Origin of the sequence: Celerinatantimonas sediminis (assembly GCF_046054195.1) — a bacterium.
Lineage (GTDB): Bacteria > Pseudomonadota > Gammaproteobacteria > Enterobacterales > Celerinatantimonadaceae > Celerinatantimonas.
The window spans coordinates 1-105,328 of record NZ_JBEQCS010000017.1 but is presented as its reverse complement, the minus strand read 5'-3'; the positions used below and the strand labels follow the sequence as shown (position 1 = coordinate 105,328).

The window sequence follows — 105,328 nt, the reverse complement described above, 5'->3', positions numbered from 1 at the left end:
TGGGCTATCGCCGTTAGAGTATGAGCGTCAATATTTTAATGAGGCTAAAAGTCGTCTAGTGAAGTAGTGGCGATTCACACCTTTCCTTGTCACAACTGCGCTAGACATATCGTAGCTGCAGGCATTACGCATGTTGTTTACATTGAACCATACGAAAAAAGCCTAGCACTCGATTTACATAGTGACGCAATCAGCCAAACAGATAGCCCAACTAATGATAAATTAGTGCTGAAAAACTTTGAAGGTGTATCACCAAATAAATATGCAGAGTTTTTTATCTATAGAAGAGCACGTAAAGATAACAAAGGTCAAGTAATTAGTTACGAATTACCTACATCTAATCAGGTAGAACCACACCAGTTAGACTGCTACGTAGATTATGAAGTTAAGGTAGCAGATTTTGCTAACAAAACAGTTGGAGAAGACTCATATTCGACGGATACATGAGAGACTATAAATAATTCTGTGTAACTAACTGTCGAGTTACATATAGTCTGTCTTCAAACATAGTCATAAAACGGTTTAAGACCTGACGCCAGTTTCTGATGGGAATCGTCCACTCCTTGGACTTATTCTGGAAAAGGTCTTGGAATTGGTGTAATTTCTAAAGACCTCGTCGCATGTAATTACCCTGATGTAATCCAGATTATGAGCAATTGCATAGCCGTGAAAGATATATGGCTAGTTGTTCATCCTGATAGTTATCGAAATATTCGGATAAAAAAACTAGTTGAAATCATTTCGTCACTGTTTAGTTAAAATCCGCCAAATAGTTATAGAGAGCAACCTTATCCTTTTTCTTTGCATTAGTTGTTATTGAATAATTAACTAATAATTCAGCCTTTCATTTGAGTTGCCATTTGTTTTGCGCATTCCCAATCACCAAATATGTAGGGGCAATTTTTAGCTATTCATACAACCACATCGGCACCATTGAAAGCGCCAGCATCGCGCCAAGCGCAAAGTTAAAAATGTTCCACTGTTTATCGCTTTTCATACACTTGGATAATAGCAACCCTAAAGAGCACCAAAACGAAAGCGAGAATAATGCAGCGATGCAAAAAAAAGTGCCGATTATAGCGCCTAGAATAATTGGACTATGGGTTAAATCAGCAAAAGATGCAGCGGCGCTTAAAGCCATTACCCACCCTTTAGGATTGTGCCAAACCAAAAATATTGCACCCATAACCCCCGTAGGTTTATAAAGATTCCGTGATAATTGTGGTGAGCCTAACTGCATTGTTTTCCATGCAAGCCATAGTAAATATAAACTGCCAACAATCTTCATGAACCATTTCAATGATGGCATCGCAATTAGAATGCTACCGAGCCCAATCGCGGATGAAGCTCCCATCGTTGCAAGACCCAATGCAATACCAATCATAAAAGGGATGGTGCGTTTAAATCCAAAATGTGCTCCCGATGCGGTTGCAAGTGTAGTGGCGCCCCCAGGTGAGATTGTCGAAACAATCACAAACACAACTAAAGATAGATAAAGTGTGACATACATACTTACAGCTCAGCATTCTTAAAGTAGATGACAGAGACTGTATCGAAGCACTACACATAAGAAAAATTAATATTTAATGCATTATCCATTACGACTTATAATAGTTATCTATTCATTGCTTGAGAACATGTAGATGAGTCGGAATCTTGATATTGGTTTATTACGTACGTTCGTCACTGTCGCTGATTGCAACAACATGACCGTTGCAGCAAACGCCCTACACATGACACAAAGCGCTGTAAGTCAGCAAGTATCTCGCCTAGAACAACAAACGGGGCAACTGTTCGTGCGTAAAAATCGCACGTTGCATCTCACCAATCAAGCCGAACGCCTGCTGGTCAAAGCAAGGAAACTCATTACGTTTAATGATGAACTTTGGGCTGAAGTAACCGATAAACCTGTTATGGGAATAATCAAATTGGGGGCATCTTATGATTTGGTCAGTACAATTTTGCCGCCAGTTTTAAAGGAATTTACCAAAGAATACCCTCTGGTCGAAATTGAATTACTCTGTCTGCCATCTCTTGAATTAAAAAAAGCCATTGAAAACAGTTCTATTGATTTAGCGCTGATAGAAGAACCTCTCACACAAGCTAATGCACAGAGCCTATTAATTGACCGGCTGGTTTGGGTCGGAGCCAAAGCTGGCAAAGCCCATTTAAAAAGGCCGGTACCGATATCAATCGTCTCCGATACATGCGCCTTTAGACCCATCGTACTTCAGGCTCTGGCAGATCACTCACTGAGTTGGCGAACTATTTTTGAAAGCGGCAGTTTTGATGCAACCAGAGCAACGGTTCGCTGCGATTTAGCCATCACGGCTTGCTTAGCTTCAACCGTCCCTGACGATCTTGAGGTTCTAGCTTTTGACAGTTATATGCCGCCACTGCCGTCTTTCTCAGTAAATTTTTACCAAGCGAAGACACCGCTCTCAAAAGCTGCAAATGAGCTATCACTGCAGATTAGAAATGCATTTACCTCGGTAAAATAATGGCTTGCTAAGCTGCTGCCTTTTTCCTAAAAAATATAAAAAGCGGAGATTGTTTTGCCAATCCTCCGCTTTTTATTCCGACTTAACTAAAAGCTGCTATCAATTCATCGCATCTTCGTCTTTGACATAATCGGTATAACCGTTTTGCACGACAATATGATCAGCGATGTATTTCGCATCATGCCAGACACCATAGATAAAAGATGAGGCGCGATTGACCAAGTTTGGTAAACCTAAAAAGTAGATGCCACGCTGCACTGAAATGCCTCGTTTTTGAAACGGTGCCCCGCTCTTATCAAATGCGTCTACTTTTAACCAACTAAAATCGAATTTAAAACCTGTTGCCCACAAGATAGAGGTGATCCCAGCTTCTTTAAGATCAAGGCTTAATATCGGCTGAGTAATGCACGTTGGATCGCTTAATAGCTCCCAAGCGGAAGGTTCAGGTGGCAAATCTAGGCCATGTTGCTCAATGTATTTATCGGCATCACGCAATACATCAAAATAGCCTTTGTCCCCTTGAGCAATATTTTCAGCAAGCCCCGGTTTAAATTCGACAACACCATTGTCACAGCCTTTGGTCGAGCCGACCAAGGTGATCCCCATGTGGCCTAAGGCGCGAAAGTCCACGGTTTGTCCGCCATCATAACCGCTTGCAGCAAAGGCAACATGCTGCTGTTTAGGGTCTTTAATCTCATCCCACAAACCCAAAGCGCCAAGCCACCAAACATAATCGCGGCCACGATAAGAGCGCGGTGGTCGATAGTGTTGACCAATCGAAAGGTAAACCTCTTTGCCTGCTTTTCGAAGCTCTTGGGCGATTTGCGAGCCCGATGCACCCGCGCCTACTACCAGCACGCCACCTTCAGGAAGCTGCTCGGGATTTTTATAAGCCGATGAGTGCAGCTGCATCAACTCGCTATCGGCTGGAATAATGTCCGGATACGCTGGTTTTTGAAACGGCCCGGTTGCGGCAACCACGTTAGCTGCATCATAAACACCATCTGAGGTGGTCACGCAAAAGCCAAGTCGCCCCTGATTTGGCTCAACACTGATGACATTCACCCCCGTTCGAATCGGGGCTTTGACCATTTTTGCGTACTCTTCAAAATAATCGGCAACGCGCTCTTTTGGGGGAAAAGATTCCTGGCACGTATTGGTAAACTTCAAATTAGGAAAACGGTCATGCCAAGCAGGGCCATTGGCAACTAATGAATCCCAACGCTCAGAGCGCCAGCGCTCGGCAATCCGGCTACGTTCTAGAACAATGTGCGGAACATCCATAGCGCTAAGGTGCTCGCTCATTGCGATGCCCGCCTGACCGGCACCAATGACTACAGTATTGATTTTCTTTGCTGTCATTTTTCTTTTCCTAAAAAGATGAGCTACTGATAGTGATTAGCGACCTTGCATCACTTAAGCAGAAGCATAACGATTGAATTAGCCTATTCACAAAGTTTGAGCAAAGCGTCCTTCATTGCACATCATAATTTTCGAACCCATCGCTTAGGAAAAAAGAAACTACTTACATAACAATCAGTTAAATTGTATTTTCAAATAAAAACAGAACACACATGAGCCCCTAAAGACAATCTCTCGGGCTTATCTTGGAAAAGTGCATAATGTGCTCATTTTCGAATCAAACCGCCCCATAACAGGGCAAAACAGGTCAATTAAAAATGCAATTTAACAAGCAATGCTGAAGTGAATCAAAAGAGTTGCTTGAGTGATCGCCCAGTAAACATATCGATAACATTTTATAAATAGAATAAGAACATTAGGCATAACTTTTGCTAATTATTCGTTATCCAAGTTCGGTTAAAAGAACAATAAAGCGAAGGTATTAATATGCTCAGTCGAATCACACAGCGGCAGTTAGAATATTTTATTGCCTCAGGAGAGGCCGGAAGTATCTTGGGGGCATCAGAGAATATCTTTGTATCATCCTCATCTATTTCAGCTGCTATTACCCACATCGAGGCAGAATTAGGGGCTCAGTTGTTTGTCCGCCATCACGCTCAAGGGATAACTCTCACCCCTGTCGGACAACAAGTGATGACAGAGGCAAAACTCATTATCGAGCAGATGAATAATCTCTATACCATCGCTTCAGAATCACTCAATAGTGTCAGAGGTCCCATTCGCATTGGCTGTATGGAAACATTAGCACCGATGCTATCGCCTGAGCTAATTTATGGCTTTGGCAAAGCGTTTCCAGGGGTGAGCGTATCGCTCGTTGAAGGTAACCATGAAGACTTACTCAATAAGCTTAAAACCGCTGAGATAGATATCGCATTAAGCTACGATCTTACCACCTTTAACGATCTTGAATTTACGCCGCTTGCTGAGCTACCCCCGTATGTGATGGTTGGCGAAAATCACCCGTTAGCTGAGCAAAGCGCTGTAACCTTAAAAGATTTAGAGCCGTATCCTGCTATTTTGCTCGATATCCCATACAGCCGAGAATATTTCTTAAGCTTGTATCGCAATGCGGGTGTCACTCCAGAAATTGTAATGAAAAGCCGCAATAGCGAAGTCATTCGCACCATGGTTGCCAATGGCATTGGCTACAGCCTTAATAACGTACGGCCTAAGGCGAATCTATCGCAAGATGGTAAGCGTTTAAGAAGCCTTCGTTTATCAGGTGAGAACCAAGCGCTCAGCCTTGGCTATGTCTGCGCTAAACACACGCATAAAACTCGAGTGATTAGCGCATTTGCCCAGCGCTGCGAAATGTTTATCTCAAACCAATATATTCCTGGCATGGCGGCACCGAGTTTTTATGACCCGCATATTGTGCCGCTGCTAAAAACGGGCTAGTGCAGCCATGAGTGCCCGCCAGCAAGTAAGACGGCTACTTTAGCAACTCACTAACGGCACTCAACGCCAAACGATAGCCTGTCACACCTAATCCGGCAATCACTCCGGTTGCCGCTTTAGAGATATATGAGTGATGACGAAATGGCTCCCGCTGCCAGATATTACTCATGTGCGCTTCGATAATCGGACCATTAAATGCCAACAAAGCATCCAAAATGGGTACGGAGCTATACGTCAATCCGGCGGCATTAATTACAATCGCATCGGCGCTTAATCGCGCTTCTTGGATCCAATCAACGAGCACGCCTTCATGATTCGATTGGCGAAAATCGAGGGTCAAACCAAGGCTTTTGGCATGTTCAAGACACTGCTGTTGGATGCTTTCAAAACTATCGCTGCCATAGGTTCCTTTATCATCCAGTCCATAGAGATTGGCATTGGGCCCATTTAGAAAAAACACTGTTTTCGTCATCAACTGATCTCCTAATGATCTACCGGTAATGTCGTGCTCATCGCAGGATGGCGCTTAAATTCATCAAACCAGTCGGCTGCGTTTGGTGCGCTCTGCCGCCAGTCTATGTCTGGATAACGAAAATCCAGATATCCCAGCGCGCAGCCAATGCTGATTAAACCGATGGTTTTAGGCTCAACATTAAATGGACTGGCAGCTACTTGAGCTTCAATCTCCTTAACCGCTGCATCAACCTTCACTAATTGCGCATCAATCCAGCCATCCCATTGCTTATCGTCTGGACGAGCGGTTTTCTCATAACGGGCTAAAAGCGCGGCATCTACTAAACCATCACCGAGTGATTGTTGACTAAGCGCACGCCAGCGCTCTTGGCCCGATTCAGGGAAAAGTGACCCGTGATGCTCGTGATTTAAATACTCACAAATGACCCGGCTGTCATAGAGCATCAAACCTGTGGGGGTTGCCATGGCCGGAATTTTTGCCAGTGGATTGAATGAAGCAATGCGCTGGTCTCGATGAATGGGATGAGCGGCACAATCAAGCTTTTCAATTTGCTCAGTGATTCCTAAGCAATAGGCGCTCACCATGACTTTGCGAACATAAGCAGAGGTTAAAGCATAATACAGCTGATACATTAGGGCTCTCCTTTTAATGAATATGAGTGCTCATGAAACAAACCAAATATAGGCTTAATCTTCATCAGGGATCACAGCAATAACGTCTATTTCCATGAGCCATTCAGGCTGTGCTAATCCTGCGACCACAATCCCTGTGGAGATGGGAAAAACACCTTTAAGCCATTTACCAACCTCCACATAAACAGCTTCGCGATAACGAGGATCAGTTATGTATGTGGTGGTTTTTACGATATGAGAAAGACTAGAGCCGGCCTCTTCTAAAAGCTGCTTTACGTTTTTCATCGCCTGCTCAGCTTGCGCCTGAGGATTACCTAACCCGACTAAGTTGCCCGCAAAATCGGTTCCGATTTGTCCTCTGACATAGACAGTATTTCCAGCTCGAACAGCCTGACAAAGATCATTATCTAAACTTTGATTGGGGTAAGTTTCTTTCGTGTTAAACATACGAATACGGGTATGAGTCGGCATAATGCGTCCTATCGGCACAAAAATTTAGTTAAGACTCACATGCGCAACAGCGCGAATAAATCACAAATTAATGGGTTAATGATTTGGAAAAAACGAATCGCTGAGAACTCTACTAATGAAAGCGAGATGAGGATTTAATGAGACTCAATCAGCCATGCGCTGATGAAAGAACATGGCCGATTTCACAGAAGTGTAATTTTAAAAAGAGCTGATTATTTTTGCTCAGCTTGTTTGGTTAGCGATGCCACTAAAGCTGATATTTTTTTATAATGCCCAACTTTCCACTCAGCCAGTGGCATATTCCCTTCAATAGCAGCTTCTTTGGCTTTGGCTAAGATCTCCTCGGCCTGATTACTATCAAACGCCACAATGCCCTCTTCATCGGCGATCACAATATCGCCGTTGTTAACGGTAATTCCACCGCAAGTGATCGGCTGCTCAACTTCACCAAGTTTTTCTTTTCGACCCGGTTTAGGAACATTGCCACGGGCATAGACAGCAAATCCCATCTCTTCGATTTCGACCACATCACGAATTACGCCATCAATGATAAATCCTCTGATGCCGCGCTCTGCTGCCGCTGCGCAGACATGCCCGCCAGCAACCGCAAAATTGTTATCGCCGCCATTAATCACCAACACTGAACCGGCTGGGGCTTGATAAATTGCGGCATGGACCATCAGGTTGTCGCCTGGATCACATTTGACGGTATAAGCCGTTCCGACCAAACGAGGGCCACCAGACCATAAGGCTTTGATTCCACAGTCCATATAGGAGCCTTCAGGCAGAACATCACCGTAGTCGCATGTTGAAAATTCGGCAAAAGAGTTGAGATCAATCATTGTGTTTAAGTCACCTGTATTATTAATCGCTTCAAAAATGAGATGTTGTGTTGTTATTGCTTTGGGCAAAGCGGCTTTAAAGTATGAATTAGCGACAGTTTCCAAACACTGAAAAGATTATAAGTGCAAGTTTCAAACAAGAGGATTCATGAAACGCTCTGGCTCTGATATCGCTACTGCTCATAAGCTAAGGGCCTACTTGCCAAGCGTTCTATTGTGAGACTCACTTTAGTATCAAATCACGCGGTGGGTCAAGTGCCTGGCCAAACCAGACACCGATAAAAAGCAGCAGCAGAAATTATGCTTCGCTCACCAAAAAGCCAGCTTCGCGAAGTGCCACCAAGGCATCATCTATCATCTGTTGTGATGGCGCGCTCAGTGTATGCAAATGCACGCCGCCGGTTAATTCAAAGAGGTAAGATGCTCCAGAGCTGCGCATTTTTTGCATAAATGCTTCAACATCTTTACGGGTCCGAATATGCAATTGCGCTGTAATTTCGCCATATAACGCGTGCTCAACAATGACATTTTTAACGCTCAGGCCATAATCGACCATCAGTAATAGCTCATCTTGAGTTTGTTCGCCATCGTGCTGGCAGGCCACAATCTGCTCAACCATCACCGGTGCGGCAGCATTTAAGCTGTGATAGATATACCCTTGGCTCGTTGGAATAATCGGCTCATTGCGCGCCTTTAACAGCGCAATATCCTGCACGATGACTTGCCGGGAAACCGACGCCATTTGCGCCAACTCACTGCCCGTAAGTGGGGCTGAACCATTTTTTAAAAGCTCTAAAATTCGAGTCCGTCGCTGTTCGCCAATTAGTTTTTGTCCCATAAAATCCTATCTTAATTATGTTGGCCGTAATTGCTCAAGTACATCTACAAACGCCGTTATCTCTGAAAGCTGCGTATCCTTACCAAAGGATGCTCGAAAAAACTGAGCGGCTTTTTCTGCGCTATATCCCAAAGCTTTAAGCGTTGGGGAAATCTCATCAAGACCGACCCGACACGCACTTCCAGTGGCAATACAAACGCCATGACGATTGCTCTCTAGCATAACATATTGCCCTTGCAGACCTTGATAAAAAGCCCCAAAAATTCCCGGCAAGATTGCCCCGCGCTTGTCATCAAAGAGCTCTATGGGTAACTCGCGCGAGCGGATCTGCGTGACAAGCTGCGCTCGCAAATTTTGAAGATGCGCGTTAATTTTCTCGCGCTTGGGCCATAGTTGCTCACACGATGCTACAAATGCGCCAATCAGTGGCGCATTAAGAGTCCCCGGATAAAAGCCATGCTGCTGATGATTACCCGAGTAAACGCTCTGCCAAGGCACATTTTTAGAAAAAGAGACGACTCCAACCCCTTTGGGAGCATATACTTTGTGCCCTGCCAAAGTAATCGCATCGGCACCTAACTTAGTATGTGAAACATCAAGCTTGGAAAAGCTCTGCACTGCATCGCAATGCACTGTGATACCAGAGCGTTTTAAGATTGGGCAAAGCCGCGCCAATGGCTGAATGATGCCGGTTTCTGAATTAACATGTTGAATACTGACCAACCCCGTTTCTTCACGCAGCGCATTGCTCAGACACTGCTCATCAATCTCGCCACTGGCATTCGGCGCAATACTTTCAACCCAAAAACCCTGCTCACGAAGCATCTGGGCGGCACTAAATACTGACGAGTGTTCCATCTGACTCATAAGAATATGGTTTTTATTCTTTGGCAGCGCTTTAGCTAGCGAGAGCAACGCATAGATATTGGAGTGCGAGCCACTATCGGTAAAAAACACCTCGTCACTGGTAGTATCAAGCAATTGAGCCAAATAGCGTTTGGCATAACTCACGACGGCATCCGTCTGAGTGCCAAGATCATGTAAACTGCTGGCATTGGCAAAATAGTGACGGCTTAACTGCGAAAAAGCCTCAAGAGCTTCCTCACTAACGGGCGTTGACGCCGCATAATCTAAGTAAATCAAAGCGATAACTCATAGTTAAATAAATCTCGTTGAGATTATCCTAGGGCTATGACATTCTATGTGTCAAGACACATGTAAACACATAGAATTATGTCAACTCGTATCATTGTTATTGGTTCCGGGATTGCCGCCTTGTCACTGGCCGCACATGCATCTGATGATTGTGAAATCATTATTCTGACTAAGACAACCACCGATGATAGTAACTCCATGCTTGCTCAGGGTGGAATCGCCACTTCCTATTTGCCGGATGATTCTATTGAGCAACATTTACACGATACGCTTGAGGCTGGCGCCGGACATAACGACCAAGTAGCATCAGAGGCGATTATCCGTGAGGGCAAAGCCATCGTGCTCGAGCTTTTAAAGCGTGGCTGTCCTTTTGATAAAACCCCTTCGATGCAACCAAGACTGGGTAAAGAAGGTGCTCATTCGCAAAACCGGATCTTTCATGCGGGCGGCGATCAAACCGGCCGGATTTTAGTGCAATATTTGCTCAAACAGTTGCCTAAAAATGTTCAGCTAATTCAATCAGCACAAGTACTGGAACTGGTTAAAAGCGCCGATAACAAGCGTTGTATCGGGGCTATTTATAAACAAAGTGATGGACAACTGATCACACTTAAAGCCGATGCCGTGGTGCTTTCAACTGGCGGCTGCGGACAGCTTTATCCGGTGACAACCAATAATAAGACACTCACCGGCGATGGCTTGATGATGGCCTATCGTGCAGGCGCAGCGCTGGTTGATCTCGAATTTACCCAGTTTCATCCCACCTTGCTGATAAACCAGCAGCACGTATTCGGGTTAGTCTCTGAAGCCGTTCGAGGTCAGGGAGCTACTTTAGAAGATGAGCATGGCCGCGCAGTCATGGCTGGCATTCATCCAATGGCTGATCTGGCGCCTCGTGATGTGGTTGCAAGGGTTTTGCAGCGAGAAGCGCAAAGTGGCCACCAAATCTATCTAAATATTCGCCCGGTTCAACATTTTCGGGATCACTTCCCGACCATTAGTAAATTATGCGATACGGCCCAAATTGATTTAGATACCGGCAAAATTCCAGTTTCGCCTGGAATGCATTTCCTAATGGGCGGCATCAAAGTCGATGAAAATTCCCAAAGCTCGCTTCCCGGTCTTTATGCCATTGGCGAAGTCGCCTGCACCGGGTTGCACGGCGCCAATCGACTCGCTAGCAATTCGTTATTAGAAGGATTAGTCACGGGCAAACGCGTGGCAATGGCACTTAGCCATGCCCAAATAACACAGATGCCGAGCGTGCAGTCATCGCCTTCACTTACCATTGAAGTGCCCACGCTCAGTTTACCAACACTACAAAACTGGCTTAACGAAGCATTGGCAATTGAGCGCAGCAGCGAGGGACTCACCGCCCTTAGAGACAAGTTAGCGCATGTCGATTGCCAAATCACTCACTACCGAAATGCTTGCAGCAAGCAGATAGAAATAGCCAATGCTTGGGCTCTTGCCAAACTCATTACTCAATCAGCGCTGCTTCGTGACGAAAGTCGCGGCAGCCATTATCGAAAAGACAGTCCGAAACGTTGCGATAGCAAGTGGCAGGGCAAACAAATCGTCCACCAGCTTGGACGCGTCAGTATTATCGAAAATCCAAGGATCATAAACTCATGCACGACTTCCAACTTCGCACACTGTTAAGTCAGTTTTTTCAGGAAGATATTGGCTTTGGCGATCTTTCTGCTGAAGCTATCTTTGCCAATGAGCATGCCACCGGCACCATTATCGCCAAACAGCCGGGCATTTTTTGCGCAAGCAGTTTGATTACACAAGGCTATCAGCTTCTGAGCGAGCAGATTAATGTCACAACATTGGTTAACGATGGCGAGCCGCTCAAAAAAGGCGATGTCATTGCCAAAATTGAAGGGCCCGTGCGCGAAATATTAACCGGAGAGCGGGTGATCCTCAATTTAATCCAACATATGTCAGGGATTGCTACGGCTACCGCGCATGCGGTCCAAGTCCTTGATGATCCGAACATTCGCATCTGTGATACACGCAAAACCACCCCAGGGCTTCGAATGTTAGACAAATATGCGGTGAAATCTGGCGGCGGTAGTAATCACCGCTTTGGTTTAGATGATGGCGTCATGATTAAAGACAATCACATCGCAGCTTGTGGCTCAATTGCCAATGCGATGGCGCGAGTTCGCAAAGCAGTTGGGCACATGGTGAAAATTGAAGTGGAAATTGAAACCCGCCAACAGCTTGAAGAGGCCATTGCAGCCAAAGCAGATGTCATAATGTTCGACAACTGCTCGCCCGAGACTGTCAGAGAATTTCGCGCTCTCACCCCGGCAAACATCATCACCGAAGCATCGGGTGGAATTACTCTGGAAAACTTAGCTGAATTTCGCCACAGCGGCGTGGATATGATCTCGCTGGGTTATTTAACCCACTCAGTTAAAGCGCTGGATATCAGCTTAGATATATAGGTTGTAAGGAATTTTTCATGGCTATTTTAGATCTTATTGAAAACCCAGAAATAATGCCACAAGGCTACAAAGCGCTCAGTCAAACGCAAATGGTAGAGCGAGTCTGGCAGATTAAAGAATCATTTGGCGATAAACTCTTTTTGCCCGCGCACCATTACCAAAAAGATGAAGTAATCCAGTTTGCCGATGCGATTGGCGACTCCTTGCAACTGGCGCAAATTGCAGCCAAAAATACTCAAGCAGATTACATCGTCTTTTGTGGCGTGCACTTTATGGCTGAAACCGCTGATATGCTCACCAAAGCCAATCAGAGTGTGATACTGCCTGATATGCGAGCAGGTTGTACCATGGCGGATATGGCAAACTTAACGCAATTAGAAAACGCTTGGCAGAGCCTTGAGTCACAACTTGGACAAACCATTTTGCCCCTGACCTACGTCAACTCTACCGCTGAGATTAAGGCCTTTGTTGGTCGCCATGGCGGAGCGACCGTAACCTCATCAAATGCCAAACGGATTTTAAGCTGGGCACTTGAACAACAACAGCGCGTGTTGTTTCTGCCCGATCAACATCTGGGCCGCAATAGCGCCTTTGATTTAGGCGTTGCACTGGATGAAATGGCGATTTTTAGCCCCGAACACAACCAACTGCTTGGCTCACCTGATGTATCGAAACTAAAAATTATTCTCTGGCAGGGGCACTGCTCCGTCCATGAGAAGTTCACCGTACAAAATATTCAGCAAATTCGCCAAAGTAGTCCAAAGACCAAGATTATCGTTCATCCAGAGTGCAGCCACGAGGTCGTGACCGCCGCTGATTTTGCAGGTTCCACAAAATACATTATTGATGTGCTAAATGAAGCAGAACCAAATAGTCAATGGGCGGTAGGGACTGAGATGAATCTGGTAAATCGCCTGATTAGCCAGCATCCAGACAAACAAATCTGTTCGCTGAACCCAAATATGTGTCCATGTTTAACGATGAATCGAATCGACCTGCCACACCTGCTATTTGCGCTGGAAAGCTTAGTCAACAAAGCGCCAATTGGCGTGATTAAAGTCGATGAGCCAACCACTACTGATGCGATAAAAGCTCTGGAGCGGATGTTAACGATTTAAAACACGCTGCGTTAATCAATCGTATCTAAATAAACATAAGCATGCTAAAAATAGGTCAAACTCACTTACTTGGGAAAAACCATGTTCATTGTTTCACTGACCTATAAATGTGAAGTTAGCGAGATTGAAAAACAGCTCAAGGCCCACATCGAATTTTTAGATAAATATTATCAAAGTGGTGTCTTTATCGCATCAGGACGCAAAGTGCCGCGAACGGGCGGCATTATTATGGCCAGATGCGAGAGTAAAGCAGCTCTTGAGAGCATTCTGGCTGAGGACCCATTTGCCAGCCACCAGCTAGCTGATTATGAAATCATTGAATTTGCAGCGTCAAAATTCATCTCTGAGCTAGCTGCTCTTGGAAAATAAAATATTCTTTATTCCTCAAGCTATTGAAAAATGGCTTATTTAGTCCTAATCAACATTATTATTTATGATTTTATCATAACCGACTTTACATTCTGAACAGTGTTCATTAAACTCTTTTCAAACACTAATTGAACAGTGTTCATAACCTTCAATTGAACACTGCTTAGTTTTACTTCAGGAGAGAATAATGGCTCGACGCAACGACCACAGTCGTGAACAACTCAAAGAACTGGCGCTGATTGCTGGTGAACAGCTGATTGACGAACAAGGACTCAGCGCACTATCCACGCGAAAAATCGCCAATCAAATTGGTTATTCAGTTGGGACACTCTATCTGATTTTTAATAACTTGGATGACTTGTGCTGGCACATCAATGCCCGCAGCATGGCAAAACTGGACGAACAATTAAGCGCTAATATTGGCTCTGAAAAAGCGCAAGATCCGTGTAAAACATTGCAAATCATCGCCTACAGTTATCTTGATTTTGCCTCTCGTTGGCCAAACCGCTGGGCATTGATGTTTGAACATCACACCAGCGATGAGGTGAGCTCTCCACAATGGCTTGATGAAGCCATCGAAAAACTCTTTTTGTACGTCAGCCAGCCGCTGCGCGCGCTAAACCCAAGTGCCAGTGATGCATCCCTCACACTTGCGACACGTTCCTTGTGGTGTGCCATGCATGGGATTGCCGCGCTAAATTCACAAGGGAAACTGTTTTTAACTGGCATTGGCCGTGAACCATTGGTCAACGACCTACTAACCCGTTATCTCTCAAGCTGGCAGCAGGAGACATTCGCATGAAAAGCTTAATTCGCTCGAAGGGATTTGCCGCCTATATTGTGGTGGCTTTTCTCAACGCCTTTGTCGATCTGGGCCATAAAATTATCATTCAAAATACGTTATTTAAAAGCTTTGATGGCAGCGTTCAAATTGAGCTCACTGCAATTGTCAATGCACTGATTTTGTTGCCGTTTATTTTACTATTTACCCCTGCGGGCTTTATTAGTGATCGCTTTAAAAAGCAGCGCGTCATGCAGCTAAGTTCAGCCGCCTGTGTGCTCATCACGGTGCTTATCACTTGGTGTTATTACCAAGGTCATTTTATCGGCGCATTTATCCTGACTTTTTTATTGGCTTTGCAAAGCGCCATCTACTCACCCGCTAAATACGGTTATATCCGCGATCTAATTGGCGTTGAGCGGCTAAGCGAGGGCAATGGTTGGATTCAAGCGGTAACAATGGTTGCCATTTTAGGCTCGATAGTGATGTTTTCAGCGTTGTTTGAATCCCTACTCCCAGCTGCCGCAAGTTATACGCCTACCGATGTTTTACATTATGTTGCGCCACTGGGGTGGGCGTTAGTGGCTCTGGCAAGCTTTGAGTTTCTAACCTCTTTAACCCTTAAAGACACGCAAACCCACGTTCGCCCCCAGCCATTTAACTGGCAAAAATATGCCAAAGGCCAGACTCTTCGAGCCAATTTACGCCTGCTTGCGAGTAACAAAGCCATTTGGCAGTCCGTGCTTGGTCTGACATTATTTTGGGCTTTATCACAGGTGATGCTGGCAGTCTTTCCAGCCTATGGCAAAGCGTATCTGGGCATTGATAATACCTTTGTTTTACAAGGCATTATGGCCCTTTCTGGCATTGGTATCATCGTCGGTTCAATGCTTGCAAACAAAGTCTCACGCGAGCAGATTAATTTGGCCCTGATCCCAGTTGGCATTGCAGGCGTGGCGCTTGGATTAGTGGCATTGGTACAAACGCAATCACTGACTATGCTCGGTGGGGAATTTTTTATCATCGGCATGTGTGGGGCCCTATTTTGTGTGCCGCTAAATGCACTGGTGCAATTTAACGCCAAAGAGAGCCAACTTGGCTCAGTACTGGCGGGCAATAATTTTATCCAAAATATCGGCATGCTGGCATTTTTAGCCTTAACCGTGCTTTTTTCACTGTTTGAATTCAACATGAGTTACCTGCTCTGGGCATTGGCCGTTCTGGCAGTTGTTGCCACTGTGGTCGCCATCATTGTCCTGCCAGAGGCGCTATTAAAAACATTGGTTAGCGCGTTGCTTGGAAGAAAATATCGACTCAAAGTTTTAGGACTTAAAAACTTACAGCAAGATCAACAGGGCATATTGCTGCTGGGAAATCACATCAGTTGGCTCGATTGGGCGATGATCCAGATGGCTTGCCCTCGTCATATTCACTTTGTCATGGACCGTAGTATCTACCAGCGTTGGTACTGCAAATGGTTCTTCGATTTATACAAAGTCATTCCTATTTCTGGAACGCAAAGTCGCGACGCGATGACTCAGATAAGCGAGCTTTTAAATCAGGGCGAAGTTGTTTGTCTATTTCCCGAAGGGGCGATTAGCCACCTCGGTCAGCTAGGCGAATTTAAGCGCGGCTATGAAAAAGCTTGTGAAAACGCATCGGGCGTCATTATCCCTTTCTACCTGCGTGGACTTTGGGGCAGTACTTTTTCACGCTCATCAGAAAAGCTAACCAAACTTCGCTCACAAGGATTAAAGCGCGATGTAGTCATCGCTTTCGGTCAGCCTTTGTCCATACAAACCAAAGCCGATGAGCTCAAGCAACATGTTTTTGACTTATCTGTATCAACTTGGAATGAGTACGCCGATACATTAGAGCCTATCGCTCAATCGTGGATTCAAACAGCAAAAGCCAAACCAACCGACTGGGCGTTGGTCGATAGCAAAGGCGAGCCACAATCCCATCAACGCTTGTTAACAATGAGCGCCTTGATGCACAGACAAATTAAACGATTACCAGGGCAAAATTTAGCACTGTTAGTGCCGACCTCAGTCCCTGGGCTCGTTGCGAATATGGCAGGCTTAATGGCGGGTAAAACAATCGTTAACATTAACTACACGAGTGCTAAATCAGCGCAAATGAACGCTCTGGAACAAGCGCAAATACAAAGTGTTGTCACCTCTCGAATGTTTATCAAAAAATTACAAAAACGTGGGGTGGATTGCGAGCAATTGCTAGCCGATAAAGAAGTTTTATATCTCGAAGATTTTGCTAAAAACGTGCGCAAATCAAGCGCCTTCATGACAGCCCTGATGGCCAAAATTCTGCCAACCAGCGCGCTAAAATTGCTCTGGTGTCCGCCGGTTAGTTTAGATGATAGCGCCGCAATTTTGTTTTCATCAGGTAGTGAAGGCGCCCCCAAAGGGGTGATGTTAAGCCATCGCAATATCATGGCCAATATGCGCCAAGTCTCAGATGTCTTAAATGTACAAAGCCAAGATCGAGTGATGGCCACACTGCCGCTATTTCATGCGTTTGGTTTAACCGTCACAGGCCTAATGCCGATGATTGAAGGCATTCCTGCGGTGTGTCATCCCGACCCAACCGATGGCCTTAATATTGCCAAAGCCATCACGAAATATCAGGCGACTATTATGTGCGCGACCTCTACCTTCTTGCGCTTATATATTCGCAATCGGCGAATTCATCCGCTGATGTTACAAAGCTTACGAGCGGTGGTCAGTGGCGCCGAAAAACTCGACCCACAGGTTCGTAATGAGTTTGCTCAGCGCTTTGGAAAAACAGTTTTGGAAGGCTACGGAACCACTGAAACAACCCCAGTTGCCAGTGTCAATCTGCCCGGCTATATCGACCCAGAGACGGCGCAAGTTCAAGAAGCGGCTCGCCAAGGAAGTGTTGGAATGGCGCTACCGGGTACAACATTTAGGATTGTTGAGCCAAATACACTTGAGCCACTTTCAACTGGTGAAGATGGACTTATCTTAATTGGCGGGGCCCAAATTATGAAAGGCTATCTGAATAACCCTGAGAAAACCGCTGAAGTAATTGTCGAATTAGATGGGCTGCGCTGGTATAAAACCGGCGATAAAGGTCACTTAGATGAAGATGGTTATCTGCACATTGTCGATCGTTACTCACGCTTTGCCAAACTTGCCGGTGAAATGGTTAGCCTTGGCGCTATCGAGCAACAGGTAAAAACCATTATGAATGAGCCTTACCTTGGCATTATTGCAGTGAATCTGCCCGATGAGAAAAAAGGCGAGAAAGTCGTTTTACTGACCACTAGTGAGATGACTCCAGAACAATTTCGCGCCCAACTGATTGAGCATAAAATGCCAGCGTTAATGGTTCCATCAGAAATTATTCAAGTGGATGAACTGCCGATTTTAGGTAGTGGTAAAGTAGACTTTAAAGCCGCTAAACAGCTGGCGTTAGCCAATCGCTAAGCTAATGCGCTACATGAAACGCTCATGTAGCGCTTGCCTAGCACACCTTTGCGCTTACAATGTTGCTCTTAGGTCAATAAGGGATGATTATGCCAATGACAGATGAACTCATGCATCTTTTAGATAAAGCTCACGGCTTTGCCAAAAACGATGAACCCATCATTGCTTTTAGTATTCAACCGCAGCAAACCGTACTGATGAGTCAGGCGTTTGCTAAATCTGCGCCAAATATCACCCTTGAGATTGGCTATGAAAATATCGCAAAGCAGTATTTTCACCATGAGCCTCCCACTGCCGATGAACTAGAATACGCAATCAACACCATTGAAGATGAAATTGCTAAAGTCACTCATCAGGTGCCCAGCGGTTTATTTGTTTGCCAAGATAAAGCTATCATCCATTTAGCAAAATTAAGCGGGGTAACGACAGAGCCCATGCAACTGCCACGTACTCAATTAGAATCGCTGTTTAGTCAGTATGCTGAAATTATTACTGGCCGCCCGGCACGCGAGCGTGATGGTGAAACCGATGTTTCGGCGATATTTTATGCGCGCTTATTGATTTTAAGAGAGATGATGCACCATCTTAAATTTAGCCAGCTATTGTGCCTTGGCTGATGAAAACTCCACCTAAAATCAGGTGGAGTTTTAACACTTATTCTTATTCATCCCATTGCGGGGCAAAATCAGGATTGGCTAAGCGTTCTGCTCGCTCAAGAGTGCCAATGCGTTGCATTTCCTGACCACTAAGTTTTACTAGCCGAGCTTCAAGGTTAGAAGCTAAATGTTCCGGTTTGGTTGAGGAAGGAATAGTGATTAAACCTTGTTGCAATTGCCATGCAATGGCAACTGATGCAGCGCTAGTGTGATGCGCTTGGGCTATTTCTTGCAGCAAGGGGTCATCATTGACTTTCCCCACTGCCAACGGCATATAACCGGTGATGCGAATATCGTTTTGGCGGCAATGCTCAACCAACTTACGATTTTGCAAGTATGGATGCACTTCAATCTGATTGGTCAGAATATTGCCCGCGCCGACAATACTCAGCGCTTGATCAATCTGCGCTGTCGTAAAATTAGAAACCCCAATATTGCGCGTTAAACCCTGCTCTCGAACTCGAGCAAGCTCAGTTAAATACTCCTGCATGGGAACATTGCCCGACTCGTCCGGCCAATGCACCAGCAAAAGATCAACCTCGCTGACCTGCAGTTTTTCTAAACTTTCTTTAACACTGGGGATAAAACGCTCTTTAGGATAATTATCCATCCACACTTTGGTGGTCAAAAAGATATCATCCCGCTCAACATGGCTGTCAGCAATTGCTTGGCCAACCTGTTCTTCATTTCGATAAGCCTGCGCCGTATCAATATGGCGGAATCCAACTTCTAGCGCCATTTTGACTGAATTATAGGCATCATTGCCTTTCAGGCGAAAAGTACCAGCTCCAAGTGATGGAATCGTATTCATAGCAACTCCCATTGGTTGGTGAATGGTTAGGGCGATTTAAATCGGCCCGTCATCGTTAGATCAGGATAAAACGTTACAGGGGGACAATGCAAATGGGTTGATTTAAAGGACATCTAATTGCGATGCCAGCTCAATGAGCCCTGGATGATGGTTATTACGCCGATATAAAAACAGTAATTCGGATGGCGCAAGCTCATCTTTAAGCTGAAAATAACAAACTTTAGCAAAGTTTTGCGAAACCATGCATTGGGGAATAATTGCAGCGCCTAAACCAATTGCAACCATTGCCAAAGCGGCATTCACCGAAACCACAGATTGTTGATAACGCGGGACAAATCCGGCTTTATCGCATGCAGCGATAATCGCGCCAGTTAACCCGGTACCGGGTGGATCTTCAATTAAGATAAACGGCAGCTCAGATAAATCACTTAAACTAAGAGGCTCCGATAAACCTTGCGCCAATGCTTGTGGCAAAGCACAAATAAGCGGTTGTTTGGCAATGACCATTTTACAAAAACGGCTAGAAAGAGGAATCGGGCCACGAATGATGGCGCAATCAAGTTCAGAGGTTTCCAACATGGAGAGCTGCGTCTGAACATTCGCCTCTTGTAGCCTTAAGACGCCTTGATGATTTTGCTCAAATAAACGCAATTGCTCAAGCAAAGTCTCGGACATTAATGCCGAACCGACATAGCCAACATGTACTGCAGAAAATTCATCACCTTCAGGAGCTATCAGCGCTTCAGCTTTTTGATAGTGCGCCAACGCTTGACGAGCCAGTGGATAAAAACGCGCCCCTTCGCTGGTCAGTGAAACCTTACGGGAGCTTCTGACCAATAACTGCTTGTTCAGTTCGCGCTCTAATTTGCGGATTTGCTGACTCAGCGCAGGCTGAGAGAGATGCAACAACGCTGCTGCGCGGCCAAAGTGCAATTCGCTGGCCAGAGTAACAAATGATTCAAGTTGGCGAAAATTCATATGGTCCTTCCCTCCCAAGGCAGGACCATCATACGCAATCTTTGAGCGTTGTTGCACGCTTTGTTTATTTAAAATCAGGGATAAAGCGTTTTACATCGACCTCTTTAAACTTACTCCTTTGGAAGTTCGCTTTAAGTGCGTATGGCACAGTGCAGTCAAAAATCGCTTTACAGGCAATCCCATGATGACGGCTAGATGGAGTGAAGGCCGGATCAGAAGATGGATCAAGTGGATGACAACGCACCCCAGGAATAAACACGGTGCTTACATCCCCTTGATAACGAGTCGTCATTGCCCACATGACATCGTTCATGTCATAGATATCGACATCTTCATCCACCAACATCACATGTTTAAGCTCAGAGAAGGCCGAAAATGCGAGCAGAGCAGCTTGTCGTTGGCGTCCTTCATCGGCTTCGGTGCGTTTTTTCACCTGTAACACAGCCAAATATTTCCCTGTCCCAGGCGATGGGCAGTGAACGTTTTGCACAAAACCTGGCAGCGCTCGTTCAACCATTTGCAAAATACTTGCTTCAGTTGGAATGCCAGCCATATTGGTGTGCTCATCACTTGGACCAATACAGGTTTGCATAATTGGATGGCGACGGTGCGTAATCGCTTTGACTTTAATCAGTGGAATAGCGGCTTTGGCTTCACCGGTGTAACCTGGAAACTCAGGCATCGCTTTACCGGTATGAGTGTGCTGATCTTCTTGTACGCGAACATCGGGAACCAACTCACCTTCGATAACAATTTCTGCGCGGGCAATCGCTTGCACATCCACGTGTTTACATTGCACCAACTCAACTGGTTTACCTCGTAAACTACCTGCAACACTCAGCTCATCAAACCCAAGTGGCGTTGTTGGTGGCTCAAAGCAAGCTCCAATTTCAATGGCTGGATCAACACCGATGCTAATTGAGATAGGCAGCGCCTTACCCGCAGCTTCGGCTTTTTGACGGAAGGTATCTAAATGCCGACCAGGAACAAAATACATGGAGATTTCATCTTTGCCCTGAATACATAAACGGTGGATGGTTACGTCATGTTCACCCGTTTCCGGGTCAGCGGCATAACACATTCCCAAAGTAAAATAAGGACCGGCATCTTCTTCGGTATTCGTCGGTGCAGGCAGAATTTTTAAGATATCAAAATCAGGATCGCTCGCTTTGTGCACCACTTCTTGGCACGGTGCGTTGGCACTATCAACCACGATCGGCGCAATCGGGTTAGAAACTGAGTCTTTAAGCAAGAATGGCAATTTTTCGGAAGTCGTCCCCAGCAGTTTTGCCACACGTTGACGTGATGATAATAGCCCGATGAGTACGCGCATATCCTGATAGCCTTTAATCTGATTAAAGACCATCGCCGGACCGATTCGAGTGGGTCGCATAACTGTGCCATGGGCACCGACATAGCGATACACCCCAGAAAGTTCAGCCATTGGATCAACTGGTTCATCGGTACTGATAAGCTCTTTTGGATCATCACTTAACAGAGCCAAAGCCGAGCGGATATCGTTCACTTCAATTGATTTATTTTGTTCAGTCATTCATTCACCCTGTGATTACTGAAATATAAAACCATTATCAGCAACCAAAGACTGCGCGGCTAATTGCTTTTACAAAGAAATCGATAAGCATCGGTTATCAATCAATACAAACCAAATGGATTAATTAGTAATAAACTAATCAAGGAAGTTTGAACAAAGTTTATTTAAATGCGATTTAACTAAAAAAATTCGTTACAATTTCTTCTCAATAATCCCCCCTTTTTGATATCTCTTAATCGTTAATAGCAAGGAATAGTTATGTCTAGCGATACCCTAAATGACCCATTAGCCCAGTCGCGTGGCTACCCATATAAGGCTCTAGCAGGCTCAGCGATGGGCTATGCGATGGATGGATTTGATCTACTTATTCTCGGATTTATGCTAAACGCCATCGCCAGTGGCTTAGGATTAACGACCACTCAAGCAGGTTCATTAGTCTCATGGACACTGGTTGGCGCCGTCGCCGGTGGCATTATTTTCGGCGCATTAAGTGACCGTTATGGCCGAGTCAAAGTGCTGACTTGGAGTATCGTACTATTTGCAGTCTTTACCGGCCTTTGTGCTTTTGCTCAAGGCTACTGGGATTTGCTCATTTATCGCACCATTGCCGGGATTGGTTTAGGCGGTGAATTTGGCATCGGGATGGCTCTGGCTGCTGAAGCGTGGCCAGCTCACAAACGGGCTCGCGCATCGTCTTATGTGGCATTAGGATGGCAAGTTGGCGTACTGCTCGGAGCGGTGCTCACCCCGTTACTTTTGCCAAGTATTGGCTGGCGAGGCATGTTTATGGTTGGGATTATTCCTGCATTTTTAGCTTGGTTTATGCGCCGTAAACTCCATGAACCTGAATTATTTGAAAAAAAACAAACCCGCACATCAGCCGCTCAACGTTTTGCATTATTAATTAAAGACCGTAAAACGCGCCGCATTAGCCTTGGCATTGTCATTCTAACCAGTGTTCAAAACTTTGGTTATTACGGCATGATGATCTGGATGCCGAGCTTTTTATCCAAACAACTTGGTTTTAATCTAACTAAATCGTCACTGTGGATGTCAGTCACAATTCTCGGCATGATGAGCGGGATCTGGGTATTTGGTCAGTTAGCCGACCGAATTGGTCGCAAACCTAGCTTTATTTTGTTTCAAGCAGGTGCGGTAGTCATGGTGATTATCTATGCACTGATTAGTCAACCAACGGTCATGTTGATTGCGGGTGCATTTTTAGGAATGTTCGTTAACGGCATGCTCGGCGGCTATGGCGCATTAATGTCGGAGGCTTATCCAACTCAAGCGCGAGCAACTGCACAAAACGTCCTGTTTAATATTGGCCGTGCAGTCGGTAGTTTCGGGCCGTTGGTGATTGGCGCGCTAACGAGTTTGTACTCGTTTCAAATTGCGCTGGCACTACTTGCAGTCATTTACATCATCGATATTTTAGCAACGATGCTGCTCATCCCTGAGTTTAAAGGTAAAGAGCTTTCATAAAAGACAAAGCCAGTCTGAGACTGGCTTTTTCATTAGGATGATTGCGCTGGTGCTAAATGTTTAAGCCAGCGCCGCTCGGCTTTACGGAACAAGCCAATCAGCGAGAATGAAATGCACATGTAGATAATCGCGGCAATCCCAAATGCATCAAACGTCATATAGGTTTGCGAGTTCATATCGCGGGCAATTTTTAAGATATCCGGAACCGTTGCCGTAAACGCCAATGAAGTTGCATGCAGCATTAAGATCACTTCGTTACTATAAGCGGGCATGGCTTTGCGCAAAGCCGATGGAATAATCACGTGGCAATACAATTTCCAGCTAGAAAATCCATATGCATGGGCCGCTTCAATTTCCCCTTTAGGGATAGAGCGAATCGCTCCGGCAAAAATCTCAGTTGTGTACGCGCAGGTATTTAACACCAGCGCTAAAATCGTGCAGCGATAACCACTTCTAAAGAACCAGTTTAAAAATTCGTGACTGCGAATCGCATCTAACGAATACAAGCCAGAATAGATAATTAGCAACTGCACATAAAGCGGCGTACCACGAAAGACATAGGTAAATAACCACACGGGAAACTGCAACCATTTGCGCTCACTCACCCGTGCAATCGATAAACCGATTGAAATGACAAAGCCACACGCTATCGAAATCACCAGCAACCACAGCGTGACCGCAACTCCGGTAAAGTGATATCCATTGGTGTACAGCAACTGCTGCCAATATTGTTGAATCAGATCGATCATAATGATGGTTTTTTCAGTTCAAATTGATAACGACGTTCCAGATACCACAACACGCCATTAGAGAGCGTCGTTAGCAGCAAGTAGATAACCCCAGCCAAAACGGTAAAGAAGAATAAATTATCAGTCCCTTTACCAGCATCTTGGGTCACTTTCACCAAATCAGATAGTCCAATCAGCGAAACCAACGCGGTGGCTTTAAGTGTCACCAGCCAGTTATTAGCAATCCCCGGCAGTGCATGACGCATCATCTGCGGAAATAAGATCAGACGGAAAATTTGCCAGCGGCTAAATCCATAAGCACTTCCCGCTTCGAGCTGACCATTGGGCACCATTAAGAAAGCACCACGAAAAGTTTCGGTAAAATAGGCTCCATAAATAAAGCCGATGGTTAATACACCTGCGGTAAATGGGTCGATTTGTAACGTTGAAAATCCCAGCCAGTCGGTTATCTGGTTCAACCCAATCTGTAAACTATAAAAGATAAGCAACATCAAGACGAGATCAGGAACACCTCGAATAATGGATGTATAAACTTGTGAGATCCCTCGAAACAAGCGATTGCCGAACAATTTACCACAGGCGCTAATTAGCCCCAGAACGACGGCAACAATCACCGAGAGAACAGATAGTTCAATTGTGATCAGCGTACCTTGCCATATCTGATCACCATAATTATAAAACATGCACTATTCCAAATAGCTAAAAAATAATGACTCGCGATAGCTTACCAAGCTTCTTAAAAAATAAAAAACCACAGCCGCTAAAAAGCGGCTATGGATTAAATCGTTTTGCCAGAAAAACGTTAGTTTTTCTCAGGTAAACTCACATCAACATTTTTGAAATATTTTTTCGATAGCTGATGGATAAGCCCTTGAGCTTTCACTTGAGCAATGGCCTTATTGATTCGGCTTAACAGCTCTTTATCACCTTTGCGCAAACCAAACCCAATGCCTGGGCCAAAGATTGCTTCATCATAAACGGGCTTGCCTGCGAAACCATATCCTTTGCCCATCGGTTTATCAAGAAAACCTGCCTGACCAGATGTTGAATTCACCAGTGTGCCATCTAACCGAGAAGAGACCATATCGAAATAAATTTGCGATTGATCTTTATACGGTACAACGTTGACACCATGATTCTGCCAATGTTTCATTGCGTAACTTTCTTGGCTAGAACCTTGTAAAACCCCAATCGTTTTACCCGCCAATGACGCTGCAGTTGGTTGTAAACCCGAATCATTACGAGCAATCAATTGCGATGGTAACTGATAGATGGCGTTAGTAAAAGCAATCACTTTAGCGCGTTGTGGCGTGATATCCATAGCTGAGTTAATGACGTCAAATTTCTTCGCTTTAAGCGCTGGAATTAACGCATCAAATGAGCTTTCAACCCAACTGCATTTCAATTGCGCTTGCTTACAAATAGCGTTGCCTAAATCAATATCAAATCCGACCAACGTACCATCATCGGTTTTACTTTCCATGGGTGGATATTGTGGTTCTACCCCAAACTGAATGCTGGTCTGTTCTGCCAGTGCGCTAACACTGCTCATCAGCGCGAAAACGGCAATAACTAACTGAGTGACTTTCATGGTGCCCTTTCCTTTTAAATGCTCTAAATGCAATTACCACTGAGGTAGCTGCTGAATTTATCGATAACTCGAATGTTTTTATAGTGCGGTTATTATATCGCACCCACTCCTGTTTATGCGAATAAATATTCAAAAGAAAAATATAATTATTTTTAGGTAAATTTTAGCCAATCCACAAATTACGAGCTTGCAAAAGAGCAACTTGCTCAACCATCCACGGGCTAAAAACACCAGGTGTTAGCGCACTTGCTTTTGCTAAAAATTCAGGATTAACCCATTGATAATCAATCACTTCATCATCATTTAAAGCCAGTGGACTAATGGCTCTGGCGACCCAAATGGGGCAATACTCATATTCGACCACACCGCTGGCATCGCGTGCCCAGTAACTATAGTCATCGATTAACAGTTTAGGCTGCGAGATATTCAGTCCCAACTCTTCACGACTGCGACGGATAACAGCGTCACCAATCAACTCATTTGGCGCAGGGTGACCACAGACAGAATTAGTCCACACTCCGGCCCAAGTCTTTTTATTTAAAGCGCGTCGGGTAATCAGTAATTGACCAGAACTGTTTAAAATGTAGCAGGAAAATCCCAGATGCAGTGGCGTTTGCTGATGATGAACATCTATTTTTGCCATCTGCCCGATACTCTGGTGCTGTTCATTTAATAATACGACTTGCTCTGAATACATACTTTTCTCCGACAATCCCCTACTCCTATCGCTGAGTAAGTTTAGTTAATAATGCCAACAGCTGATCCTGATCGCCTAACGACAACTGTTGAAGAAACAACTGATCGACGTATTCCCATTTAGGTTCCAACTCGTTTACCAATTGTTTGCCCTGCTCAGTTAAAAAAACAAAGCGTCGGCGTTTATCGTCAGGGTCAGGTTTTCGATACACCAGTTCGCGCTGCTCTAAACGCCTTAACATCTCAGCGAGAGTGGCTTTAGAGCTTACGGCTGCACTCATCAGTTCAACCTGTTCGATGCCTGGGGCCTCCATTAATGTTCTGAGCACAGCAGCCTGAGGCTTTGTTACATCCGGCATCTCTTTTTGCCAGGTTGCGGTGTGCAGTTGAAACACCTTACGCATGAGGTGGAATATCTCCTGGCTAACAGGTTTACTCATAAGACCTCCTATCTTTCATTTGCTTTTATCCAATTAAGCTACGCCTCTATGCAACATAGACGTTTTCGCCAAGAAGCACATCAAATACATATAAAATTCAATTCATAACAGCTAAAATCCCTATTCATTATCAGGATTTTTATCTGGGCATTGATTTTTACCTCAGCTAGGGTCATAATACTACACAAATCGTTCTTATGCGAACAATATAACAAACGATCATCTTCAATGCTGAAGTCCTCTTGTGAAGAGCTTTATTTGGAATTGATATCTTGAGCGTGGCTTTAACCACAACTTTGGTACAATTATATTGTTCGTACACGAACAATATAAGGAGCGCATTATGAAACTTATTATTGGTATGACCGGAGCTACAGGCGCTCCACTGGCGATAAAATTGCTTGAAGCTTTGCATCAAACACCCGATGTTGAAACGCATTTAGTGATGTCCAAATGGGCTAAAGCAACTTTAGAGCTTGAGACCGACTATCGAGCCAGCCAAATTCGCGAACTAGCTGATGTGGTTTATCGCAGTGAAGATCAGGGTGCGGCCATCTCATCGGGCTCTTTTCTCACCGATGGCATGATCATTATCCCTTGCAGCATGAAGACTCTGGCAGGGATCCGCTTAGGTTATGCCGAAGGGCTGATAGGCCGTGCGGCTGATGTGATTTTAAAAGAGCAGCGCAAACTTGTGTTAGTACCAAGAGAAACGCCGCTGTCAGCCATTCATTTAGACAATATGTTGGCACTTTCCAAAATGGGTGCGGCAATCGTCCCGCCAATGCCCGCTTATTACAACCATCCGCAAACCATTGATGATGTGACAACTCATATCGTGGCGCGGGTACTCGATCAATTCAAGATTGCTTTGCCAGAGGCTAAACGCTGGCAAGGACTCAATCGTTCCTCTGTTGCTAATCAAAAATAAGGGAATTTTTTATGGCTTATGATGATTTACGAAGCTTTTTAAAAGCTTTAGATGAGCACAATCAGCTGCTCAAAATTGAAGAGCAGGTCAAAGCAGAACCCGATATTGCCGCAGCGGCAAATGCTACTGGACGCATTAGTAATCCAGACACCGCACCAGCATTATTTTTTAATAATGTCGAAGGTTTCGACACCCCACAAATTGCGATGAACACGTTAGGCTCTTGGTCTAACCATGCGATTGCCATGGGTCTATCCCCACAAACTGGCACAAAAGCCCAGATTGATGAGTTTATTCGCCGTTGGGATAACTATCCTGTCGCGCCAGAACGCCGCGACAATGCTCCTTGGTCTGAAAACACCGTTGACGGTGATGACATCAACCTATTTGATATTCTGCCTTTGTTCCGTCTGAACGATGGTGATGGTGGCTTTTATCTCGATAAAGCGAGTGTTGTTTCTCGTGACCCAACCGATCCGGATAACTTCGGCAAACAAAACGTTGGGGTCTATCGCATGGAAGTCAAAGGCAAACGCAAACTTGCGTTGCAACCGGTGCCGATGCACGACATCGCTATTCATTTGAATAAAGCTGAAGAGCGCGGTGAAGACCTGCCTATCGCCATTACATTAGGTAACGATCCTATTATTACACTGATGGCTTCGACACCTCTTCGCTACGACCAAAGCGAATATGAAATGGCTGGCGCGCTGCGCGAAAGTCCCTATCCTATCGCCACCGCGCCTTTGACTGGCTTTGATGTGCCATGGGGCAGTGAAGTGGTTATTGAAGGGGTCATTGAAGGTCGTAAACGTGAAATCGAAGGACCGTTTGGTGAGTTTACTGGCCACTATTCAGGCGGCCGCCAGATGACAGTCATTCGCATCGATAAAGTCAGCTATCGCACCAATCCAATCTTTGAATCACTCTATCTTGGCATGCCTTGGACTGAGATTGATTATCTGATTGGACCTGCAACCTGTGTGCCTTTGTATCAGCAACTTAAAGCAGAATTTCCTGAAGTTCAGGCCGTAAATGCAATGTATACACACGGTCTGCTGGCGATTATCTCGACCAAAAAACGCTACGGCGGTTTTGCCAGAGCGGTTGGTTTACGCGCAATGACGACCCCGCATGGCTTGGGCTACGTCAAAATGGTCATTATGGTTGATGAAGATGTCGACCCATTCAACCTGCCTCAGGTGATGTGGGCGATGTCAGCGAAGGTCAACCCGAAAGGCGATCTGGTGCAGCTACCCAATATGTCGGTACTAGAACTTGACCCAGGATCAGAGCCTGCCGGGATCACCGATAAACTGATCATTGATGCCACAACCCCTGTTGCACCAGATGATCGCGGCCACTTTAGCCAACCGGTAAAAGATCTGCCAGAAACAGCCAAGTGGACTGAAAAACTCAACCAGATGCTTGCCGATCGCGCTAAAAATTAAGGAGAACAATTATGATTTGTCCACGTTGTGGTGAAGAACATATTGAAGTGCTGGCCGAATCACCTGTTGAAGGGGTTTGGACGGTTTATCAGTGCCAACACTGCTTGTACACCTGGCGCTCCAGCGAACCGCTGCGTCGTACCAGCCGTGAACACTATCCTGAGCAATTTAAAATGACTCAGGCCGATATCGATAACGCACCAGTGGTGCCTAGCGTGCCACCGCTGCTAAACGAACATGAGTAAGCTTTAGAAGTCTTTGCAGTCATTAAAAAGGCGATTTTGCCGATGCCAGCCAGTATCACTGACTGGCTTTTTTTGTTGCTAAAAAAACCGTCTGCCCATTTTGGATAAGCTTTTAGCCTTATTCACAATCATATGGCGGCTTAACTCTTGAGCCAAAAAAAATCCGATAGCTGCAATAGCCATCGGATTCTAAACACTTAAGTGCTTTATCAGCCAAAGTCTCTTAACTTAAAAGCACTCGTTAAGAGCCTCTTAGCGCCAATTAATGCTGAACGCTGACATCCAATCCACCAAAGTATTCTTTGGACAGTTTAGGAATGATTTTGCCATCTTTTTGAATCGCGCGAATTGCGCTGTTCAACCGTTCTCTTAGTTTGTCATCACCTTTACGTAATCCGTAACCGATACCAACACCTAAGATTTTTTTATCAATGACAGGTTTACCAACGAACTGGAAATCCTTGCCTTCAGGTTTGTCTAAAAAGCCCTGTTGGCCGGCGGTTGACATCACCAACGTCCCGTCCAAACGACCAGAGGTTAAATCTTCATAAACCTGATTTTGGTCTTTATAAGCCACGACATTTACGCCTTTTGGCTGCCAGTGTTTGACCGCATAGATCTGCTGAATAGATGCTTGTAAAACCCCAATATTTTTGCCTTTAAGAGATTTAGCATTAGGCAATAACTTAACACCTTTGTGTACAATCAGTTGGGTTGGAACCTGATAGATAGGAATTGTAAAATCGATCGCTTTAGCACGCTGAGCGGTGATGTTCATAGCCGAGTTAATCACATCAAATTTACGTGCTTTAAGTGCAGGAATGAGGGTATCAAATGCCCCTTCAACCCAACTACATTTCAGATCAGCCTGTTTACAAATCGCATTGCCTAACGCGATATCAAAACCGACCAATTTGCCATCAGGGGCTTTGCTTTCAAATGGAGGATATAAAGCTTCTAAGCCATAACGGATAGAATCTTGTGCCAGCACCTGTTGGGTGACTAACAATCCCATCGCCAAGCCGATAATGTTGCGTAATTTCATAGTTACTCCTGTACCAAGATGGGATATATCCCTTTTGTTTATTATAAAACTCGATGCGCCAGCGCTGGCAGTTTCTGGCGAATTTGCGCTAAGTTCTCTGGATTATACTCAGCAATTGCCATGCCATTACCACTGACACATTCATCGATGATCTCACCCCATGGGTCAATCACCAAACTATGACCAAAGGTCTGTTTGCCACCCGGATGTGTCCCTGTCTGAGCACTGGCCACCAGATAACATTGGTTTTCAATCGCTCGAGCACGCAATAGTGCATGCCAGTGCGCCTGCCCTGTTGGGTAGGTAAATGCAGCCGCCATACTGATTAACTCATAAGCAGGCGCGCTTCGATAAAGCTCTGGAAAACGCAGGTCATAACAAATACTGGCCCGCGCATGGGCAAATCCAAGATCGTAATCAGTGATTTGTCGCCCAGATGCTAAGACGTCAGATTCTTGATAACGCAAGGTGCCATCATCAAAGCCAAAAAGATGGATCTTGTCATAACGGCTTAAGCAATGGCCATCAGGGCCAAACAACAACTGAGAGTTATAAACGTGGTTCGCAATAGGCGAGACAATGGGCAAAGTACCCGCCGCAAGATAAATTTGATGGCGCTCAGCAAGATTGCTCATGGCCTGCTGCAACGGACCATTGCCAAACGGTTCGCCCAAATCGACCCGTTTATTCTCATCTTCACCCATCCAGTAAAAATACTCGGGAAGCACCACATAACGGGCTCCACGACTTGCAGCCTCAGCCACAAGCTCACTGGCTAGTGCTAAATTAGCGGCGACATCATCGCCACTATTAAGCTGCAGCGCCGCAATTAGTGTTGATTGACTCATGCATTGTCCTTAGAAAACTGAACCAAAGCAGCTGCGCCCTGGCGCAATGTTTCATCATCTTTAGCAAATGACAAACGCAGCATTTTCGGATCGTATCCGTTTGAATAAAATGCTGACAGCGGAATCGTAGCCACATGATAATCACGAATTAAACGTAACACGAGATCTTTATCTGACTCGCTGCTTAATGCTTCATAACCTGCCAGCATAAAAAACGAGCCTTGGCTGGGATAAAGCTTAAATTTAGTATCCGCCAGCGCATCGATTAAAAGATCGCGTTTATGCTGATAAAATTCAGCAAGTCCCAGATATGTTTGGGGATCTTGCATATAATCGGCGACCGCATGCTGAAATGGCGTATCAGCCGCATACATTAAAAATTGATGCACTTTACGCACTTCAGCCATAATTTCTTTGGGTGCCAAGCAATAGCCAACACGCCAACCTGTCACATGAAAGGTCTTGCCAAATGAAGAGACAATCACACTACGCTCAGCCAATTGTGGGTGGCGAGCCATACTCATGTGTTTCGCACCATCAAAGATAATATGCTCGTAGACTTCATCAGATAAAATCACGATATTTGTGTTGGCAGTTAATGCCGCCAGTTTATCCAAGTCTTCGCTACTGAGCACTCGCGCCGTCGGATTATGGGGCGAGTTGATGATAATCATCTTGGTTTTAGAATTAATCGCCGCGCTTATCTCATCCCACGGCATCGCAAAATCGGGGGCTTTGAGCTGAATCGGAACCGGTTTACCACCTTGCAGGCGAACATTGGGCACATAAGAGTCAAAAGCTGGCTCAAAATAAATCACTTCATCACCGGGTTGAATGAGCGCCGTAATCGCAGAATAAAGCCCTTCGCTAGCACTGCCCGTAATCGTAATTTCTTCGCTTGGGTCGTAATGGCGCTCATAAAGATGGTTTACTTTGGCACTGAGCAGCTCTTGCAGCGTTTCAATGCCATCTGCTGGAGAATACTGGTTAAACCCATTTTTCATCGCGCGCGTTGCGCCATCAATTAACTTCTCGCTGACCTTAAAATTGGGGGCGCCCTGAGAGAGATTAATTGGTTTGTATTGCTGAACTAATGCACCAATCACACTAAAAATGGTTGTCCCGATATCGGGTAATTTAGATGAAACAGAGATCGCCGACCGCAGTGCCATAATAACTCCTTAGAATAAATAGAAACGCACGCCAACCTCAGTAATATGTATAGATAATCAGAAATTGTGCCGTTTTAGTCATTAAAGCGGGGAATTGTTGTTTTAACAAACAAGTTATGAGCATAATAGCCATGAGAAAAACGCATGGCTATTATTATGACCGCTGACACCCAAAAAAAACGAGTTCCACCCTTTTATGCAATGTATGTTTTTACCATTGCCGCAGAGCATCTGAATCTGACCCGAGCCGCCGACGAGCTGTGTATTACCCAAAGCGCAGTCAGTCGTCAGATTGCCGGATTAGAATCATTTCTGGGCGTTCGCCTATTTAACCGTCACGCTCGCGGGCTAACTTTAACCCCGTACGCTAGCCAGCTGCTTGGCCAATATCGCCAAGCGTTTAGCCAACTGCGCGATGCCCACCAATTGCTAGAACAGACGCAGCAAACACAGATCCGCCTGAAAGCACCAACTTGTGTATTACGCTGGCTTTTACCAGTACTGATGAAAATAGAACAAACCCTTGCCAATTATCAGGTCAACCTGCAAAGCTATCACGATCACAACTTAAGCCCGTTTCAAGATAATGCTGAAGCGGTGATTATCTACACCAACAAATCTGTGCAAGTGCCGCATCTAAGATTGTTCGATGAATACATCATTCCGGTCGCACATCCTAATCTGAACAAACATCATGATCATTGGCTCGACCAAAATTTTACCTTTTTACACCCAACAGAAGATGGCAAAGATTGGCAACTTTGGTTAGAATCCACAGCCTCTAACAATCGACCAAAGCGAAATCAATACTTTCAGACGATGGATTTGGCGATTAATGCGGCCCTTCAGGGATTTGGCGTCACTCTTGCTGACCCTAATCTAATCACTGAAGAGCTCAAAACTGGACGTTTAGTTCAGGTTGATTCGCAATCGGTGCCAACCGGTTTTAGCTACTATTTATTGTTTCCGCATTGGGCTGAAAGTAAATTACGTCCATTTATCAATGCGATAAAGGAACTATCCTGTAGCTAAAAAGTTGCATGATGAAACATTTAACCAGTTAAATCGTTCACACTAGTTACAAATAATTCACTATTGTCACAAAAACTTGCTGCACATCAAACATTTTTCCCGGCTGCGGTGCCAGAATCACCTCGTAAATTAAAACATAACTTTAAAAGGTGATTTCCATGAGCAGTACTTTCTATATTCCTGCTGTAAACATCATGGGTGAAGGGGCTCTTAAAGATGCCGCCCAACAAATCCAAAGCCAGGGCTTTAAACAAGCTTTAATCGTAACAGACCCAGGTATGACTAAATTGGGGGTTACTGGCGATATCCAATCACTTTTAAACGAATATGGCATTAGCAGTATTGTTTATGATGGCGTTCATCCAAACCCTACCGTGACTAATGTCAATTCAGGCCTGGAAGTTTTACATAGCCATAAATGTGACTGCGTCATCTCATTAGGTGGTGGCTCATCACACGACTGCGCCAAAGGGATTGCACTGGTTGCATCTAATGGCGGGAAAATTAGTGATTATGAAGGCGTTGATGTTTCAAGCAAACCTCAGCTGCCACTGATTAGTATCAATACAACTGCCGGAACAGCTTCAGAAATGACTCGTTTTTGTATCATTACTGATGAAGTTCGCCACGTTAAAATGGCCATTGTTGATACTAACGTGACTCCTATTTTGTCAGTTAACGATCCGAAATTGATGGCGGGTATGCCACCGGCACTGACTGCTGCAACTGGTATGGACGCGCTGACTCACGCTGTTGAAGCGTATGTATCTACAGCCGCAACTCCTATTACTGATGCTTGCGCCATTAAAGCGATTGAAATTATTCGTGATTACCTGCGCGAAGCAGTGCACAACGGCTCTAATATGCAAGCTCGTGAACAGATGGCTTATGCCCAGTTCATGGCAGGTATGGCATTTAACAACGCATCATTAGGTTACGTACATGCGATGGCTCACCAGTTAGGTGGTTTCTATGACCTGCCACATGGTGTTTGTAATGCCGTCTTATTGCCTCACGTACAACGTTATAATGCGCAAGTTGCAGCACCTTTATTAAAAGATGTTGCCAAAGCGTTAGGCGTTGATGTTTCAGGCCTTGATGATAAACAAGGTGCCGATGCAGCAATTGCAGCAATCTGCCAATTATCAAAAGATGTCAACATTCCAGCTGGCCTTAAAGAGCTAGGCGCAAAAGAAGAAGACTTCAACATCTTAGCTGATAACGCGATGAAAGATGCTTGCGGCATAACTAACCCGAAACAGCCGACTCACGAAGAAGTTGTTGCAATCTTTAAAGCTGCAATGTAATTGAGTTTTCGTTTAAAAGACAAAAGCCTTGCTATATGCAAGGCTTTTTATGGTCGGGATAACGACTAAAGGCAGTTAAACGCGTGAGCTTAATGCATCAACTCGTTTACAAGCTTGCGAGAGCGACTCAACCGTTACTGTAAATGGCAGTAATACCGCTTCAGGCGTTTCAAGGGTTGCCACATAAACTTCGTGAAGTTCAGCGTCACTCCAATCTGATTTAATCTGTGCCAATGAGGTTGGGATCTCGCAATCTTTAGCCAGTTGAATCGCTTCAATGAGCTCTTCATCACTGCGCTGTTCAAGTGCAAGCAATACCAAGTTGCCATAACCCACCAGCAGACCGTGACCAAATTCACGAACATCATCGTTCACAGTCAGACCTTCATAAAAGCCATGAGACATAGTTGCATGAGCACCACTGGCCATCAGGGAGGTCATCGCTGCATACAGCATAATGGCATCGACAGCCTGTTCCAGTGCTTCATTTGGCTCACCTTTTTTAAGTGCATTACAAGCATCCGCACCATAGGTTTGAATCAAATCAAAACATAACTGGCTGTTAAACGCCGTTAATTTTTTATCGCCAGCTAATACGCTTTCATCATGTTTAAGTGAGCGATATTCATATAATTTAGCCAATGTATCGCCCAAACCTGCAGCTAACCAGCGCTGTGGTGATTTCGCTAAAATGGTCGTATCAACTAAGGTAACTTGAGGGGCACTTGGCAGATGATATAAATCGAAGAAGTGTCCGTTATCTAAATAGCGAATCGACAGCGGTGTTAATGCAGCACATGTTGCGGCAATCGTCGGAACCGTAATAATCGGCAGATTCATTTCAATGGCTACCGCTTTACCGGTATCAAGTGCTTTACCACCACCCACAGCAACAATCACTTGCGCCTGCTCAGCTTCAGCAACCGCTTTTAATTGGTTGATATTGTTAATTGAACAAACACCACCAAACCAATGATATGATGCATTTTCGATTTCCCCGACATGCTCTTTGAGCACTTTTAGCGCAGTATGACCACCAACAACCATCGCTTTTGGCCCCAACTGCTGGCAGTATTTTGCGAGTTGTTTTGCGACATTCGGACCGCGGTGGTAATTGGCCGGGAAATGAAATTCAACGGACATAGTTACAAACTCCTGTATTCATTGACGAACCCTGTAAGGGAACTTTATTTTTTTAATTGCTTATATTTTTAATATTTGAGCAAGACTAACTCAATATCTTGCATTTAACCAAAGAAATGCCGCCATAGATACGAAAAAGGCAAAACTAATATTAAAGCAGGGAGAAAGTTTACCACAGCAAAATTCATTATTTTGGCAATCCTTAAACCTACGGCGACCATAATAATGCCGCCAACAGCAGAAAAGTCAGCCATGGCAATGGGATCCATGTAATGGTGAATTGAACTCGCGAGGAAAAATAAAACGCCCTGGACAAGAAATTGAATGATAGCGATCAGCGCAATACTCGGGCCAAGGGTGATAGAGAAGATAATCGCTGTGACAAAATCCATCATCGCTTTCACGAGCAGTAGTTGGTAATCCCCATTTAATCCTTCGGTCATCGCACCGACCACACCAAGGCCACTGGCACCAAATACCACGATTAAAGCGGTAAATTGCGAGCTATATTCCTCGCGACTTAAACTGCGAGGAACAGGCAAAACAGATTTTAGTTTGCCCTGCACCCACTGCGCCCCTTTACTAATTCCAGCTTCTAAGTAGATAAACTCCCCAATCGCCGTTCCCAAAATCAAAGCCATCACCACAACTGGAATAAAATGAAACTTCACAATCATCGTGATCCCAATGGCAAATGAGGCTAGTGCAAAAGTCGGGGGTAATCCGCGTTGTAATCGCTTGGGGATAAAATGAGCCAAAAGAGGGCCAGCTAGTCCTCCTAACATGATAGCGCAGCTATTGATAATAGGACCCAGCATCATGTTGATTTCTCCTTTAAATAACATCTAGCGTGTCACCGCTTCGCAAGTCCATGCTCGCGGCGTTGCTTGTCGAGCGAATAAATTAGTTCAGTCTTGGTACAAAGATAGTCGATTAAATAAACAACAAGCCGTGCATAAGCACGGCTTTATCATCCGAAAATCGACAATAACATTAATGGTGATCAGGATTACTCTGAACGATCTCGTTTGGCGTCTGTTCGCCTGAGAATAACGATTTGGCGTTATCAAGCGTCACTTTAGCGATAGCATCCAATGCTTCATAAGTTAAGAAAGCTTGGTGACCGGTAAAAATCACATTGTGGCAAGCAGAAAGACGTCTAAATACGTCATCTTGAATCACTTCATCAGAAAGATCTTCAAAGAACAGGTCCTGCTCATTTTCATAAACATCCAGAGCGAGACCACCTAGAATTCCCTGTTTTAATGCATCGATTGCAGCAACAGAGTCTACTAGTTTACCACGGCTGGTATTGATTAGGACGGTTTTTGGCTGCATTAACGAAAATGCTCGGCGATCAATTAGATAAGTGCTATCGGCCGTCAGAGGACAATGCAAGCTAATCACTTTAGAGGAGCTTAACAACTCATCAAGCTCGACATAGCGACCACCAATTTTTTCAAACTCTTTATTGGGATATGGGTCAAAGCCTAATAACTCACAGCCAAAGCCCCGAAAAATTCGAGCTGTCGCCAGGCCGATTTTACCGGTACCAACCACACCCACCGTGCGACCATGCATGTTAAAGCCAGTTAAACCTTCGAGGTTAAAGTTAGCATCGCGGGTTCTAAGATAGGCTTTATGAATTTTGCGGTTCAGCGTCATTAACAGTGCTATAGCATGTTCTGCAACCGCTTCAGGTGAATAAGCAGGAACCCTAGCAACATGAAAACCAAGGCGTTTAGCACAGGATAAATCAACATTATTAAACCCTGCACAGCGCATCAGCAACACTTTAATTCCAAGCTCATTTAAAGCCTCTAAAGTGTCTTGGCCAATATTATCATTCACAAAAGCGCAGACGGCATCGGCGCCTTTGGCCAAGGCTGCTGTATTTGGCGCTAAACCAATAGAAAAGTATTCAATTTCAAAGCCATAATTTTGATTCGCTAAGTCGAAATACTCGCGATCATATTTTTTTGCACTAAATAGACAGATTTTCATGACATGCCCTCAATAATCAGCACGAGGGCCCAACTGAGCCCTCCATGCAAGAGATCATTGCAGGATTTTCAGAAAACTGCAAAGCTCATCACACTTTTTCTGAAATTCTTTCTAGATCAGCAAAATATAACTGCTGATAGGCCTCCATCATGGCTTTGCCACTGCGCTGCGTAAACCAGTAGTTTGCCCCGCCCCCCACAGCCGCACCTAGAAATGGGATCACCTTAGCCACTTGCTTGCGAGAAAGTTTCACCGCCAGATGTTTGGCGACCTCTTTAACCAACTGCACCGAAAAACTTTTAACGGCTTCATGACCTAAAACATTCTGATCAATCTTCACTTTACCTAAAATCACCTCTTGGGCTTTGGCATCAAAACCGAGTGACTGCAGATAAATTTGTTGCAACTGGGGCTGCAACTCAACATTGGTAATATCTAGCCCGTGCACAAGAGCAAGCTTCTGGTTAAGCCGATACAACTGCGCGGCGATATTCACCAAATCAACACTGGCAAATGTCACCGCTGAAACAAAACCGCCAAAACCACTGCTTGCACCAGTTACAGCACTATAGCGAGACGCACTTTTCACATATTGATTCATCAATTGCTGCAATCGTGGGTAAATATCAGGACGATGCGCTAAATCAACCAATGATGAAGCATCAATCCCCTGCACATGGGCATCGTTTAAAATGCGGTTTGGATCGATATTCCAGATAGCTTCTTTTATTTTGCCCATCAGGCTAGTATTTGACTGACTCATAACATCCTTTTTCGAATTGACGGCGTTGTTGTGATTATTTTATCTATAGATAATACCATCAATTTTCAAACAGCTCGATACAAGACTGGCTGCTCGGTTGCTAATCGTTTTAAATTAGCCGTCACTGCATCAAAAATACCTTGCTGAGAAAGATCGGTTACACCGCCAATATGCGGCGTGGCAATGACGTTTTCTAAAAACAGTGGCTGGTTCGGCTCGGGCGGCTCTTGCTCAAAAACATCGAGCCCTGCGCCTGCTAAATGACCACTGTGTAATGCATCAACTAACGCGTTCGTATCAATTAAACCGCCACGCCCAAGATTAATAACAAAAGCGCCAGGTTTAAATTTCTTAAACTTTGCTTCATCAAACAAATGGTGCGTTTGCGCCGAGTCAGGCAGCGTTAACACGACGTGATCACTGATAGCTAAAAGCTCATCAAGAGAATCCATTGACCGGCACCAGTTAAGGGAAAACTGCTCGGCAAGTTTTTGATCTTCAGTTCGTTTCACCGCAACCATCTGCATGCCAAAACCACTTAGGCAGCGCGCGACGGCTTGGCCCAAACCACCGAATCCAACTAACCCGACCGTATGACCGCGCAGCGTCTGGCCACAGGGTGCGCCAAGCTGTTGCTCAGCAATCGCTTGGGGGATCTCTTTAAAACGCCGGACTAAACAGAGCATCATAAAAACAGCTAATTCGGCGACCGAATCGGCATTTCCGCTATCGGCCGTGGGTACATTCGCGACTGGAATGTTTAGCTCTTGGGCTGCGGCTAAATCAACACCTTCAAGACCGGCCCCAACTTGCTGAATTAATTTAAGCTGGTCGGCTGTGGCTAAAACCTCTTTGGTCACACGGGTCATGGTTGGAATAAAAATATCAACGCCTTTAAGACTCTTTAGATCATAGTGCCCTAAAGCTTGCCAATTAAATTCTGGTAATGCCTCTTGGTAGCGATAAAAAATACCGCCCCAAGCATCTTCCGGTGCTCCAAATAAAACGTTCATCGGGGCCCTCCTTTTATCGGTTATGAAGATACATCGTCATTGTTTTTACTATCTTAATCAAGTCTGTTAATGCGCTAATGCCAGCATCGCGCGCATAAAAAAATCCGGAACAGAGTCCGGATTTTTTAAGTGCAAGCAAGCAGATGCAATTAAGCCATCGCGTTACGTGCCGCTTTAATGTTATCAGCAATTAAGAATGCCAGCTCCAACGCTTGGTCAGCATTTAAACGCGGATCGCAGTAAGTGTGATACCGTTCCGCTAAATCGTGTTCGGTGATGTGAAAAGCGCCACCAACACATTCAGTCACGTTACGACCGGTCATTTCAAAATGCACACCACCAGCATATGAACCTTCGCTGGCGTGGATTTCAAAGAAGCTGCGAACTTCACGCAAAACATCATCAACACGGCGAGTTTTATAACCATTGGGGGCTTTAATGGTGTTGCCATGCATTGGGTCGCTGCTCCAGACAACCTGTCTACCTTCACGCTCAACAGCGCGAATCAGATTCGGCAGATGTTCAGCCACATTATCAGCGCCCATACGCACAATGATATTCAACCGCCCCGCTTCGTTGTTCGGGTTGATGATATCAATCAATCGCAGCAGTTCATCAGGGTCTGTCGTTGGACCAGCTTTCAGTCCAATGGCATTTTCAATCCCGCGCGCAAACTCAACATGTGCATGGTCAACTTGACGAGTTCGATCGCCAATCCACAACATATGCGCCGCACAGTCATACCATTTACCCGTCAGACTATCGCAGCGAGTCAACGCCTGTTCATAAGGCAACAATAATGCTTCATGAGAGGTATATAAAGTGGTTTCACGAAGCTGCGGAGTTGTCTGAGAGTTAATCCCGCAGGCATTCATAAATGACAGCGACTCATCAATCCGCCGTGAAATACTGCGATAACGCTCTGACAATGGACTTTTCGCAACGAAATCCAAGTTCCATTTATGAACTTGCTGCAGATCAGCCAGGCCACCTTGGGCAAATGCCCGCAACAGGTTCAACGTTGAGGTGGATTGGTGATAAGCCATCAGCATCCGCTCTGGATCGGGCACGCGCGATTTCTCATCAAAACTGATCGCGTTAATAATATCGCCACGATAAGAGGGTAACTCAACACCGTTAATCGATTCAAAGTTAGAGCTACGAGGTTTAGCAAACTGCCCTGCAACGCGACCGATTTTAACCACTGGTTTTTGACCACCAAAAGTTAAAACAACCGCCATCTGCATCAGAGCTTTAAAAAAGTCCCGAATATGGATAGTGCTAAATTCATCAAAGCTTTCAGCACAATCGCCACCTTGAAGCAAAAACGCTTCACCTTTAGCAACTTTAGCCAGTTCACTGCGCAATGCCCGCGCTTCACCAGCAAAGACTAACGGTGGTTGCCCAGCCAATTCTTTTTCAACACGCTCTAAAGCGGCCTTATCCGGGTAATCCGGAATCTGTTTTGCTGGTTTTTGCCGCCAGCTGGACGGTGTCCATTCGGTCATTCTCTACTTCCCCGAGATCTCAATAAAAAAGCTAATAATAGGGGATCTTATGCACTTGAAAACCCCTAATTACAAATTAAATAACTACATCGTAAAAATGGCCAAAAACTGGTGTTTTTATGGGATTTATACGCATTAACACCCACTTTAAACACTTTTTATCGAAAGTTTTTGTTATACAACTAATCGTTTTCGCCGTTCTCTTTAGGTTCGCCGCTATCCTGCTGAGGCGCTAATTTAGCTTCCAGTTCACTTAAGCGCTGCTCAAGTTCAGTGAGTTTTTCACGTGTGCGCAGCAGCACTTGCGCCTGCACATCAAAATCATCACGGCTGACCATATCAAGCTGATTTAATTTAGCTTGCAGCAGCTGTTTGACGCGACGTTCAAATTCATCGCCTGCGTTGCGCACGCCTGATGGCACCATTTCGCGGATCTGTTTGGCTAATTCTTCCAATTTATTTGGATTTAACATATATTCGCCTTCACTAATTGTTACTTATTGACCTGTATTGTAGTCAGACTCGAAGCGTTTTAACACCAGCAATCTGTGCAATCAGGCAAGGATGTTTATGCTTGAATGGACCTGTAAACCGTTTTGCCAACTCAGTGTGGATGAACTGTATCAAATCCTCAAACTACGGGTCGACGTTTTTGTCGTTGAACAAAACTGTCCTTATTCAGAACTTGATGGCCATGATACCCATCCCGAATTACGCCATTTGATGCTTTACCAGCAAGGAAAATTAAGCGCGTATGCACGCTTACTGGCGCCAAATACGACCTATCCAACTGTTTCGATTGGTCGGGTGATTGTTGCCCCTCATGCCAGAGCAAAAAAACTGGGCCGCGCGCTTATGCTTGAAGCAATAGCCCAATGCAAAAAAATCTGGCCAGAGCAGCCCATCACCATTGAGGCACAAGCGCACTTACAGGCTTTTTATGAGTCTGTCGGATTTTATGCCATCTCCGATATTTTCTTAGAAGATGGCATCGAACATCGCAACATGCGCTTAGATTAATCGGCTGCAATGAGCGCAAACTCACCGCGCACCAGTGACAACATCGGTTCAGGGGCAACTTGCACGGTCAGCCCGCGTTTTCCCCCGCTAACATAAATCTGTGCCAGCTCTTTGGCCGAGCTATCTAAAAAAGTCGGGAGCCGTTTTTTCTGGCCCAAAGGACTAATCCCCCCTTTGATATAACCCGTTGTGCGCTCAGCTTGAGTTGGGTCCGCCATTTTCATTTTTTTCAGGCCCGCAGCTTTGGCTAATTTTTTTAAATCTAAATGCCCGGCAACCGGCACGACCGCTACCACCATCTGTTTTGGGTCATGCTCATCACAGGCAACCAAAGTTTTATACATGGCTGTGGGTTCAATCCCGAGTTTTTCTGCTGCCTCATCACCGAAGTGACGACTATCAGCATCATGTTCATAATGATGAAGAATAAAATCAATTTTCGCGCGTTTAAGCGCATTTATCGCTGGAGTCATAATAATTTAATCGTGATTAAAAGGATGATGCGCCGCCAGTTGCCAAAAACGTTGCAACAGCGGTTCGTGCAATCGTTTAGACAACGCACAAACGCCCATATCAAATGGCTCTATCGCCACATCCACAGGGACTTTCTGAATTCGCTCGCTCACCGGGCTATTGGCTAACACAACATCGGGAGCAATTCCGACACCGCTGCCCAAAGCCACCATGCTCACCAAGGCTTCGTGCCCAGCAACCGTTGCCACGATAGGTGGATTGATATCCATCAGCGCAAACCAGTTTTCAAGGCGACGCCGAGCCGGGCCATGCTCAGGCAGAATAAAAGGAACCCGTTGCCAGTCAATAATCGGAGCATCAAGCATTTCACGAGCAACGCAATTGACTCGCGGCGCAATAATCGACAAAGGAACAGTGGTCATACTGGCAAAATTCACCGATAACGGCAAGGACTCTGGGCGAGCTGCCAGTGCGATATCAGCCCTGGCATCGCGAACCATCGCAACAGCTAGGGCAACATCGCCGGTAACCAGCTTAATCTCGGCGCGAGGACAGAGAATGCGAAACCTATCGAGTAGCTGCGGAAGATGGCTATAACTTGCGGTCACCGAACAGTAAACACTGAGCTCTCCGGCTAAATCGGCAATTTCACCACAAAGGTCGGCTTGTAACTCGCGCCACTGGCCAAGCCATTGCTCAACAAAACGGCGCACTCGAACGCCCGATGGCGTGAGTGAAACAGAACGTTTATCGCGCGTAAATAAGCGCGCACCTAATTCTTGCTCTAAACGGGCAATCACTCGGCTAAGTGTCGATGGGCTAACATGCATCTGCTCACTGGTTCGAGCAAAATGCAGGCTATTGCACAAGTGTAAAAAAAGCTCTGCGCTACGTTGGTCCATAGTTCGTTCCATTTCGGCTGTATTGCATTTTTTGCAATACGATATTTCGAATATATCATTTTACGCAACAGATCCCAGCTCTTATATTAAACAGATAACAAATGACCGACTTATCAGATTTGGAGAGCAACACAGATGGCCAATTATTTTAATACCCTGACTTTGCGTCAGAAGTTAGCCCAGTTGGGAAAATGTCGTTTCATGGCACGCGATGAATTCACCGATGGCTGTAACCTTATTCGCAACTGGAAAATCGTGATCGTCGGTTGTGGCGCACAGGGTTTAAACCAAGGCCTCAACATGCGTGACTCTGGGCTGAATATCTCATATGCCCTTCGCCAAGCGGCTATCGATCAAAAACGTAAATCATATATCCAAGCGACCGAAAACGGCTTCACCGTTGGCACTTACGAACAGCTCATTCCAGATGCCGATATGGTGCTGAACTTAACTCCAGACAAACAGCATTCTGATGTCATCACTAAAATTATGCCACTGATGAAAAAAGGCGCTGTTTTATCTTACTCGCATGGTCTTAACATCGTTGAAGTTGGCATGCAGATTCGCCCTGATATCACGGTTGTGATGGTAGCGCCAAAATGCCCAGGTACCGAAGTTCGCGAAGAATACAAACGTGGATTTGGCGTACCAACATTGGTTGCAGTTCACCCAGAAAACGATCCAAACGGCAACGGTTTGGAAATTGCTAAAGCCTATGCCAGTGCCACCGGTGCTGACCGCGCTGGGGTTCTTGAGTCTTCATTTGTAGCCGAAGTAAAATCTGATTTGATGGGCGAACAGACGATTCTGTGTGGATTGCTGCAAACTGGCTCTATCTTAGCTTACGATAAAATGGTCGCTGAAGGCACAGACCCTGGTTACGCTGCGAAACTGATTCAATATGGTTGGGAAACAATTACCGAAGCGCTTAAACATGGTGGTATCACCAACATGTTGGATCGCCTGTCAAACCCAGCCAAAATTAAATGTTTTGACTTATCTGAGCAGTTTAAAGAGCTGATGACTCCTTTATTCCAAAAACATATGGATGACATCATCGAAGGGAACTTCTCTGCAACCATGATGGCTGACTGGGACAAAGGCGACGTTGATTTGCTGACCTGGCGTGAAGAAACCGGCCAATGCGGATTTGAAAATGCGCCAGAATCAGATGCTCATATCAGTGAACAAGAATACTTTGACAATGCCACCTTGTTGGTTGCTTTTGTTAAAGCAGGTGTTGAGCTGGCATTTGATACGATGACCTCATCAGGCATTATCGCTGAATCTGCTTATTATGAATCACTGCACGAAGTCCCATTAATTGCTAACACTATTGCTCGTAAACGTTTGTATGAAATGAACGTGGTTATCTCAGATACCGCTGAATATGGTTGTTACTTATTCTCTCATGCGGCGGTGCCACTGCTTCGCGATTTGGTCAATGGCTTAGATTCAGATGTTATCGGTGCAGATATCAAATGGGATGACACAACCGTTGATAACATGCGCTTGATTGAAGTGAACCAAGCTATCCGTCACCACCCTGTTGAAGAAGTTGGTTATAAACTGCGTAGTTATATGACTGATATGAAACGCTTAGTCACAAATAGTTAATTCCGAATTAAACTTCGAGAATCATACAGTTCTTATATCAAGCAGCCATTGTTGTAAAAAATGGCTGCTTTCAATTTAAGAGACAGAAATGCCCAATTCTAATAGGGTAATAGTTGATTCTCTTCTGTGTTACTGCTAATAACTCATGGCAGTTGCCTCTTTTAATTTACCCACCGGAACTCTTTGAAGCTCCTCTAAACAAGGCTTAAATATTATTGCTATTCACTTTTAACTTTATATCAGACCAGTCTCGTCATGCTAAAGTACTAACTAAAAATTAGCCTGTTTTAATCATAGAAAATCTTATAAGTTCAGCTCATTCAATATGTTTAGCCTCCTAATGCAGCCCAATAAAGATATTGACAAATAGATTATTTAAATGTATAAAACACATCTTCAGTATCAAAATTCATAGAATTACTGCTCAATAATTAACAAATAAAAACATGCAAAATTCAGATAGAAAAATAATAAATTACTTATTAGTTATATTTTTATCAGCAGTCCTATACGGTGGTAATGCATTACATAGTGGGCTCCGCCTTGATAGCATTATGTATGCAGACATTGCTAAAAATATATTGCTATATAAGTCATATTTTATTTTACACCTCAATAATAATATCTATTTAAATAAACCTCCGCTATTATTCTGGATTGTAGCATTTTTTATAAAAATATTTGGCTCGTCGCCATATGCAATACAAATATCAGCCATGTTTAATGCTATATTAATGAATATAGCTGCATATCATTTATTCAAAATCATATTTAAAGAATCAAACCTATCCTTTTTAGCTCTATTTTGTATGAATTCTACGTTTGTCATTTACAAACATACACATTCATTAAAAATGGAAAGTTTAACTTCATTTTTCATTTTAATTTCTTTAATTGGATTCATTTATTATTTAAACAAAAAAGAAATCGTTTATCTTGCCTTGTTTGCATTAGGTATCGGTGGAGGAATTTTGGCAAAAGGTTTTTTAGGTTTAGCTCCTATTCCTATCACGGCCCTATTTTTTATATTTTCAAAAGAAAAATATAAGCTAAAAACGTTTTATTATTATATTTTAGCTATATTAGCTGGGATTTTAATTAGTGGTTGGTGGTATGTTTATATCTCTTTGCATAGTGATTTCTTCCACATATTCTTTGTCAGTCAATCAATTGATAGGCTCGCTGGTAATGTAAGTGGTACTGCAGGTACACATTATGATGCAATGCCTATATATCAATATATAAAACTATTGCTAAGAGATTATTTTTATTACCTCCCATTTTTTATTTATGGTTGTTATAAATTTTATAAAGAAAGAGTAAACTTCGATCCTGTCAGTTTAAAAATGGTAGTCATTAGCACAACATTTAACTTCATAATTATTCATTTTATAACGACGAGAGATGAGCGATACATGTTTGAATTCTACCTAACTGCGAATATATTTACTGCATATGGCTTACATCATGTCGTTAAAAAATTAGGTTTTAATTACAAAAACCTTATTAAAGCTATTTCAATTATTTTTCTGTGTGTTATCGCTTGGAGCCCATCACCTCTATCCAAACCCACATACAACCATTTAAGTTTACTACCAAGAATAAGTAAACAATCTCATTTGCCTATTTTAGTTGACTTCAGCCTATTAACTGGTGACTATAACCGTTCTGCTATAAGCTACTTTTTATCCGGAAAATATTCACAAATAACAAAAATACAGCCAGGACATTACATTACTATTTATGATGTTAATAAACATCTAAATATTCCACATAAGGCCCTTTTTAAGGATGATACGGTTAAAATAGCAATCATAGATAGTAAATAACCATCCCATCATATAGTTAAACTTTTATAACGTATTTTAAATGTTATAATTAACTTTTTATAGATAACTCTCATGTCCTATCAACAACGTTTTGGCGGAATTGCTCGACTATACGGCAATCGAGCTTTAGAACAATTTCAAGCAAGCCATGTCTGCGTCATCGGAATTGGCGGTGTCGGCTCGTGGGCGGCTGAAGCACTGGCACGAAGTGGCATAGGCCATATCACCCTCGTTGATTTAGACGATGTCTGTGTTACCAATACCAATCGCCAATTGCACACCCTCACCTCAACCATCGGCCAGCCCAAGACAGAGGTGATTGAAGCGCGAATTAAAGAGATTAATCCTGAAGCAAAATGCGACATTATCGATGACTTTATTACCGCTGATAACGTATCAGAGTATATTGATGCAAAATTTGATTATGTCATTGATGCCATCGACAGCGTGAAAGCCAAAACCGCGTTATTGGCCCACTGCAAACGCAACAAAATAAAAGTGATCACAGTCGGTGGTGCGGGCGGACAGATAGATCCGACCCAAATCAAAGTTGCCGATTTAGCAAAAACCATTCAAGACCCGCTGGCTTCGAAAGTTCGTGGTCAATTAAGACGCGAGTACAATTTCAGTAAAAATCCAAAACGTAAATTTGGCATTGAATGCGTATTTTCTACCGAACAGTTAATCTACCCAGATAATAATGGTGAGATCTGCTCCACCAAAAATACCGATGGTAGTATGCGGATGAACTGTTCTGGCGGATTTGGCGCAGCAACCCACGTCACCGCAACTTTTGGCATGATAGCCGCAGGCCAAGTATTAAAAAAACTCGCGCTGCAAAGCGCACAGAATGATCAATCGGATTCAGAACAATCTGCATAAAAGCGACTTCGCCCGAACGCTCTATCACATCGTCATTCGGCAGTAGCGAAGCGGATGCCGGGACAATCCTCAACACTTTGCTCATCGTAGCCCGGCAGTAGCGAAGTGAATGCCGGGACAATCCACAACACCTTGCCCATCGTAGCCCTGCAGTAGCAAAGTGAATGCCGGAACAATCCTCAACACGTTACTCATCGTAGCCCGGCAGTAGCGAAGCGGATACCGGGACAATCCACAACACTTTGCCCATCGTAGCCCGGCAGTAACGAAGCGGATGCTGGGACAATCCACAACACCTTGGCCATCGTAGCCCGGCAGTAGCAAAGCGGATGCCGGGACAATCCAAGCCACGTTGCGCATGGCTAAAGGCCAATAAAAGAAAATGCCAGTTAATTTCACTTAACTGGCATTCACCTCATCCAATCTTTAAATTGCCAAAATTAGATTTTATAAAGCGATGTCTTCACTGGTTACAACTTTAGCAATGCGAGGGAAAATAACATCCATCGACATTTTATGTTGGTCAGCGACAAATGTTGCACAAGCATCTTCAACCACAACCATGTTGTAGTTCAATTCCCAGCCATGGCGAACGGTTGATTCAACCCCGATATTGGTTGCCACACCACCAATCACAATCGTATCGATACCACGACGGCGCAGTTGCAGATCTAAGCCTGTACCGGTGAAAGCGCCCCACTGATGTTTAAGAACAACCAGATCGCTTTCTTCTTGTAACCCCGGTGCAAAATCCATCCAACCTTCTGGCAAACCGCCTTCTGGGTGAGCCGCAGCTTGATCAGCTTCACCTTTGGGTGCATCAGAAAATTGTGCGTTCCAGCCGACATGAACTAAAACAACAGGAGCGCCCGCTTGACGGAATTTTTCAGCCAAATCTTTGCCCTTTTGTAAAACGACATCTGAGCTATAAGGGGCTGTTTTATTTGCTAAGATCCCATTTTGCAGATCGATTAAAACTAAAGCTGTTTTATTTGGATTAAGCGTTAACATACGGTCTTTTCCTGTACAGTATTGAATAGTCGAAGGCCGGAGCCTTAAAATAACGAGTAATTATTATGCACTATACAACTAGTGCGTCAATTTTTCCCAGCGCAAAACAAGCTAATAATAATAGGCTCAGCCCATAGTCACAGCTGGACCAAATAAAAAGCGAATCGCGTTCTGCATTATTAATTAAGGGCTTATACAATGACTATTATTCAGCATAAAACATCAATTCGGCTTCTGGCCTTAATTTTATTAGCGTTGGTAAGCTCTCTAAGTTTAGCTCACGCACAAAGCGCCAACGTCTCAAATAGTTCAGTACAAATCGACCCACTATTAACGCAATTGCTCAACCAGCGAGAGCAAAAACATATTGCAGCTCCCGTCGTAGCTAGTGTCCTTCTGTCCCAACAGTCCGAGAAAATTATCGAAAATATTCGTCAAACAGGTGCAACGGTCATCACTTATTCAAAAACCTACCCATTAGTGACTATCGGCTTAACTAGCTTAAAGCAGCTTCAAGCGCTATCACAAACCGATGGCATTGAACAAATCCACTCCATCTACCCATCGGTTGGCAACTCAGATATTGACCCTGAAAAATAGTTACATCCGAAGGAGCATAAAATCACAGAAAATGAATAAAAATTCACTTTTAGAGAATATAAATTAGTTGCTCGAGCGTTAAATTGATCATAAGCTTTTAACAAATCGGTTGGCTAATAAAAAGAGGGCTTTGTGGATAAAATTAATTCTGTCGCAATTTTAGGCGGTACTCATGGCAATGAATTTTCAGGGATTTATCTATTAAAAAAATGGCATAAACACCCACAAAAAATCAGCCGCCCAACGCTCAACGTTGAAACTCTGCTGAGCAATCCTAAAGCCTTTGCTGCCAACAAACGTTATCTAGATGCCGATCTAAACCGCCAGTTTCGCTCAGATTTACTTGCTGACCCAACACTTGGCAATTATGAACAATCACGCGCAAAAGCGTTGAGTTTGTATTTAGGGACGAAAGAAAATCCCAAATTTGATTTTGTGCTCGACCTTCACAACACCACCAGCAACATGGGACCGTGTCTACTCTTGGTGCAGCAGCATCCGATGTATAACCTAATGGCAGGCTATGTGAAACTCAAAATGCCACAGGTTAATATCTCTCGCGATGAAGATCATAAAAGCAAAGAGCAACACCACCTATTAGCAACAATGGGTAAATTTGGTGTCATCGTCGAGGTGGGGCCGCAGCCACAAGGATGTCTGCGCCATGATGTTCTCGCTTGGATGGAAGAGCTCACCGGCCATATACTCGATTTTCTAGAACTGTATAATAATGACCAGCTGCCTGAATTACCCAAAAGCGTCGAAGCCTATCGCTTTTTAGAAGAAGTAAAAGTTCCACTCGATGAGCATGGCGAGCGCGCCGGAATGGTTCATCAGGCATTAGAAGGCAATGATTTTAAACCGCTTAAAAAAGGTGATCCAATGTATATCACCTTTGATGACGAAGTGATCACTTACCAAGGGCAGAGCACTGTTTATCCGAACTTCATTAATGAAGCGGCTTATTATGACAATAACCTAGCAATGTCTCTTTCAGAAAAAGTGACTATCGACGTTTATAGCAAGAAATAAGCGCTGTGCGTCGAGCAAACTTGGCGCAACTGCATGACAGATTTATCGATAGAATTACCATCTGATTATTACCTAACCAACTTCTGGTTGCTCGTTGATGGAGTGCTGGAGCGCTACAGCGATCTTCTCAACGAGCCAGAGCTGCAACTGTTAACAACGCTCAAAGCTCAATCAAGCGATGCCCAAAAACTGTATGTGCGAATGCTCTGTCGCAAGGGCGAGTTTTTTCGTGACGATAAATTTAATTACCCTGAAATCAGCCATATTCCTGGCGCAATAGATCAATTACGTGAGTGTTCACTTATCAGCTGCGCGCTGCCCAATGACTGGGAAATCATTGGACAGCTATTAACCGCGAGCGAATTAAAAAGTTATCTAAAACAACAAGCAAACACACCAAAATTGACCGGCCTTAAAAAAGCTGACCTTATCAAGCTACTGGCAAAACAACACGTACCAACGTTTGATTTCACCATTATTCAGCTGCTTGATAATAGCTGGTTAAAGCTGTTTGGATTATTGTATTTTAATAATGCGCGGCAAAGCCTCACCGACTTTGTGCTAAGCGATCTTAAGCTCGTGCGCTATGAAAATTACCGTCTGGATAAACAAAACCGTTTGTATCAGAGCAAAGCGCAAATAGACCAAGCGTTATTACTGAGTGAAATCGCAGACGAGCTAGAAAACCAGCCTAAAAATGGCGACTGGTCAATTAGTGAATACTTACAACGCATTCCCTCTCAACCGGCGCATGCGGCCATCATCAGGCGAATCAAACGGCTAAAAGAAAAACTCGCTCGCGAATTTGAGCGCCGAGCACAACTTGATGAAGCTCTGAACCTTTATCAGCAAATCGACAGCATTTTTAGCCGCGAGCGCGAAACCCGAATTTTATCATCTCTCGCCCCATCTCAAGCGCTCATAAAACTTGATGCAATGATTGAGTCACCCGCGAATCTAAGTGAGCAACAATTTGCGAAAAATTTTGCCTATCGGCTGAGAAAAAAATTAAAGCAGCCATTTACCGAGCCGCAAAAGCTAAACTATCAGCGAATTGACTGGCCAGCACCGGTAATTGCACATGCGCCTGAAGCGAACGCCCTGCAACTTTTAAGTGAGCAAGGCTGGCAAGGCGTACACTGCGAAAATGCGCTCATTAACGGCATATTGGCTCTGACGATTTGGCCTGCGCTATTTGATGATGAAATTGAAGGCGTCTTTTTTCATCCGTTTCAAGCTGGCCCATCTGATTTTTACGCGCAGGACTTTCGTGATAAACGCCAGCCTATGTTTGATGAATTGCTCAATGAAATAAGCTCATCCAACTGGCCAGAGCAAATTATCAAACGCTACCAACAAAAACAGGGATTAGCTAACCCACTATTTGACTGGCAAGCGCTTCCTAAAAACCTAGTCGAAGCGGCGCTTTACCATGTACCGGCGAATATTTGGCAGCAGCTTTTTAGCTATCAGCTATTTGACCTGCGCCTAACTCGAGCAGGAATGCCAGACTTATTTATCTGGAATGAGCACCATTATGGCTGGCTAGAGGTGAAAGGCCCCAACGATAAACTGCAAAACAACCAGTTATTGTGGCTCAAACAGTTGATGAAATTACATCAACCCGTTGCGGTTTGTTACCTTGGGCATCAAGACGTTGACGATATTTGCCCCATCGAATTTATTAACAATTAGGGTGGTTGTCTTTGGTGGTTTAGAGTTGCTCAATTAAACGAATTTCGAAGCACCGCAGTCTGCGCAGCTTTTTAAGTTAAACAAGCATTAGAGCAACAAAGTTCAGGATGCATTTAAATGAATCCCAAAGGCAGTATCTGAGGTCATTATTCTTGGGATAATGCGCTGTCAATGAGCATAATAGGTAATGCCGCGGCTCCTAATGGTGCTGCATCGCGGCCAGTTTTGCCCACTCGAATGCGCAGCTCATCTGGCAATTTAGAACGAACTGAGCGATGCAATGGGCTCAATCGTTTCACCAATTTAGTTAAAATCGCCTCTGGGATCATCCCGCCAATGACAATCGATTGTGCGTCAAACATGCACTCGATGATATTAATTGCCTGGCGAGTCGCGGGAATAGCCGAATCCAGCCACAGATTTAACTGCTCATCACTGAGCCTCAATAAGGCTTCCGGCGTTGCTTTATCGCCCGTTAAGCCGCACATTTCGTAGGCCGCTTGCAAAGATAGATACCGCTCCAAACAACCATGATTGCCACAAAAACAGAGCCGCCCTTCACTATGCACTATAATGTGGCCTATTTCACCAGCGTTGTGCGAGCAGCCATCATAAATTTGCCCATTTAGATACAATCCCGCACCTAAACCTTGATTCACACACAGATAGACAAATGAGTGTAACTGCGTTGCAGCGCCATACAATCGCTCGCCTAAAGCGGCGGCAGTTGCATCGTTAGCGACCCACACAGGAAGATGAAATTCTTCCTCTAATTCATTGTTAATATTTACATTTTCCCAACCATGTAAGGTTGTGGGACCTTCGCTGGTAATGCCTTGCACATTAAATGGCCCAGGCATCACCCATCCAATTCCTAACAATTTTGCCCAGTCAAATTCAGAGCTATGGCGCAATTTATGCAAACAAATTTTTACCTGAGATAAGATCTGCTCAGGTTGGGAGCTTGGCAGCGTGATTTCGTGACGCTCAAGAGGAAGGCCAGCTAAATCTGCAACGATCAATGTTAACAGCCCTTGGTCAACGTGGATCCCAATCGAGCAAGCACCATCAGGAGCAATAGACAGCGGTATAGCGGGTTGCCCTCGCCCGGAACGTATAGGTTGATGGGATTTAAGCCATCCGGCCTTTTCCAATTCGCGTGTAATGTTTGAAACTGTTTGCGGCGTTAAGTGAGTCAGGCGTGCAATTTCAGCCCGGGTCAGTTGCCCATGCAGACGAATCGTTTCAATCACCACACGGCGATTGTGTAACTTGGCATGTTCAAGGTTAGTTCCTGATAGTGTCATTTTATAAAGCCCGGCGCACTTAAGCCCAAAGAAAGGACGATAAATTGCTTAAAATATGAGTGCATTATTATGCCTCCAATTAAAGCAATCAAATTGATTTAATAAATAGCATTTACACTGCAAACGAATTTATCACAAGGAGTTATCAGGCTATGACATTAAAAAAAGGTTGGCTGGCACTATCGATGACAGCAGCAATGAGCATCTCTGTTTACGCTCATGCCGATACGACCATCAACGCCCTGTTTATGTCTCAGGCAGCATATAGCAAGAGTGACATTCAGGCGATGACCAAAGGATTTGAACAAGCAAACCCAGATATTAAAGTGAATCTGGAATTCGTTCCCTATGAAGCATTACACGATAAAATTATCGCAGCCAAAGGCGCTGGTGCCAACGGTTACGATGTGGTGCTTTATGATGTGATTTGGCCGGCTGAATTTGCCAAATTTGGCATCCTAAAAGATGTGACCAAACGAATTGATCCATCTTTACAGGACAAAGTATTTAAAGGCGCTTGGACGACGGTTAAATATGACCATAAATACTGGGGTATGCCTTGGGTTTTAGATACCAAGTATTTGTTCTATAACAAAAAAATTCTTAAAGAAGCTGGGATCGCACATCCACCTAAAACGCTGAGCGAGCTTTATCAGCAAGCTAAAATCATCAAAGACAAAGGCCTAGTGAAATACCCAATGGTCTGGAGCTGGTCACAATCAGAAGCGCTGATTTGTGATTACACCACCTTAGTTTCTGGCTATAACGGTACATTTTTCAAAGAAGGTAAACCACAATTTGCCTCTGGTGGTTCGCTTAAAGCGGTTCAGTTTATGAAAAAAACCTTAACCGATAAGCTCTCAAGCCCGAACTCACGAGAATATTTAGAAGAAGATGTCCGCAAAGTATTCTCAAGTGGCGATGCGGCCTTTGCGCTGAACTGGACCTACATGTACAACTTGGCTAACGATCCAAAACAAAGTCAGGTCGCAGGTGACGTCGGCGTTGAACCAATGCCAGGTGAAAATCCCGGTGATGTGGCGGCAGTCAACGGTTCAATGGGACTTGGGATCACCAGTAACAGCCAACACCCCGATGCTGACTGGAAATTTATTAGCTATCTGACTTCACAAAAAGTTCAGGAAAAATACTCCAAACTGAGCCTGCCAATCTGGAAAGCGTCTTATGACAAACCAGAAGTCCAAAACGGCCAGAAAGAACTTGTCGAAGCGGCGAAAAAATCCATTGGCGCCATGCTGGCTCGACCTCAGACAGCTCAATATCCACGCCTGTCTAATACGCTCCAGCAAGCGATTCAACGTGTCCTGCAAGATAAACAAAGTGCCAGTGATGCGATGCAACGCGCCAATCAGGTTATTTCGCGGTTGCACTAGGGGGAGAATAAATGCTGACTTTGCCGCAGAGGGATCGTCGCAAAGCTTGGGGGCTGATGCTCCCAATGCTTTTGATGATGGCCTTATTAACGCTCTATCCGCTGATTCGTACTGTCTGGCTCAGTTTTACTGATGCCGCCCTCATCAGCAATGGTGCAGCAATCCACTGGGTCGGTTGGGAGAATTACTACTTTGCCATTACCGACCCTGATTTTCAGGCAGCCTTTGGCCGAAGCCTCTGGTTTACCGTTTTATCGGTAGGGATTGAGGGAATTATCGGCGTGCTGGTCGCTCTATTACTCAACCAGAAATTTATTGGCCGCACACTGCTGCGTATTCTGGTGATTTTGCCGTGGGCACTGCCGACCATTGTCAATGCAATGATGTGGCGACTGAACTTTAACCCTGATTTTGGCAGCATCAATGCGCTCTTAAGTCAGTTAGGCATTATCAACCATTATCAAAGCTGGCTGGGCTCCCCAGATAGAGCGCTCTACTCAGTCATGTTTGCGGATATCTGGAAAAACTATCCACTGGTCACCTTAATGGTATTAGCGGCACTGCAAACCATTCCAGAAGAACTCTATGAAGCAGCGCGCATTGATGGCATCAAGGCTTGGATGCGTTTTAAAGCAATTACCTTACCCGCAATTCTTGCCCCACTGTGTGCGGTGTTGGTGCTGCGCACCATCGATGCCTTCAAGATTTTCGACATTATTTATGCCATGACCCGCGGGGGGCCACTGAACTCAACCAAAACCGTCAGTTTTTATGTTTACCAGCAATCATTTACCTACTTAGAAGCAGGTAGCGGGGCCGCCTATGCACTACTGATGACATTGGTATGTGCAGTTTTAATCTCGCTTTATCTATTTATTTTACGAGCTCAGCAAAGGTGAACGAATGCCAACTCCAATATATAAACGCGTATTAATTTATCTCGCTGCGCTAATCGTTGCCATTTCAATCTTAGCGCCGCTCTTGTGGTTGTTTTTGATGAGTGTTAGCTCAGCTAAAGATCTCACGCAGGTTCCGCTGCACTGGATCCCCGAACACTGGGATTTTAGTCGCTACCAAGTGTTGTTAACGCTTGCCCCAAACAGCCCGGGGAGATTGTTCTTACAAGCGATGCTCAATAGCTTAATAACCGCAACGGGTGCTACGCTCATATCTCTATTGCTGGCGATTCCCGCAGCGTATAGTTTCTCGCGTTTTCCCGGTCACCAATCGTGGTTGATGGCAAGTTTAGGAATGTACATGGTGCCACCGGTTGCCTTTATCTTGCCGATGTACTTTATTTTGCAACGCTTGGGATTACTCAACACCCACTGGGGGTTGATGCTCGTTTACTGCTCGTTAATTTTGCCGTTTCTGACTTGGATGATAAAAAACCAATTTGATGAAATGCCAAAAGATATCGAACAAGCCGCCCAACTCGATGGCTTAACGACCCGCGCGATTCTTATCAAAATCACGTTGCCGCTAGCCAAACCTGCACTGGGAGCAGCCTCTTTATTTGGTTGGCTACTCGCTTGGGATGAATTCTTTTACGCCCTGTTATTTACCAATAATGCCGATGCCAAAACATTGCCAGTGGCCATTGCCGACTTTATGGCAGGTAGAGCAACGGATGATGGTCTGATCGCAGCCACCGGTATTTTAGCGTCAGTGATCCCATTAATCATCGCTATTGCACTGCAAAAAACGCTCGTTCAAGGACTGACAGAAGGCGGCACCAAAGGATAACCAATCACATGAACACAATACTTTTTAACCATAAAAAAGACCCGCAAATTCAAACAATCGTGGCATCGATAGCAAGTGCACAGGTGGTAAGTTTATGAGCGAAAAACCGCAGTCCAACACGCTTTATATCGTCGGTAACGTCAATATCGACTTGATTATGGGGCCTTTAGACAGCTGGCCACAACGCGGCACCGAAGCGCTTTTAGCATCCAATACTTGGCGAGTTGGCGGCAGCGCTGGTAATAGCGCCTTAGCCGCGCATGCATTGGGCATTAACTATCGCCTCATTGCCAATAAAAGTGGCGATGTCTTTGGCAACTGGCTTGCAGGGCACTTTAGTAATACCCAGAACTGGACGACGACGGCGCAGCCGACCTCTGTCACGGTTGGGATCACCCACAGTGATAATGAACGAACCTTTTTCACCGGACCTGGTAACGTTGAGCAATTAAGTATCGATGATGTACTCAGCCAACTGCCAGAGCATAGTCAAAATCAGGAAATAGTGCTGCTCAGTGGCGCCTTTTTAACACTCGAACTATTGGGCCAATATCAACAACTGATTCAAACGCTGAAAAAACGTCAGTTTAAAGTCGCGCTGGATTGCGGTTGGCCGCCACAAGGATGGCAGAGCCTTCGCCCAGTGGTTCAAAAATGGCTCCCCTGGATTGATTTTCTGCTGCTCAACGAGCTGGAAGTTCTTGAACTAAGCGCACAAGAAAATCTCGAACACGCGACCCAGACGCTGAGCTCCTGGCTTGCCCAACACGCACATCTTGTTATCAAACAAGGTGCAAAAGGTGCCAGCTGTTATTGCGATGACACGCTTTATCAGTGCAAAGCATCAAAAGTAAAGGTTGCCGATACCGTGGGTGCCGGCGACATCTTTAACGCAGGTTACTTAGCCTCCATGAGTGAATCACATTCGATTGATAGAGCATTGCAATGGGCCATCACCTTGGCAAGCTCGGCTATTGCCACTCAACCTCGGCAAATTTTAAATCGCTCGCAATTAATTTCAGGCATTGAATCAGGAGATATGACATATGGCTAGCCTAGAACTTTGTCAGGTGAGCAAAAACTACGCAAGCGCACAGGTAATTAAGCCATTAGATTTAAAAATTGAAGATGGCCAATTTACAGTGTTAGTGGGGCCATCTGGTTGTGGTAAGTCAACACTATTACGACTGATTGCGGGCCTTGAAGCTATCAGCGACGGCGATATTTTAATTGGCTCGCAAATTGTCAATCACACTGAACCGGCCAAACGTGATGTGGCGATGGTCTTTCAAAGTTATGCGCTCTACCCACATTTAACGGTCAGTGAAAATATGGCTTTTCATATGAAAAGCAAAGGGGTGGATGCCGCCACGCGAGCGAAAAAAGTGGCCGAAGTAGCCCAAATTCTTGCTATCACACCACTACTTGAGCGCTTACCCAAAGATCTCTCTGGCGGGCAGCGCCAACGCGTTGCGATGGGCCGTGCGATGGTTCGCAATCCCAAAGTATTTTTGTTCGATGAACCACTTTCTAACCTCGATGCGCAGCTTAGAATGGAGCTTCGTGCGGAAATTAAATCGCTCCACCAGCAGCTAAAAACCACTATCGTTTATGTCACACATGATCAGGTCGAAGCGATGACGCTGGCTGATAAAATCGTCGTGATGAAAGATGGCTACATCATTCAGCAAGGCTCACCGCTTGAGATTTATGACAAGCCAAATTGCACCTTTGTCGCGCAGTTCATTGGTTCTCCACCAATGAATCTACTGGATGGGACATTAACCCATAAAAATGACAGATGGGTCGTAGATTGTCAGGGAATTACGCTTGAAGTAAATGCGGAACACTTTACCAGTGAGCTAAGTGAACAACCGGTCACATTAGGGATTCGCCCCAATCAGCTAAAAATTGTCAGCCACAGCGAGCATCCTCTGGCGAGCGTAAAAGTCGTTGAGATGATGGGTGATGTCACGCTCTTACATTTAACGTGGCAAGGCTATGCGATTTATCTGCAACATTATGGCCGGTTTGACGCAAAACCTGGCCAACAGTTGGCGATTGAATTAAACAGTGAAGCCATTCATTTATTTGCCAGTGATGGCATAAGGCTTTAAAACGAGCAGTAAAAAACATCAATACATCAAGATAAATCGATTTATGTAAAGAAAAGTAAGTATCCACTATCATTAAATACATTGATATATATGGTATTGACCTCTGCCTTTTTAGTTCGTTAGGATGATTAGGCTGACTTGTTCAGCCTAATTTTCAACCACAAGAGAGGTATTCATGAGATCTGTCCACAAGATAGCACTTAGCGCAGCTCTAGGGACGAGTTTATTCACCGCGGCGATAACCGCCCAAGCCCAACCTTCGACAACAACGACTCAAGCTCCTGCGAGCTCATCGCAATCAGTACATATCTCCGACAGTCAGCTGAAACACTTTGCTCACGCCTCAGAGAAAGTTAGCCAGATATCCCACGATGCCATTAAAAAATTGCGCGCGACCAAAGATGCGGCCAAACAAAAAGGGATCCGCCAAAAAGCCAATAGCGATATGATCCAAGCGGTTAAAAGCAACGGCCTAAGCGTGCATGACTACAATCTCATTAGCAAAACAGTTCGAACCAACCCTAACCTTCAGAAAAAACTGCAGAAAATGCTTAACTCCTAATAGCAAACGGGGGCTTTAAGCCCCCGTTAACAAGTCACTTCTTTTCTTATAATTAGTGGACAAAAATCGATAACACCATGGCAATAACTGCGCCAGAGGTGCCGATAATGGTTTCCATAACGGTCCATGTCTGTAGGGTTTGTTTCTCGCTCATCGAGAAGAAACGGTTGGCTAACCAAAAACCTGAGTCATTTACATGCGAAAAGACAATCGCGCCACCGCCGATAGCAATGGTAACTAACGAAAGCTGCGCACCACTTAATCCCAGAGGTTCAAGCATTGGTAAAATCAAACCACAAGTGGTTAACATCGCAACGGTTGCAGAGCCCTGAATTAAACGCACGGCTGCGGCCAAAATAAAGGCTAACAGAACCACTGGCAAGCCACTTGATGCCAGAATATGGCCCAATGCACCACCCACACCCGAGTCAATCAATACCTGTTTGAAAACCCCGCCAGCACCGGTCACTAGAATAATAACCCCAGCTGGCTGAATTGCTTCGTTACATAACTCCATAATCCGACTAGGAGCCATGTTACGGCGTACGCCAAGCAGATAAAATGCAGCTAAACAGGCAACAATAATTGCAGTAAATGGGTGACCAATAAATTGTAACCAGTCGTAAACGTTAGAATGAGGGTCAACAAAGCGCGAGGCGATTGTTTTAAGGCCAATCATCACCAGTGGCAGTACCACCAATCCTAACGCCAGTGTAAAGGTTGGTTTACCGTCCCCTTCACGACCAACTTCATCTGATTTAGCGTGATCAGGTAGCTCAAGATGAACTTTTTTAGCAATCAGTGAGCCCCAGATAGGTCCACCCAAAATCATCGCAGGGATCCCAGCAATCAGTCCAAATAAAATCATATACCCGAAGTTGGCATGCAATTGGGCTGCGACCAAAATAGGGCCTGGCGCAGGAATCAAAAATGCCTGACAAGAAGCAATCCCCGCCAATAGCGCAATCCCGATTTTCACCATTGAACCACCACCACGGCGAACAATCGCAAAAGCCAAACCAATCAGCAATACCACGGCGACATCAAAAAACAAAGGTAACGCACAGATAAAACCTGTAACAGCAATCGCCCAGTGCGCCCGTTTTTCACCGAACCGATTGAGTAAGGTATGAGCGATTTGGTCTAATGCACCCGTTGCTTCCATCACTTTACCGAACATTGCACCGAGCGCGACAACCACAGCCACAAAGCCAAGTGTCCCGCCCATCCCTTTTTCGATTGTTTTGGCAATTTGGCTTGGTTCCATTCCGGAACAAAGACCTGCCAACATCGCCACGATGATCAAAGAGACCACAGCGTGTAGGCGCACCTTCATCACTAAAAACAGCAGCAGGACAATCGAACCAACCGCCGTGAGGATCAATGAAATATCAGACATGACCAAAATCCTTATTTTTTGCTACAGACTTCACATTCTTAGAAGTTACCGGTAACATGATACGGGTAACATCAATAAGATTGAAAGCATAGATACTTATTAACTTTCAAAAATGCGAAAGATGTCAAAAAAATGGAAAAATTATTACGTCTCTGTTAATAACTTCCAACTCATTAGCTCGCTACGACGAAGCCCTTTTTTGACAAAAGCACCAGCACCCAAGCTTGGTTAGAAAGCAAAGTGTCAGAGATTTATAGTCGTATTTAAAACTTGTAAAGGGTAAAAAATGGAAAATTCAACACGCGGATTATGTGTCGTTCTGATGGGAGTCTCCAGCAGTGGTAAATCATCAGTTGGCAGTGCGCTAGCCAAGGCTATTCACGCAAAATTCATTGATGGTGATGACTTACACCCCAAAGCGAATATTCTGAAAATGTCAGAGGGAGAGCCACTTAATGATGACGACCGTGCGCCATGGTTAGAGCGGATCCGCGATGCTGCATTTAGTATCGGTCACAAAAGCGAACAAGGCGTCATTGTTTGCTCGGCGTTAAAACGTCGCTATCGCGAAACCATTCGTGACGGCAACCCGCATCTTATTTTTTTACATCTTTACGGTGATATTGAACTGGTTAGTAAACGTATGAGCCTGCGTAAAAATCACTTTATGCCGCAGAGTCTACTGCAAAGCCAATTCGATGCACTGGAAATGCCCGGTGATGATGAACCCGATGTGTTCACAATTAGTATCGATGGCGACTTTGACCAAGTTGTTGAGCGCTGTGTAGGTGCTGTTGCTAAACATCTCGAACAATAATCGGAGCCACATCATGAACCCAACCATTGAGGCGGTCACACAGAGGATCGCCAAACGGAGCTATAACTTGCGCCAAGCCTATCTTGACCGGCTTGACGCTGCGGCCAAAGAAGGCCCTAAACGCAGCCAAATCAGCTGCGGAAACCTTGCCCATACAGTTGCCGCCTGCTCCAGCGGTCAAAAAAGTAATATTCTTGATTTTACCCGACTAAACATGGCCATTGTCACCGCCTATAATGACATGCTCAGTGCTCATCAACCGTATCAGTATTACCCTGATGAGCTAAAAAAAACACTGCGCGATTTAGGCCATAGTGCGCAAGTCGCCGGCGGCGTTGCAGCGATGTGTGATGGGGTCACTCAAGGCCAAGATGGCATGGAATTGTCACTCTTTTCACGCGATAACATCGCCCAGAGCACCGCCATTGCATTAAGTCATCAAACCTTTGATGGCACGCTACTGTTAGGGATTTGCGATAAAATTGCGCCAGGACAGCTCATGGGCGCGCTGAGTTTTTCTCATCTTCCCACTATGTTCGTCCCAGCAGGCCCCATGACCACTGGCATTAGCAACGAAGAAAAAGTCGCCGTACGCCAACGTTATGCCGCCGGTCAAACTGATAAGAGCGCGCTGCAAGAGATGGAATGCCAAGCTTATCACTCCCCGGGGACTTGTACGTTTTACGGCACGGCCAATACCAACCAGCTAGTTTTTGAAGCGATGGGACTGATGCTTCCCGGCAGTGCATTTGTCTATCCTGACAGTCAATTACGCCATGAACTGACCGCATTTAGCGCTCGGCAAATGGCCAAAATCAGTCGCAATGGCGACTATCGCCCAATTGGCCGTGTGGTCGATGAAAAATCACTCGTCAACGGGTTGGTCGCGCTATTGGCTTCTGGCGGCTCAACCAACCACACCATCCATATGGTGGCCTTAGCTCGCGCTGCTGGACTTATTTTAACTTGGGACGACATTGCCGAACTATCGGAAACTGTGCCGCTAGTTGCCCGCATCTATCCAAATGGCCCGGCCGATATTAATCAGTTCCACGCCGCCGGCGGTGTGCCACTGCTGTTAAAAACCCTCAATGAGCTCGAAATGCTGCACACCGATGTGCTGACCTGCTATGGCACTTTAGCCGATTACTTTAAAGTGCCCGCAATTGTGAATGAACAATTGGTTTGGCAAGACGTAGCTGAGAGTAAAAATCTAGAGATTATCGCGCGCGCCCAAGAACCATTTTCAAAACATGGTGGATTAGCACTTTTAGCCGGAAATTTAGGCCGAGGTGTGATGAAGATCAGTGCAGTAGACCCAATTCATCGTAAGATATGTGCGCCAGCTCGTGTTTTTGACTCGCAAAATGATGTTGAAGCAGCCTACAAACGGGATGAATTTCAACAAGATTGTGTGATTGTGGTACGTTATAATGGTCCTTCAGCCAACGGAATGCCTGAGTTACATAAGTTAATGCCTATTTTAGGTAACTTAATGAAACAAGGGTTGCAGGTCGCCCTGGTAACTGATGGGCGTCTGTCTGGTGCCTCGGGTAAAGTGCCTTCAGTGTTGCACGTCACCCCCGAAGCCCAACGCGGCGGCCCGCTAAGCCAGCTAAAAGATGGTGATATAATCGATATCGATGCTGAAACAGGTTCGATGATTTGTCATAGTGAATTGGCTGACAGACCGCTACCCGGACCGCAGCAATGGCAACAACAGGGATGTGGTCGAGAGCTTTTTGCCGCATTTCGCCATTGCGTAACGAGTGCTGAGCAAGGCGCAACAATTTTGTTTAACCCAGAGTTTTGATTGGTGCCTGAGCGACGATGTCGCCCCAAAGAAGAATATTCCGACACCGATTGAGCTCTGGTAAAAGCCAACTCAACAATTTAAGGAATCATTATGTCAAAAGTGACTGCCGCTCAAGTTTTTGCGGCTTCTCCAATCGTCCCTGTGATGGTTATTGACGATGTTAAAGATGCACTTCCACTAGCTAAAGCTTTGGCTGACGGCGGTATTAGTGTCTTTGAAATCACTCTGCGTACAGACGCAGCCATTGCTTCAATTGAAGCAATTAGTAAAGAAATGCCTGAAGCTATTGTCGGTGCAGGAACCGTGATCAACCCTGAGCAGTATCAAGCAGCATTAGATGCAGGCGCTCAGTTTGTTATCTCTCCAGGATTTAGCCCTGAACTTCTTGAATACAGCAAAACTAAAGAAGTTCCTTATATCCCTGGCGTTGCAACTGCATCAGAAATGATCACTGCATTGAGCTATGATCTGGATCACCTGAAATTCTTCCCAGCAGAAGCAAATGGCGGTGCGCCAGTGCTTAAAGCAGTGAGTGCAGCTCTGCCTCAGATTAAATTCTGCCCAACTGGCGGCGTTAAAGAAGCGAATCTGGCAAACTACTTAGCTTTAGATTGTGTTGGCACAGTTGGTGGCACTTGGATGATTCCACAATCAGCAATCCAAAATAAAGACTGGGCACAAATCACTGAACTCAGTAAAAAAGCATGTGCACTGGTCGCATCGTTACGCGGCTAATTAAATGCTTGCGCCTCGCGCAATTTGAAAGCCTAAGTCGGTCATCGGCTTAGGCTTTATATCCTGCTCAAGATTTGCCAACAATTGCTCTGCCGCATTTTGTCCAATCGCTTCACGCGGCGTGATAACTGATGCGAGCTTCGGCGTTAAAGTCTGGCCGATATCCAACCCATGAAATCCCGCAATAGCCAACTGCTCAGGAATAGCAATATTCTGGCGCTGACACTCAAAAACGGCCCCAACGGCTAAATCATCATTGGTGCAAAAAATACCATCACAATTTGGATATTGCGCTAAAACCTCAAGGAGTAATTCAGAGCCAAGCGAAAACGATGAGTGTTGCTCGGTCAACACCGAATGAGCTTCTAAGCCCGCCTCTTGCATCGCTTGCTGATAGCCCTGCTGTTTGAGTTTAGTTCGGGTATCAAGCCGTGCGCCCAAATAGACTATCTGTTTATAACCATTAGCAAGCATCGCCTCAACCATCTGCTTGGCGGCTTCGCGGTTATTAAAACCTACCACCGGATAAAGCATTGGATCATCGGTATCGACCATTTCGATAACCGGGATCCCAGCACTGGCGATAATGCGCTGCGTACGCGGGGTATGGATGCGATCGCTTAAAAGTAAGCCATCGATGTTATACGATAGAAGTGATTCGATGCGCCGCTCTTCGATTTGCGGGTCATAGCCGTAGTGCGCGAGCATGGTTTGATAACCACTTGCCTCGGTAACCGCTTCTAAACCACGCAGCAGTTCAGCAAACACTTGGTTCGTTAACGAAGGAAGCAACACGCCAATCGCATGGCTTTTGGCATTGGATAAAATATCTGGAGCGCGACTGGGAACATAGCCCAGTTCATCGATAACATTTTGAATACGCTCAGCGGTTTTAGCCGCTACTTGCCCAGGGTTACGAAGATAACGACTGACCGTCATCTTAGTTACACCAACCAATTGGGCAACATCGGTTAGTGTCGGGCGTCTGTGCACTCCACTCATAAGCTTCAATGTTACAGTAACATACCCGTATACTAACGAATTAAAGCGCGAATGCTAGTTTTTTGTGTAATGCTCGCTGGCACTGGCGTTACTTTGCGCAATAACGTTGATAACGTCTTGTTCGATAATGCTTTTAATGTCAGCAATAAAATCTTGGATAAGGCGATTTTTGACACTATTTAAACGCGTCACAATACATACCGAGATGTTAATTGGCTGCTCAAATGGAATGATTTTCACATCTTTCCAGTCATTGAGATAAGCGGTAATTGCATCGACAAAAGCCAGAGCGGTTCCAGCTTCAGCTAAAATAGCTGCGCTTGAGGTATAACGGACTTCAATGTCCGGCTGATATGGCAACTTGCTATCTTGAAAAGCATGCGCAAGCGACAAGCCAAGCGGCGACTCAATAGTTTGGGCGATATAGTTATGGTTACGCAGTTGTTTGGCGTTAATGGTCGACTCGCGATACAAAGGATGATCGCACGGCACCATACAAACCATCTGTACCGTAGCAATTTTATCAACCTTCACGGCCGGATGCTCATCAAGACCAAGCACTAAACCAATATCGGCAACTCCCAACTCGACCGCTTGCACGACCTGATTAAGCCCCACCACATCAAAGTTAATCTTCACATTGGAGCGATCTTGCATGAAGCGTTTTAACGCTTTAGGCACGGCATGAGTGCCTAGTGGCGGCGTTGATAAAATTCGCAGCACCCCAGCATTGCCCTGGCGCAATGAACGGACACGGTTCTCTGTTGCCCGAATCATCATAAAGATAGGTTCGACTTCATCAAACAACAAACGGGCATCTTCGGTGGGTAATAAACGCCGATTAATTCGCTCAAACAGCGGGAAACCCAGCTGACCTTCAAGCTGTTTAATCCCGGTTGAAACAGCGGGCTGCGAAATACCAAGCTCATAGGCTGCATCCACTGTCGTCTGACAGCGCATGACCGAGCCAAAAATCTCTAATAGACGTAAATTAATGTCGTTTTTGCGTTCAACTTTCAAAAAACTCTCCTGATAATTGCGCCTGTCCCATTGCTAATATAACGCTGGCTTGAGTTGGGTCGATCACCTCAATGTTAAGCTGCGCGCTTAGCTCACGTCGATAAGCCGATAAACCAGCACAGCCCAAAATTAAGCAACTTGCGCCATCGCTAATCAATTGCTTGCCAACTTCGACTAAACGGTCTTTCACTCGCTCTGGCGACTGGGTATCGTCAACCGATAGATTAAGTGAGCGCTCGCCGATGCACTGATTGAGCAGTCCAAGCTTCTCAAGATAAGCCTGATGACGAGCAATGGAGACATCCGATAGCGCCAATACGCCATAGTATCCGCCCATTGCTAAGGCCGTTAGCACCGCACTTGACTGAATGCCAAAAACTGGCACGTTGGCAATCGCTCGGCATTGTTCAATCAAAGGATCAGAATAGCATGCAACAACTACGGCACGGGCATCTTCACGCGAGTGAATATACGCAGGCAATAGTGGCTCTAACGCCTCAATATCCGCGCGACTTTCAATCGCCAGTGGCGCACCTTGTAAAGTAACACACTCAACTGGCACACTGCAGTCCAGCTCAGAGATTGCATCACGCAATCCCTGAGTGACCCGCTCATCCGAATTTGGATTAATAACAATAACGGGTTGATGGCTCATGCTTACTCACCAAACGCTTTGGGTGCGATATCAGCATTAAAGTTACGAGCCGGATCCAACTCTAATGGTAATCCGCCAGGTTTACCTGTTGTATCTAAACGGCGCCGAGCAACAAATTGGCCACGACCGATTGGCGCTTTGAGCTCGCCATCTGCCACAATCACTTCACCGCGGCTTAGCACTGTGGTTGGCCAACCGGTAAGTTCCCAGCCTTCAAATGGTGTATAATCCATATTATCATGCTGATTTTCAACAGAAACTGTCTGTTTCTTAGCAGGTTCCCAAATGGCGATATCAGCATCTGAACCAACGGCAATCGTCCCTTTTTGTGGGAACATACCAAATGTTTTGGCCGCATTGGTCGACGTTAAGGAAACAAACTGATGGATGCTCATCCGACCTTTGTTAACGCCTTCACTAAACAATAGCGGCAAACGCAGTTCAATACCTGGCATACCGTTGGCAATCTGTTTAAATGTCACATCCGTGCCATGATAAAGTTTACCGGTTTCATCAAAGCGATATGGCGCATGGTCAGATGAACAAAAATCAAAGGTTCCAGCGATTAAGTGCTGCCACAGGCGATCTTGCGTCTGTTTATCACGAACTGGTGGGCTACACATATATTTCGCCCCTTCCAGATTTTCTCTATCCAAATCATCACGGGTTAAGAATAGATACTGAGGACAAGTTTCAGTATAAATTTTAGCGCCTTCTAAGCGAGCTTTCGCTAAAATATCAGCCCCTTCAGGTGTAGAAACATGCACTGTCATCAATGGCGCATCCACGTAGCGAGCAAGAGCCACAACACGGTGAATTGCTTCAGCTTCAGCTTCAACAGGATGGCTAATTGCATGATAACGAGGCTGGGTATGACCATTTTTCAACAGCTGATCGCTGGTCCACTGGATCAAGTCGTTATTTTCCGCGTGAACCATAGTCAGTGCGCCATTTTCTTTAGCAGCACTCATTAAGTCGAGCAAGGTTGCATCGCCGACTTTAATGGCATAAGTCATAAAGACTTTAAAAGAGGTAACGCCACGTTTGACAACATCAGGCAGTTGCTCTGCAACCCCGACACTTGGGTCGGTAATAATCAGATGATAACTGTAATCAAGCACTGAGGTTTTAGCACGATCATCGTACACATCAACCACATCAGTTAATGATTGCCCTCGCAGCTGCGCAGCAAATGGGACAATCATCGTGTTCCCGCCGAACGCAGCTGAAATACTGCCGCTTTGGTAATCATCGGCGGTCATTAACCCTGAAGATGATTCCTGAGCAATATGGCAGTGCCCTTCGATACCGCCGGGTAATAATAACTTATCAGTTGCATCAATGATGCTCTGTGCAGAGCCTTCAAGTTCACTGGCAATCGCAGCAACTTTCCCATCTTTGATACCGACATCCGCACGATAATAATCGGTTGCGGTGACAACGGTGCCATTTTTTATGATGACATCAAACATCTGGCCTCCTTATATTCCACTGATTATTCCACCATCGCAGCGCACTTTAGATCCTGTGACATAACTTGCTTGTTCACTTAATAAAAAGGCGGCGACAGCAGCAAATTCTTCGACTTTGCCATAACGCCCAACCGGAATTTGGGCACTGGCTTGTTCACGTATTTTTTCAATTGGTAATCCCTGACGTTCAGCTGCTGCGGCATCGAGCGAATCAACTCGCTGGGTGTGAATTCGTCCGGGAATTAAAATATTGCTGGTGATCCCAAATGGCGCGAGCTCGTTAGAGAGGCTTTTTGACCAGCCCACTAAGGCACTACGCAATGTGTTTGAGATCCCAAGGTTCGAGATAGGTTGTTCTATACCGCTTGAGGTAACGGTGAGAATTCGACCCCATTTTTGCGCTTTCATGGGTTCAATAAATTGCCGAGTCATCTCCATTAGTGAAGCGATCATCGTTTGAAAATAGCTGAGCCATTCATCTCGTTCGACTTCACTGGCAATGCCCGGACGTGGGCCACCGCTGTTATTAACGAGGATATCCAGCCCTTGCCAAGAGGATTTGACTTGATCGATAGTCGCTTGAACACTATCCCAGTTGTTTAAATCAACACACGAGGTTAAAACTTCGCTGTTAGTGGCTGCGCGTAATTTTGCAGCCTGAGCTTCGAGCTTTTCACTGGAGCGACCACACAATATGACATTAGCGCCCTCTTTGGCTAACTCACTGGCAATGCCTAGCCCTAAGCCTTGTGATGAAGCCATAACTAATGCTCGTTTACCTTGTAAATGCAAGTCCATAAAAACTCCTTCAATCATTTAGGTTCATGTCATTGGATGATGAACTGGGCAACCATCGATTGCCCCAGTTTTCACGCTTTAAGTCTTACGCTTAAAGCGGCCAATTATTTTTATGGTAACAGGTAACGAGCTTGGCCCATATGTACTTGAAATAAACAGAAACTATCAAGCTTAGAAAGAAAAGCAGGCGAACCTGCTACTTTTACACAAGCCAGGCCATGCGGCCTGGATCATAGGGATTTACTCTTGCTCGAGCTGTTTTTTCACTTCTTCTGGCACTTCAACGCCAGTTTGCGATGAGATTAAACCGTAATGTTCAACTCGGCGATGAGCGGCAAAGTTAAAGACAGTTTCTTTACCAAAACGGCTTTCGTCTAAATCAACATCCGCAGTAATCAGTTCATCTTCTTGAGTTTTAGCCTGAGCCACAACAAAACCGTTTGGATCAACAATCAAACTACCGCCAATCAGTTCGTGGCCATCTTCGTTACCCGCTTTGGCAACCGCAACAACCCAAGTACTGTTTTGGTACGCACCAGCCTGAATCGATAATTGTGAATGGAATAGACGTTTGCCATCAGCTTCATCACGACGTTCTGCGTTATATGCTGGAGTGTTATAACCGATAGTTACCAGCTCTACGCCCTGCAGGCCCATCATGCGGTATGTTTCAGGCCAACGGCGGTCATTACAAATCGCCATCCCCATAACACCACCTAAGTTCGCGCAAACGTTAAAACCTAAGTTACCTGGTTCGAAATAGTATTTTTCCAAATGCTGGAACGCTCGTTTAGGCGCATATTCACCGTGACCAGGCAGGTGAATTTTGCGATATTTCAGAACAATCTCACCATCTTTATTGGTCATGATTGAGGTGTTAAAGTGATGACCATCTGGTGTTTTTTCGGCATAACCGAACGTAATTGCCATCTGGTATTCTTTAGCTTTTTCAAAAAGAGGCAGCGTTGCAGCACTTGGCATTTCTGATTCGTACCATTGATCGATCTCTTTAGGATCAGTCAAATACCAACGTGGGAAGAAAGTGGTTAAAGCCAACTCTGGGAACACAATCAACTCACAGCCTTTCTCATGAGCCTGGTCCATCAGAGCTACCATGCGAGCAACAACTGCCTCGCGAGAGTCACTTTTCTGAATGGCACCGAGCTGTGCACCGGCAACTTTAAATTTACGCATAAAAACCTCTTAAGATTGAACTGTTCGTTTATCAAAGCGGCGCACTAGGCGAACCAGCGGTAAGATAAACACTAAATAAACCAATGCTGCTAACACTAACGGAGAAGCGTTATACGTCACAGAACGTGCCATGTTGGCGGCATAAAGGATTTCAGCCAGAGAAACGACACTAGCCAAAGATGTTAATTTGATGACTTCAATGGTATTTGAGAGCAAATCAGGCAAAACATTGCGGATTGCTTGGGGCAAAATAATATAAATCAGCGCATGACGTTTACGCAGTCCAGTTGCTAAAGCTGCTTCCATCTGCCCTTTATGCACAGAGCAAATTCCAGCGCGATGCACTTCGCCATAATAAGCTGCATTATTCAAAAAGAATGCAATAATCACGGCGACCATTGGGTTTAAACGCAAGCCCAAAAACGGTAAACCTGAGTAAACAAAAATCAGCAAAACTAATGGCGGAATGGCGCGAAAAAAATCCGTAAAAACAACGCTACTCCAGCGCAGTGAACGATGCTTGGATAAACTGCCCAAGGCGACAAATAAGCCCCCGATGAACCCTGCGGGGATCACAACTAAACACAATAAGAAAGCGACCCATAATCCGTGCAGAATCATTGGTAGAGTCTGTCTCATCACGTCGAGATTAAAGAACTGGTCAATAAACTGATCCATCAGGCATTTCTCCAAGTAAAGCGACGTTCAATCCAGCGAGTTAAAATGACAAACGGAATAAAAATCATCATGTAAGCTACAGCGCCCATCATGAGCGGCGTTGCATTACCACTAAATGACAAGGCAGTACTGGCCTGATTTAAGATCTCTGGCACACTGATAACTGTCCCTAGCGCAGTACTTTTGGTAATACCTATCGCCCGGTTAGTTAAAGGTGGAATAGCCAGTGAAAAAGCTTGCGGAAGAACGATGACGATAAGCGTCCATAAAAAGCCGATCCCGGTCGCACGAGCGGCTTCCCACTGACCTTTTGGCACCGAGAGTAAACCTGCCCAAAAAATTTCTTCGGCAAATGCGGCCAACGCTAGCGATAAAATCAGCCAGACCACCGTAAATCCGCTTAATGTAATACCTAGATTGGGCAAGCCGAAATAAACAATCAGTATTAAAACAAGCGGTGGCAGAGCCCGCATTAGGTCGGCAAAGGTGACAATAAGGGCATTCACAATGCGAATGTTATATAAACGTACGCATGCTAAAACGAGCCCGAGCAAAACTCCGCTAATCACCACCAGCACAGCCAACTCAAGAGTGACACCAATACCTTGGGCAATCATCGGCCAATACTTATGCATCACATCAACATTGAGAAATGCATCCTGAAAGCGGGCAAAGTTTGAAACATGATCCATCGTTAATCTCCCAAGCGTGAGACAAACGAGCGGGTACGTTCATGCTGCGGATGATGAAAAATTTGTGAAGGAGCGCCTTGCTCTAAAATCTTACCGCCATCCATAAAGACCACTCTATCGGCGGCTTCTTCGGCAAAACGCATCTCATGGCTGACGACCATCATCGTCATCCCATCTTGCTTCATATCACGCATGACATTCAGCACATCCATGACAAGCTCTGGGTCAAGCGCTGAGGTAGGCTCGTCAAACAGCATAACTTCAGGTTTAAGCGCAAGAGCGCGGGCAATCGCAACGCGTTGCTGCTGCCCACCAGAAAGAGACGTCGCACGGCTATCCGCTTTATGCTTTAAACCAACTTTGTCCAAATGCTCGAGCGCAATTTCATTGGCCTGCTCTTTGGTTTTTTTCTGAACCAAACGCAGCGCGATGGTAATGTTCGCCTGTACCGAAAGATGTGGATACAGATTGAACGATTGAAAGACCATTCCAATGCGCTGACGAGTCTGGTTAAGCTGAGAAGGTCGCGCTTCAATGTTTTTGCCGCGCAACATAATCGCCCCAGACTGAGGTGTCTCAAGCAAATTACAACAGCGCAACAAAGTGCTTTTCCCCGAGCCGGATGGTCCGATGAGAAAGACCAGCTCTTCTTCAAAAACTTTAAGGTCAATCCCCTCTAATACAGGTGTTTCATCATAGGATTTATATAATCCAGCTATTTCTAAAATGGGGCGAACAGCCATAACTTCTCCTTAAGCTCGCTTATTTTTTACAACTAAACTGATGGCTGTCTTTTACATAACCTTCAAAACCAGGCTGTCCATAACCAGGAAGAGGCGTTATCGCAGCGCTGCCCTTAGCCGGTGTGGTGCCAAACCATTTTTGCGAAAGTTTCACTAAAGTACCGTTTATTTTTAAGCACTCAACCGCTCGCTCAACACGGTTACGCAATTTAACTTCGTCTTTACGAAATGGCATTGACCAAACAGCCCCGGTATCGTAGCGATAAGAAAGAGCTAACATTGGCGATTTTTTAACGGCCCAAGCAGCTGTTGTATTACCAGTCAGTGCTGCATCAGCGCGGCCAGAAACTAACGCCTGCATGGAGTCTGAAGTAGTTCCATAACTGGCGACTTTCCAATGATATTTAGCAGCATTTTCACGAGCCCATTGGTCGTAGTTCGAACCTTTATTCACCGCCACTACTTTACCGGCAAAGTCTTTGAGAGATTTCGCCGCCGGAGCCCCTTTTTTGGTAACAAACTGATAATCTGTATTTAAATAACCTTCAGCAAACAGCATGTGTTTGGCGCGTTCTTTATTGATAGTTACAGGAGCGACCAAGAAATCATATGTGCCAGCTTGCATCGCTGGAATCAGACCAGAAAACTGTGAAGATGTGATCTCGATTTTAACGCCCATCTGTTTGGCAATTGCGTGCGTTAAATCGACATTAAAACCTTGCAGACCGCCACCTAATTTAGGCATAGCCATTGGGGCATAAGTACCATCTAATGCCACATGGAAAGTTTCTTGTTGAGCGGCCGCTGCACTACAACTGAGACATGCTAACGACAGTGCGATAATCCATTTACTTTTAGCCATTGCAATTGCTTCCTTTTTTGAAGTTGACGCTGGTTAACTCTTGTTCTGGTTATTACATTAATATAAAAAAATGCACTAAAACAATATAATTTATAATTAATATTTATCTTTTTGTATATGTTTTAGTTATACATTAACTCAAATCAAGCACTAATTAGACGCAATTACGCACTAAAGTAAGGCAAAGGCGGGATAAACTAAGAGATTCCGCGGACATCGAATTTCTTAAACATTGAACCAAAATAAAGCAATAAAGAAAGGCAGCGGATTTAGCAAATTTTAATTTGGATTGGGTAACAAATTACGGTTATTTCCAACCACTTCATTAATCACTTCAACCAATGAATAGGCCGCTTTTGATAGTGGCCGTTTCTTAGAAAAGATAAAACCGATATCTCGATACAATCGCTCTTTAATTGGAATAAGTTGCACATCGTTACGCTCAAACATCAACTTCAGTGATGAAGGTAAAACACTAATACCTAAATCACACGAAACCATTCCCAAAATCGTAGATTGATAAATAGCGGTTTGAACAGGAAGGAGCGGTTCATTGGTCATCGAAAAGCCTTTTTCCATCAACTGGCGCATACTAGTTCCTGGCTTCATTGCGATGAATGGGTATTGAACTATTTCATGCCAACTCACTTCACTGCGATTTGCCAAGCAATGGCGAGGGGAACAGACAAAGTGCAAGTAATCTTGGTAAATCGGCGTAAATTCAACTTCGTCGATATGCAAAGGCCGCGCGCCAATCCCAAAATCAATATCACCATTTAACACCTGCAGATAGATGGGCTCATCACTCTCTTCAACATATTCCATCGCTATTTGCGGGTAACGCTTGGCAAAAACGGCCATCGCTTCAGGCACCAAGGAAGCGCCAACCGTTAATAGAGCAGCGAAGATAACTCGCCCAACCCGCCCGTCAGCCATGGCCTGCATATCGCTCACACCACTGAGCAGACGAGATATGACCCTTTCAGCAACGGGCAGAAATGTTTTACCTGCTTGGCTTAAGTGAACCTGTCGGGTCGTTCGTTCAAATAATTTCACCCGCAAAATATCTTCGAGTTGGCGGATCTGGTGGCTAAGGGCTGGCTGAGTCATATGTAACTGCTCAGAAGCTAAGGTAAAGCTTTGCAATTGCGCAACCGCTAAAAAGGCCTGAAGTTGTTTAGAGCTGATATTCATAAATTTTTTTTATAAATGAATAATAAATCAAAATTTATCTTATCAATAAACATGGCTAATATCGAATAACATTTGCACAACATCGGATTTACCATGCTCAAACAAGTCATCGACCTGCATGAACTTTTAGATTCACTGTACATTTCAGGGGAAAAGGTCAAAGACCATCTGTGCCAGCTCGGCGCTAAAGCAGACCAGATCACGGTCAAAACACTGCACAGTGAAAAAGGCTCGGCTGATTTTATTAAAATTCATATTCCTGGCAGCGATGGCAAAGCCGTGGGTGGCTCACGTCCAACACTTGGCATTATCGGCCGTTTAGGTGGTATTGGAGCTCGTCCTGAAATCACCGGATTTGTCTCTGATGGTGATGGGGCACTAGCAGCTCTCGCGGCGGCGGCTAAGTTAATTGGGATGGCGCAACAAGGCGATCAACTAAAAGGGGACGTTATCATCACGACCTTTATTTGCCCTAATGCACCAACGAGAGAACATAAGCCAGTGCCGTTTATGGACTCGCCCATCACCATGGAAGATACTTGGGCACACGAGGTGGATAAGCAGATGGATGCCATCGTCTCTATCGATACCACCAAAGGCAACCGCATTATGAACTATCGCGGCATTGCTATCTCTCCAACAGTTTGCCAAGGCTACATTCTACGCGTCAGTGAAAGTGTCTTAGATGTAGTTGAGCGGGTCACGGGGCAAAGCGCCAATGTATTTGCTTTAAGCCAACAAGACATTACCCCTTATGGAAACTCTCTTTATCACCTAAACAGTATCTTACAGCCATCAGTTGCAAGCTCAGCACCGGTTATTGGAATTGCATTATCAACAGCGGTTGCAGTTGCCGGCTGTGCCACGGGTGCAAGCCATGAAGTGGATGTAGAACAAGCTTCTCGCTTGGCCATTGAACTAGCCAAAGATCTTAGCCAAGGCATCGCACAATTTGTCGATGAGCAAGAATTTGCAACCATCAAAAAACTCTACGGCAACATGACTCATTTTCAGCACGCAGGAGATCAATAATGAGCGCCAAACGGATTGGAATCGTCACCATTGGTCAATCGCCACGCCGCGATCTACACGATGATTTCAAAACGCTTGTAGGCCCAGATGTTGAATTATTAGAGATTGGTGCATTGGATCATTTAGACCGCTCAGAAATTGAGCGGCTTTACCCGATTGCAGATAAATCAGACATTTTGGTCTCGCGTATGACCGATGGTTCGCAAATCACCATCAGCGAAAAAGATCTTGAGCCACTTTTACAAAATGCCATTAAAACCATGCTTAGCCGCCAACCTGATGTGTTGGTTGTGTTATGTACTGGCGATCTTCCTGACGTTGAAAGTTCAACCATTCCAGTAATTCTTCCCAAACATGTTATTCAGCATTTTTTCCTAGGACTTGGCACTAAGAAATTAGCAGTGATGAGTCCCGAACCGAGCCAAATTGAAAATGCCAAACGTCGCTGGAACCAAGCTGGAATTGATTGCGATAACGCCAGTGGTTCGCCTTATCTTGAGCAACAACCACGCTACCAAGGTGCGCTAAAACTCGCCAACAGCGATGCATCAATCATCTATCTTGATTGCATGGGCTATACCCTAGAACAAGCAGGGCAAATCGCGAAATGGTCCCAGAAAATAACACTTAGCGCTCGGCAAATTATCTTTAAAGCAGCCAGTTCGCTGATTTTAAATCAGCCAGAGCAAAGCACACAGAGTCAACACAACCAATAATAAAAACACAATCAGGCAAGGAACCCACATGCAAACACACACAAAACAAGATAGTCCACCCAAAAAGCACCCTAAATTTTTTATGCCTGCGCAGCTGATTTTTAACGCAGCTATGGCGGTGCTGGGGGCAATTATCGGAATGGAGCTGATCACTCGCGTGGGGATCACCCCCAATACATCCATTATTGGTGCGCTGATCGCCATTTTGCTCTCATATATTCCACTGAAACTATTTCGTCGTTTTAAAGGCTTGGAAAGCCAAACTCTCATCCAAACCTCTATCTCAGGAGCCACCTTTTCTGCGGCCAACGGCTTATTATTGCCATTAGCCATTGCCTATCTGATGGGGGAAACCGACATGATGGTGCCTATGCTCATCGGCGCCGCGTTGGCGGTTGTGACGGATGCATCCATTTTATACTTTTCATTTGATACCAAGCTCTTTAGCGCAAAAGGTGCTTGGCCACCAGGTTTTGCCACAGCTGAAGCGCTCAAAGCGGCAGCCCAAAAAGGCAAAAGTGCCGTTTTATTGGGTATTGGGATTGTCGGCGGAATTATCGGTAAAGCGTTTGGTTTACCGATGGATATGCTCGGCATCACTTGGGTATCAAATGCCTTTGCCTTGGCGGCGTTAGGTGTTGGCTTATTGCTCCGTGGTTATTCTAAACAACTCTTTGGCTTTGATATTGCTGATGATTACATTCCGCATGGCATGATGATTGGAGCAGGTTTAATCGCGCTTATTCAAATTGTACTACTGATGCGCAAAGACAAAAAAACGCACGCGCAAGAAGCGCCAGAAAAAGGTCATCGCCCTACTCGCTCAGCCATGCAGATGAAAATCACCATGCTCAGTGGTTTTTCAACTTATATCATCATTAGCTTAATTTTGGCTTTCAGCACTGGGATTTATACGGGGATGAGTGTCCCAATGCTAATTGGTTGGTTAGTTTTTGCCGCCGTTGCAGCAATGGCCTCAGAACTTATTGTTGGGATTGCCGCCATGCATTCAGGTTGGTTTCCTTCTTTTGCTACCGCGCTGATTTTCCTCGTTATTGGCATGCTAATTGGTTTTCCAAAAGATGCCTTGGGAATTTTGGTTGCATTCACTGTTGCCACCGGACCTGCTTTTGCTGATATGGCGTATGACTTAAAAACCGGTTGGATCATTCGTGATGAAGGCAAAGATCAAGCCTATGAACTTGATGGCCGGCGCCAGCAGTTCTTTGCCGAACTATTTAGTTTCGCCATTGCGATTATCGTCGTTGCCTGTGCTTATAAATACTATTTCAGTGAAAACCTCGTGCCACCTGTTGCCCGCGTTTACGTTGCGACAATTTCAGCTGGCGCAAACCATGAAATTGCGATGCATTTGGCGATGTGGGCAGTCGCTGGCGCCATTATTCAACTGCTTGGCGGTATTTCTCGCCAGATTGGCGTACTTTTAGCAACTGGCCTATTGATCGTATCGCCGACAGCCGGGATCATGATCTTTGTCGGGTTAGTCATCCGCGCCGTAATCATCAAACGCTACGGCGATGAAGGTTTGAATAAATTGTACGTTTTAGGAGCTGGCGCTATTTCAGGTTCTGCTCTTTATAGCTTCTTCTCTTCAACTCTGAAGCTTGGCTCCAAACGCTAATGAATGAGGTTTACTATGCAATTATTGCTCTGTAGTAGTTCCGGATATCAAGACAGCGAGTATTTAAGCCACACTCGCAGTTACCTGGAACCATTTCTGGCTCACCAAAGCGCGCCCATCAGTCGGGCGCTATTTATCCCCTATGCAGGCGTGACGAAAACATTTAGTCAGTATTTGGCCCAGGTGAAGCCATTTTTTGCCTCATTCGGCATTGAGCTCAGCTCAATTGACCAATATGACGATGCCAAAGCAGCGGTTAAAGACGCGCCAATGATTATCGTTGGTGGCGGGAACACATTTGCGCTACTCAAACGACTGCAGGATGCTGAGCTAATTGAATTAATTCAGCAAAAAGTGCAAGCAGGTACGCCTTATATGGGCTGGAGTGCAGGCTCAAACTTATCGGGTTTGTCTATTTCAACCACCAATGACATGCCGATTGTTGAGCCACAAAGTTTTAATGCCCTATCGCTGGTGCCATTTCTAATCAACCCTCATTTCATTAGTGGCCAGATCCCCGGACATAATGGGGAAAGCCGCGAACAGCGTTTGGCTGAATACATGGTGATGAATCCAGAACAGACGGTAGTAGCCCTGCCCGAAGGCTGTGCGCTTTATCAAAACGGGACCAATTTAACGTTATTAGGGCCTGTAGATGCTCTGCAGTTTCGAGCAGGAAAACAGAGCACAATCACCCTTGGTGATTGTTCTTCTCTGCTCAAGGAGCCTCAATGAGCGCACCTCGAATCGGAATTATGCGAGTTGTGAGCGGGTTAGATGAGCCACTGGAGTTGGCTCATCAGCAACTGTTAACCCCACTTCTAAAAGGGGCTAAACTTGCCACTCGAGCCCTGCCCAATCAACCCGAAGGCATTCATGACGCGCGCACGCTTGCGTTGGCTTTACCCAAAATCGCCGAACTTGGTGAAAAATGGCAAGCGCAACTGGATTTTCTACTCGTTAGCTGCGCGGCCGATCCAGGCATTAAAGCGCTGCGTCAATCGCTTAAAATACCAGTATTAGGTGCCGGTGAAAGTTGCTGTAAAATTGCCCGTCAATATGGACAGGTCATTGGGGTGCTAGGCATTGAAGCACAGCTTCCAGAGGTGTTTAACGAACAATTATCTGATTGTACCCTGATTTATCGCCAACCCGATGGCGTAAATTGCACCCATGACATTCGCACGCAAAAAGGCCAAAACGCCATTATCGAAGCTGCGTTGGCCTGTGAACAAGCTGGAGCTAAAGTAATTGCGCTAGCCTGCACCGGGATGGCAACCACTGATGTAGCTAGTTTATTGGCGCCATACACTTCTTTGCCAGTGATTAATCCTGTTTTAGCAGCAGGAGAGTTGATTAGCCAACATTTTGATTTGTAGTTATTAATCTGCTCTGTCGGGGACTATCAACTATGCTATAGTCCCTTTTTTGTTGTTTAATTATTCCCCATGCGTAAATCACAATCTCAGGCCTACGTTTACGGCATCACAGCTGTTTTGCTTTGGTCGACCGTCGCAACCGCCTTTAAATTGGCTTTAGGTTATTTAACGCCACTGCAATTGATGGCAATTGCTTCATTAAGCTCAACCATTGTGCTTGGCGTCATTATTGCCATTCAAGGCAAACTGAGACTTTGTCTTAGCTATTTAAAACACCACTTTGGATATTATTTGCTGCTTGGGCTGATTAACCCTTTCGGTTATTACTTTATTTTGTTTCAAGCCTACGATCGCCTGCCAGCCCAACAAGCTCAGCCTCTTAATTACACTTGGGCGATTACGCTAAGTTTGATGGCCGTACCACTGCTTGGGCACAAGCTAACCCGCGGCGATATCAGCGCCATGTTGCTGGGATATTTTGGTGTGGTCGTTATTGCCACAGAAGGTAACTTCTTAGCGTTGCACTTTACCAGTCTCAGTGGTGTCGCTCTGGCACTATTGAGCACTTTGTTCTGGGCACTGTATTGGATCTTAAATCAGCGCCGTGAGGATGACCCGGTTGCGGGACTATTCACCGGATTTTTACTTAGCCTGCCAATTACCTGGGGAATGTGTCTGGCCACTGAAAAACTGACTGACCTGCATTGGCAAGCACTGGCAGGAGGCGTGTATGTCGGATTATTCGAGATGGGGATTACCTTTGTCTGTTGGGTCATGGCATTGAAAAAAACTGAGAAAACGGCTCGTATCTCCAACCTCATTTTTATATCGCCCTTTTTATCTCTATTCTTCATTGCCAAGCTGCTCCATGAAAACATCCACCACGCCACTTACATTGGTTTGGTGCTGATTATTGCCGGGTTAATTATTCAACAATATGCCAACCATCGCAGCGCAAAACCGGCGCCTGAGCATTGACATCTCGCTAACCCATCTTATTATTGATATAAAACTCAATAAAAGGTAAAAAAGATGCGTTCATTAACGTCATCCATGATCCCTGCGATCATCTCGCTGCTGCCCGTTGTCGCCATTGCCCAACCGATTAACGTTCAACTTGCCATGAATTACCAAAATCAGGATGTCAGCCATTATCTCATCAGTGAAAAATATGATGGCATCCGTGCTTATTGGGATGGAAAACAGCTCTGGACTCGCCACGGTAATCCGATTAATGCACCCAAAAGTTTTATCCAAAATTTTCCCGACCAGCCTTTAGATGGCGAACTCTGGATTGATTTTGGCCATTTCAGTGATATGGAAGGATTGGTTCAACAGCAAACGAGCACCGACAAACAATGGCAAAACGTTCATTATATGGTGTTTGATTTGCCATCAGATAAGTCTCCATTTGCGATACGCTACCAGCATTTGCAAAACCTACTGGCACAAAGCACACAAGCTCAGCTGCAACTGGTTAAACAGTTCAGCGTCAAAAATGAACAACTGCTTTTATCCCAGCTCGACAAAGTGGTTGCTCATCAAGGTGAAGGACTCGTGTTACATCGCAAAGATGCACTCTATATTGGTGGGCGCAGTGGTCATCTGTTAAAGGTAAAACCCTATCAAGACGATGAAGCGGTGGTGATTGGCTATCGTGATGGCCATGGCAAATACAAAGGGTTAGTCGGTGCCTTAAAAGTAAAAATGGCCGATGGCACTACCTTTGCTATCGGCAGTGGCCTAACAGATGAGTTGCGCGTTAATCCACCAGAGGTTGGCTCAATGATCACCTTTCGCTATAACGGGCTGACCAACCACGACATTCCGCGCTTTGCTCGCTTTGTCAGAATGTATCATCGTTTATAAAAGAATAATTAAAACTCAAATAGATAGCTTGCTCTGTCATTGGATAGACTTACCAATCAGATATAATTAGGATATCTGATGAGTTAAACCATAGGAGCATTATGTTACGGCCTTTAATTCAACAGCTATTTAATCAGCCGCCCAAGGCGACTTTATACCACTACACTACCTTTTCTGGACTGCTTGGAATTGTGCGTAGTCAGGTCTTATGGGCAAGCGATGTGCGCTATATGAATGATGCGGCGGAGTTGCATCACACCTTAGACTTGCTCACCGATGCCATTCAAGACCGAATCATTGGTGGCGAAGCAAAAGCGCCATTGCTGGCCCATTTTGGTCAGTGGATTAACGAGCGTCTGAACCAAGGACACATGCTTTTTGCCGCATCATTTAGAGCCAACGGCAATTTACTCAGTCAGTGGCGCGGTTACAGCAGTGTCGGCAAAGGCGTCAGTTTAGGGTTCCATCCACAGCATATTAGCCAGTGGGCGAAAGACCAGCACTTTGAGATTGGTCGCTGTATTTATGATACCTATCGCCAAACTCAGTTAGTGCAACAAGCCATTGATTCGGTTTGTCAGATTAATCTACCTGAAGATGAACTGTTTGCCGCAGTAGAAACAGATTTATTGCGCCTTGCAGTCTTACTAAAACATCCATCATTTCGCGAAGAAGATGAATGGCGAGTGATCTTACCCATTACCCATCAGGAGCTTGACCCACGAGTTAAATTTCGCGAAGGGACATACATGCTCAAACCTTACACAGAGTTTGGCTTACAATGTGCTTCCCAACCGATGGCCTTAGAACATGTTTATCTTGGACCGACACCGGATTCAACCTTATCCATCAATTCGCTTCGATTATTCTTTCGCCAACATCAAATGATGCCTGCACGCGGAATTGAAGATAGCCAAATCCCTTACCGAGCTTGTTAGATATTGTGAAGTAGAAAAGTGAGGATTAACCCGGCAAACACGCTTGCCTTGCCGGGTCAAATCAGCGTTAAGCACCAAAGAAGCTGTGAACAACCCATAACCAGAATGGCCATGCGAGCAGGCTAAGCCAGCAACTCATCAAAATGGCAGAGCTAACTGTTGGCGCATCGCCACCATTACCGCGCACCACTACATACGCATTAATTCCAACCGGACAACTTGCCATAACCACCAGCACGGCGGTGACATGAGAGGGCAGAGCAAAAACAAAGTGACTGAGTAGCAACACAAACAATGGCAACATCACAAGCTTTGCAGCAAGAATCAAAAACATCCGCCATTTGCCCTGCTTAAAGCTAATATCAGCAAGGGAGGCACCCATGACAATCAGCGCACATGGCAATGCAGCTCGAGCGGCCATGTTTAATGTGCCCATGACAACTTTTGGCAATGGAATATTAATAAGATTAGCAGCAAGACCCAGCATCAAACTAATTACAATTGGATTTTTCAGCGGTTTAAGTAACACCTTAAGCTGCGTTTTACCTTCGGTTCCCAAAGAGTCAGCAAAGTAATACAAAGAAAAGAGTACCAGACTATGAAATGCCACAATTGGGAATAGATATGAAAGTGCCTGTTCACCAAACAGATTACTGACAACTGGCGTACCCACATAGACTAGGTTGGAAAAAGCGCCAGCCAAAGCAATCGGCGCGCGGTCTTTTTCTTTGCGTTGCACAAAATATAAAAACCAGAATACGGATATCAGCGCGATATAAAATGATAACAAAATCCCCCAAGACTGATGTCCTGGTAATCCGTGGCGATACATCCCCAGAAACAACAAACAAGGGACCAATACCCTGGCAGTTAACGCGTTAACCCCTTTAGGCCATCCTGCTGGCAGGTAACGGTTACTTTTAGCTAATCCCCAACCGATGATCGCCAAAGCAAATAATGGCACGATAAGCGGCAAAATAGACACAACAACTCCTTTAGAATCATACAACGAAAATGACAGCTAACCGGCTCCGCCACTTAGCTGACATTCATGAATCTGAGATAAAACATATCGCCATTGACTGCTATTCAAGCAGCTCAAAAGATACCGATGGTGACAAGCAACCCAAGGGTTGTTAAAACCGAACTAATCTACGAGCGATTGGGCTAATAAGGCCCGGTAAAAAGCTGCAACTGTTTTACTGTCGAGAACCTCCCCAATCCGAATTTGCTCAGTTAAATCAACTTGATTTAACCGCAGCGTCTGAATAATTTCGTCTTCATCAGGATTAGTCGGAACGACAGATAAGTCTTGAGCAATAAACAAATGTTGCACCTCATTGCAAAATCCAGGTGCAGGTAACATGGTTCCTAGATTTTGCCAATGCTGTGCCGCTAAACCCACCTCTTCAGCTAACTCGCGTTTGGCACATTCAAGCGGGTCTTCCCCATGCTCCATCGTGCCGGCCGGAAACTCAAGTAACCAGCGATTCACCGCTGCCCGATACTGCCTTTCAAGCACAAATTCGCCCTGAGCTCCAATTGGAACGATCACCACCGCACCGGGGTGTTCCATACGAGTCACTTCACGCTCAAGCCCATCAGGATAACGTTGCACATTTTTACTGATGGTAAAATGGCTCCAAGTGAATAATTTTTCACCACTCATAAGGCAAAGTCCTTAGCGAAAACTTGAACAGGTCATAAGTTTAACGGTTAGCTACTATAACGGTTCATTTCGGTGCCGACTAGCCCAATTTGTCGACATTTTTTATTTAGTGCAAATTGCAGTCTGGCCGTTTTTGCATCTTAAGATGAAACCACTCGCCACTGAGTCCATCGAAACTACTAAACCGGCCAACAGCCGCTGACTCGATTTGGCAAATAAGTTTAATGCACTCAAGGGCCTGCATGGATCCAATGATGCCCACCAGCGGTCCTAACACTCCGGCGGTCGAACAATTGAGTACGGCATCATTTGCTTTAGGGAACAAACAGCGATAACACGGGCTATTATCATCTCGAAAATCAAACACCATCAATTGACCGTCAAAAGCAACAGCGGCACCGCTGACCAAGGGCACTTTGAGTTTTTGACAAGCATCACTTAACGCATAACGGGTTTGAATATTATCAGAGCAATCAAGCACCACATCCGCCTGCATAACTTCCATCTGTAAAACATCGCCACTCAAACGCCGCTGCACTGGGCGAATATGAATATCATGATTAAGCGCAAGCAACCGCTCTCGAGCTGCATGGACTTTGCTCTGGCCTAGCTGCTCTTCACTGTAGGCAATTTGCCGCTGCAGGTTTGATTCACTAACCTTGTCATCGTCCGCCAGCACAAGTTTACCAACCCCAGCAGCAGCTAAATACAATCCGGCGGGGGCACCGAGTCCCCCCATACCCACAATTAGAACAGATGCATTGGCTAATTTAAGCTGACCGGCTTCACCGACCTGTGCCAATAACAGATGGCGGCTATAACGCTTAAGTTGTGCATCGGTTAACTGTGCGTCGCCCATTGCTCTACTCCCCTGTAATATTCTTAAATTTAGCGATGGTTTGTTGATAGTCATCGCTTTGGCTAAGCGCACTAATCAGCGCTATACCATCGGCTCCAGCTTGCATGACTTGGCTTGCATTATTAACAGTAATGCCACCAATCGCCACAACTGGACAATCTTCAACCAACTGACAAAGCTGACTAAATCGCACTAAACCAAGTTCATCAGCTGGCATCGCTTTACTCTGGGTCGCAAAAACCTGCCCCATGGCGACATAGCTAGGTTTTAGTGACAACGCTCGAAGCAGCTCATATTCACCATGGCTACTCACTCCAAGCCGCACGCCTGCCTTGGCAATCGCTTTTAAATCGACCTGATTGGCGCTGATATCTTCCTGACCAAGATGAACGCCATAAGCACCCGCTTCAATAGCTAACTGCCAGTAATCATTAATAAATAGCTGCGCGCGATATTGTTTTGCCAATTGCACACTGCGTTGGATGCAGTGCACAAGCGCGGTTTTATCCATCGCTTTAATACGCAATTGTAACGTGCGAACCCCTGAGCGCAAAAGCTTCTCGACCCATTCGTAACTATCCACAATCGGATAAAATCCGATTTTGTAATCAAGCCGCGCAAATGATGCTTGCCCAGCGATAGGCCACTGACAAAGCGCGCCGTAACTTCGACCAATTTCGGTTTGCGCTGATTCCACAACGGGATAATCGTCCAACTTTTCGGCTCGCCCCCAATGGGCAACGGCGCCTGGCAGTGAATCTTGACCAACAGCTAAGCGCAAACCTCGGCTGATATAGGCTTTGCCTGCTATCAGCGCATCAAATAGTGAATAGCCATGGGCGAGCATTGCGCCAATAGCTGACGATAAACTACAACCCGTACCATGGCTATGCGCGGTATCAATTCGCAGTGCAGATAAGACTAATTGGGTATCGGGATGACACAATACATCCACGCAACGCTTACCAAAAGCGCTATCGCCACCTTTGGCAAGCACCGCACAATGGCAGCGTTTAGCAAGGGCTTTAGCCGCCAGAACCATGCTCTGTGGCGAATCAATCTGGGTATCCGTTAGCATCGCCAGCTCTTTAATATTTGGAGTAATTAAATCAGCCTCAGCAAATAGCTGATCAAATCGGGCCGCTCGGCCAACATCCCCAAGATGATAGCCACTGGTGGTCACCAAAACCGGATCAATCACGATTTTAACAGCGCTTTGCTGCACTCTTAAGCGATGCAATGTTTGCGTTAGCACATCCACTTGCGCTAAATCGGCCAACATTCCGACTTTGATAGCCCGAGGCCGCAACATGGAAATCGCCTCCAGCTGAAGCTTAAAAAAATCAACCGAACAAGGCTCAACACCCAGCAGTTGCTGGGAGTTTTGAGCCGTAAGAGCGCTAATTACTACCGATGGAGTGACAGCGAAATCATGGGCGCTTAGCAGGTCAGCAACAATTCCAGCGCCGCCGCTAGAATCTTGACCGGCGATAATCCACATCAACGGTTTTTGCTTATTCATGCTCACCGCCTAACACTGTTGAGTGATAGATTTGACTGCCACCGTCTCGAAATTGTCGGGATTTTTCTGTAAGTCCTTGCGCCTTTTCAGCGCTTGAGGCAAGTTCTTTAACGGTAATGGCATCGCCAGCAAAATGAGTTGAGCGGATCTCTTGAGAGATTTTCATCGAACAAAATTTAGGGCCACACATTGAGCAAAAATGAGCAGTCCGAGCCGATTGCTGGGGCAGTGTTGCATCATGATAATCGCGAGCAGTCTCAGGGTCTAACGCCAGATTAAACTGATCTTCCCAACGAAACTCAAAACGAGCCAAACTCATGGCATTATCACGAATCTGCGCCCCCGGGTGGCCTTTGGCTAAATCAGCGGCGTGAGCGGCAATCTTGTAGGCAATCAGCCCTTGTTTCACATCATCTTTATCCGGCAGCCCTAAATGCTCTTTTGGTGTGACATAACAGAGCATCGCACAGCCATACCAACCAATCATCGCCGCGCCAATTCCAGAGGAAATATGATCGTATCCCGGAGAAATATCGGTTACCAGCGGACCCAGTGTATAAAAAGGGGCTTCATCGCAAAGCTCGAGCTGTTTGTCCATATTCTCTTTGATCAATTGCATCGGAATATGTCCTGGCCCTTCGATGATCACCTGGACATCATGTTGGCTGGCAATTTTAGCCAGCTCGCCAAGGGTTTTAAGCTCGGCAAACTGGGCTTTATCGTTCGCATCAGCTACCGACCCCGGACGCAAACCATCGCCGAGACTAAGGCTGACATCATAGCGCTGGCAGATCTGACAAATCTCAGCAAAGTGACTATAGATGAAGTTTTCCTGATGGTGCGCCAAACACCATTTGGCCATAATTGACCCACCACGAGAGACAATGCCCGTTACTCGTGAGGTTGTCAGTGGAATATGAGCTAAGAGCAAACCCGCGTGGATGGTAAAATAATCAACGCCTTGTTCGGCCTGCTCAATCAGCGTATCGCGAAACATTTTCCAGCTTAGATCTTCGGCAGCCCCATTGACCTTTTCTAGCGCTTGATACACCGGAACCGTTCCAATCGGCACGGCGCTATTGCGAATAATCCACTCGCGAGTTTCATGAATATGCCGGCCAGTGGATAAATCCATCACCGTATCAGCGCCCCAACGTGTCGCCCAAACGAGCTTTTCGACCTCCTCTTCAATAGACGAACTTACCGCCGAATTACCAATATTGGCGTTAACTTTCACCAAAAAATTACGTCCGATGATCATCGGTTCACTTTCTGGATGGTTGATATTAGCGGGAATAATCGCTCGCCCGCGGGCAACTTCTGAGCGGACAAATTCAGCACTAATAACCGATGGAATAGCAGCGCCAAAATCTTCCCCACGATGCTGCGCGCCAAGGACTTTGTCGCGAACTTTATCACGAGCACAGTTTTCGCGAATGGCAATATATTCCATTTCCGGCGTAATGATCCCTGCGCGAGCATAATGCAGTTGGGTGACCACTTGGCCGGATTTAGCGCAAAGGGGAAGAGCTTTGTTGGTAAAGCGAATAGCATCAAAACCTTGGTTCTCATCTCGCTCACGAGTGAAGGTTGAGCTTTGTTGCACAAGCTGCTCACTGTCGGCTCGCTCTTCAATCCACCGCTGCCGGATTTTGGGTAATCCTTTGCGCACATCTACCTTCGCATCTACATCGCCATAGCTTGCCGAAGTATCATAGACGCACACCGCATCATTGGGCCGCGATCCTTTATCGCTTATCGTCGGGCTTAATGCTATCTGGCGCATTGCAACATTGAGATCGTCTCTGGAGCCGCGTACGTAGATTCTTTTGGAATTGACAAAGGTCTGCCCTTGCAAGTTATGGATAAACTGCTCAGCAGATTGGCGTTGTTTTCTTTGATTCATGACATGGCCTCGAATAGTTGAAAAAGAGGCTTGTCGGGGAGTATCGACAGGAGAAATAGCGCTATTAGAAAACTGACAAACACACTATTTTCACACTTGTTCCCTTCGCAGGCATTACCCTGATCAGGTGATACGGATCCGCTAAAAGATCATTATAGTTTTAGCGTCTCAGCCTTATGGCACTCCGACAAGTAGTTCTTGGATGCTGGGTAGTGATGAAATATTCAGCTCAACCCAACCGTTTCTAGTATAAAAACTTTCCATCAAAGCTCAACCTCTATGTCACAACGCATTAGATAAGCATTGTTAAAAACCTGACAAAGCGGGCCTTACCCAACATTATTAAATCGAATTCAAACACCAAAATTAAAACTAAATTTAATTAAAATTCAAAAAGATAAAACCAAAACCTAAGAAATGAGAGCTCTGGTATATAACTTGCCGGAGTCTATTATTTACTCTGAAATCTTTGCGCGTAACGAGGCGATTGTGATGACTGATGCTGCAACTGTGATTCCTGAAACAGAGATGGGTACGCCGATTTTTAAACCTGATGCACTGAACCTAGTGGCATCGGTACCCTGTCCGATCAAAGTGAAATTCAAAATGGTTCTTGAGGCATTTATTGACCAATACAATGCCAGCCATGACACCCCCATTTATTGCCCTTCCATTATGGATGGTATTCCACATGGATTAGAAGAAACCCTGCGTTCGGTCGATGACCCACAATATCTTCCTGACTTGTGGTTAAGCACCAGCATGCGGACCGCGTTAACTCAGCCTTTTCGCAAAAACTTTATCGACTCAGGTGTACTGCAAGGCATCAACTCTGACTTAAGTGAATTTCCCCAACCATTTAAAGATGCCGGAGAAAAGTACAATCTAGGCTTTTTTGCGTTCGGTAATTGGTCACTGTTATGTGATTTAAGCGTTAAAGATGCAGCTCCCTATCCACGGACTTGGGATGACCTTCTTCAAGAGCAATACCACGGACAGATAGCAATTCACGGTTGTCATGGGGAAGTTGGAGCCATGACACTATTGCAGGTTTTACTCGAAAAATACTCGGATGAAGGCATTCGCAAACTCGCTCACAATATCGGTGGGGTTCGCCATTTTTCCAAACTGATTAAAGCGGTTGATTCCAACGACAAAGAGCGTGTTGCCTACAATATTTTACCCAATGCTGCGATTAACCAGCTGCCATCGCGCAAACGTGCGGCCATCGTAGAGCTTGAAGATGGGCCATTGCTCACGCCAATGACGCTCTTTGCCAAAAAAAGCAAACTTGCTGAACTTCAACCTATCATTGAATTTTTAAAAGGCCCTAAAGCTGCCCAAGTTTTTCATGTTGGTGGGTTTATTGAACCGGCCATGATGGATTGGGCGGAACCATTCACATTTCCAAGCTGGGAAAGTTTGCTAAATAACGATCACGCCAAAATGACAGAGCATCTCAATAACACATTTATTGACGCCCTTGCACCTGGATTAATGACGGTATAACTATGAAATTAATCACTGTTTCTGGACCTCCATCATCGGGGAAAACCTCAGTTCTGACGCATGTTATCGAACAGATGAGACAGACTGAAAAAGTGGGGGTGGTTAAATTTGATTGCTTATCCAGCGAAGATGATAAGCAATATGCTGCGCTTGGAATTCCGGTAAAAGTCGGATTATCCGGCAATCTCTGCCCAGATCATTACTTTGTCAGCAATATTGAAGATTGTCTGCAATGGGGCATCAGTGAGCAGCTTTCGGTGCTATTTACTGAAAGTGCCGGGCTGTGCAACCGCTGTTCGCCGCACATTCGCAAAGTATTAGCCGTATGTGTCATTGATAATTTAATGGGGCTGAAAACGCCGAAAAAAATCGGGCCAATGCTGCGCTTAGCCGATATTGTCGTCATCACCAAGGGCGATATTGTCTCGCAGGCAGAGCGCGAAGTGTTTGCTTATCAAGTTCGCCGAGCAAACAGCAAAGCCAAAATTCTGCAGGTTAATGGGATCACCGGCCAAGGCGCCTTTGAGCTGGCAAGACTGCTTGGTGCAGCGGATGAAACAGCTACCGTCAGTGGTGGCAAATTACGTTTTGCTATGCCAGCGGCACTTTGTTCCTATTGTCTTGGGGAAACGCGGATTGGCGATGACTTTCAGCTTGGCAATATTAAAAAAATTAAGGTTGGTTCATGAGTGATATCACGCAGCCCTGGCGGCAATTTTCTCTAAACGAGTTATTTTTAGAATTTCCCGCCATTGGCGATGAGTTCGAGCAACTGCAACTTCCAGCAGCTGTTCACACCTTGACGTTTAGCCAGTACCTTGCACAGCTCGATAGTAATGACTTAGATGAGTTGGGATTCACTCGCGAGCAGCTTGATGAACATTTTGCCACATTGATTCATGATTTAAACGAGCCTCAGACACCTGAAATTTATGCAATTGACTCGCTAACGATTTGCCCCGGCCATGACAAACATAATGTTCCAGAGCAAGTTCGTCTTGAGTTAAAGCCGGGCTCAGTCACTAGTATTGTCGGCCCCACTGGCTCAGGGAAAAGTCGTTTACTTGCCGATATTGAATGGCTCGCACAAGGGGACACCCCGACCGGGCGAACTATTTTAATCAACGGAGAATTACCCGACCCAGAACTGCGATTTTCTCTGGAGCATAAACTGGTTGCCCAACTTTCGCAAAATATGAACTTTGTGATGGATACCTCAGTGGCCGAGTTTATTGCGCTGCATGCCCAAAGCCGCCACCAAGATCATCCGCATCTAGTCGATACTATTTTGCAGCAGGCCAATCTATTAGCTGGTGAACCGTTTGGTAAAGATGCGCCAATCACCGGTTTGTCAGGCGGCCAATCGCGCGCCTTGATGATTGCAGATACCGCTTTTTTAAGCGCCTCACCCGTGGTACTGATTGATGAAGTTGAAAATGCCGGGATTGACCGCCAGCAAGCGATACAACTGTTAATTCGTAATGAAAAGATAGTACTGATTGCGACCCATGATCCGCTCTTAGCCCTGATGGCAGAACAGCGACTAGTGATTCGCAATGGTGGCATTGCTCAATGCCGGGTTACCAGCGCAATTGAGCAAGAACAACTGGGTAAATTACAGGCCATGGATGAGCAAATCCAAAGCCTGCGCGAACATCTACGCCAAGGTGAAGAGATAACTGAATTACCGCAGCTTGGTTAAAGCGGATACATACTCATTAACAATCCGGCAGAGAGTGTGACGTTTGCGAGCAAAGAGAGTTTTGCTGTGGTTTTTAGCAATCCATCTAAGATTTGTGGATCTTGGCTGCGATAAACCGTCCACCCTGATTTCACCAGTGGAATTGCCGCCAATAAAACTAAATACCCCGCGTAACCATGCACTTCACTGACAAAAATAATGAATGCCACCAGCGCCCCAACAACCAATAGCTGGTGGTAAATTCGTGCTAAATGCGCCCCTAAACGTACCGCTAATGTGTGTTTACCTGCCGCTTTATCCGGCTCTAAGTCACGAATATTATTGATATTCAAAACAGCGGCTGAAAGCAAACCACTGGCAATAGCAGGCAACCAGACCGAGCGCTCAAGTGCTCCTGTATGCAGATAGTAACTGCCAGCAACACCCAGCAGACCAAAAAATAAAAAGACGCTTACATCACCAAACCCGCGATAACCATAGGGCATTTTTCCCATGGTGTAAGTGATAGCTGCAATCACCGCCGCAATTCCAAGGCCGATAAAACACGCCCAAGCGCGCCAGTTATCCCCCAAGCTCACGGTCAATAACGCCAAACCAGAAATGACTGCGAGCACAGCACAGACCATCACAGCTTTTTTTACACTCGCGGCGCTTAGCGCCCCTGACTGAATCGCGCGCGCCGGACCGACTCGCGATTCATTATCTGTCCCATGGACCGCATCACCATAGTCATTGGCAAAATTAGATAAAATCTGCAACAGCAATGCTGTGATCATCGATAAGATAAACACGCTGGTTTTAAAACCATGATGATAGGCTGCCAAGGCACTGCCCAATATAATCGATGCGGTTGCCAGCGGCAGCGTCCGCAAGCGCATCGCTTCAATCCAAGCTGAAATAGCCATAACCCCCACCTTTGTGATCGTCGAAATTTGTTTTGCATCAAATAGCTTACAGATCCTTCTGTTAAGCTTTGCTCTCATCGACAAGAGCGTCGCCATTGCCATCATAGAGGATCTTAGTTGTGTTAATGATTGATCCAAAACAACTTGACCGTGCAATCTGGGGTAAACAAGAAAATAAACTGCCAAGCGCACAATCCATAAAGTTTCCAGTAAAAGTAAACTCTGCCTTGGGCTGGTTAGCTGCGCAGTCGCATATCAATAAAGGTTATTGGCGCTCTCGTGATGGTGAAAAAGTATGTTATTTGGGCTCTTTAGTAAAAATAGAGGCCTTAAGTGATATTTCTAACTATTTAGAGCAATATCCACAGAGCCGATTTTATGGCGGTTTAGCGTTTGATAAAACCCAACCGCAATGGCCCGGATTTTCACCATGTCAGTTTGTTCTGCCACAGATAGAGCTGCGAATTAACGCCGATGAGCAATGGCTCTATATTAATAATTGGCAACAAATGAGCGCAAAGCAGCGCATAGCGACGTTAAAGAGCCTAAAACCAGAAACTCATTTACACTGGCATCCCCCTGTATTTGAGCAAACGTCTCAATACCCATCAAAGCTCAAGTGGGATGCACTGATAAGCGCGGTAACTGCCCCAAATGCGCTTAAAACCTGTCCCAAAGTGGTACTTGCCAGACAAAGTAGCTATCAAGCGGATAAAAGCTTTAACTCGCTCTCACTACTTGATCAATGGCAGCAACTGCAGCCAAATAACTATGCTTTTTATATTACAGGCCAACACCACAATAGCTTTTTTGGCGTGCCACCAGAGCGACTCTATCAGCGCTTGGGGCAGGAGCTTGCAACAGAGGCATTAGCGGGCACAGGCAAATCCAGCGCGCAAAATCAAGCCCGCGAAAAGCTTGGCTTAGACCTGCTGCATGATGTTAAAAACAATCATGAAAACCAGTTTGTGGCAGATGCTATCCATCAGGCATTAGCTAATATTAGCCATCATATTCAAACTGACCCGATGCAACTCATTGAGCAGCGCCACCTGCAGCACCTGTGTCAAAAAATCACCGCTCAGTTAAATACTCAAACCAGCGATGCTGATTTACTTCAAGCGCTACATCCAACACCCGCTGTTGCAGGTTTTCCAAGAACGCTCGCACAACAATACTTAGCCAAGAACGAGCCGTTTGTGCGGGGTTGGTATGCTGGTGCAGTTGGATTTATTAGCCGCGACCAAAGTGAATTTACCGTTGCCATTCGCAGCGCTTATCAAGACCACCAGCAACTCTCTGTTTATGCAGGAGCTGGCATTATTCAAGGTTCCAATGCTCAAAGCGAGTGGCAGGAACTTGCCCGAAAAAGCGCGACCATCCAAGGATTATTAAATGTTTAACCCCATTAGTGACAATCTCAATTTACTTTGGGCCCGATTGTTAATCGAAGAGTGTTCCCGCTTAAATATTCAAGATGTCTGCATCGCGCCAGGCTCACGCAATGCACCGTTAACGATGGCCTGTGCCGCCCACGAAAAACTGCGCTGTCACACCCATTTTGATGAGCGTGGCTTAGGATACATGGCGCTAGGGATGGCTAAAGCAACGCAGCGGCCAGTGCTGGTAATTTGTACATCTGGGACAGCCGTTGCTAACCTTTATCCGGCATTTATTGAAGCGGCACAAACAGGGGTTTTACTCCTTATTGCCTGTGCTGATAGGCCTGATGAGCTTGTTAATTGTGGCGCCAATCAGGCAATCACTCAGCCTGGTCTATTTGCCCATTACCCAGTGGCAGAGCTTTCTCTACCCGCACCCACCGAGCACTTCCCGGTGCGAGCCTTACTTGGCAAACTGGATGACTTAGTTGCGCAGATGCACGCCCAACAAGGGCCTGCGCTGTTAAACTGTCCTTTTCGGGAACCTTTTTACCCGCAAGGCCAATCTGTTGATTTTTCGCCCTATTTAGCAAGTATTCAATCTTGGCTAAACCACGACAAAGCACTTAGCTATGTTAGCCCAGCGCTGACGAGCTGTGATTTGGCGCCTTGCTGGCCGCCGTCAAGACAGACCAAAGTAGTGCTCATTTTAGGCGCAATGGCGCCAAGCCAAGCAAACGCCGTATTAAGTTGGGCACAAGAAACGGGCTGGCCAATTCTCGCTGATGTGCAATCACACGTAACTGGAAATAGCCAGGTGATAAGTGGCGTTGATTTGTTGCTTCGTCATACGCCATTCGATTCAAGCCAATTTGATCTCATCATCCAATTTGGTGGCCGCTTGGTTAGTAAAGCCCTCGGGCAGTGGCTTGCCAAGCAGACTGGGGAATATTATCAGATTGAGCCGCAAGGCCAGCGCCTTGATCCGAACTGGCAAACCACTCGGCGCTTTAATATTGATGCCAAAAGCTGGATTAACGCCCACCCAGCACCTGCCTATCAACGTGAAGATGCTAAGCTTTGGCAACAAGCGCAGCAACAGTTACCCATGCCACAAGGCGATGATGAGCTGGCAATGGTTGCAACACTTGCCCCGCTCATTCCAGCGGACAGTTCTGTGATGTTGGGCAATAGCCTCGCTATTCGCCATATGCAGATGGTTGCCCATCGAATGCCTAAAACACTCAACATTTACACCAACCGAGGCTGCTCAGGCATTGATGGACTGCTAGCAAGTGGCTGCGGCATAGCACAATACGCCAAGGTGACCACGGTGTTATTGGGCGATACGTCACTATTGCACGATCTCAATTCGCTAGCGCTTGCAAAAACTATCACCACTACTTTCATAATTTGCGTGATAAATAACGACGGAGGCGGTATCTTTGATCTATTGCCAGTACCAAAACAAAATCATCTGGCACGGGATTATTACCAGCTGCCCCATGGCATTGGATTTCAGGCAGCGGCTGTACAATTTGGGATAAAGTATAAAAAAATTATTGATACCATGACTTTGTGTACAGCGTATAAAGAAGCGTTACAACAAGGTGGGACGCATTTGTTGGAAATATCAAGTGAGCCAGGGGCGGCCAGCAAAGCAATCCACCAATTAGGAGAACAGGTGCGTGAACTCTCTTCACTTTAGCGTCAAAGGGTCCAAGACTAATCCAGCACTGGTTTTTCTGCATGGTTTTATGGGCAACAGTAATGATTGGGGATACATCACTTCAGCGTTAAGTGAGCAATACTATTGCATTAGTGTCGATTTACCGGGCCATGGTATGAGCCAGGCACTTAAACCCGACATTCGCCATGGCTTTCGCCAAGTGCATCGCCTATTAGAACACACCCTCAAACATTTAGGTGTACGTGAATATTCGCTCGTCGGTTACAGCTTAGGGGGGCGATTAGCCGCTTTTCATGCCAGTTTAAAACCTAAAGGGCTCAAAGCGCTCATTTTAGAATCCGCTCATCCAGGCCTTGATGATGACGCGCAAAAAACAGCGCGACTCAACCATGATGAAAAATGGGCGATACGGCTTCGCCAAGAACCATTCGAACAGGTGCTGCAAGACTGGTATCAACAACCTATTTTTGCCAATTTAAGCGAGTTGGAACGCCAACATCAAATAGAGATTAAGCGCCAATATGATCCCAAACCATTAGGCGCCATGCTTGAAGCCACCAGTTTAGCGCGCCAGATTGATCTGAGTGACAAGCTAGTCAAACTGGAGTTACCTATTGCATTAGTGGTCGGCAGTGAAGATACCAAATTTGCGACCATTGCCGAGGAGTTGTTAGGCAAGCTAAGACAAGGGCGGCGCTATCAAATTGCTGGGGCAGGCCACAATACTCATGTAGCCAAACCCGATCAGTTTATTGAGATTGTCCGTAAATTTTTAGCAGAGTCTCAACAGGCTAATAAATAACATCTGGCGGCATAGGTAAGGCGATTAATTGATGGATATCAATTACCTTTTAAGCGATTACTGTCAGGCTTAAGCCCTCGACGTAATCTCAAGAGGTTTGTATGCCAATCTATACATCAGAGGATCTTAATGCTCCAGTCCAATGGCAGGATGTCAGCGGCGATTATCAAGATATCCGTTATCATAAATCAGCCTGTGGAATTGCCAAAATAACCATTAATCGGCCACAGGTTCGCAATGCTTTTCGCCCACAAACCGTCAAGGAGATGATTCATGCGTTAAGCGATGCTCGCTACGATTCTAAAGTTGGCGTGGTCGTTTTTACAGGCGAAGGGGATTTAGCCTTTTGTAGTGGTGGCGATCAAAAAATCCGTGGTGATAGTGGCTATAAAGACGACAGCGGCGTGCACCATCTCAATGTTTTAGACTTGCAGCGTGATATTCGCACTTGCCCGAAACCTGTCGTGGCAATGGTCGCTGGTTTTGCCATCGGCGGTGGACACGTTTTACATATGATGTGTGATCTAACCATCGCTGCGGATAACGCTAAATTTGGGCAAACGGGTCCACGAGTCGGCTCATTTGATGGCGGCTGGGGTGCCAGTTACATGGCTCGTTTAGTTGGCCAGAAAAAAGCTCGCGAAATTTGGTTCTTGTGCCGCCAATACGATGCGCAACAAGCACTCGAGATGGGGCTAGTCAACACCGTCGTTCCTTTGGCTGAACTTGAAAAAGAAACCGTAAAATGGTGCCGTGAAATGTTGCGTAATAGTCCGATGGCACTGCGCTGTTTAAAAGCTGCACTCAATGCGGACTGCGATGGTCAATCAGGTCTTCAAGAACTAGCCGGTAATGCCACGATGTTGTTCTATATGACAGATGAAGGTCAAGAAGGCCGTAATGCCTTTAACGAACACCGAGCACCTGACTTTACTCGTTTTACTCGTAACCCATAGACTGTTTTATGCATCACTGGCAGGTAAAAATCTGGTTATATCGCCAACCGTGGCATTGCCCATGGGATAGTCGTCAAACTGTTCGCCGCGGGCTCTATCTACAACTGCAACATCCAGAGGGTGATTGCAGTTGGGGCGAAATAGCTCCCCTGCCAGGATTTAGTCAGCATACCCTTGGGCAAAGCTGGCAGCAGTTGCGCGATTTTCTAGACCATCACGACTTCGATACGCTGACTTGCGCCGCCACCTGTTGGGGGATTCAATCTGCAAAAGAGGCACTTCGCCAAGCAAAACTCGATACCTTAGAACAGCGGTATCCATTGTTGCAAGGTGATGACAGTTCTATTTTAAGCTATCTTGAAAAGTGGGCTGGCTCGTTAAAGCTTGCCAAATTAAAAGTAGCAAGGCGAGCATTAAGCGATGATATTTCACTTATCAGGCATCTTAATCGACGTTACCCGCAACTGATGCTGCGCCTCGATGCCAATGGCCGCTGGAGCTATCAGCAAACACTCTGTTTTTTAAATCAGATCAATACCGCCAATCTTGCGTATTTAGAACAGCCCTGCAATCAATTATCAGACTGCTTAAAACTTGCTAAAGCTCATTTTCCAATCGCTCTGGATGAATCGCTCCAGCAACAATGTGTCGATGAAGCAACGCTGGTTAATTTTCACACATTGGTGCTCAAACCAATGCTACTTGGCAAAAATACCGCTTATTATTTAGATCTTGCGAAGAAGCTTAAAATTAAGCTGAGCATCAGCTCGAGCTTTGAAAGTCAGTTAGGGCTATTACAGCTCAAGAGCCTCGCCAATCAATATGACGACCATCATCCAGGCCTCGATACCTTGCATTACTTATTAGCAAAACCTGCTACTCGGCTTATTTATTTTCGTAAATTTACGGCCAATCCACTGCTTTATTGATCCATTTAAAAAATATCTTTAACTATCATCGGCATACTTCGTCTATCTATTGCTTAAGTTGTATGCCCGCATGTCGACGACCACTACCTCACCATTATTAATTCAGTTACGGGAAAACCCGCTCGCCCCTTTTATCTATATGCCAGAGCAAACCATTAGCTATGAAATGGTAGCTCACTGGGTAAGCTCCATCATCTTTCAGCTACAACAAGCAGATATTCCACACGAAAGTCGAATTGGCTGGATTGAGGACAATCCGTTACATAGCGTGCTATTGCAACTTGCGTGCTTACACGGCAACTGGATTTATTGTGCTATCAGTCCCCATCTTCGCGGGCAAGCATTGCATCAAGCGCTGCAAACCATTCATGCAGATGTGATGATAAGCTCAAGCTACCTAGACAACGGCGATACACTTTCACTCAGCTGGCAATATCAGCCAACTGAAATTTGTCTTCAGCCGCGTTGTGATTTTGACCAATGGGTTGATATGGTACTGACCTCTGGCAGCAGCGGAGAACCCAAGGCTGTCATTCATAGTTGGCAAAATCTTTATTACAGTGCCACTGGTAGCAATACGCTGATAGAGCTTAATAAAGGCGACTGTTGGCTGGCATCACTGCCGCTATTTCATGTCGGAGGACAAGCCTTAATCTATCGAGCTCTACTCAGTGGTGCTAGCATCGCCCTTGGCTTTGAGTCGCTCGAAAAAGCACTTGATAACTTCCCGATTACGCATCTATCCGTCGTTCCAACGCAGCTCTATCGCTTACTTAAGCTAGAAACATTTCACAGCAATACCCTGCAGTTAAAACATATTCTGATTGGCGGTGGCCCATGCAACGAGATGCAGTTGCAAATGACGTTAAAAAGAGGATTTATCGCGTATATGAGTTATGGCAGCTCAGAGATGAGCTCGCAAGTCGCGACTCGAATTGTGGGTCAAGGCCAAGGGGCCGGTACACTGTTGCCCTACCGCGAACTTAAAATTCATCACAATGAAGTGCTACTCAAAGGAATGACACTCTCTCCTGGGTATTTCAAAGCAGGTCAGTTTTTTCCACTCACCGATGAACAAGGATGGTTCCACAGCGGGGATTGTGGCGATTACATTAACGATCAGCTAATGATCAATGGCCGGTTAGACCAAATGTTCATTTGTGGAGGGGAAAATATACAACCAGAAGAAATTGAAATGGCGCTGTTAAACCATCCGCAAATCTTAGCCGCAACAGTGGTTGCAATAACAGATGAAGAATATGGCAAACGCCCCGTTGCATTTATTAAAAGCAACGATGCGCTAACTCGAGCGAGTTTGGATAATTTTCTAAAACCGAAGCTTTCGGCTTTTAAACGGCCTGTCTACTACTTTGAACAGCCTAAACAGGCCGGATTAAAAGTTCAAAGAACGCAACTTATTCGTTGGTTGAATCAGCTAACTGACTATTCCAGCGTTGAAATTCAGTGATAGAAATCCATCCCTGTTGATAAGCATGGGACAGTGCACTACGTGATAATTCCTGATCAGATTCTTTCTCTTGGATGATGAATTGACAGTCTGTATTAAAAAAACGCTCGCGAGCTTTGAGATAGCGATCAACAAAACCACTTTCAGCAAAACTTACTGCAGCAGAATGATTCACTTGCATAGCATTCCTCGACAAAAAGTAAACGCAATTTCAATAGAACACGTTTGTGCATATTGTGCAAGCATTTAACGAGGTTTCGTGCAATATAAACCCTCTGAGACAAAAAATAGCGATTATGGCCGAACAATTAGCGTTGTTGACCATAATACTTTTGCTCATTAGAGCAAAAAGCAAGTTGTTCAAAAGAGGGCTTAGCCCTCTCTTAGCACATGCTTAGCTGGCTTTGGCTTCTAACTGCTGGCGATACTCAACGATATCTTCAATCGATAGAACCACCATCTGATGTTGATTCGCAAAATCAACGATTTCAGGCAACCGGGCCATTGTCCCATCCGGGTTAGTGATCTCAGCTAAAATACCGTATGGTTTCAATCCTGCCAGACGCATCAAGTCAACAGTTCCTTCAGTATGACCACGACGCTCAAACACACCACCTTGATGTGCACGCAATGGAAATACATGGCCAGGACGAACCAAGTCAGTTGGCTGACAATCATCAGCAATTGCAGTTTTAATCGTAGTCACCCGATCGGCCGCTGAAACGCCCGTCGTAACGCCTTCTTTCGCTTCAATCGTCACAGCAAAAGCAGTCTGGTTATGGTTGGTGTTATGTTCCACCATCGGTGGCAGCTGCAGTTGAGTTAAACGCTCATCAGGCATACACAAACAGACAATGCCGCTACTTTCGCGGATCATCAATCCCATTTGGGCAGGTGTAATATGTTCAGCGCTATAAATTAAATCGCCTTCGTTTTCACGGTTTTCATCATCCACAACTAAGACGCCTTGCCCATCGCGCAAAGCACCAAGTGCTGTTTCAACCCGTTCAATAGCGTTACCAAAAGAAGCTAAGAGATTCTGACTCATGTTCATTCCTTCTTAAAAATAATTAGAGTCAGGGCACAAAGAGATAACGGCATCCGCCGCTAAGAAGCATTCTTAAAAAGAATTGCTCTGAGGTATATGTCTGTTTCTCTCCCATCCGGACTATAACCGTCGGCCTTGGGATCTCACCAAGTCTGCTGACCTTTATGCAACGCACAAAGCGCTCGCGGGCTCATTATCTATCGATACATTACCGCCGGTGGGGACTTTCACCCCGCCCTGAGAATATATGTTGTATTACCCAGCAATAGTAAGGCTATCAACGATTGCGCGCAAATGTTCTTTAGGTCTATTTGTTAGAAATCAAAAAAAGTATAAAAATCGATCATCTTAATTGCTAATGAGAATAATTTTTATTAAAATTTATTCGTGAATTAGAGCGAAGGTGATTAACGATGTTTGTATGTGTATGTCAGGGGATAACCGATACCCAAATCCGCCAGGCAGTCCAAGAAGGTAAAACCTCACTGGGTCAAGTGAGACAGCATCTTCATGTTGCACAACAATGTGGTCGATGTGGTCAAATGACAAAAATGATCATTAATCAGGAGCTGGAAAAATTAGCACAGCAAGCAGACTTTTACGAAGTTGCTTAAAGAGGTTCTATTTTTAATTCCCCTTCCTTAAATACTGCTTGGCTGGGCCCATATACTCGCTCACTGACGACTTCTTGCCCAGCCAGTTTAAAATGAACATTCGGGTGCATCTGCTTTTTAACAATAAATCGGCTATGGCTTAAATAAGCATCGATGGCCTTTTGGGTCTCCGCAATTTCGGTTTCAGCTTGTGCCATTAAAACGTGGTCGTGTTGAATAGTTGCCGCCACTTTACTTTGCATCTCAATCCGTTTCTCTTCATCTGGGATCTTCGCACTGGCAATTTGCACTTCCATTAGCTCATCAAGGCGAAACTGAATTTTTTCACAGCGCTGTTGCAAAGCTTTACGCCGCTCATACAATCGCTCGTATTCACCTTCAACTAATATATAGGTATGAGGCCCTGCTTCACTACCAGCAATTACGGTCTCTAACCGGTCGCCAATATTAAATTCGCCTCCTACCAGTAACCCCCGAAAGCCCTTTTCATCTCCAACATAAACACTTTGCAGCGAGCGCACTAAACAGTGGCTAAGCTCACGAGTGATATTGATGTCTTTACCCGCACTAAGCTGGCTATATTGAGCATTGCGGGCATGAATGCAGCCATCGGCTTTTAGCACACACGATATCTGTCCATTCGGGCGACGATGACCAATAATGCCCTTTTCAATTAAGATATCACCGCCGGATTTAAGATAAGCAGAATCCACGTAACCGAGGACATGAATGTCCCCTCGAGCAATAACTTTCATCTCTTCACGCACATCGCCACTAATAACAATTGAACCTGCAAACTCGATATGACCCGTGCCTACATTGACCTCTTTCATGGCCAACACTTCATCAACACGCATGCCGTGTTCGATTTCCATCGGCAACCCAACATCAGCGGCAATTAACAGATTGGGATCATCAGGAGAAATGAGAGTTCGCTCGCCAGCGACAAGGGCTGCGTCTTCACCAGAGATACTCGAAAGCACCTGCCCATAGACATCCTTACCATCTTTACCCTGAGTGTGTGGCAGCTTGCGCATCAGTTCATCACCAGCGCGCACCGAACACATCTGGCCAAGATCTCGCATATCTACGCGCTGATTATCAAGTGGTTGCGGTTGTAACAAACGCTCTTTAGGAGTGGAAACCAAGCGCTTAAAGCGTGCGTTATGGCCGTTTTCGGCAGGCCGACCGACGGCAATAATCTCCTCCATCCGAATGCCTGGCTCAGCTGCTGCTGCGGCTTTTAAGAAATGCAGTGTCCGCTGAGTTTGCAGTCCAAAACTAACTTTCGCTTCATGCAATTTATCGATAAGTTTCGGTAAACCGATATGTTTTCCACCTTGGGCAGTGATTAAAATAGCTTTAACGGTCATCCCATCATCGGCTATGGACAACTCCATTGACGCATCCAGACACTCACCAATGACAAATGGCACGCCCTGCGAGTGTCCATCTTGAGTGCGATTTACATATTCGACTAAATGTTGAACCGCTTTTTGATTGATACAACAATCGGCATAATCGGACAATGCCAATCCAGCCAATACTTCGTCTGGTGATAGGGGAGCAATAAGAGTGGAAGGCGTCAATCCGACGTGACGCTGGTCATCCATTAGAATGAAATCATCTGGTTTGATCATACGTACAACTGGAGCAAAAGCCATTAATATCGAATACCCACTACAGCAAAATTTATTAGCAATAGCAAATAGCTATGCTTCAATAAGTTAGCTGTATCATGTTTTCTAAAGCTATTTTTATAACGGCTTAAAGTCCTTTAACTTTAACTAATCCCAGAAAAATTATATATGTATATTTTTTAATCATTAGTAATTATTTAATTTTATTTAAATTTACTGTTGGATAGCTAAACTCATTGGCTTACACTATAGAGCAATTATTGAAACACTTTCATGGACTTTAAGTTATATGCCACTACTGTTACTCGTCACTGTTGTTTGGGCCTTTTCATTTAGCCTGATCGGGGTGTATCTGTCTGGTCAAGTTGATGCCTGGTTCTCGGTATGGATACGCATTGCACTGGCGACTTTGGTTTTTCTGCCATTTTTAAGATTCAAGAATCTGTCATTTCAACTAGCGGTGAAACTGATGCTAATCGGTGCCATTCAACTTGGGATGATGTATGGGTTTTATTACCAATCGTTTCTCTACCTATCCGTGCCCGCGGTGCTGCTGTTCACGGTCTTAACACCAATGTATGTCACATTGTTTAACGACTTGATGGATAAACATCTCAATTGGCAGTTCTTTATTACGGCATCGCTCGCCACAGTTGGAGCCATTGCGATTCGCTATCAGCATATCGATGGAAATTTTATTCGGGGGTTATTAATGGTTCAGGGAGCAAACATCAGCTTTGCTCTGGGCCAAGTTGCCTATAAACGTTTAGTTGAGAAGCAAGTTGCTCATATTCCACAAAAAAGCTTCTTTGGCTGGTTCTTTATTGGTGCCTTAATCGCGGCTAGTATTGGCTATTTACTGTGGGGACATTCCGATAAACTGCCGCAGACTTCCGTGCAATGGGGCATCTTAATCTATCTTGGAGTGATTGCCTCTGGCTGGGGATATTTCGCGTTCAACAAAGGGGCGACGCAAGTTAATGTCGGAGCATTAGCCATTATCAATAACCTGCTAATCCCTGCTGGGATTTTAGTAAACCTAGTGATTTGGAACCACAATGCAGATGTTTTACGATTAAGCATTGGTGGAATCATTATTCTCTTCGCTCTTGTAATCAATCAGAAACTCTCGAAGCTATTTACCAAAGCTTAAGGCTAAAATGAGGCTACTCAAGTAGTCTCACTGCTGTAACCAATCCGGTCGATGGCGCTTAGTCCAGCGAGCGAATTTCAATTTCTCTGCAATATAAAAATTTCGATAAGCCTGAACCACATCACCAGGAACTTTGTATGGCTCTGGCATAGCCTGAGCAAAATCAGTTAATCCAATATCTTCATAAAGATAGGTTTTTTGCTCAATCTCATCTAAAACGGCAATGGACTTATGGGGCACGCTCTTATTAAAACGATAGCAGTACTCACAATTAAGCTCGCGAGCAAGCGTTGCTAACCAAACAAAATTACCATAAGAGTGTTCAACCCATAAGACACAAGGGTGATGAACATGAGTTGATTGATAAGGGGTTATAAAGCCAATCTTATTTAAAGCTGTGCACAAGATCTGAACGCTTTCTAAAATCATTTTAACGACATGCTGATCGCAGTGATACTGCGCGCACTTTCTAATATCATTATCTAGAACAAAAATATTCATACAATTAGCAGATGTTAGGCGCAGTTGATCTTTTGTGATAAGTTTTCAGCAATCAAAAAGGATTTAGGCAAGACAAACACTCTGGCCAAAAAGAGCGTTGAACGCCAGATAAATCAGCCTTGCTATTCTGCGGGTCCAATTAAATTCAACCACCAGAGATCAACAGCCCCGAGTAAACCAATTGTATAACTATAGATGAAGCAAACGAGTTGTGAGTCTGTGCTATTACTCTTTTAGCGGTTTAACCAAGCTATCAAGCCCTTCAATCTTAAGCTCTAAACACAGCTGCATCAGTTGACCTAGTTCACCCTCAGGAAAACCTTTCTTCTCAAACCACAAGAGATACTCATCTGGAACATCAATTAAAACGCGACCCGCATACTTTCCAAACGGCATTTTGTATCGTGCTAATTTAACAAGATTCTCTTTGCTTAACATAAGTTGCGATGACTTTCATAAGGGTGAATGACTATGATTTTATCAGAATTAATGAACGAGAATGCAAACCACTGACCCGGATAAAGAAAAAGATAAATAGGAGTTTTGCTAAAGCTCTAACAAGCTAATCTTTCGGATAAAAAACTAAAATACGAAAGGCACTGCAGAACACAAAGACTAACAATCAATAAACAAGCATAATACGGAACAATTCATCCGTCATGGGAGCAAAGGTCGAGATAGAGATAAAGGTAGAAATAAAGGGATAGATGGGGCAAAGCAGTCAGCAAAAATCTGCCATCAAAAAGGAAACAACAGTGTGGAGTGCTAAATGACAGGCATAAAAAAACCCCGTCCATTTGGACAGGGTCTTGATTCGAAGCCTGGCAGTGACCTACTTTCACATGGGGAAACCCCACACTATCATCGGCGCTGTTGCGTTTCACGTC

General features: G+C 45.2%; 104 protein-coding genes and 2 riboswitches. Of the genes, 51 read left to right on the top strand and 53 right to left on the bottom strand.

What is annotated here, in order from left to right; all coding sequences use genetic code 11:
* Window positions 1-66 precede the first annotated feature (66 nt).
* Window positions 67-447 carry a hypothetical protein gene (locus ABTQ23_RS17025; protein WP_408616952.1) on the top strand — a complete coding sequence of 127 codons (381 nt, stop codon included), beginning with the start codon at window positions 67-69 and terminating at the stop codon, window positions 445-447.
* 460 nt (window positions 448-907) lie between these two features.
* On the opposite strand, the gene ABTQ23_RS17020 is transcribed toward ABTQ23_RS17025, so the two are convergent.
* On the bottom strand, window positions 908-1,510 hold the full coding sequence (locus tag ABTQ23_RS17020; RefSeq protein WP_408616951.1) for a LysE family translocator: 603 nt from the start codon (window positions 1,508-1,510) through the stop codon (window positions 908-910).
* Window positions 1,511-1,643: 133 nt separating this feature from the next.
* On the opposite strand from ABTQ23_RS17020, the gene ABTQ23_RS17015 reads away from it, so the two are divergent.
* Window positions 1,644-2,501, top strand: a complete 858-nt coding sequence (locus ABTQ23_RS17015) for a LysR substrate-binding domain-containing protein (protein ID WP_408616950.1) — start codon at window positions 1,644-1,646, stop codon at window positions 2,499-2,501.
* A 99-nt stretch (window positions 2,502-2,600) separates the two neighbouring features.
* Here the strand turns inward: ABTQ23_RS17015 and ABTQ23_RS17010 are convergent, their stop codons facing one another.
* Entirely contained in the window at window positions 2,601-3,863 is a 1,263-nt protein-coding gene (locus tag ABTQ23_RS17010; RefSeq protein WP_408616949.1) for a flavin-containing monooxygenase, read from the bottom strand.
* Between the two features lie 486 nt (window positions 3,864-4,349).
* Here ABTQ23_RS17010 and ABTQ23_RS17005 point away from each other — a divergent pair, with 486 nt between their 5' ends.
* On the top strand, window positions 4,350-5,321 hold the full coding sequence (locus tag ABTQ23_RS17005) for a LysR substrate-binding domain-containing protein (RefSeq protein ID WP_408616948.1): 972 nt from the start codon (window positions 4,350-4,352) through the stop codon (window positions 5,319-5,321).
* Window positions 5,322-5,355: 34 nt separating this feature from the next.
* On the opposite strand, the gene ABTQ23_RS17000 is transcribed toward ABTQ23_RS17005, so the two are convergent.
* From ABTQ23_RS17000 to ABTQ23_RS16975, 6 genes are all read right to left on the bottom strand, one after another.
* Window positions 5,356-5,793 (bottom strand): type II 3-dehydroquinate dehydratase, encoded by a 438-nt coding sequence (locus ABTQ23_RS17000; protein ID WP_408616947.1) that lies wholly within the window; start codon window positions 5,791-5,793, stop codon window positions 5,356-5,358.
* Window positions 5,794-5,804: 11 nt separating this feature from the next.
* Complete coding sequence (locus tag ABTQ23_RS16995; RefSeq protein WP_408616946.1) at window positions 5,805-6,428, bottom strand: glutathione S-transferase; 624 nt, start codon at window positions 6,426-6,428, stop codon at window positions 5,805-5,807.
* A gap of 54 nt (window positions 6,429-6,482) precedes the next feature.
* Complete coding sequence (locus ABTQ23_RS16990; protein WP_408616945.1) at window positions 6,483-6,899, bottom strand: RidA family protein; 417 nt, start codon at window positions 6,897-6,899, stop codon at window positions 6,483-6,485.
* 212 nt (window positions 6,900-7,111) lie between these two features.
* Entirely contained in the window at window positions 7,112-7,741 is a 630-nt protein-coding gene (locus ABTQ23_RS16985) for an RraA family protein (RefSeq protein WP_408616944.1), read from the bottom strand.
* Between the two features lie 298 nt (window positions 7,742-8,039).
* Complete coding sequence (locus ABTQ23_RS16980) at window positions 8,040-8,579, bottom strand: transcription repressor NadR (RefSeq protein ID WP_408616943.1); 540 nt, start codon at window positions 8,577-8,579, stop codon at window positions 8,040-8,042.
* Window positions 8,580-8,594: 15 nt separating this feature from the next.
* Window positions 8,595-9,722, bottom strand: a complete 1,128-nt coding sequence (locus ABTQ23_RS16975; protein WP_408616942.1) for an IscS subfamily cysteine desulfurase — start codon at window positions 9,720-9,722, stop codon at window positions 8,595-8,597.
* A 90-nt stretch (window positions 9,723-9,812) separates the two neighbouring features.
* Here ABTQ23_RS16975 and nadB point away from each other — a divergent pair, with 90 nt between their 5' ends.
* The 7 genes from nadB to ABTQ23_RS16940 all read left to right on the top strand — a co-directional run bounded on the left by nadB (window position 9,813) and on the right by ABTQ23_RS16940 (window position 18,542).
* On the top strand, window positions 9,813-11,396 hold the full coding sequence (gene nadB, locus ABTQ23_RS16970) for an L-aspartate oxidase (RefSeq protein ID WP_408616941.1): 1,584 nt from the start codon (window positions 9,813-9,815) through the stop codon (window positions 11,394-11,396).
* The gene (gene nadC, locus ABTQ23_RS16965) at window positions 11,366-12,190 is read left to right on the top strand and encodes a carboxylating nicotinate-nucleotide diphosphorylase (protein WP_408616940.1); all 825 of its coding nucleotides are present in this window, start codon (window positions 11,366-11,368) and stop codon (window positions 12,188-12,190) included. The genes nadB and nadC overlap by 31 nt, the downstream gene beginning before the upstream one ends.
* Window positions 12,191-12,207: 17 nt before the next feature.
* Entirely contained in the window at window positions 12,208-13,308 is a 1,101-nt protein-coding gene (nadA, locus tag ABTQ23_RS16960; RefSeq protein ID WP_408616939.1) for a quinolinate synthase NadA, read from the top strand.
* Window positions 13,309-13,389: 81 nt separating this feature from the next.
* Window positions 13,390-13,677, top strand: coding sequence for a YciI family protein (locus ABTQ23_RS16955; RefSeq protein WP_408616938.1), 288 nt, complete (start codon window positions 13,390-13,392; stop codon window positions 13,675-13,677).
* Between the two features lie 187 nt (window positions 13,678-13,864).
* Complete coding sequence (locus ABTQ23_RS16950; protein WP_408616937.1) at window positions 13,865-14,479, top strand: TetR/AcrR family transcriptional regulator; 615 nt, start codon at window positions 13,865-13,867, stop codon at window positions 14,477-14,479.
* Entirely contained in the window at window positions 14,476-17,925 is a 3,450-nt protein-coding gene (locus ABTQ23_RS16945; RefSeq protein WP_408616936.1) for an acyl-[ACP]--phospholipid O-acyltransferase, read from the top strand. The genes ABTQ23_RS16950 and ABTQ23_RS16945 overlap by 4 nt, the downstream gene beginning before the upstream one ends.
* A gap of 95 nt (window positions 17,926-18,020) precedes the next feature.
* Window positions 18,021-18,542 carry a hypothetical protein gene (locus tag ABTQ23_RS16940; protein ID WP_408616935.1) on the top strand — a complete coding sequence of 174 codons (522 nt, stop codon included), beginning with the start codon at window positions 18,021-18,023 and terminating at the stop codon, window positions 18,540-18,542.
* A 43-nt stretch (window positions 18,543-18,585) separates the two neighbouring features.
* Here the strand turns inward: ABTQ23_RS16940 and dkgB are convergent, their stop codons facing one another.
* From dkgB to ABTQ23_RS16925, 3 genes are all read right to left on the bottom strand, one after another.
* Window positions 18,586-19,392 carry a 2,5-didehydrogluconate reductase DkgB gene (gene dkgB, locus ABTQ23_RS16935; RefSeq protein WP_408616934.1) on the bottom strand — a complete coding sequence of 269 codons (807 nt, stop codon included), beginning with the start codon at window positions 19,390-19,392 and terminating at the stop codon, window positions 18,586-18,588.
* A gap of 102 nt (window positions 19,393-19,494) precedes the next feature.
* Window positions 19,495-20,370: a LysR family transcriptional regulator gene (locus tag ABTQ23_RS16930; protein WP_408616933.1), complete on the bottom strand. Its 876-nt coding sequence runs from the start codon at window positions 20,368-20,370 to the stop codon at window positions 19,495-19,497.
* A gap of 64 nt (window positions 20,371-20,434) precedes the next feature.
* Window positions 20,435-21,922 carry a UbiD family decarboxylase gene (locus tag ABTQ23_RS16925; RefSeq protein WP_408616932.1) on the bottom strand — a complete coding sequence of 496 codons (1,488 nt, stop codon included), beginning with the start codon at window positions 21,920-21,922 and terminating at the stop codon, window positions 20,435-20,437.
* Window positions 21,923-22,180: 258 nt separating this feature from the next.
* On the opposite strand from ABTQ23_RS16925, the gene ABTQ23_RS16920 reads away from it, so the two are divergent.
* Window positions 22,181-23,407 (top strand): MFS transporter, encoded by a 1,227-nt coding sequence (locus ABTQ23_RS16920; protein WP_408616931.1) that lies wholly within the window; start codon window positions 22,181-22,183, stop codon window positions 23,405-23,407.
* A gap of 32 nt (window positions 23,408-23,439) precedes the next feature.
* Here ABTQ23_RS16920 and ABTQ23_RS16915 read toward each other — a convergent pair whose 3' ends face one another.
* The 5 genes from ABTQ23_RS16915 to ABTQ23_RS16895 all read right to left on the bottom strand — a co-directional run bounded on the left by ABTQ23_RS16915 (window position 23,440) and on the right by ABTQ23_RS16895 (window position 26,883).
* Window positions 23,440-24,156, bottom strand: a complete 717-nt coding sequence (locus tag ABTQ23_RS16915) for an ABC transporter permease (protein WP_408616930.1) — start codon at window positions 24,154-24,156, stop codon at window positions 23,440-23,442.
* A complete protein-coding gene (locus ABTQ23_RS16910) occupies window positions 24,153-24,839 on the bottom strand; it encodes an ABC transporter permease (protein WP_408616929.1) in 687 nt (228 codons plus the stop codon). Before ABTQ23_RS16910 ends, ABTQ23_RS16915 begins: the two co-directional genes overlap by 4 nt.
* Before the next feature lie 119 nt (window positions 24,840-24,958).
* On the bottom strand, window positions 24,959-25,747 hold the full coding sequence (locus ABTQ23_RS16905; protein WP_408616928.1) for an ABC transporter substrate-binding protein: 789 nt from the start codon (window positions 25,745-25,747) through the stop codon (window positions 24,959-24,961).
* A 163-nt stretch (window positions 25,748-25,910) separates the two neighbouring features.
* Window positions 25,911-26,444, bottom strand: a complete 534-nt coding sequence (gene idi / locus ABTQ23_RS16900) for an isopentenyl-diphosphate Delta-isomerase (RefSeq protein ID WP_408616927.1) — start codon at window positions 26,442-26,444, stop codon at window positions 25,911-25,913.
* 25 nt (window positions 26,445-26,469) lie between these two features.
* Window positions 26,470-26,883 carry a MarR family winged helix-turn-helix transcriptional regulator gene (locus ABTQ23_RS16895; RefSeq protein ID WP_408616926.1) on the bottom strand — a complete coding sequence of 138 codons (414 nt, stop codon included), beginning with the start codon at window positions 26,881-26,883 and terminating at the stop codon, window positions 26,470-26,472.
* 310 nt (window positions 26,884-27,193) lie between these two features.
* Between ABTQ23_RS16895 and ABTQ23_RS16890 the strand changes: the two genes are divergently transcribed.
* From ABTQ23_RS16890 to ABTQ23_RS16880, 3 genes are read left to right on the top strand one after another with little or no spacing between them, the layout of a single operon-like run.
* Window positions 27,194-27,814 carry a non-oxidative hydroxyarylic acid decarboxylases subunit B gene (locus ABTQ23_RS16890; RefSeq protein ID WP_498038937.1) on the top strand — a complete coding sequence of 207 codons (621 nt, stop codon included), beginning with the start codon at window positions 27,194-27,196 and terminating at the stop codon, window positions 27,812-27,814.
* An 11-nt stretch (window positions 27,815-27,825) separates the two neighbouring features.
* Entirely contained in the window at window positions 27,826-29,265 is a 1,440-nt protein-coding gene (locus ABTQ23_RS16885; protein WP_408616924.1) for a non-oxidative hydroxyarylic acid decarboxylases subunit C, read from the top strand.
* Between the two features lie 11 nt (window positions 29,266-29,276).
* Window positions 29,277-29,510: a non-oxidative hydroxyarylic acid decarboxylases subunit D gene (locus ABTQ23_RS16880; RefSeq protein WP_408616923.1), complete on the top strand. Its 234-nt coding sequence runs from the start codon at window positions 29,277-29,279 to the stop codon at window positions 29,508-29,510.
* A 262-nt stretch (window positions 29,511-29,772) separates the two neighbouring features.
* Here ABTQ23_RS16880 and ABTQ23_RS16875 read toward each other — a convergent pair whose 3' ends face one another.
* Genes ABTQ23_RS16875 through ABTQ23_RS16865 form a run of 3 tightly spaced genes read right to left on the bottom strand, consistent with a single transcriptional unit; the run spans window position 29,773 to window position 32,575 of the window.
* On the bottom strand, window positions 29,773-30,555 hold the full coding sequence (locus ABTQ23_RS16875; protein WP_408616922.1) for a transporter substrate-binding domain-containing protein: 783 nt from the start codon (window positions 30,553-30,555) through the stop codon (window positions 29,773-29,775).
* A gap of 41 nt (window positions 30,556-30,596) precedes the next feature.
* Complete coding sequence (locus ABTQ23_RS16870; RefSeq protein ID WP_408616921.1) at window positions 30,597-31,403, bottom strand: carbon-nitrogen hydrolase family protein; 807 nt, start codon at window positions 31,401-31,403, stop codon at window positions 30,597-30,599.
* On the bottom strand, window positions 31,400-32,575 hold the full coding sequence (locus ABTQ23_RS16865; RefSeq protein WP_408616920.1) for a methionine aminotransferase: 1,176 nt from the start codon (window positions 32,573-32,575) through the stop codon (window positions 31,400-31,402). The genes ABTQ23_RS16870 and ABTQ23_RS16865 overlap by 4 nt, the downstream gene beginning before the upstream one ends.
* Before the next feature lie 144 nt (window positions 32,576-32,719).
* Between ABTQ23_RS16865 and ABTQ23_RS16860 the strand changes: the two genes are divergently transcribed.
* Both ABTQ23_RS16860 and yiaY read left to right on the top strand, forming a co-directional pair.
* Window positions 32,720-33,607, top strand: a complete 888-nt coding sequence (locus ABTQ23_RS16860) for a LysR family transcriptional regulator (protein WP_408616919.1) — start codon at window positions 32,720-32,722, stop codon at window positions 33,605-33,607.
* A gap of 158 nt (window positions 33,608-33,765) precedes the next feature.
* Window positions 33,766-34,914 (top strand): L-threonine dehydrogenase, encoded by a 1,149-nt coding sequence (gene yiaY, locus ABTQ23_RS16855; RefSeq protein ID WP_408616918.1) that lies wholly within the window; start codon window positions 33,766-33,768, stop codon window positions 34,912-34,914.
* A 75-nt stretch (window positions 34,915-34,989) separates the two neighbouring features.
* Here the strand turns inward: yiaY and ABTQ23_RS16850 are convergent, their stop codons facing one another.
* The 7 genes from ABTQ23_RS16850 to ubiK all read right to left on the bottom strand — a co-directional run bounded on the left by ABTQ23_RS16850 (window position 34,990) and on the right by ubiK (window position 41,818).
* Complete coding sequence (locus ABTQ23_RS16850) at window positions 34,990-36,057, bottom strand: iron-containing alcohol dehydrogenase family protein (RefSeq protein WP_408616917.1); 1,068 nt, start codon at window positions 36,055-36,057, stop codon at window positions 34,990-34,992.
* A 104-nt stretch (window positions 36,058-36,161) separates the two neighbouring features.
* A complete protein-coding gene (locus tag ABTQ23_RS16845) occupies window positions 36,162-36,875 on the bottom strand; it encodes a DUF554 domain-containing protein (protein WP_408616955.1) in 714 nt (237 codons plus the stop codon).
* 175 nt (window positions 36,876-37,050) lie between these two features.
* Window positions 37,051-38,061, bottom strand: coding sequence for a 2-hydroxyacid dehydrogenase (locus ABTQ23_RS16840; protein ID WP_408616916.1), 1,011 nt, complete (start codon window positions 38,059-38,061; stop codon window positions 37,051-37,053).
* A gap of 88 nt (window positions 38,062-38,149) precedes the next feature.
* Window positions 38,150-38,824: an EcsC family protein gene (locus tag ABTQ23_RS16835; RefSeq protein WP_408616915.1), complete on the bottom strand. Its 675-nt coding sequence runs from the start codon at window positions 38,822-38,824 to the stop codon at window positions 38,150-38,152.
* Window positions 38,825-38,889: 65 nt separating this feature from the next.
* Window positions 38,890-39,837 (bottom strand): NAD(P)-dependent oxidoreductase, encoded by a 948-nt coding sequence (locus ABTQ23_RS16830; RefSeq protein WP_408616914.1) that lies wholly within the window; start codon window positions 39,835-39,837, stop codon window positions 38,890-38,892.
* 149 nt (window positions 39,838-39,986) lie between these two features.
* Window positions 39,987-41,345, bottom strand: coding sequence for a class II 3-deoxy-7-phosphoheptulonate synthase (locus tag ABTQ23_RS16825; protein WP_408616913.1), 1,359 nt, complete (start codon window positions 41,343-41,345; stop codon window positions 39,987-39,989).
* Between the two features lie 182 nt (window positions 41,346-41,527).
* A complete protein-coding gene (ubiK, locus tag ABTQ23_RS16820) occupies window positions 41,528-41,818 on the bottom strand; it encodes a ubiquinone biosynthesis accessory factor UbiK (protein WP_408616912.1) in 291 nt (96 codons plus the stop codon).
* A 97-nt stretch (window positions 41,819-41,915) separates the two neighbouring features.
* Here ubiK and ABTQ23_RS16815 point away from each other — a divergent pair, with 97 nt between their 5' ends.
* Window positions 41,916-42,365, top strand: coding sequence for a GNAT family N-acetyltransferase (locus tag ABTQ23_RS16815; RefSeq protein ID WP_408616911.1), 450 nt, complete (start codon window positions 41,916-41,918; stop codon window positions 42,363-42,365).
* Here ABTQ23_RS16815 and ybaK read toward each other — a convergent pair.
* Together ybaK and ilvY are read right to left on the bottom strand one after the other, a co-directional pair.
* On the bottom strand, window positions 42,362-42,838 hold the full coding sequence (ybaK, locus tag ABTQ23_RS16810) for a Cys-tRNA(Pro) deacylase (protein WP_408616910.1): 477 nt from the start codon (window positions 42,836-42,838) through the stop codon (window positions 42,362-42,364). The genes ABTQ23_RS16815 and ybaK overlap by 4 nt on opposite strands.
* Before the next feature lie 6 nt (window positions 42,839-42,844).
* Window positions 42,845-43,741, bottom strand: a complete 897-nt coding sequence (gene ilvY, locus ABTQ23_RS16805) for an HTH-type transcriptional activator IlvY (RefSeq protein ID WP_408616909.1) — start codon at window positions 43,739-43,741, stop codon at window positions 42,845-42,847.
* Window positions 43,742-43,876: 135 nt separating this feature from the next.
* Between ilvY and ilvC the strand changes: the two genes are divergently transcribed.
* The 3 genes from ilvC (at window position 43,877) to tcdA (ending at window position 48,069) form a co-directional block, all read left to right on the top strand.
* Window positions 43,877-45,358 carry a ketol-acid reductoisomerase gene (gene ilvC, locus ABTQ23_RS16800; protein ID WP_408616908.1) on the top strand — a complete coding sequence of 494 codons (1,482 nt, stop codon included), beginning with the start codon at window positions 43,877-43,879 and terminating at the stop codon, window positions 45,356-45,358.
* Window positions 45,359-45,804: 446 nt separating this feature from the next.
* Window positions 45,805-47,187 (top strand): ArnT family glycosyltransferase, encoded by a 1,383-nt coding sequence (locus tag ABTQ23_RS16795; protein WP_408616907.1) that lies wholly within the window; start codon window positions 45,805-45,807, stop codon window positions 47,185-47,187.
* Window positions 47,188-47,259: 72 nt separating this feature from the next.
* The gene (gene tcdA / locus ABTQ23_RS16790) at window positions 47,260-48,069 is read left to right on the top strand and encodes a tRNA cyclic N6-threonylcarbamoyladenosine(37) synthase TcdA (RefSeq protein ID WP_408616906.1); all 810 of its coding nucleotides are present in this window, start codon (window positions 47,260-47,262) and stop codon (window positions 48,067-48,069) included.
* A gap of 447 nt (window positions 48,070-48,516) precedes the next feature.
* On the opposite strand, the gene ABTQ23_RS16785 is transcribed toward tcdA, so the two are convergent.
* The gene (locus ABTQ23_RS16785; protein WP_408616905.1) at window positions 48,517-49,080 is read right to left on the bottom strand and encodes a hydrolase; all 564 of its coding nucleotides are present in this window, start codon (window positions 49,078-49,080) and stop codon (window positions 48,517-48,519) included.
* 198 nt (window positions 49,081-49,278) lie between these two features.
* Here ABTQ23_RS16785 and ABTQ23_RS16780 point away from each other — a divergent pair, with 198 nt between their 5' ends.
* The 3 genes from ABTQ23_RS16780 (at window position 49,279) to ABTQ23_RS16770 (ending at window position 52,407) form a co-directional block, all read left to right on the top strand.
* On the top strand, window positions 49,279-49,680 hold the full coding sequence (locus ABTQ23_RS16780; RefSeq protein ID WP_408616904.1) for a hypothetical protein: 402 nt from the start codon (window positions 49,279-49,281) through the stop codon (window positions 49,678-49,680).
* A gap of 132 nt (window positions 49,681-49,812) precedes the next feature.
* Entirely contained in the window at window positions 49,813-50,712 is a 900-nt protein-coding gene (locus ABTQ23_RS16775; RefSeq protein ID WP_408616903.1) for an aspartoacylase, read from the top strand.
* A gap of 33 nt (window positions 50,713-50,745) precedes the next feature.
* Complete coding sequence (locus ABTQ23_RS16770; protein WP_408616902.1) at window positions 50,746-52,407, top strand: VRR-NUC domain-containing protein; 1,662 nt, start codon at window positions 50,746-50,748, stop codon at window positions 52,405-52,407.
* A 146-nt stretch (window positions 52,408-52,553) separates the two neighbouring features.
* Here the strand turns inward: ABTQ23_RS16770 and ABTQ23_RS16765 are convergent, their stop codons facing one another.
* Window positions 52,554-53,714, bottom strand: coding sequence for an ROK family transcriptional regulator (locus ABTQ23_RS16765; RefSeq protein ID WP_408616901.1), 1,161 nt, complete (start codon window positions 53,712-53,714; stop codon window positions 52,554-52,556).
* A gap of 152 nt (window positions 53,715-53,866) precedes the next feature.
* Here ABTQ23_RS16765 and ABTQ23_RS16760 point away from each other — a divergent pair, with 152 nt between their 5' ends.
* From ABTQ23_RS16760 to ABTQ23_RS16735, 6 genes are all read left to right on the top strand, one after another.
* Window positions 53,867-55,108 (top strand): extracellular solute-binding protein, encoded by a 1,242-nt coding sequence (locus tag ABTQ23_RS16760; protein WP_408616900.1) that lies wholly within the window; start codon window positions 53,867-53,869, stop codon window positions 55,106-55,108.
* 11 nt (window positions 55,109-55,119) lie between these two features.
* Entirely contained in the window at window positions 55,120-56,007 is an 888-nt protein-coding gene (locus tag ABTQ23_RS16755) for a carbohydrate ABC transporter permease (RefSeq protein WP_408616899.1), read from the top strand.
* A 4-nt stretch (window positions 56,008-56,011) separates the two neighbouring features.
* On the top strand, window positions 56,012-56,854 hold the full coding sequence (locus ABTQ23_RS16750; RefSeq protein ID WP_408616898.1) for a carbohydrate ABC transporter permease: 843 nt from the start codon (window positions 56,012-56,014) through the stop codon (window positions 56,852-56,854).
* A gap of 94 nt (window positions 56,855-56,948) precedes the next feature.
* Complete coding sequence (locus ABTQ23_RS16745; RefSeq protein ID WP_408616897.1) at window positions 56,949-57,908, top strand: carbohydrate kinase family protein; 960 nt, start codon at window positions 56,949-56,951, stop codon at window positions 57,906-57,908.
* A complete protein-coding gene (locus tag ABTQ23_RS16740; RefSeq protein WP_408616896.1) occupies window positions 57,901-58,971 on the top strand; it encodes an ABC transporter ATP-binding protein in 1,071 nt (356 codons plus the stop codon). Before ABTQ23_RS16745 ends, ABTQ23_RS16740 begins: the two co-directional genes overlap by 8 nt.
* Window positions 58,972-59,146: 175 nt before the next feature.
* Window positions 59,147-59,533 (top strand): DUF4168 domain-containing protein, encoded by a 387-nt coding sequence (locus ABTQ23_RS16735; RefSeq protein WP_408616895.1) that lies wholly within the window; start codon window positions 59,147-59,149, stop codon window positions 59,531-59,533.
* Between the two features lie 52 nt (window positions 59,534-59,585).
* Here the strand turns inward: ABTQ23_RS16735 and gntU are convergent, their stop codons facing one another.
* Window positions 59,586-60,932: a gluconate transporter gene (gntU, locus tag ABTQ23_RS16730; RefSeq protein ID WP_408616894.1), complete on the bottom strand. Its 1,347-nt coding sequence runs from the start codon at window positions 60,930-60,932 to the stop codon at window positions 59,586-59,588.
* A 286-nt stretch (window positions 60,933-61,218) separates the two neighbouring features.
* Here gntU and ABTQ23_RS16725 point away from each other — a divergent pair, with 286 nt between their 5' ends.
* The 3 genes from ABTQ23_RS16725 (at window position 61,219) to ABTQ23_RS16715 (ending at window position 64,300) form a co-directional block, all read left to right on the top strand.
* On the top strand, window positions 61,219-61,749 hold the full coding sequence (locus ABTQ23_RS16725) for a gluconokinase (protein WP_408616893.1): 531 nt from the start codon (window positions 61,219-61,221) through the stop codon (window positions 61,747-61,749).
* 10 nt (window positions 61,750-61,759) lie between these two features.
* The gene (gene edd, locus ABTQ23_RS16720) at window positions 61,760-63,562 is read left to right on the top strand and encodes a phosphogluconate dehydratase (RefSeq protein ID WP_408616954.1); all 1,803 of its coding nucleotides are present in this window, start codon (window positions 61,760-61,762) and stop codon (window positions 63,560-63,562) included.
* Window positions 63,563-63,655: 93 nt separating this feature from the next.
* A complete protein-coding gene (locus ABTQ23_RS16715) occupies window positions 63,656-64,300 on the top strand; it encodes a bifunctional 4-hydroxy-2-oxoglutarate aldolase/2-dehydro-3-deoxy-phosphogluconate aldolase (RefSeq protein WP_408616892.1) in 645 nt (214 codons plus the stop codon).
* Here ABTQ23_RS16715 and gntR read toward each other — a convergent pair whose 3' ends face one another.
* The 11 genes from gntR to ABTQ23_RS16660 form a co-directional block, all read right to left on the bottom strand.
* The gene (gntR, locus tag ABTQ23_RS16710; protein WP_408616891.1) at window positions 64,301-65,302 is read right to left on the bottom strand and encodes a gluconate operon transcriptional repressor GntR; all 1,002 of its coding nucleotides are present in this window, start codon (window positions 65,300-65,302) and stop codon (window positions 64,301-64,303) included.
* Window positions 65,303-65,356: 54 nt separating this feature from the next.
* Window positions 65,357-66,322 carry a LysR family transcriptional regulator gene (locus ABTQ23_RS16705; RefSeq protein ID WP_408616890.1) on the bottom strand — a complete coding sequence of 322 codons (966 nt, stop codon included), beginning with the start codon at window positions 66,320-66,322 and terminating at the stop codon, window positions 65,357-65,359.
* Window positions 66,312-66,977, bottom strand: a complete 666-nt coding sequence (locus tag ABTQ23_RS16700) for an aspartate/glutamate racemase family protein (RefSeq protein ID WP_408616889.1) — start codon at window positions 66,975-66,977, stop codon at window positions 66,312-66,314. Before ABTQ23_RS16700 ends, ABTQ23_RS16705 begins: the two co-directional genes overlap by 11 nt.
* A gap of 2 nt (window positions 66,978-66,979) precedes the next feature.
* Window positions 66,980-68,449 (bottom strand): dihydropyrimidinase, encoded by a 1,470-nt coding sequence (gene hydA, locus ABTQ23_RS16695; protein WP_408616888.1) that lies wholly within the window; start codon window positions 68,447-68,449, stop codon window positions 66,980-66,982.
* 9 nt (window positions 68,450-68,458) lie between these two features.
* Entirely contained in the window at window positions 68,459-69,247 is a 789-nt protein-coding gene (locus ABTQ23_RS16690; protein WP_408616887.1) for an SDR family oxidoreductase, read from the bottom strand.
* Window positions 69,248-69,487: 240 nt separating this feature from the next.
* Window positions 69,488-70,441, bottom strand: coding sequence for an N-carbamoyl-D-amino-acid hydrolase (locus tag ABTQ23_RS16685; RefSeq protein ID WP_408616886.1), 954 nt, complete (start codon window positions 70,439-70,441; stop codon window positions 69,488-69,490).
* 9 nt (window positions 70,442-70,450) lie between these two features.
* Window positions 70,451-71,119 carry an amino acid ABC transporter permease gene (locus tag ABTQ23_RS16680; protein ID WP_408616885.1) on the bottom strand — a complete coding sequence of 223 codons (669 nt, stop codon included), beginning with the start codon at window positions 71,117-71,119 and terminating at the stop codon, window positions 70,451-70,453.
* Complete coding sequence (locus ABTQ23_RS16675; RefSeq protein ID WP_408616884.1) at window positions 71,119-71,811, bottom strand: amino acid ABC transporter permease; 693 nt, start codon at window positions 71,809-71,811, stop codon at window positions 71,119-71,121. The genes ABTQ23_RS16680 and ABTQ23_RS16675 overlap by 1 nt, the downstream gene beginning before the upstream one ends.
* A gap of 2 nt (window positions 71,812-71,813) precedes the next feature.
* Entirely contained in the window at window positions 71,814-72,554 is a 741-nt protein-coding gene (locus ABTQ23_RS16670; RefSeq protein ID WP_408616883.1) for an amino acid ABC transporter ATP-binding protein, read from the bottom strand.
* Between the two features lie 19 nt (window positions 72,555-72,573).
* On the bottom strand, window positions 72,574-73,416 hold the full coding sequence (locus ABTQ23_RS16665) for a transporter substrate-binding domain-containing protein (protein ID WP_408616882.1): 843 nt from the start codon (window positions 73,414-73,416) through the stop codon (window positions 72,574-72,576).
* A gap of 279 nt (window positions 73,417-73,695) precedes the next feature.
* A complete protein-coding gene (locus ABTQ23_RS16660; RefSeq protein ID WP_408616881.1) occupies window positions 73,696-74,610 on the bottom strand; it encodes a LysR family transcriptional regulator in 915 nt (304 codons plus the stop codon).
* Window positions 74,611-74,703: 93 nt separating this feature from the next.
* Between ABTQ23_RS16660 and ABTQ23_RS16655 the strand changes: the two genes are divergently transcribed.
* The 8 genes from ABTQ23_RS16655 to ABTQ23_RS16620 all read left to right on the top strand — a co-directional run bounded on the left by ABTQ23_RS16655 (window position 74,704) and on the right by ABTQ23_RS16620 (window position 82,186).
* Window positions 74,704-75,642 carry a DUF1177 domain-containing protein gene (locus ABTQ23_RS16655; protein WP_408616880.1) on the top strand — a complete coding sequence of 313 codons (939 nt, stop codon included), beginning with the start codon at window positions 74,704-74,706 and terminating at the stop codon, window positions 75,640-75,642.
* Complete coding sequence (locus ABTQ23_RS16650) at window positions 75,642-76,358, top strand: AroM family protein (protein ID WP_408616879.1); 717 nt, start codon at window positions 75,642-75,644, stop codon at window positions 76,356-76,358. Before ABTQ23_RS16655 ends, ABTQ23_RS16650 begins: the two co-directional genes overlap by 1 nt.
* Window positions 76,359-76,386: 28 nt before the next feature.
* A complete protein-coding gene (locus ABTQ23_RS16645; RefSeq protein ID WP_408616878.1) occupies window positions 76,387-78,000 on the top strand; it encodes an OPT/YSL family transporter in 1,614 nt (537 codons plus the stop codon).
* A gap of 15 nt (window positions 78,001-78,015) precedes the next feature.
* On the top strand, window positions 78,016-78,735 hold the full coding sequence (gene pepE, locus ABTQ23_RS16640; protein WP_408616877.1) for a dipeptidase PepE: 720 nt from the start codon (window positions 78,016-78,018) through the stop codon (window positions 78,733-78,735).
* Entirely contained in the window at window positions 78,732-79,379 is a 648-nt protein-coding gene (locus ABTQ23_RS16635) for an aspartate/glutamate racemase family protein (protein WP_408616876.1), read from the top strand. Before pepE ends, ABTQ23_RS16635 begins: the two co-directional genes overlap by 4 nt.
* 69 nt (window positions 79,380-79,448) lie before the next feature.
* Window positions 79,449-80,357, top strand: a complete 909-nt coding sequence (locus ABTQ23_RS16630) for a DMT family transporter (protein WP_408616875.1) — start codon at window positions 79,449-79,451, stop codon at window positions 80,355-80,357.
* 54 nt (window positions 80,358-80,411) lie between these two features.
* Window positions 80,412-81,248, top strand: coding sequence for a DNA ligase (locus ABTQ23_RS16625; RefSeq protein WP_408616874.1), 837 nt, complete (start codon window positions 80,412-80,414; stop codon window positions 81,246-81,248).
* Window positions 81,249-81,349: 101 nt separating this feature from the next.
* Window positions 81,350-82,186 (top strand): DUF2971 domain-containing protein, encoded by an 837-nt coding sequence (locus tag ABTQ23_RS16620; RefSeq protein WP_408616873.1) that lies wholly within the window; start codon window positions 81,350-81,352, stop codon window positions 82,184-82,186.
* Between the two features lie 67 nt (window positions 82,187-82,253).
* Here the strand turns inward: ABTQ23_RS16620 and ABTQ23_RS16615 are convergent, their stop codons facing one another.
* The 5 genes from ABTQ23_RS16615 to thiC all read right to left on the bottom strand — a co-directional run bounded on the left by ABTQ23_RS16615 (window position 82,254) and on the right by thiC (window position 88,142).
* The gene (locus ABTQ23_RS16615) at window positions 82,254-83,171 is read right to left on the bottom strand and encodes an AEC family transporter (RefSeq protein ID WP_408616872.1); all 918 of its coding nucleotides are present in this window, start codon (window positions 83,169-83,171) and stop codon (window positions 82,254-82,256) included.
* Between the two features lie 162 nt (window positions 83,172-83,333).
* Window positions 83,334-83,855, bottom strand: a complete 522-nt coding sequence (locus ABTQ23_RS16610) for an NUDIX hydrolase (RefSeq protein ID WP_408616871.1) — start codon at window positions 83,853-83,855, stop codon at window positions 83,334-83,336.
* A 106-nt stretch (window positions 83,856-83,961) separates the two neighbouring features.
* The gene (locus ABTQ23_RS16605) at window positions 83,962-84,714 is read right to left on the bottom strand and encodes a HesA/MoeB/ThiF family protein (RefSeq protein WP_408616870.1); all 753 of its coding nucleotides are present in this window, start codon (window positions 84,712-84,714) and stop codon (window positions 83,962-83,964) included.
* A 4-nt stretch (window positions 84,715-84,718) separates the two neighbouring features.
* Window positions 84,719-86,236 (bottom strand): thiamine phosphate synthase, encoded by a 1,518-nt coding sequence (gene thiE, locus ABTQ23_RS16600; RefSeq protein WP_408616869.1) that lies wholly within the window; start codon window positions 86,234-86,236, stop codon window positions 84,719-84,721.
* Window positions 86,229-88,142: a phosphomethylpyrimidine synthase ThiC gene (gene thiC / locus ABTQ23_RS16595; protein WP_408616868.1), complete on the bottom strand. Its 1,914-nt coding sequence runs from the start codon at window positions 88,140-88,142 to the stop codon at window positions 86,229-86,231. Before thiC ends, thiE begins: the two co-directional genes overlap by 8 nt.
* Window positions 88,143-88,225: 83 nt before the next feature.
* Window positions 88,226-88,339, bottom strand: a riboswitch (TPP riboswitch).
* 295 nt (window positions 88,340-88,634) lie between these two features.
* Between thiC and ABTQ23_RS16590 the strand changes: the two genes are divergently transcribed.
* From ABTQ23_RS16590 to ABTQ23_RS16580, 3 genes are read left to right on the top strand one after another with little or no spacing between them, the layout of a single operon-like run.
* Window positions 88,635-89,651 (top strand): ABC transporter substrate-binding protein, encoded by a 1,017-nt coding sequence (locus tag ABTQ23_RS16590; protein WP_408616867.1) that lies wholly within the window; start codon window positions 88,635-88,637, stop codon window positions 89,649-89,651.
* Between the two features lie 2 nt (window positions 89,652-89,653).
* Window positions 89,654-90,340 (top strand): GTP-binding protein, encoded by a 687-nt coding sequence (locus ABTQ23_RS16585; RefSeq protein WP_408616866.1) that lies wholly within the window; start codon window positions 89,654-89,656, stop codon window positions 90,338-90,340.
* Window positions 90,337-91,353, top strand: coding sequence for an ATP-binding cassette domain-containing protein (locus tag ABTQ23_RS16580; RefSeq protein WP_408616865.1), 1,017 nt, complete (start codon window positions 90,337-90,339; stop codon window positions 91,351-91,353). The genes ABTQ23_RS16585 and ABTQ23_RS16580 overlap by 4 nt, the downstream gene beginning before the upstream one ends.
* Here the strand turns inward: ABTQ23_RS16580 and ABTQ23_RS16575 are convergent.
* Entirely contained in the window at window positions 91,350-92,258 is a 909-nt protein-coding gene (locus ABTQ23_RS16575) for a 1,4-dihydroxy-2-naphthoate polyprenyltransferase (protein ID WP_408616864.1), read from the bottom strand. The two genes, ABTQ23_RS16580 and ABTQ23_RS16575, sit on opposite strands and share 4 nt — an antisense overlap.
* Window positions 92,259-92,383: 125 nt before the next feature.
* Between ABTQ23_RS16575 and ABTQ23_RS16570 the strand changes: the two genes are divergently transcribed.
* The 6 genes from ABTQ23_RS16570 (at window position 92,384) to menE (ending at window position 99,485) form a co-directional block, all read left to right on the top strand.
* Window positions 92,384-93,661 (top strand): isochorismate synthase, encoded by a 1,278-nt coding sequence (locus ABTQ23_RS16570; protein WP_408616953.1) that lies wholly within the window; start codon window positions 92,384-92,386, stop codon window positions 93,659-93,661.
* Entirely contained in the window at window positions 93,654-95,348 is a 1,695-nt protein-coding gene (menD, locus tag ABTQ23_RS16565; RefSeq protein WP_408616863.1) for a 2-succinyl-5-enolpyruvyl-6-hydroxy-3-cyclohexene-1-carboxylic-acid synthase, read from the top strand. Before ABTQ23_RS16570 ends, menD begins: the two co-directional genes overlap by 8 nt.
* Window positions 95,329-96,132 carry a 2-succinyl-6-hydroxy-2,4-cyclohexadiene-1-carboxylate synthase gene (gene menH, locus ABTQ23_RS16560; protein ID WP_408616862.1) on the top strand — a complete coding sequence of 268 codons (804 nt, stop codon included), beginning with the start codon at window positions 95,329-95,331 and terminating at the stop codon, window positions 96,130-96,132. The genes menD and menH overlap by 20 nt, the downstream gene beginning before the upstream one ends.
* A 101-nt stretch (window positions 96,133-96,233) precedes the next feature.
* Window positions 96,234-97,088, top strand: a complete 855-nt coding sequence (gene menB / locus ABTQ23_RS16555) for a 1,4-dihydroxy-2-naphthoyl-CoA synthase (protein ID WP_408616861.1) — start codon at window positions 96,234-96,236, stop codon at window positions 97,086-97,088.
* An 8-nt stretch (window positions 97,089-97,096) separates the two neighbouring features.
* On the top strand, window positions 97,097-98,017 hold the full coding sequence (menC, locus tag ABTQ23_RS16550; protein WP_408616860.1) for an o-succinylbenzoate synthase: 921 nt from the start codon (window positions 97,097-97,099) through the stop codon (window positions 98,015-98,017).
* Window positions 98,018-98,087: 70 nt separating this feature from the next.
* The gene (menE, locus tag ABTQ23_RS16545; protein ID WP_408616859.1) at window positions 98,088-99,485 is read left to right on the top strand and encodes an o-succinylbenzoate--CoA ligase; all 1,398 of its coding nucleotides are present in this window, start codon (window positions 98,088-98,090) and stop codon (window positions 99,483-99,485) included.
* Here the strand turns inward: menE and ABTQ23_RS16540 are convergent.
* Together ABTQ23_RS16540 and ribB are read right to left on the bottom strand one after the other, a co-directional pair.
* Window positions 99,433-99,666, bottom strand: a complete 234-nt coding sequence (locus ABTQ23_RS16540) for a hypothetical protein (RefSeq protein ID WP_408616858.1) — start codon at window positions 99,664-99,666, stop codon at window positions 99,433-99,435. The genes menE and ABTQ23_RS16540 overlap by 53 nt on opposite strands.
* Window positions 99,667-99,879: 213 nt before the next feature.
* The gene (ribB, locus tag ABTQ23_RS16535; protein ID WP_408616857.1) at window positions 99,880-100,533 is read right to left on the bottom strand and encodes a 3,4-dihydroxy-2-butanone-4-phosphate synthase; all 654 of its coding nucleotides are present in this window, start codon (window positions 100,531-100,533) and stop codon (window positions 99,880-99,882) included.
* 99 nt (window positions 100,534-100,632) lie between these two features.
* Window positions 100,633-100,782: riboswitch (FMN riboswitch) on the bottom strand.
* A 164-nt stretch (window positions 100,783-100,946) separates the two neighbouring features.
* Here ribB and ABTQ23_RS16530 point away from each other — a divergent pair.
* The gene (locus tag ABTQ23_RS16530; RefSeq protein ID WP_408616856.1) at window positions 100,947-101,147 is read left to right on the top strand and encodes a (2Fe-2S)-binding protein; all 201 of its coding nucleotides are present in this window, start codon (window positions 100,947-100,949) and stop codon (window positions 101,145-101,147) included.
* On the opposite strand, the gene ABTQ23_RS16525 is transcribed toward ABTQ23_RS16530, so the two are convergent.
* Window positions 101,144-102,787: a flagellar assembly protein A gene (locus tag ABTQ23_RS16525; RefSeq protein WP_408616855.1), complete on the bottom strand. Its 1,644-nt coding sequence runs from the start codon at window positions 102,785-102,787 to the stop codon at window positions 101,144-101,146. The two genes, ABTQ23_RS16530 and ABTQ23_RS16525, sit on opposite strands and share 4 nt — an antisense overlap.
* Window positions 102,788-103,076: 289 nt before the next feature.
* Here ABTQ23_RS16525 and ABTQ23_RS16520 point away from each other — a divergent pair, with 289 nt between their 5' ends.
* Window positions 103,077-103,940, top strand: a complete 864-nt coding sequence (locus tag ABTQ23_RS16520) for an EamA family transporter (protein WP_408616854.1) — start codon at window positions 103,077-103,079, stop codon at window positions 103,938-103,940.
* 27 nt (window positions 103,941-103,967) lie between these two features.
* On the opposite strand, the gene ABTQ23_RS16515 is transcribed toward ABTQ23_RS16520, so the two are convergent.
* Window positions 103,968-104,441 carry a pyrimidine dimer DNA glycosylase/endonuclease V gene (locus ABTQ23_RS16515; RefSeq protein WP_408616853.1) on the bottom strand — a complete coding sequence of 158 codons (474 nt, stop codon included), beginning with the start codon at window positions 104,439-104,441 and terminating at the stop codon, window positions 103,968-103,970.
* Window positions 104,442-104,666: 225 nt separating this feature from the next.
* Window positions 104,667-104,879 (bottom strand): DUF3820 family protein, encoded by a 213-nt coding sequence (locus tag ABTQ23_RS16510; protein WP_408616852.1) that lies wholly within the window; start codon window positions 104,877-104,879, stop codon window positions 104,667-104,669.
* Window positions 104,880-105,328 lie beyond the last annotated feature (449 nt).

Bases quoted from the DNA above. Each gene is read 5' to 3' on its own strand.
- ABTQ23_RS16910 (WP_408616929.1), bottom strand. From the start codon at position 24,839: ATGTTTTATAATTATGGTGATCAGATATGGCAAGGTACGCTGATCACA.
- hydA (WP_408616888.1), bottom strand. From the start codon at position 68,449: ATGTTTGATGTCATCATAAAAAATGGCACCGTTGTCACCGCAACCGAT.
- ABTQ23_RS17000 (WP_408616947.1), bottom strand. From the start codon at position 5,793: ATGACGAAAACAGTGTTTTTTCTAAATGGGCCCAATGCCAATCTCTAT.
- ABTQ23_RS16605 (WP_408616870.1), bottom strand. From the start codon at position 84,714: ATGGGCGACGCACAGTTAACCGATGCACAACTTAAGCGTTATAGCCGC.
- thiE (WP_408616869.1), bottom strand. From the start codon at position 86,236: ATGAATAAGCAAAAACCGTTGATGTGGATTATCGCCGGTCAAGATTCT.
- ABTQ23_RS16620 (WP_408616873.1), top strand. From the start codon at position 81,350: ATGTTACGGCCTTTAATTCAACAGCTATTTAATCAGCCGCCCAAGGCG.
- thiC (WP_408616868.1), bottom strand. From the start codon at position 88,142: ATGAATCAAAGAAAACAACGCCAATCTGCTGAGCAGTTTATCCATAAC.
- ABTQ23_RS16665 (WP_408616882.1), bottom strand. From the start codon at position 73,416: ATGGCTAAAAGTAAATGGATTATCGCACTGTCGTTAGCATGTCTCAGT.
- ABTQ23_RS16675 (WP_408616884.1), bottom strand. From the start codon at position 71,811: ATGGATCATGTTTCAAACTTTGCCCGCTTTCAGGATGCATTTCTCAAT.
- ABTQ23_RS16755 (WP_408616899.1), top strand. From the start codon at position 55,120: ATGCTGACTTTGCCGCAGAGGGATCGTCGCAAAGCTTGGGGGCTGATG.
- ABTQ23_RS16955 (WP_408616938.1), top strand. From the start codon at position 13,390: ATGTTCATTGTTTCACTGACCTATAAATGTGAAGTTAGCGAGATTGAA.
- ABTQ23_RS16660 (WP_408616881.1), bottom strand. From the start codon at position 74,610: ATGAATATCAGCTCTAAACAACTTCAGGCCTTTTTAGCGGTTGCGCAA.
- ABTQ23_RS16915 (WP_408616930.1), bottom strand. From the start codon at position 24,156: ATGATCGATCTGATTCAACAATATTGGCAGCAGTTGCTGTACACCAAT.
- gntR (WP_408616891.1), bottom strand. From the start codon at position 65,302: ATGAGTGGAGTGCACAGACGCCCGACACTAACCGATGTTGCCCAATTG.
- ABTQ23_RS16610 (WP_408616871.1), bottom strand. From the start codon at position 83,855: ATGAGTGGTGAAAAATTATTCACTTGGAGCCATTTTACCATCAGTAAA.
- ABTQ23_RS16980 (WP_408616943.1), bottom strand. From the start codon at position 8,579: ATGGGACAAAAACTAATTGGCGAACAGCGACGGACTCGAATTTTAGAG.
- menC (WP_408616860.1), top strand. From the start codon at position 97,097: ATGCATCACTGGCAGGTAAAAATCTGGTTATATCGCCAACCGTGGCAT.
- nadA (WP_408616939.1), top strand. From the start codon at position 12,208: ATGGCTATTTTAGATCTTATTGAAAACCCAGAAATAATGCCACAAGGC.
- ubiK (WP_408616912.1), bottom strand. From the start codon at position 41,818: ATGTTAAATCCAAATAAATTGGAAGAATTAGCCAAACAGATCCGCGAA.
- ABTQ23_RS16880 (WP_408616923.1), top strand. From the start codon at position 29,277: ATGATTTGTCCACGTTGTGGTGAAGAACATATTGAAGTGCTGGCCGAA.
- ABTQ23_RS16840 (WP_408616916.1), bottom strand. From the start codon at position 38,061: ATGAAAATCTGTCTATTTAGTGCAAAAAAATATGATCGCGAGTATTTC.
- ABTQ23_RS16990 (WP_408616945.1), bottom strand. From the start codon at position 6,899: ATGCCGACTCATACCCGTATTCGTATGTTTAACACGAAAGAAACTTAC.
- ABTQ23_RS16750 (WP_408616898.1), top strand. From the start codon at position 56,012: ATGCCAACTCCAATATATAAACGCGTATTAATTTATCTCGCTGCGCTA.
- ABTQ23_RS16655 (WP_408616880.1), top strand. From the start codon at position 74,704: ATGCTCAAACAAGTCATCGACCTGCATGAACTTTTAGATTCACTGTAC.
- ABTQ23_RS16780 (WP_408616904.1), top strand. From the start codon at position 49,279: ATGACTATTATTCAGCATAAAACATCAATTCGGCTTCTGGCCTTAATT.
- ABTQ23_RS16530 (WP_408616856.1), top strand. From the start codon at position 100,947: ATGTTTGTATGTGTATGTCAGGGGATAACCGATACCCAAATCCGCCAG.
- ABTQ23_RS16745 (WP_408616897.1), top strand. From the start codon at position 56,949: ATGAGCGAAAAACCGCAGTCCAACACGCTTTATATCGTCGGTAACGTC.
- tcdA (WP_408616906.1), top strand. From the start codon at position 47,260: ATGTCCTATCAACAACGTTTTGGCGGAATTGCTCGACTATACGGCAAT.
- ABTQ23_RS16835 (WP_408616915.1), bottom strand. From the start codon at position 38,824: ATGAGTCAGTCAAATACTAGCCTGATGGGCAAAATAAAAGAAGCTATC.
- ABTQ23_RS16525 (WP_408616855.1), bottom strand. From the start codon at position 102,787: ATGATCAAACCAGATGATTTCATTCTAATGGATGACCAGCGTCACGTC.
- ABTQ23_RS16680 (WP_408616885.1), bottom strand. From the start codon at position 71,119: ATGGATCAGTTTATTGACCAGTTCTTTAATCTCGACGTGATGAGACAG.
- ABTQ23_RS16740 (WP_408616896.1), top strand. From the start codon at position 57,901: ATGGCTAGCCTAGAACTTTGTCAGGTGAGCAAAAACTACGCAAGCGCA.
- ABTQ23_RS16700 (WP_408616889.1), bottom strand. From the start codon at position 66,977: ATGAGCCATCAACCCGTTATTGTTATTAATCCAAATTCGGATGAGCGG.
- ABTQ23_RS17005 (WP_408616948.1), top strand. From the start codon at position 4,350: ATGCTCAGTCGAATCACACAGCGGCAGTTAGAATATTTTATTGCCTCA.
- ABTQ23_RS16950 (WP_408616937.1), top strand. From the start codon at position 13,865: ATGGCTCGACGCAACGACCACAGTCGTGAACAACTCAAAGAACTGGCG.
- ABTQ23_RS16850 (WP_408616917.1), bottom strand. From the start codon at position 36,057: ATGTCCGTTGAATTTCATTTCCCGGCCAATTACCACCGCGGTCCGAAT.
- menE (WP_408616859.1), top strand. From the start codon at position 98,088: ATGTCGACGACCACTACCTCACCATTATTAATTCAGTTACGGGAAAAC.
- ABTQ23_RS16985 (WP_408616944.1), bottom strand. From the start codon at position 7,741: ATGATTGATCTCAACTCTTTTGCCGAATTTTCAACATGCGACTACGGT.
- ABTQ23_RS17020 (WP_408616951.1), bottom strand. From the start codon at position 1,510: ATGTATGTCACACTTTATCTATCTTTAGTTGTGTTTGTGATTGTTTCG.
- ABTQ23_RS17010 (WP_408616949.1), bottom strand. From the start codon at position 3,863: ATGACAGCAAAGAAAATCAATACTGTAGTCATTGGTGCCGGTCAGGCG.
- ABTQ23_RS16585 (WP_408616866.1), top strand. From the start codon at position 89,654: ATGAAATTAATCACTGTTTCTGGACCTCCATCATCGGGGAAAACCTCA.
- ABTQ23_RS16645 (WP_408616878.1), top strand. From the start codon at position 76,387: ATGCAAACACACACAAAACAAGATAGTCCACCCAAAAAGCACCCTAAA.
- ABTQ23_RS16685 (WP_408616886.1), bottom strand. From the start codon at position 70,441: ATGCGTAAATTTAAAGTTGCCGGTGCACAGCTCGGTGCCATTCAGAAA.
- ABTQ23_RS16765 (WP_408616901.1), bottom strand. From the start codon at position 53,714: ATGACACTATCAGGAACTAACCTTGAACATGCCAAGTTACACAATCGC.
- ABTQ23_RS16630 (WP_408616875.1), top strand. From the start codon at position 79,449: ATGCGTAAATCACAATCTCAGGCCTACGTTTACGGCATCACAGCTGTT.
- ABTQ23_RS16940 (WP_408616935.1), top strand. From the start codon at position 18,021: ATGACAGATGAACTCATGCATCTTTTAGATAAAGCTCACGGCTTTGCC.
- ABTQ23_RS16860 (WP_408616919.1), top strand. From the start codon at position 32,720: ATGGCTATTATTATGACCGCTGACACCCAAAAAAAACGAGTTCCACCC.
- ribB (WP_408616857.1), bottom strand. From the start codon at position 100,533: ATGAGTCAGAATCTCTTAGCTTCTTTTGGTAACGCTATTGAACGGGTT.
- ABTQ23_RS16650 (WP_408616879.1), top strand. From the start codon at position 75,642: ATGAGCGCCAAACGGATTGGAATCGTCACCATTGGTCAATCGCCACGC.
- ABTQ23_RS17015 (WP_408616950.1), top strand. From the start codon at position 1,644: ATGAGTCGGAATCTTGATATTGGTTTATTACGTACGTTCGTCACTGTC.
- gntU (WP_408616894.1), bottom strand. From the start codon at position 60,932: ATGTCTGATATTTCATTGATCCTCACGGCGGTTGGTTCGATTGTCCTG.
- ABTQ23_RS16590 (WP_408616867.1), top strand. From the start codon at position 88,635: ATGACTGATGCTGCAACTGTGATTCCTGAAACAGAGATGGGTACGCCG.
- ABTQ23_RS16770 (WP_408616902.1), top strand. From the start codon at position 50,746: ATGACAGATTTATCGATAGAATTACCATCTGATTATTACCTAACCAAC.
- ABTQ23_RS16795 (WP_408616907.1), top strand. From the start codon at position 45,805: ATGCAAAATTCAGATAGAAAAATAATAAATTACTTATTAGTTATATTT.
- ABTQ23_RS16945 (WP_408616936.1), top strand. From the start codon at position 14,476: ATGAAAAGCTTAATTCGCTCGAAGGGATTTGCCGCCTATATTGTGGTG.
- ABTQ23_RS16625 (WP_408616874.1), top strand. From the start codon at position 80,412: ATGCGTTCATTAACGTCATCCATGATCCCTGCGATCATCTCGCTGCTG.
- ABTQ23_RS16925 (WP_408616932.1), bottom strand. From the start codon at position 21,922: ATGACTGAACAAAATAAATCAATTGAAGTGAACGATATCCGCTCGGCT.
- menB (WP_408616861.1), top strand. From the start codon at position 96,234: ATGCCAATCTATACATCAGAGGATCTTAATGCTCCAGTCCAATGGCAG.
- ABTQ23_RS16670 (WP_408616883.1), bottom strand. From the start codon at position 72,554: ATGGCTGTTCGCCCCATTTTAGAAATAGCTGGATTATATAAATCCTAT.
- ABTQ23_RS16845 (WP_408616955.1), bottom strand. From the start codon at position 36,875: ATGCTGGGTCCTATTATCAATAGCTGCGCTATCATGTTAGGAGGACTA.
- nadB (WP_408616941.1), top strand. From the start codon at position 9,813: ATGTCAACTCGTATCATTGTTATTGGTTCCGGGATTGCCGCCTTGTCA.
- idi (WP_408616927.1), bottom strand. From the start codon at position 26,444: ATGTATTCAGAGCAAGTCGTATTATTAAATGAACAGCACCAGAGTATC.
- ABTQ23_RS16575 (WP_408616864.1), bottom strand. From the start codon at position 92,258: ATGGCTATTTCAGCTTGGATTGAAGCGATGCGCTTGCGGACGCTGCCG.
- ABTQ23_RS16580 (WP_408616865.1), top strand. From the start codon at position 90,337: ATGAGTGATATCACGCAGCCCTGGCGGCAATTTTCTCTAAACGAGTTA.
- ABTQ23_RS16570 (WP_408616953.1), top strand. From the start codon at position 92,384: ATGATTGATCCAAAACAACTTGACCGTGCAATCTGGGGTAAACAAGAA.
- dkgB (WP_408616934.1), bottom strand. From the start codon at position 19,392: ATGAATACGATTCCATCACTTGGAGCTGGTACTTTTCGCCTGAAAGGC.
- ABTQ23_RS16725 (WP_408616893.1), top strand. From the start codon at position 61,219: ATGGAAAATTCAACACGCGGATTATGTGTCGTTCTGATGGGAGTCTCC.
- yiaY (WP_408616918.1), top strand. From the start codon at position 33,766: ATGAGCAGTACTTTCTATATTCCTGCTGTAAACATCATGGGTGAAGGG.
- ABTQ23_RS16635 (WP_408616876.1), top strand. From the start codon at position 78,732: ATGAGCGCACCTCGAATCGGAATTATGCGAGTTGTGAGCGGGTTAGAT.
- ABTQ23_RS16825 (WP_408616913.1), bottom strand. From the start codon at position 41,345: ATGACCGAATGGACACCGTCCAGCTGGCGGCAAAAACCAGCAAAACAG.
- ABTQ23_RS16540 (WP_408616858.1), bottom strand. From the start codon at position 99,666: ATGCAAGTGAATCATTCTGCTGCAGTAAGTTTTGCTGAAAGTGGTTTT.
- pepE (WP_408616877.1), top strand. From the start codon at position 78,016: ATGCAATTATTGCTCTGTAGTAGTTCCGGATATCAAGACAGCGAGTAT.
- ilvY (WP_408616909.1), bottom strand. From the start codon at position 43,741: ATGGACCAACGTAGCGCAGAGCTTTTTTTACACTTGTGCAATAGCCTG.
- ilvC (WP_408616908.1), top strand. From the start codon at position 43,877: ATGGCCAATTATTTTAATACCCTGACTTTGCGTCAGAAGTTAGCCCAG.
- ABTQ23_RS16920 (WP_408616931.1), top strand. From the start codon at position 22,181: ATGTCTAGCGATACCCTAAATGACCCATTAGCCCAGTCGCGTGGCTAC.
- ABTQ23_RS16815 (WP_408616911.1), top strand. From the start codon at position 41,916: ATGCTTGAATGGACCTGTAAACCGTTTTGCCAACTCAGTGTGGATGAA.
- ABTQ23_RS16830 (WP_408616914.1), bottom strand. From the start codon at position 39,837: ATGAACGTTTTATTTGGAGCACCGGAAGATGCTTGGGGCGGTATTTTT.
- ABTQ23_RS16510 (WP_408616852.1), bottom strand. From the start codon at position 104,879: ATGTTAAGCAAAGAGAATCTTGTTAAATTAGCACGATACAAAATGCCG.
- ABTQ23_RS16875 (WP_408616922.1), bottom strand. From the start codon at position 30,555: ATGAAATTACGCAACATTATCGGCTTGGCGATGGGATTGTTAGTCACC.
- ABTQ23_RS16760 (WP_408616900.1), top strand. From the start codon at position 53,867: ATGACATTAAAAAAAGGTTGGCTGGCACTATCGATGACAGCAGCAATG.
- ABTQ23_RS16520 (WP_408616854.1), top strand. From the start codon at position 103,077: ATGCCACTACTGTTACTCGTCACTGTTGTTTGGGCCTTTTCATTTAGC.
- ABTQ23_RS16930 (WP_408616933.1), bottom strand. From the start codon at position 20,370: ATGAATTTTCGCCAACTTGAATCATTTGTTACTCTGGCCAGCGAATTG.
- ABTQ23_RS16515 (WP_408616853.1), bottom strand. From the start codon at position 104,441: ATGAATATTTTTGTTCTAGATAATGATATTAGAAAGTGCGCGCAGTAT.
- nadC (WP_408616940.1), top strand. From the start codon at position 11,366: ATGCACGACTTCCAACTTCGCACACTGTTAAGTCAGTTTTTTCAGGAA.
- ABTQ23_RS16785 (WP_408616905.1), bottom strand. From the start codon at position 49,080: ATGTTAACGCTTAATCCAAATAAAACAGCTTTAGTTTTAATCGATCTG.
- ybaK (WP_408616910.1), bottom strand. From the start codon at position 42,838: ATGACTCCAGCGATAAATGCGCTTAAACGCGCGAAAATTGATTTTATT.
- ABTQ23_RS16735 (WP_408616895.1), top strand. From the start codon at position 59,147: ATGAGATCTGTCCACAAGATAGCACTTAGCGCAGCTCTAGGGACGAGT.
- ABTQ23_RS16895 (WP_408616926.1), bottom strand. From the start codon at position 26,883: ATGAGTAAACCTGTTAGCCAGGAGATATTCCACCTCATGCGTAAGGTG.
- ABTQ23_RS16870 (WP_408616921.1), bottom strand. From the start codon at position 31,403: ATGAGTCAATCAACACTAATTGCGGCGCTGCAGCTTAATAGTGGCGAT.
- ABTQ23_RS16865 (WP_408616920.1), bottom strand. From the start codon at position 32,575: ATGGCACTGCGGTCGGCGATCTCTGTTTCATCTAAATTACCCGATATC.
- ABTQ23_RS16905 (WP_408616928.1), bottom strand. From the start codon at position 25,747: ATGAAAGTCACTCAGTTAGTTATTGCCGTTTTCGCGCTGATGAGCAGT.
- ABTQ23_RS16715 (WP_408616892.1), top strand. From the start codon at position 63,656: ATGTCAAAAGTGACTGCCGCTCAAGTTTTTGCGGCTTCTCCAATCGTC.
- ABTQ23_RS16885 (WP_408616924.1), top strand. From the start codon at position 27,826: ATGGCTTATGATGATTTACGAAGCTTTTTAAAAGCTTTAGATGAGCAC.
- ABTQ23_RS16995 (WP_408616946.1), bottom strand. From the start codon at position 6,428: ATGTATCAGCTGTATTATGCTTTAACCTCTGCTTATGTTCGCAAAGTC.
- ABTQ23_RS16690 (WP_408616887.1), bottom strand. From the start codon at position 69,247: ATGGACTTGCATTTACAAGGTAAACGAGCATTAGTTATGGCTTCATCA.
- menD (WP_408616863.1), top strand. From the start codon at position 93,654: ATGTTTAACCCCATTAGTGACAATCTCAATTTACTTTGGGCCCGATTG.